Source organism: Neptuniibacter marinus (genome assembly GCF_965223595.1).
GTDB lineage: Bacteria > Pseudomonadota > Gammaproteobacteria > Pseudomonadales > Balneatricaceae > Neptuniibacter > Neptuniibacter marinus.
Window position 1 is genome coordinate 1324608 of the sequence record NZ_OZ245004.1, and the last position, 114300, is coordinate 1438907.

Below are 114300 nucleotides of genomic sequence, written 5' to 3' on the forward strand. Positions count from 1 at the left end.
TTTCGTTAACGCTGGCAGCTTCTTCTAAGTGCTTAATGGATAGGGATAGCTCTTTTAGAAGCTTTGGCGGTACGGGGTCTTCACCCTCTGACATATGCAGGGCAGTTTCAAAGGCCATGGTACGTGTAAACTCGTTTAAGAGTTTGCCTACCTGCCCCTGGGGTTGATTGCCTAGTTTGCCAATCCACATTTCAGCTACTTGACGCGATTGACGCATTTTAGCGCCGATGGCATCCATACGCTGGCTGTAACGATTAACCGCTGATTTGCTGACTTCTTGATCGACACCCTCAGCTTCTAACAGTTCGTTGATGCGTAAAGTTGCGTCGAGTTGAGAGACTTTAGGGTCTCGTAACAATTCATGCAGTGCGTCACGAATTTCATCGGGGAGTAGATCGATGGAGGATTTACGCGCCATGGCTACGCCCCCGGTCCTGGACGTTTAATACCTGGCACGGATGCGCTGCCTTCGGATACGTCTAAACCACGCTGGGTGATTTTTGCTACATAGACACTGGACACTACGTCATAGGTGACAAGGCCTTGCTCTTTAAGCCACGCGATATCTGCGTGCAGACGGTCGCGGCTGACTTTATGACCCCAGACCTCTAGTGCTTTTTGTAGAATCGAGCTATTGATTGTGTAGTCTTGATCTTCTGCCAAGTGGCGAAGGATAACCAACCGGCGGTCTTCTTCTTCGAATTTATCAAATGGCATGAGTTAATCCTTTTTATTTAATAAATACTGATGGATCAGATTGAGAGTGTTTTGCATTCCATCTAACTTACTGTCGAGTTCTGATGTTTGCTCCCTTAGTCGAGCGATATCCTCATGGGTTGGGGCTGCTTTGGCTAAGGTTTCGACTGCTTGAATACGTTTATCTAATCGATGGATATCGCCTTGAGCTTGGTCGATCGTTTCTTTGTTTTTGTTGCTGCCGGAGCGTACCCATGCGGCGATAGCAACAAACATGGCAATAACCCAAACTATAAAATCCAGCCAGAATTTAAATGCATCCCAGTTAACGTCCATGTTTGTGTTCCTCGATTTGCTGGCAATGAATACAGCGTGCCGCTTCAGGCTTAGCCGCTAATCGATCCAGTGATATGGGGGTGTCACAGCTAATACAAATTACTCGTCCATCAAGGGTTTGCTGTGTAGGCTCGGTGCGTTTTAAGGCGTTATCGAGCGCTGCCTGACGATGGCGTATTTCGAGCTTTTTAGCTTCATCGAGAATGTCGGTCACTTAATCTTTCCTCATAACGTCTGTTATTTTGGGAACGATTTTTTCTGCGCTTCTCCCCACCACATAACCACCTAAACCTATTTGTAACAGTGTCCATGCTTCATCGGCTAAGCGAAAAGCGGTTAGACCAAAGGCATCGGCTACCACTAGAATTAAGAAGGTGAGCATGGTGATAGGTCGCCAGTTACGTTGTAACCAGCTTGCACCTTGAGCTTCGGCAGTGATGACCTGAGCTTGTGCCTGCATTAACTTGGTTTCGTACTCCATGACCTTGTCGGCCAGCTGAGTCTGCATCTCAAAAATACTGGCTTTGACCTGTAGCCGCTCATCTTCTGATGTATGCAGCTCATCAATCAGATTGGTCAGAGGAGATACAAGCCCTGATAAAAACTTCCAACCACTCATACGGGGTATTCCTCCCAACATAGTTCGAAGTGGGGGCCGTCAGGGAATGGTTTTTGACCGGCTGCTTTTTTACGGTCTATATACATTTGAAAAGCTTGTTCGGCACTATCGTAGCTGTCTAAATAATCCCAGCAGCCACCCCATTTGATACGCACCTTTAGTTCTTCAGCTGCGGCTTTTATCGCGTTAGCAATTAGGAAGTAGAACTCCCATTCCCAACTGATGGTGTTATCAACCCACGCGCCAAGATCAGAAGCATGAGAAATCGGCCCTAGTTCTGGTGCATTTTTTGGCACTCGGGCTAAATGGCGAGAGTTCTTGGTTTGGGATTTTCCTTGGCGGACTAAATGACGTTGGCGCTTATCTGTACGGAGGGTTTCCAGCACAGTGAAATCTACTTTGGATAACTGGATCGCGCGCTCAACCACCGCTGCTAAATCGGGGTGGCAATCTGCAAGCCGCTGTTTAGAGCGACGGCCTAGAACAAAGGCCGCCGGGGTTGGGTTTTCAGACATAATAAAAATCCCCGATAGGGTTAGAGTCCTTAAGTTTCGTTAGGACTCCAGCTTATCGGGGATTAGGGTAGGGGCGGTTTAACCTTGGTTAGATGTTTTGTTGTTGCGGAAAGTTAGCTTGAATTCTTCTCCGTAGATTGATGAGTAATTGATCTTAATTGTGATATTTTTCAGCAACTTCCTGACATCATCTAGCTGAGCTTTATCCGTCCCAAAGTCTCCATACACTTCAAAAGCCTCTTTATAAGCACCTTGTTTATAAGATTCTCCAGCATGCCAGCCTCTAAGAGTAATAGAAGTGGCTGAGCTATGCCCATAGCCTTGGATTATTCTTGTAATTTCTTCAATCGTATCATCGGGAGTAAGTTCGGTGTCGTAAATAGAAAGGGTATACGATTGAAATATAGCTGGCCCTAATCCATCATTACTTATAGCAAAGGCAATTTGTGGACTTTGTAAACTCAAAGTTGAATGAACAACAAGGTGAGGCTTAACTGATAATCGATTGTGCTTTCTTGCAATATATCCCTGCCATAATGTAGCACCCATAGCGCTAGCAGCAATGATTGCCGCAACATTTTCACCAAGCCAAAACCATATGCATGTGAAAGGACCAATGCATTCCATTAATAATACCCTTGAATAGTTAATTAACTAATCAGTCCGTTAGTACACATGTGATTACTAATAATTGCTTCACTACCATCTGAATCAACATTGAATGGCGCTTCAGCGTCAGTAAGCGTAAGGGTAATCTTAGTATCATGTGGCACTGATTTATTGATCAGTTTACAGGCTTGGTTGGCAAGCTGTTGCTGTTTACTTAGGTCTTTGATTGCCATGTAGAATGTATTCTTTTTGGTACTTTCCCATCCAGCAAAAGCTATGTTTTTCCAACCATATATCTCTCGTTTAACTTGTTCTTTGGAAAGATTTATTCTTGGCTGGAATTCAGTTTTATCTACTAAAGTTATTTGGTAGTTATCGTTAATCCAGTTGTATTTACCAGATGAACTGGTTCTTTCTATTGCTGGTTGCAGATAGCCGTGTTTAGCATCCTGCAGGACCCAAGAGACAATATTACGCTCATGAAGTCTCTTTATTTCATGGCCTATAAACTCATGCCCATAATAATCAGCCCGCGCGTAGAATTCATATGGTGGCTTTATGATAATGATACTCATGTCTTGTTGAGATTTTCTCCATACGAACTGGTAAATATCATCTTTCTGGCCTAAATAGGAAATTAATAGAATGGAATCTTTATTAATTTCATAACCGTAATAGTTACCATTAATAACAGTGTATTTATGTTGTGGTTTTGCTGCGAAGAGAGTCGTAGAAAATAAGAATAGAAATAGGGTGGTAAACGTAGCCCTTAACATTGGAAATTCCTTTTTAGAACAGCTCAGGTTGAATCCTCTTTCTACAGTATGCCCTTTGCTCTTCAATAATTAAATAAACTTGCTTCACACTTATGTCGTACTTAGTTGCAAGTTCTGAAGGTTGAACACCTTTTTCAGCCCAATCTTTATGCAGGTCAATATTCCTAATGGCTCGTTGTAGTGCATCTTTTTTAGGCAGGTAGAAATAGCGGCCGCCGCAATACATGGATTGTTCATGCAGTAGGGTGAGGCTTATTTTTTGGGCCTCTTCTTCGTCATATCCCATGCGGTTTAGTGCAGCTGAGAATATGTCAATTAAGGCGGTGAGATCCCTAGGCCATTTTTTACGCACTTCTGCAGGGATCTCGCTCATGTGGCTGGCGAGATCGTCGGTGTAGGAGTTTTCGCCTAGTAGATCTTTTTGTTCTTCAATCATGTTTAAGCTCCTTCCTCGTTTTGCAGTATGTGGGGGCGTTTTCTACACCGTATTCGTAGAATTTACCGTGGTACATGATGCGGTGTTTATCTAATAGCTGTTTTATCGCTACGGCGGGGTTTAGGCTTTCTGACGTTACGAGTTGATTGACCGTGCGTATGTCTTCGCGCCACCATTTTGCCCACACGCGCTTATGCCACTGCTTTAGACTTTCGAGTACTGGGGATGCGAGCTTGGTGCGTTCGAGCCATTCTAGCTCTGCAATGCCAACGCCGCCGTTCAGCTTGCTGCTTTGGCGTTCGGCCCATTTGGTAAGGGCCATTTCTGAGCCATCATCGATAATGCCTTGGTGGTACATCTCGATCCAAACTGCGCGCATTACGTCAATAATTTGGCCGGAAGCTTTTGGGCTGTATTGTTTTTTAGCACGGCGGGTTGTTGGTGCTTTACGCTTGAATCCACATTTTTCAAAGTGGTTGAGCACTTTGTAGAGTTCGCTAATGTGCATGTCACTGCAGCTTCGCTTGCCAGATATTTGCTGAAGCGTGTCGCGATAGATATCGTCATCTAGCTTGAGCTGCTTTTTGGCAATATGGATCTGAGCCAGCGCTGATTTGCGGTTATCTTTTTGCGTTTTCATTTAGTTACCTGAGAGCGTCCAATCAATGTCAGCAATGTCCATAACTGCCGCACTGATAGCTGCTCGTTTTGTTTGTTTATTACTTGCTGTAACTTCTTGCGGAAGAGGCTCTATCATGATCGCGTCGGTTGTCTCTAGTACGCGCTTAAGGTAGTTATGGTTACTTAGAGGTTTAAAGCTGCCTTGTTGCTGCTTTGCTCGCATGGATTCAACAACGTTAGCCATTGCCGTTAGAAGCTGAGGCTCAGCCGCTAGGGCTAACGTGTCTTGCGCGAGTTTTAACGCTCTATTATTTGCTAAGTCTCTTGATTGCGATCGGAATAAGCCAATGTATGTCACCAGTACGGTCCCCGTGCTTTTATCAAGTCGTGTTAGGAGCGTTAATAGGTCTCTGCCTGCTTCGTCCTGAACCAGTTGTTCTAGGCTGATGCGGCTATGGCAAACAGGACAGCGAGTTAGTTGCATGATGTTCTCTCGTTTTGTTCACAATCAGAAGTAGCCCGCGAGCCACTTTTGATTATGGCGGTGATAACACCGCAATCACGGGGACGCTAAGCGCCCCGTATTTTTACTTTATTTGGCTAGTCATCTAAGTCCAATATTCGAGATGTAGCCCCGATCTCACTGGCGTTATCCCAGCGCCACGCGTCAGCTTTCTCGACGCTATCAAATACAAGGTTATTACCAGATTCATCACAAATAATTTCTGCATCTACGCCATCGTGAGAGTTGTTTAAAATTATTGCTGACATACCTATCACCGTTTAATAAGTTCGACAAATAACAAGTCGGTCAAAACCGATTCTACCTTTGGGTTACGCCGCATGCTGTTGCAGTGTATCGATAGCATCGAGCACGTTAGCTAGCTCGTCTAAACTCGGTTCGTAGCGTTGTTCGTTCCAGTTTACTGCGATACCTCTACTGTTGATTTGTAGCGTTATATCCACTGGGATCGTACGCATCAACTTGAATAGAACCTCTTCTGCGGGTGCTTTTGGTGCTGCCGAGGTTTTTACTTTCGGCTTAGGCTCAGCCTTAGGTTGTTTCTTTGGCTGAAGTGATGGTGTCTGTAATTCTTGACTGCTAGGGCTTGGTGGTAGCTTGCTTGCACCATTTAAAAAACCACCATCGGTTAGGCCTTTAAACTCTGTACGCGTAATGCTCCATTGCCCGTTCTGTTGCTGTTTAATAAGCTTCCGGCTTTGTAGTTCTTCAAGTACATTTTTTAACTGCGCTTTACTTGTTAACCCGTCGACCAACGGGATTAGCGTACTAACGCCCATCGCCCCGCGTTGCCCGAGTGCGTTAATGATGTTCTTTTCAATTTGAGTCAGTGACATGCTGCTGTGCTCCAAATTTAAGAAATTTTCTTATATCTCTTCTTTTTCGACTTCTGTACATTCTGTAACCAGAGTAAAAGAGAACGTTAGTTCTTTATCTAGGCCACGGATGGCCGCTCTGCATCCCGCCCCGTTAGGGGCGGATTTTCCTTCTAGTTCAGCGCGTCTTTTAATACTTTTGATGGTTTAAATTTGGCCACTTTTGCCGCTGGAATATCTAGCGCTGCGCCTGTTTGCGGGTTGCGACCTGTACGGGCGGTGCGTATACCTGCCGTTAATTTCCCAAGCCCTGGCAATGTCACTTCACCATCTTTTTTTAATTCGAAGGTTGTAATATCTCCTAGCGCATTGAGCATTCGGTCTGCTTGGGATCTCGTGCAATCGCTGACACGTGCAATCGCGCTAATTAGTTCTGCTTTGTTCATCATATTTTCCTTTAGTTGTTAGCTGCTCATCAGTACCCAGCCGCTACGCTAGATAGACGCCTTTGTGAGGCGTTTCGCTATTCATCAGGCCGAATGTCTGTTTCCCCTAGGAGCCAGCGCAGAGCATCCCTTACGCCTTCTTCATAGGTACCCTCATCGTGATCAGTTTTACCGTGCATGACGCGCTCTTCAGCCCAGCTTGCTAGTTCGTAAATATCATCATCAGATCGGTCCACTTGAATGCCCATAATGGCCTCCGCTGCTTATCTATTTGGTTATTACATGGCCTATTTGCAGTACTTCTAACGCCTCTAGTTTTTTATATTGACGTTTTAATGGGCCAAACTTTTCAAATAATGGCTCATACCAAACAATTTTCTTACTGAAGTCGTAATGTTTATTAGCTTTGCGCTTTCCAAATATCTTGATCAGTTCCTTTTGTTCTTTGGGAGGGTAAACAGAGCGGCTTCGTTGCTTCCACACCTGAGTCACAAGTGGATTATGCTTCTCAGAATCTACTTGCCCCCAGGCTAAGTTATAAACACCGTCGATATAAACGATGATTCCTAATTTGTTCTCTGCAATGATCTCTTTTGATAGATGAATCTCCTTTCCATCTAGCGATAGCTTGACTGAGCAAAATGAGCCTTTTAACTCTTGTTCTATTTTTTCCCACTGTTCTTGGCTAATCATTGAGTGTCTCCCTTACGCTTTTTCCTTGGCGGAATCGGACGCCTTTTGAGCCATCTTCTCGCTCGGCAATATCAAATAAGCCAAACCCTTCAATAGCGACGGGGTGGCCGTTTTTTAACTGGTGCAAAATTGCAGTGCCTATCGCATCTATAGCGTCTTCCGCTTGTGGGGCGGTAAGCCGCGCCTGCATGGCGACGCGGGGTGCTATGTGCTTTCCGGTTACAATCATGAGTTACCTCACACACTCGCTAGGTCTAAAGGAATTGGCTTGTATTGATCCGTTTGTCCTATACGCTCATACACACGGATATAGACAGCGGTGCCTACGTTTTGCAGGGCATCTTTTAATGCTTGCATGGCCAGCTGCCACTCTTCGTCCTCTATATTGAGGCGCATAAGTTCCAGTACTTTGCCGGTTTTGATCTCTTGCTTTGAGTTAGTTCTAAATGCCTGGCTAACGATGGCGCTAACGTTTTGATTGGCACCCTCGGTCCAGCGCTTTAAGCAGCTATCAATTAGCTCTTTAGCGGCTTCTATCTCTTCTGTGAAGGCAACAACCTCACGAAATGCGCGCTGGATTTTGTAGCGGCCGTCGTATGAAGTAAGGCTGACATTGCCTTTTTTTCCGCCAAGTTTGACGCCGTATCGATCACCTGCAATGGCGACTAAATCATCAATGTCTTGCAGTGCAGCGGTTTTGAATTCTGCTAGGGCGGTATGTAATGCGATCGCTTTTGGTGTGAGCTCATTAACTAGCGCATCACGCAATAAATCTTGCTCGCGTACTTGGTCGGCAGGGACTAAATGACCCGCTGCATTTTGCATGAAGCCTTCAGGAATATGAGGCTGTACGATCGGCTGTGCTGTTTGTGTACTCATGCTACGTTCTCCCGTAGTGGTAAATGCAATAAATATTCAAGTTGGCCGTTATGCTCATCGACTACGCTTTTAAGTACGGCTTGAGTGGTTGCGCCGTTATCAAAGCGGTCTAGGTTTCGTTCTAAATGGCCACTGTTTACAACCATTGCTGCGTTGGGGTTAGCCGTTGTTACGGTTGATCCGATACCCCAAAACATAACTGCGCCGATTTCACGTGTTTTTGGTAGATCAATAATTAAGTACTCAGTCATTTTTATGATCCTCGTTTTTCTCTTTCTGGATACGCTGGTAGATCTCTTCACGGTGGACAGCGACGTTTAGTGGTGCATGTATTCCAAGGCGGACTTGGTTGCCTTTGACCCCGAGAACGGTGACGGTTACTTCGTCACCTATCATTAAGGTTTCGCCGATTCGGCGAGTTAGAATGAGCATTCCTTTATTTGACATGGTTTTAATCCTTTTCCATCCAGCGAACTTCACAGCCATTTACACAGGCTGCCATTTCAACTTCTCGACCGTTTGCTGTTGGGCGGATCGCCTTCCAGCTAACGGGTAGTGCTCCCGTTTTACGTGGACCACGTAATAGATGCAGGCGAGGGTGTGCACCCTCAATTTCTATATGCGTTACGGTTAAGCCTTCTGCTATTAATGCGCTGGCTGCAGCCTGAGTGTCTGCAAGCTTTTGCATAATATGGTTGTTTTGAGTGTTCATATTTCACCTCTATCGGGGTTGTGCTTGCAGGTTCGGCAGGCGCGGTACAGCGCTACGCGCTGAGGGTTGCTGCTTATAAACGGCATTTCGCGGTTTTTTTGGCATGATTTGTTATCTATCTCGCCTAAAATTGGGCATGTGTTTTTGGCGGTGTACGCCATTATTTTTTGTTCCATTGCTACGGTGCTGGCTGGGTATTTGTTTGCCAGTAGCGTGCTGACGGATGCGCGGTCTACGCCTAGGCGATCCCCAGCTGCTTTTTTACTGCCTGATTCCGCCACTACGGACGCTAATACACGGATAAACTCTGGGGGCGTTTCTCCCCATGCTGAAATATCAATGTTCATGACAGCTCCTCGGGGTCTTCACAGTGCATAACCTTGTTTAGATTTGGGTCGTAGACTGTTTTTACGCGTTGAACTTGTGGGGCACGAGGCCCTGTATTCATCGCGGGTTTGAGGAAAAATCGTTCTAATCTATTCGGCCCACCAGGACGAGTAATTTGTAAGTAACCTGCTTTTTTTAATGCCGTGATATAAGCTTTTGCATAGCGGGTATTGATATCAATGCCGCTTGCAGAGATATGGGCCGTTAACTTAGCTACATCTAGTTCCCCTTTAAGTATCCGTAGTGTTCTCCACATGCATTCACTACTTAACCCCTGAGTAACCGGTTTTCCTTTGCGGTCTAAACGCGGGGCTTCTATTCCGTTGTGTTTAATCTGGTAATAACGGAATTTTCTTCTGCCTTCAGCTGGGGCGGGCGTTAGAAATTCACCCGCTACTAAGCTTTTGATGTAGGTTCGAGCTGTTTCTACTTCGACGTTAGCGTGAAAAGCTACATCGTTGAGCCAGAAAACCTGATTTTTTAACTTACAGATCTCCTCCCAAATTCGTTGGCGGGCTGATTTACCTCCTATCATTTCCATCTGCGCAGGTTTCCTATTTGCGGCGGTGGATTCTGATTCTTTTGCTGCTGTATTCATGCTGCCTCCCCCCTTAAATCCGGCGCTTAGGCGCTTCGCCTGTATATAGTTCTGTTTTGCCCCAGGTCTTAAGATCGACTACTTCCCAGCCGTTGGTCATCGCTTGTTCTTGCACAAGTTCTAAATTTACGGCGACGCGACGAACGCTTCCTCCGGATATCTCTACTAAATGTTGTAGTAAGTCGTTTTCTATATGCACTTGATTGGCATAGAGAGGGATTAGCTTTTTAGCATCGTCTAAGCTAACGGGTTGAGCAGGCACCCACGCAAGAACGCGACCGTGGAACCGTTCCCATTTTTTGAGCTTGTTGGGGAGCTGCTCTTCACCGATCAGTAATATAGGGGCTTGGCTTGATTCGTATAGGTCGCGAATTAGTTCGACTGAGTTTTTCTCTACGATATGATCCATTTCATCAATAATGAGGGGGCGGCCGCTCATGGCGAGTTCTTGTGCCGCTTGCTCTAACATTTCGGGAATTGTTGGCGCTGGCTTCATTCCCATCTCGTGAAGAATGGCTACGAGCGTGTGTTTTTTTGTCCACACGCTTTTTGCTTGAACGTAGTAAGCTCGGCGGCGATTCGCTACGTGTGTAGCTGCTACTGATTTACCGTAGCCCGATGGGCCATAGAGGCAAACCATGCCGGGTAGGCTGGCTGAGCGCTCTATCGCACGTTCTAGGGCTACGTCGCATAAACCAAGGTTGGTTATTTCTGCGATTCCGCCATTGATATGAGTATTAATTGTCGTCATACTTTTATTGCTCCATTTTGCAAGATTGATGGCACTGGGATCAGAGGGTTCGAGCCTCTGGTCCTATCTTTAATTCTTCACTTGTACGCCGTGCCCAGGCGCTAAATTCTTTACTTTTTCCGTAGGTTTTAAACCAGAAGGCATGCACGTCTAGTACGCTTTTTCCATTCAAGTACGCTTGATATAGGCTGATACGTTCGGCTGGCGTCATGTCTTGTAGTGAGCGTTCAGTGGATTCTGTTACTACGGTTTCTTCTATTGCTGCGGTTCTGCCTTTGATTAGTTCAGGGGTTATGGAACCGATACCTGGAATGTAAGCCGGTGTGTCTTGTTCTAGTGCTGGGCGACCATTCAGTTCTGCCTCGACTTCTTCTAGTTTTACTTCTAGGCGGCGTTTTCTTCCTTTTGCTCGGTTTTCGCGCGCTTGTTCAACAACGCTTCGAGGCATGTAATCTTGGCGGTTGCCATTCAACTCAGCCTTGCAGATAAGGGTTCCGCTTTCGGGTTCGTAAACCCATACGTATTGGGGATCATTGAGATCGTAGGCAATATGTACTTGTTCGCCGTGCCATTCTGTTAATTCATGGCTGAAGTAGATATTGCTCATAAATTTAATCTCGCCGCGGTTTGCTGTACGAGTGGTGCGTGGGCGGAAAACCTGAGCAGCGTCATCGCCGGTTAGGGTGATTGGAGACCAGCCTTCGTCTTTAAAGTGGTTCCAAACTTCATCTGGGGATTGGTGGCGACGCTTGCCGAGCGAATCAGTTATTTTAGGTAATGTGCTGTGTGGGCGGCTGTTGTACCAGTTGATACGTTCATTCACCATTTGCATAAAAGATTCCCAGCCCATTAGGTGCATAACACCGCCTTGCTTTACCGCTTTGCGGCTGAGTTTGAACTGATCATGACGGGCTTCTTGGTCCATATCTTTACCGATAAAGCCGGCTTGGCCTTTAGCTGCATCGACCCATAAAGTTTGATGTACACGTTCTATCACGCCACGCGCCTGTGAGCTGTAGGGCAGAGAATGCGTCATTGTGCTGCCTAGCCTGGCGAGTACGCCGGTTGCTTTGTCTTTAAGTAGTGCATTGGCATATCCGCCGCCGTTGTCGACATAAATCAGCGCGGGGACCGCTTGTGTGCATGAGCTGATAAGTGCATCGAGTACGGCGATGCTGCTTTCTGCTAAATCAACCGATACGCCAACAACGCGGCGTGTGGCAATGTCGATAAAAGTGGTGATCTCTGGGCGGAATGGGCGACCATGAAAGGGGTGCTGTACCTCGCCGTCATGGGTATGTCCATCTGCGCTGTAAATGTCCGCAGGTAACAGCTGACTAAAGTCGCGGCGCATAAATGGCAGTATGTTTTTAAGCTCCCGTGCACCCATACGGCCACGCTCTTTGGATACGTTGCCCATTTTCTTGATAAAGCGACGCACTGCGTAGATGCTTGGTGGTGTACCTTCGTACCCTTCAGTGAATTGGCGGTAAGCGTGTTCTACGCTGGGTTTTTCTGGACGCTGCCAGCACATTAAGAAGCTGTTAGCCCACTCGGGTATTTTGATCTCTCGTTTAGATGCAGGTGCTAGTTGTGTTGTATCTTTTGCAAACCAGCGTTTTATGCTGCGATCACTGGGGTAAATGCTGTCGGAATTACCGCGTGGGTCTTTGGCTAGCTGCAAAGCTTTATCTAAAACAGGGTTTATTTGTTCAAGCTGGCCTGTTTTTGCTTGTGCCAATAAAGCCGCGATTGCGGATTCTTTACTGATACCTTGATCGTACATTGCGTTAATGGCGGTTATAACGGTTGCACGTGCATCGGCTGTACTCCGCTGGCGCTCATTTAAATCCACGTGATGCACGGATACTGGCTTGTTTAATACCGCTCTTGATTCATGTAAACGCGGCATGAGTGCTTCTATCTGTTGCACCTCAAGTGCTTTGCGAGCAACGGCCGGTAGGTTGCTGATGTGGTATTCATAACCACCGCCCTTGCCCATGCGTTGCTGCGCTTCCCATTTTTCACGTTTAGCCAGCTTTATGAGCCCTGCAATAGAACCTGGTAATACAGATAAATTTATCTCTGTTAACTCTTTGGCTGTATACCACTGCTTCATAATCAATCCCTACAGCAACTCAGGCTGCTTAAATTTCTCAATATTGCCGCGCTGAAAGGCGAGCTCTTCCATTAACTGGGTGACAGCCTGCACTGCTTCGTCTAACCCTTCTTGGCTGTCATAAAATTCCAACAGCAACCCCAGCACTTCATGGGCAAATTTACTTAGCTCATTCAGCTCACGATGTTTCGCTTGGCGACCAGTCGGCACTTTCACTAATAGATAACCGGCGCTATGCGCCAGATATTGCGTCATGTAGTCAGCACCACAGGCATTCTCAAAGGCGCGAATTTTAAGGGCAGGCATTCGGCCTGATTCCAACCACTTATAAAGCGTAAAGTGGCTGGCCTCGGCCATAATCTCTGCAACCTGTTCAACGCTTCGATTCAACCGATCGCTCGCATGCCTAACGCACAATTCAGAGCCGTGTCTTAGGCTGTGTGGCTGAACTCGCTTCCAATTAATCTGTCTTCGCTGGGTCATTGGCTTGGCTCCTTTATCCAAACAAAAAGCGGTTTTGCCCCTATACCAAACAAAGCCCGCTGGCTAAGCTGGTTATAAATACGGCTAACGGAGATACTCATGACCTCAAGCAACCCGACTATTTGTGCCAATAAATTCGCCAATTTTTGTGCTACGATTTGCATAGCGCGAAGGCCAAATTTTTTCGGGCTCAGTTTCAAGGAAAGCAGCAACTATCCGCTCGACTTTTGGATAAGGGGCTTTAAATACGTTATAGAAAGTGGTGGGGTTGCTATAACCGCTTTGGCGGGCCAGCTCGGCGACAGAAATGCCGCGCTTACGGATGGCCGCTAGAATGTCCTGGCGATGCCAATCTTGATTTAAGTGAGTTTTTTTATTGCTCATTTTTTTTACGCCTCGTGTTAACCAGTTTACTTAATCTGTTTGTCTCTCAGATATGGGTTAACAGTATACGTATTTGGGAGTTTTGTAAAACATATTTGGGAGTTAAAAGTTCCAAATATGAGTGATTTGTTTATTTTTTGTTATAACTAATTGATATTTAAGGGTTAAATTTTAAACAAATATGGTAGATAAAACTTTGAACTCAGTTAAAAGTTACGAATCCGAGCTTGGTGAGAGGATTAAACTGTCCGCTTTAGAAGTGGGTGGTAAAAAAAACCTCTCACATTTGACTGGAATACCCGAATCTGGGATTTATCGCTACATCAAAGGTGAGAGCGCGATGCCCGTGAAAGCTCTTGTGAAAATAGCTAAGGCGGCAGGGCTTTCCGTTGAATGGCTTGCAACAGGCGAAGGGTCTATGAGGCCAGGCGAGGTAAGAGAGGGGCGGGCAAACTACAGCGTTGAGATGGGCGAGTTTGCCTTAATTCCTGGCTATAACGTCGAGGTGGCTGCGGGGGTCGGCACCTTCCCTGGTGGTGAAGAATCGACACGTAAGCTGGCATTCCGTCATAAATGGCTTAGATATAGAAATCTTAAGCCAGAGAACTTAGTGCTAGTCTTCGCTAAAGGCGATAGCATGGAGCCAACTATCAACGATAACAACACGCTAATGATCGACACCAGCAATCGTGAGCTGATTGACGGCCATATATATGTCATACGTACTGATGGTCACTTAATTGTTAAGCGTATTCAGAAGCTCTGGAACAAAGGCATATTGCTACTCAGCGACAATAAAGAGTATAGAGAGCAACAAATAGAGCCAAATGAAGCGGATGATTTAGAAGTTATAGGGAAAGTTGTTTGGATAGGGAAGGATGTATAATAGAGGCAAGGACTGCCACTGTATAGTTAGCGGCTTTTTTGTCCAGAATGACAAATAAAGCGCTAACTCCTTAAGTTGGTGAATAGCTAATCGCTAAATTGAAAAACATCTAACGCTGCGCAGTTTATTGTTATATTACTTTCTAGCCCCCGTAATATGGGAATCCCACCAAAAACCATTTAATCCCATATTATCCCGCTTATATATGCCAATAAGATCACTAGATCACAGCCTCGCGAATGCGGGGCTTTTTGCTCCTTGGACTATGCAGATGAGAACTGCGCAGTTCGAGCCGAGCGAAGCGAGACCACATCGGAGCTTGCGACGATAGCCCGAAGGGGAATAATCTGCTTAGTCCTACCAGATTTAAAAAAGCCTCGCGAATGCGAGGCTTTTTGTTATCGGGACTATGCAGATGAGAACTGCGCAGTTCGAGCCGAGCGCAGCGAGACCACATCGGAGCTTGCGACGATACTCCTTAAAGATCTTACGTGCCAAGCCATGCAGCTCCAACAAATGGCGGAATTTAAGAATCGTCGAATGATCTGGAATGAGGGCGTCCAATGATAGACCTGCAAAAATTCGCATAGATGCAATCTCGTAGAGTGCATCTTCCATAGCGGGATCGCTCATGCTGTACCACTGCTGCATGCAGTGAATACGTAACATCGTTGCTAGCGGATAAGGGCGGCGGCCGTTACCGGCCTTGGGATAATAGAGCTCGATCACAGACTCGAATCTCTGCCAAGGGATTAGCGATTCCATACGCCCCAGAAAAATCTCCTTACGAGTTTGGCGGCGCTTGCTACGGTATTCACTATTGGAAAAGGTGAGCTGGTGATCCATCGAACATTCCTCAGGTTGTCTGTCTGAGAATTATCTCTTGATGGGGACTTGATCACAGGTTCCCTAATGGCTGGTTTGAAGAAACTGCTCAATCAGTTAATTTAACACCTTCATATTCACAGTAGAATAGCTTTAGCTCCAACCCATGTTTGCAGGATTTATCTTGGGTTGGAGTAAACCCACTTCATTAATGCCGCAGTCATTATTTCTGTTTTTAGTATCAACTTATGGATTTATTTTGTTGAAAAATTAACTTATTGGTTTATATTTATGATTAATGAACTAATAAGTTGATTATGGATATGCGCTTCCAAGAGCAGGTCGGTCAAGAGATCGTTAAACACCGTAAAGCTAAGGTGGGTCATCAAAACGCTATGCAGGCTCTGACCGGGATGAAAACCCAGCAATATAACCGGTTAGAGAATGGCGCTGATGTTCGGCTGTCAACGCTATTTAGGGTCACTGATGCATTAGAACTGGAAATGGCATTGGTGCCTCGTGATCGTATGTTGTTAGTTGATATGATCCTCAACGCTTCTGAGTCGGAGTTGAAAGAATATAAGCAATTTATGCTTCAACAACTTCAGTATGAAAAGTCATCAGCTGATTCATCGCCGGAAACTGGAATAGATGCATTGATGAAGGATTTGTCAGATGAGTGAGAAACGTCAAGAGAAGGTGACTGCTTTAAGTCTTATGCTCCATGACATCCAGATTGGGGTATTGGTTAATTGCGCTAACTCAAAAAATATTTTGGTATTCTCTCCTGAGTATCAAAAACTGCATCAAGCTATAAAACCTACCTTCTCATTAGTTCAGATCGATGATGAGCAATATCTGTCAAATCCCCAAATGAGAACACTGCGTTTACCGCCGGTGCTGTCGAATTTGCTGCCTGAAGGGGCATTAAAAAAATGGATGGCTCAGGGAATAAAAGTCAGTGAAGACAATGAATTCCCACTATTGGCCTATGCAGGGGAAAATTTACCGGGAGCGGTCAAGGCTCAACCACTAACAGCAGACAATATTCCTTCTTGGGCACTAACCAGTCGTGAGCAAGTCGAGCCCGTATTAATAGATCTAGGAACTCAGTCTCGTAAGTTTTCGCTTGCGGGCGTACAGATAAAGTTTTCCTCCGCCTACAAGGATGGGCGTTATAACATCGATTCGAATTTTGAGGGGGATAATTGGATCATCAAAACCCCATCAACCGTTCACCCTAACGTTCCTGAAAATGAATACACTGTTATGCGTTTAGCTGAAGCAATCGGTGTTGAAATACCAGAGATTAAGCTGGTGGAGCTTGATGAGTTGAAAGGTCTTCCTGATATTGCTCTTCCAAATGAATCACATGCTTTTGCCATTAAGCGGTTCGACCGTACAGAAAAAGGTAGGGTACATACGGAAGACTTTGCTCAGATTTTTAGCCTCTATGCCAGTGAAAAATATGACAAGGCTAACTATGAAATGATAGGTAGAGTCTTATATAAATATTCAAGCATTAGAGATGTTCAACAGTTGGCTGTTCGTCTTCTGGCAAATATTTTGTTGGGTAACGGTGACGCACATACGAAGAACTTCTCTGTGATTTACCCTGATCATATTAACCCTGAGTTATCACCCGCATACGATATTGTTTTTACTGCAGCATACATTCAAGGTGAGAGTGATATTGGGTTGAATATGGCCAAAGAGAAAAACTGGTATCGACTTTCACTTACGCACTTTGAGGAATGGTCGAACAGAATCGGAGTGCCTTGGGTTGCTGTTAGAGAATCCTTGAATACTGCAATTAAAAGATCAAAGGCATGGCCCGAATTGCTTCAGGGGTTGCCTATGCATGAAAAGCACAAGGAGAGTCTAAAGGCTCACTGGGCTAAGCTCCATAGTGATTTCAGTCTGTAAAATCTATTAATCCCCAGATTTTACAGTCTCTAGTTGGGAGCATGCTTCAGCAATCGGACCGTAGATAATTGCGCGTAATTGTTGGAATTCACCCAGGGATAGTTTTAAAGAGTCGGGTTGGGCCGAGTTTTTCTCTTCGAGTGTGCGGTATATCTCCTGAGTCCCTTCATTTATTTGGTTTACCATCTTCAGGATATCTCGCTGGATATTTTTGGGCGAACCGATACGCATGGTCGAAGCGACATTCAATAAATTATCCATAGTAACATCACCAAATGTCTTAGCACCCGCTAACTCAGTTACCATATTCGCATTCATCCAGGATGTGTTGGTTTCTCCGTAACAGGTTGTATTTAACAAATCGTAATGAGGTGTCAGTACATAGCCTTCAGCACCAGTGTAGAAGCTAAGGTTTTTAAGGTGAGCATCAGCATTACCAGTGATGAAATTGAAAACCAGCCAGCTAAAAATCTCTCTCCGTGTTAATGCGGGTTGGTTACACATATTTGCTAATTTGATGAGATTCTCGATTGTGCACTGATCGTATTTGCTCTCGGGAGCCAATTGTAAAAGCTGGCATCCATCAAGGATGTGTGATCTGTCGTAAGCTGATTCAGAAATTTCCCGGTCGAAGCGTTTAATAATATAGATAGCCTCAGGCACATGGAGATAGTGTACATACGGCACGTCTAATCCAGCTTTATCAGCTAACGTCATGATGAACCACTCGTTTATGACACTGTGTGGATAATTAGCAGTGTCGTTGTGGTCTGGTTTTAATATATGTGTAGATGGGGTGCTACCCACTGGCTCGAAGATTTTACCCTCTGATGGTTGAAAACAAATGGGTAGTTTGTGCTGTGCACCTGCTAAGGACATCCTTTTTGGGGATTTTTTATTGAGCGAATGTTGAGGTAGGCTTCTGATTCTTTTAGATAAGGCTGAGTAGTCCAGTTCGCGGGTTTCAGCGGTGAAACCAGGTGTAACCCCTTCTGGCAACAATATGATGGCTCCAGCTGATTCAGCTCCATAGAAAGAAAGTAATGCGAATCTGTCTGAGACATTTACTCCAGCATCAGTCGCCATTAGTTTCCTAGCTGCTTCTTCGGGAAGTAAATTATCAAAAAAATTCTGAACGTGACGGAAGGTGCTTTTATCGATGATTGGGTCTGCTTCAAGGGGTAAAGAAGGAGATAGAGGATAGCCTTCTTCAAGCCATTCGCTGGAATACTGGAAGCTCCATGTACCATTGTTGTCCTGCAAAGACCCAACCTGGCTCATGTTAATATATGCATTCAAAGTCCGTGCTGTTTCCACTGTATTTCCTACTTATCTATTTGTTGCCGTCGGTTAGTTCAAGCCCTAACTCACTCATTACAGCAAAGACCGTTCCGATGGATACAGAATCTATTCCCCGTTCCAGCTTTCCTACAATAGAGTGTTGGCAGCCGATAATCGACGACAGATCTTCCTGACGTATACCTTGCTGCTTGCGTATACTTCTAATAAAGATTCCCAGCTCTTGGTTGCTATTTATTCGTTGGCGAAGTTCGCCTCCTTTCAAACTAATAAAGAGCTTTACCCCCAATTCCTCTATCAGATTAAATACAAAGCGTGACTTGGTACCGGGAGTTCCTTTTTCGATATTGCGAACAGTTCTATCTGAAATTTGGCAATATGCAGCGACATCTTCCTGAAGGAAGTCTTGTGACTTTCGTTGTTCCTTAAGGTGGAAGCCAAGATCAATGGGAGTTTTAAAAATCACAAGAAGCGCTCTAATCGGTAGAATAATGTAGATTATATATAAAAATCGTATTTTTCCAATAAATCGGAAGAATTTTGTATATTTTATTTATCGTTGGGAGTTTATCGGGTAAACGGAAACATAATGTATATTTATATCTCTATTAGAAGGCTCTTGTCACATGTCTAAGAGGGAAGATAACTATCAATTTTGATGTTTTATGTACCAAAATTGACAGAAGAAATTTCAATCTGATCTTTAAATTGACAATTTTGATGAGAAAAATGTCAAAATTGATGAAACGGTATGTCTACCATAAATAACGTGGAAAATCGTACCAAGTTACAGTAAAGGTCATTTAGCTTGTGCCCAAAGCCTGCCCAGCTTCTTTTAATGAAAACTACTCAAGGCGCTTAACATCAGTTAAGAGTCTGGGGGCTTCATTGCCTCTGCGCCGCAATATAGGTATAAATACCGCTTGTTAATTTAAGTATCATCAAAGTTAACAAACGATACATTATATAAGCACAAACAGTACAAAATTTAAGCACAGGGACTGAGCATTATCATCGCCTCATATTCCCAATATTAAGTCTAAGAGGGCGACGTTAGCATGGCCAACGAACACAAAAAGAATCTCGAAAAACAGCTTTGGAACATTGCCAATGCACTACGCGGTAACATGAGCGCCGACGATTTTCGAGATTACATCTTAGGCTTTATTTTCTATAAGTTCCTGTCCGAAAAAATTCACCTATACGCCGATAACCTACTGGCGGCAGATGGCATTAAATTTATCGACATCGACGAAACCACAGGAGATGGCCAAGAAACTCTTGAAGCCTTAAAAGAAGAAACTATAGACCACCTAGGTTACTTCCTTAAACCTAGCGAGATGTTTAGCGTTCTTGCACAAAAAGGCGAGCAAGGTGAATTTATTATTGAAGAGCTAGGGGCTGTTCTACGCCATATCGAACAGTCCACCATGGGCACTGAAGCAGAAGATGATTTTAACGGCTTGTTCGATGACCTAGACCTAAGCTCTAACAAACTGGGTAAAACCGAAAAAGCCAAAAACGAACTGATTGCTAAAGTGCTTAGCCATCTAAACGCCATTGATTTTGCCTTAGGCGATACCGAGATCGACGTATTAGGCGATGCCTACGAATACCTGATTGGCCAATTTGCCAGTGGTGCCGGTAAAAAAGCCGGTGAATTCTACACCCCTCAGATGGTGTCTAAACTACTAGCGCAAATCGTCACCCATGGCCGTGACGACATTAAAAGCGTTTACGACCCTACCTGTGGTTCTGGCTCCTTGTTATTGCGTGTGGCCCGCGAACTATCCACACACACAAATGGCGAGCAGCTCACCAAAACACTGCAGTACTTTGGCCAAGAGTCCAACCCCAGCACCTACAACTTAGCGCGCATGAATATGATCCTGCACGACGTGCATTACAGCCGCTTTGATATTCAACAAGACGATACCCTAGAAGCCCCACACCACATTGATAAACGCTTTGATGCCGTAGTCGCTAACCCGCCGTTTTCAGCAAAATGGTCAGCCGATGCAGGCCACTTAACCGACGAGCGTTTTCAAGACTACGGCAAACTGGCCCCAGCCAGTAAAGCCGATTTTGCCTTTGTGCAGCACATGTACCACCAGTTAGATGATAACGGCACGCTGGCGGTGGTATTGCCACACGGTGTGTTGTTTCGCGGCGCAGCCGAAGGGCATATTCGTAAATTCTTGATCGAACAACACAATGCCTTAGATGCGGTAATTGGTTTACCCGCCAACGTATTCTTTGGCACCTCCATTCCTACCTGTATTCTGGTGCTTAAAAAGAATCGCAACAGTCCTGAGCAAGGGTGCAACGCAAAAGACGTTTTGTTTATTGATGCCAGCGCCCACTTTGGTAAAGCTACTAATCAAAACTTCCTGCGTGATGAAGATTTAGCACGTATTATGGAGGCTTACAGCCAGCGCAAAAACATCGACAGGTTTGCCTTTGTGGCACCCATTAAATCTCAGTTGGATGAGAATGGTGAGCCATTAGAAGGCACAGCCCTGAGCGGGGATGAAAGTGCGATTGAAGATAACGACTATAACCTGAATATTCCCCGTTATGTGGATACCTTTGAAGAAGAGGAACGAGTGGATTTAGCGGCGGTGGCTCAAACCATTAAAGGGATTGAGGCTGAGCTTGAAGGTGTGGATAAAAAGCTGGTGGATTTTTGCAAACAGCTTGGCATTCAGGCACCTTAGGAGGCGGTTATGACGGATGCAGAAAAAGTACAGAGTAAAGTGCCTCAGTTACGGTTTCCTGAGTTTAGTGGTGGTTGGGAAAAATCAAGACTTGGCGATGTTGCCACATTCTTGAAAGGGAAGGGCATATCTAAGGCTGATACCGATCCAGAGGGTAAGCTTGAATGCATTCGGTATGGAGAACTTTATACTCATTACGATGAATTAATTGAAAGGATTCGTTCAAAAACTAATCTTGATAAAAAATCCCTAGTTTTGAGCAAAGAAGGCGATGTAATTATTCCAGCTTCTGGCGAATCTGCATTGGATATTGCAACAGCATCGTGTGTTAAAAAAGAAGGTGTTGCATATAGTGGTGACCTTAATGTTTTAAGGTCAAGTGTAAATGGACTCTTTTTAGCATACTACTTAAATAATAAGCGAAAGCATGATATTGCACGATATGCTCAAGGTGCATCTGTAATTCACTTGTATGCAACACAAATGAAATCCCTGCTACTTTGGAACCCAAAAGATTCAAAAGAAAACGATAAAATCGCCTCCTTCGTCGCCACCGTCGATAAAAAAATCAGCCTACTAAAACAAAAGCACGAACAATTGGTGCAATACAAAAAAGGCATCATGCAGCAGCTATTTAGCCAGCAACTGCGTTTTAAAGATGATAATGGGCAGGGCTTTCCGGATTGGAAAGTTAGGCCCATGTCAGAGGTTCTAGAACTAGTAATTCGTGAAGTGCCCAAACCCGAAGAAAAGTACTTGGCACTTGGTGTTAGAAGTCATATGAAAGGCACGTTCCAAAAGCCTGATTTCAACCCTAATGACATTGCCATGGAGAGATTATACTCAGTAAAAGAAAACGACTTGATTGTTAATATAACTTTCGCTTGGGAAGGAGCAATCGCAATTGTTAAGAAAGAAGATGAAGGCGGGTTGGTTTCACATAGATTCCCTACTTATGTATTTAAAGATGGTGAAGCAACACACCGCTACTTTAAGCACATTATTCAAGAGAAGCGCTTTAAGTATTTACTCGATTTGATCTCTCCTGGCGGTGCGGGGCGAAACAGGGTGCTCAGTAAGAAGGAGTTCCTAAAGCTCAAATGGAATCTTCCTGAAATAGACGAACAAAACAAAATCGCGGATTTCTTGGGAGCCATCGACCAAAAAATCAATCTAGCCCAACAACAAATAGAGCAAACCCAAACCTACAAACAAGGCCTGCTACAACAGATGTTTGTATAGGTATTTATGAAAGTGCATTAACAGCCAATAGAATGAGCGGTCATGGCCACTGCGCACTGTTTAGACGTTAAGAATAAAGATGAAAGAGCATAAAGAGTTAAGCGTTAAGGAGAACCATGGCCACTCAGCCCGAAGCCGTTTTAGAAAGTGAACTGCTTAAACAATTACAGCAGCAGTCCTTTGAGTTAGTCAGTGTGACTGACGAAGCTAGCCTGCTTGCTAATTTAAAATGCCAGCTTGAAAAGCTCAATGATGTACAGCTAAGCCAAACTGAATTTAAGCAAATTTTAAATCATCTGGCCAAAGGCAGTATCTTTGAAAAGGCTAAAACTCTGAGGGATCGTTTTCAATACGATAAAGACGACGGCACTGAAGGCTATGTGCGCTTCTTACACGAAGATCATAGGGCTAACCAGTGGCAGGCTACTCAGCAAGTTACCGTAGAAGGCCGCTTTAAAAACCGTTACGACGTGACTATTTTGGTAAATGGTTTGCCGCTGGTGCAGGTAGAGCTAAAACGCCGTGGCTTAGAGATGAAAGAGGCCTTTAACCAAATTCAGCGTTACCAACGCCACAGCTATTGGGCCAGCTACGGTTTGTTTCAGTATGTTCAAATGTTTGTCATATCGAATGGCGTCAATACCAAATACTACGCCAACAATAAAAAACAAAGCTTTAAACAAACCTTCTTTTGGGCTGATAAAGAAAATAACCGCCATACCAAGCTAGACGACTTTACCCGCGAGTTTTTTAATCAAAAACACCTAAACAAAATGTTTAACCGCTACATCGTACAAAACGAAGCGGACAAAATTTTAATGGTCATGCGCCCGTATCAAATATATGCCACAGAGGCTATTATTGATCGAGTTGAGAACCCGCCTAAAGCAAAAAAAACTGCCACAGGCCACGATCTTGAGACAAGGCGGCAAGCTCAGAGCGAGCTGAGTTTAGATGCACTAAATGATGCGAGCGATGAGCACAGCCAACGCAGTATCAAGGAAGTGGGCGAAGGCAGGAATGGATACGTCTGGCATACCACAGGCTCCGGTAAAACGCTTACCTCGTTTAAAACCGCCCAACTGCTAACGGCCACACCCGAAGTTGACAAGGTGGTGTTTGTAGTCGACCGCAAAGACCTGGATTATCAAACCAGTAAAGAATTCAATGCCTTTTCAAAAGGCTGTGTCGACAGCACCGGTAAAACCAATGTACTGGTACAGCAGTTTACCGATACTTATGTATCCAAACACAACACAAATACCCGCAATAGCAAGCTGATTGTTACCACCATTCAAAAGCTCAATAACGCCATCAGCAAAAAGCGCTATAGCCAAAAAATGGAAGGCTTAAAAGACAAGCGCATTGTATTTATCTTTGACGAATGCCACCGCAGCCAGTTTGGGGATACCCACCAAAGCATTGTGTCGTTTTTTAATAACAACCAAATGTTTGGCTTTACCGGCACGCCTATCTTTGTGGCTAACGCCCACACCAAAGCCAGCCGTAAATATACCACCAAAGATTTATTCGATAAGTGCCTGCACAAATACACCATTGTAGATGCCATAAAAGACGAAAACGTACTCAAGTTTTCAGTGGAGTATGTTGGGCGCTATAAAAAAGTCGACAGTAAAAACGAAATGGATATCGAAGTAGAAGGTATCGATACCAAAGAATTAATGGATGATGAGCGCCGCTTAGAAAAGATCACTGACTACATCATTGCCCACCATAAACACAAAACCCATTACCCTAATTTTACCGGTATGTTCTGTGTGAGCAGTGTGGATATGCTAATCAAGTACTACGATTTGTTTAAGCGTAAAAAAGAACAAGGCTTACACGACTTTAAAGTCGCCACCATCTTCTCTTATGGTGCCAACGAAGATGACCCAGAAGCTAATGGCTTTTTAGCTGGCATAGACGACGTAGAGCTAAATGAAATAGCTGAAGACAAGGCCGCCTATGGTAGTCGGGTTTTCACCCATAGCCGTGACAAGCTTGAATCGTATATCGGTGATTATAATGAGATGTTTGGCACGGCTTATACCACCAAAGACAGTCAATCCTATTACAACTACTACAACGACATCTCTAAAAAAGTACGTGAGCGTAAGGTCGATATCCTGCTGGTGGTGAACATGTTCTTAACTGGCTTTGATAGCAAGCCCCTGAATACCCTGTATGTAGACAAAAACCTAAAGCATCACGGCTTAATACAAGCCTATTCGCGCACCAACCGCATTCTGAATGAGCAAAAGTCTCAAGGTAATATCATCAGCTTTCGCAACCTGAAAAAAGCTACAGATGACGCCCTGACCTTGTTCAGCAATAAGGATGCAAAAGAAACGGTGATCATGCCGCCGTTTGAAGACTTCGTTAAACTTTTCAACAAAGCCTACTTTGAGATGAAGGCTATATGCCCTGATTTTGAAGACGTAGATGACCTAAAAGACGAAGACGCCGAGCTAGAGTTTGTGCAAGCCTTCCGCGAGCTTATCCGCCTGCGCAATATTCTAGAAAGCTTTGCCGACTTTGAATTCGACAAGCTAAAAATGGATGAGCAAGAGTTTGAAGATTACAAGAGCAAATACCTAGACCTGTACGATAAGGTTAAAACCGATACCCAAAGCCAGAAAGCATCGATACTGGAAGAAGTCGATTTCGAACTAGAGTTGATTGCCCGCGATGAAATCAATGTGAAATACATATTGAACTTAATTGCGCGACTTAATGGTGCCGATACCGAAAAAGATTATGAGTACCAGTATAAATCTATCATGGACTTGTTAGGCGGCACTCCAGAACTGCGTAATAAACAAGAGCTGATCGACAACTTCATACAGAAGAATATGGACGGCTTAGAAACCGAAGAACAAGTACTCGAAGCCTTTGATGATTACTGGGAAGACCAAAAAGAAGCTCAACTGCAATCGGTTTGTGAAGAAGAACATCTTGTAAGTGATTCATTTAAAGCATTAGTCGAACGTATGATCGCCAGTAACCAAGAGCCTTTGCGTGAAGAAATCGTAGACTTGATGGAAGTGAAACCAACGTTAATGCAGCGTAAGAAAGTCATTCCTCGCATTACCGAGAAAATGAAAGAGTTTGTGAACGTGTTTTATAGTGGCTTTTAGACAAAGTAGTAGGTCATTAATTCAGCGACAAAAAAGTCACTTTGTAGTGTCATTTGTGTATGAGAATATTAGATGTACGTATATTTACCATCTGAAACTTGATAACTTAGCCGAGACTTGGTTATCCGTTTAATTCTGCAAGGTATAAATAGAAGAGATAGTGCTGAGATTGTAGGTATCCAATATGGATTGCCGCCGGATTGAAGCATGGTGATATGGTGGTGAATCAGCCATATAATTGCGACGATAGCCCGAAGGGGAATAATCTGCTTAGTCCTACCAAATACAAAAAAGCCTCGCGAATGCGGGGCTTTTTGGCTATTTGGGTTAGGTGAAGTTCTATTTTTTATAAATAGCAGTGTACATATTGATCTTTGGTTGATTAATAACAAAACGGCCAATCGCAAAGAAGCATATAGATCTCCAAATCTGTTAGGGGCCTACCGTCAAACAGTAGTGATTAAGTTTTATCGAGGGTTACTTATCATTGTCTGAGTCTGTGCCGATCAGTTGGCCTAGTTCTTCAGCCGCGGAGCGTAATAAAGGTTCAAACTCTTTAAGTTCCTCCAAGTTCTTTCTTATGATTGGAGCGTGAATAAATAGGCACGCAAAGAGTTTTCCTGTTTTATCCCTTATAGGGACAGAGATCGCGACCATTCCGTCGACTAACTCTTCGTTATCGACACCGAGATCTTGTTCGGCACTTTCGATGGCTGCTGCTTCTAATGCCTCTGCTGAGGTAATAGTGTTTCTAGCTCGTTGATCGAGGGGCAAGTTTTTAATAATGCTCTGGCGGCGGTCGGGGGGGAGAGAACCAAGGTACAGTTTACCACTGGCAGAGCACGATACAGGGGTATGGCTACCTATCGGAAGGTGTACTTGCAGTGGCCAGTTAGTTTGTTCTCTATCGTAATAGATCATCTCAATGCCATCAGGAATGGAGATACCACAGGTTTCGCCGACTTGAGCTGCTAGTTTTTTTAGAATGGCTTTACGTAGTGCTTTGAAACGGCTGGTGTATAAAACGCCAAGAGCAATATTATGTAAGCGGTCGGCAGGTACGATTAAACCTCGCATATTGGTTTGCAGATAACCGTCGGCCTCTAATTGTTGCAGTAACCGGTGGATGCTAGGTTTTGGAATATCGAGAAGTAAGGATAAATCCGCAGGGCTTAAAGGACGTTCTGCTTTAGATACGGCTTCAATAATTTCCAGTACTCGGGCAATAGATGAACCTTTTTCTCTGCGTTTACTTGTCATGCGTTAATTTATCTCCTAATTGAAGCCACTATTATAGGTCGCTATTAACATTAATAAAGGGGAAAAAGCCCCCGCCCAATAGGGAGGGGGAATGTCCATCAAGCATAGACGAGGAGCTTACTTCATCGTTGGCATGGAGAAGGATGCGCCTTCTCGGACACCGGCTGAAGGCCAGCGTTGCGTGATCGTTTTACGTTTAGTGTAAAAACGCACACCGTCTGGACCGTAGGCATGCAGATCACCAAACAGGGAGCGTTTCCAGCCACCAAAGCTGTGATAAGCCACGGGTACAGGGAGGGGGATGTTAATACCAACCATACCTACTTGGATATGGTCGGAGAAGTAACGTGCTGCTTCTCCATCACGTGTAAATATACATGTGCCATTACCATATTCATGGTCGTCGATAAGCTGCATTGCTTCTTCCATTGTATTAACACGAACCACTTGTAAAACTGGTCCAAAGATCTCTTGCTGATAGCTTTGCATGGTCTGGGTTACACCGTCGATCAGTGTTGCGCCGACAAAGAAGCCATTTTCATAACCGGCTATTTCAGGGGCGCGGCCATCGACAACAATTGTTGCACCATCTTTTTCCGCGCTATCAATAAAGCCAAATACTTTTTGTTGATGCTGGCGAGTGATAACGGGGCCAAAGTCATTTGAGCTGTCCGAAAATGCGCCGACTTTTAGGTCTTTCATCGCTTCACTCATTTTAGCAACGAGTGCATCACCTGCTTCATTTCCTACTGCAACGGCTACAGATAGGGCCATGCAGCGTTCCCCAGATGAGCCAAATGCTGCTCCTAACAGCTGGTTTACTGCATTATCCATATCTGCATCGGGCATAATGATCGCGTGATTTTTAGCGCCGCCGAGTGCCTGGCAGCGTTTACCGTTGGCATTAGCTGTGCTGTAGATATATTCCGCGATAGGGGTTGATCCTACAAAGCTGACTGCTTTAATACGTTGGTCACTAAGGAGCACATCAACTGCTTCTTTGTCACCATTAACAACGTTCATTACACCATCAGGTAACCCAGCTTCTTGTAGAAGTTGAGCTATATATAGTGTTGAGCTTGGGTCGCGTTCTGAGGGTTTAAGAACAAAGGTGTTGCCGCAGGCAATGGCCAGTGGGAACATCCACATAGGTACCATGGCTGGGAAGTTAAAGGGTGTAATACCTGCGACGACGCCAAGTGGTTGTAGTTCGCTCCAAGAGTCGATACTGGGACCAACGTTTTTGCTGTATTCGCCTTTTAAAAGCTCAGGAATACCGCATGCATATTCAACATTTTCAATACCTCGTTGCAACTCACCGGCGGCATCATGACTAATTTTTCCGTGTTCTTCACCGATCAGTTTGCAGATATGATCGGCATTTGCCTCAAGCAGTTCTTTAAATTTGAACATAATACGAGCACGTTTGATGGCGGGAGTATTACGCCATTCAGGGTAGGCTGCTTGTGCTGCGGCGATAGCCTCCTCTACTGTTTCTTTTGATGCGAGTGCAACCTGTTTTGAAATAGTGCCCGTTGCTGGGTTAAATATATCTTGATAGCGTGTCGAATCGGTAACAATTTCGCCGTTAATTAAGTGTCCGATGTTACTCATTGTTGATACCTCATTTTTATTCTGCATAGCCGCTTAGCGGTGCTTATTTTAATGATAAAAAGTCTTTAAAGTCTGTCTTAAGTGGTTATTCACCACAGTTTTTTGTACAGGGCAACAATCTCTTCAGCACTTGGAATACGGGGATTGTTGTTAGGTGAGCCTGAACTCAGTGCTTGTTCTGCCATTGTTGGCATCAAGTTAAAAAATTGTTCACGATCGATTCCAAATTGTGCGGGTGTGGGGACGTGAAGTTGATCGTTTAGGGATGTTAGTTCGGCTAATAGTTTAGCGTTGGCTGTATCTGTACTATCCGTTTCGTTAGCGACTTTCATGGCGCGTGCACAGTCGGCATAACGCTCCGGTGCTGCAGGGATGGAAAACTCAGTTACGGTTGGAAGTAACATGGCGTTAGATAAACCATGGGGTACATGAAACGCCGCGCCGATAGGTCGGCTCATACCATGGACTAATGCAACAGAGGCATTTGAGAATGCTATCCCCGCTAACGTAGAGCCAAGCATCATTGCTTCTCGTGCTGCTTTATTATCACCATCACTATAGCTAGTGCGTAAATTAGGGGCTAAAAGTCCCATGGCTGCTAAAGCTTGAGAATCACTATAAGGGTTGGCTTTTTGGCTCACATAGGCTTCGATGGCGTGGGTTAGTGCGTCTATTCCTGTATCAGCTGTAATACGAGGTGGTAGGCTCAAAGTAAGGCTGTAATCTACTAAGGCAGCAACGGGCATAAAGCCAATACCTACGCAGAGCATTTTTTCGTCACTGACTTCATCGGTAATGATTGTAAAACGAGTGGCTTCTGAGCCTGTGCCTGCGGTAGTGGGTATAGCAATAACAGGCAAGCCTTCTTCATTAACAATACGGGGAAACTTGTAATCACGCATCTCTCCACCAAATCGGGCTAGGATTGAGATCGCTTTAGCGCTGTCGATTGGACTACCGCCCCCTAAGGCAACTATACAGTCGTAATCGCCGTCTCGGGCAGCATTCACACCTGCTTGGATAGATGCGACCGTAGGCTCAGGTACGGTATCGTCAAACACATCGGCAAACATCATATGATTAGCAAGGTTTTCTGTGATAGTGCCGGTATAACCTAGCTCTACCATCATTTTGTCAGTAATAATTAAAGGACGTTTGCAGTTAAGGCTAGTTAGAATATTAGGTAGCTCTTTACTTGCGCCTTCGCCAATTTGCATGATGCGTGGCAGAATAATTTGATTAGACATATCGACTCCTATCGATGGAATAAACAGGGAGAACCATGTATGGAAATTTAATGTGGCCATAAATCATTAGTGGTTACGGCGCGTAAGCGATAGCAGGCAGCCAAGTTACAATGCCTTGCCAATAAAAAACAATGCATAAGCCTGTTATCTGAATCAGAATAAAAGGGATAACTCCGCGGTAAATGTTGCCAATTTGAATGCCATTAGGTGCAACGCCTTTTAAGTAGAACAGGGCAAAGCCTACCGGTGGGGTTAGGAAAGATGTTTGCAGGCATACGGCAAATAGAATGGTGAACCAGACTAGATCAAAACCTAGGTTTGCTACAACAGGTGCAACCAGCGGAAGAATGATCAACGTGAGTTCTATCCAATCGAGGAAAAACCCCAGAATAAACGTTACGGCCAAAATACAGATCACTATGCCTGTTGGGCCAAAAGGTAATCCGGTTAGCGCTTCTTCAATGAGTTCATCGCCGCCTAAGCCACGCAGTACCAGTGAAAAGGCGGTAGCTCCGAGTAAAAGTGCAAAAATAAATGCGGTTGTTTTGGTCGTTTCACGGCCTACATCTCGAACTACTTTGAGTGATAAGCGTCCCTTACTTAGAGCTAATAAAGTGGCTCCAAAAGCACCGACCCCTGATGCTTCTGTCGGTGTTGCTATACCGAAGAAAATAGAGCCGAGTACAGCGAGAATAAGGCCGGCAGTAGGCAAAACAGTCCAAATAACATTTAGTAAAATGCGTATAGATACTTTTTCGGCGCTTTCAGATAGGGGAGCGGATAGTGGTTTAAAATAACTATGTAGCAATATGTAGGTGACATAGAGCCCCGCCAGTAGCAACCCAGGGAAAAGCGCTCCTAAAAATAGGTCCCCTACAGATAAGCCGATACGGTCGCCCATCATAACTAGCATAATACTGGGGGGAATAAGAATACCCAGTGTACCTGTTGAGCAAACAGTTCCACATGCCAGCTCCTTGCTATACCCTTCGCGCATCATCAACGGTATACCTAAGGTCGCCAGTAACACAACGGATGCGCCAATGATTCCGGTTGATGCTGCAAGCAATAAGCCGACAAAGGTCACCGTTACTGCCAGCCCGCCACGTACACGTCCAAAAAGGCGCGATAGATTGCTCATTAGGTCTTCAGCTACGCCAGAACGATCAAGCATGAAACCCATAAAGATAAACATAGGTAAAGCTACGAGTACCCAATTTGTCATTACCGACCAAATGCGGGGGACTATAATCGAGAGATAGTTCCAATCAATTCCAATGAATGCGTCAAATTGTGCATCAGCAAACATTGCTATCGCCGCAAAAACAATTGCAACCCCGCCCATTACCCATGCCACAGGGAAACCGGTGAAGAGTAAGAAAATAAACGTACCAAACATGGTAAGTGCAAGAATTTCATTAATTTCCATGTGAGTTCCTAAGCCTTTGTTGTGAGTGGGCGAGTCGTCTCTTTTGGGTAAAACAGTAAAGAGATAACTTTGGAAAGACGTGATAGGGTTGCCAGCGTCAGTAATGCAAAGCCTACGAAAAGCACACTTTTAATAATCCAGCGGTAGGGCAAGCCGCCTGGTGCTTCCGAGACCTCACTCAGCTCATAGGAATACGTGATAAAGGGAATCGCATACCAGAGGACAATCATAAGAAACGGGGTTAGTAAAAAGATGATACCTACTAACTCAACCCATGCTTGAGTTTTAAGAGATAGTCGATCATGTAATAGATCCACACGAACATGGTCATCAGCGACTAAGCAATAGGAGAGGCCTACGAGCCAACCGAGTGCATAGAGGTGCCACTGTAATTCTTCAAACTCAATTCGTCCTTCATTCAAAATGTAACGCATGAGCACGTTAAGAATGATGACGCCCATTAATACGACCCAAGTCCAAGAAAATAGATGACCTATCGCTCTAATAAAACGATCAACCGTTTTTGATAGCGCAGTCTCAGGCAGTGCTGTGTGATGAATCAAGGGATCAAGTTCAAGGTGTTTAATGGAAGCGCTAGATTCAGGTTGCATAATTTCTCCCAGAGTTTGCCTTTTTATTCTGTTTGTTAGGCAAGCCGCCCCCAGCTTATGTTGGTTAATCGCAAGTGGGGCGGTAGGATTTGTGTTGAAAAGTACTTATTAGAAATCGCGTGGTAAGTACGCCAGTTTCTTCCACTGTTTGTACTCGTTGATGAAAGCTTGCTGAGATTGATAAATCTTTTTGAAATCTGCATCTTTCTCAGAAATTTCAGCCATCACTTCATCGGTCAGCGCTTTTAGAGAGCCGAGCATGTCGTCATTGAGTTTATGGGCTGTAACGCCTTTCTCAGGGAAGCCAGCAAGGACTTTACCTTGTAGGGATTCACCACGGGTCAGGGCTCTAAATGTACCTGCTGTGCAGGCCATATCTATGGTTGCTTTATTGGCTTCACTTAAACCGTCCCAAGTTTCTTTATTGACTACAAGATGTGATGCAGTGAACGTTTGATGCCAGCCTGGGAAGTAATTGTTTTTAGCAACCTTATCGAACCCCATTAATTGATCTACAGCGGGCATTGAGAACTCAGATGCGTCTATTGCCCCCTTTTCTAAAGCGGGAAAGATTTCTCCACTGGATATTACAGTAACGGATGCCCCTGCTTTTTGAAGGACTTTACCCCCTAAACCTGCGAAGCGTATTTTGAGACCTTTTAAATCATCCATTGATTTGACCTCTTTGACGAACCAACCCGCTGTCTCTGGGCCGATAACACTACATAAAACAGGGTGTACACCGTGCTTTCCGTAGAGCTCTTCTGCGAGTTTTTTACCTTCGCCTTCATACCACCAAGTTGCGTATTCCCATGGTTCCATACCGAAAGGAACAGCGGAAAGTAATGCTGCGGCAGGGATTTTCCCTTGGTCATAGCCAAGCCAAGCATACCCTGCATTGAGCTGTTTATTTTTAACCGCCTCAGTGATGCCAAAAGGAGGAACTAATTTTCCGGGTTCGTAAACTTTAAATTGAATATTCCCAGCGCTTGCCTGTTTTACCTGTTTTGCAACCTGTTTTATTGGATCACCTAGCCCAGGTAAATGGGTGCCGAAAACAGCTTGAACTTTCCAGCGGATTTTCTCATCTGCTGCTAGGTTTGCAGAGATTGTGCTTGTAAGTAAAAAAGTGCTTGTAGCTAAGGCTGTTACAAAGGGCGTTAGTGACTTTGCATGATAATGCATGACTTATTCCTCATCGGTTTATATTTGAGCGTATGCTCAGGATTATTTTTATTTTTCAATATAACGATACGATATGTATCGTTATTCATATGAAGAGAAAGGTCAAGTTATTTTTTATAATGATACAAAATGAATCGTTATTCATCCTGTTCTAAGGGTTTAAGCTTGTTATTCTGGAGTGCCTGTGTGTAAGGTCGCTAGAGAGTCTTTAAGCTAGTCTGTTATGAGGGGACGCGTTTGAGGACTGAGCTACAGAGCTCAATTTGGGACTATTATCAGGTTCAGGAAAAAGTGCTGGCTGTAAAAAGTACTTAACTCAATAGATCGCTGGTTTAAATGAAGGGGGTTTATTGCGGGGTGACTGAGGGTGTACTACTGTTGAAAGGGGTAGTATGTATTGTGATTGGGTAAAGCATATCTAGGGAGATGATTAGTTATGGAAGTGAGCCGATCTCTGTCGTTAGGCATTTATTCCTAGTCCAGATATCGATTGCTAAGTTTATATGGCTCGCTGTAATAGGCAACTGTCAATTCTGTCGTTTTAATTTTTTATCAGTGTCTTTCAGCGTTATAAGTTAGTTTTATAGGATGCTAGGCTGACTCTCATATTAGTGGTAAGTTTGTGTCGCAAGGTTGTCGGGTGAAAAGGCGAAAAAGGGAGTGTTTTTTGTCTACAAGAGCAATGTGTAAGTAAAGCGTTCGCATGGAGTATTAATGTTTTCAGCTAACAGTCGGTTACCCCGTATATTATTGGTGGATGATGATGCCCCAATCAAATCACTATTTTAAACAAAACGTTAAACGCTATGGGGCAGGTGTTCTTTGAGCAGGATAGCTTATCTGCTTTAAATCAAGCGATTAAAATTTTACCCGATGTTATTTTGCTCGATATTGAGATGCCTCATCTTAATGGTTATCAGGTTCTGGCTGAGTTAAAAGCAAATGAAATAACCCGTAATATTCCCGTTATATTTATTACGGTGCATGAATCTATAGAGGAACAGTTACTTAGTTTAAAAAGAGGCGCGGTTGATTTTATAGTCAAGCCTTTAAGGCCTGAGGTGGTTGCTGCTCGCGTTCGAACCCACCTTCGATTACGTGATAGGGAGCGCGAATTAGTTCAGGTTCACCGACACGCAAAAGTCACCTTGGAATCTATTGGTGATGCCGTACTAACCACGGATAAGAATGGCTGTGTGACGTACATGAATAAAGCGGCCGAGTATATGATCGGTATAACAGAGACTGAGGCTAAAGGGCGAGTGATTGAAGAGATAATGCCGCTACGCGTTGGTGATAATGGCCCTTCACATATTAACCCTATTCGTATTTGTATTGAGGAGTGCCGTGTTGCCAATATGGCAACTAACTGCCAAATGATGAAACAAAATGGGCGTTGGATGCCAGTTGAAGATAGTGCTTCTCCATTAGTTTCAGAATCGGGTGAAGTAGTAGGTGCTGTCATTGTTTTTCGCGATATTAATGAGTCACGCGCAATGGCAATTAAAATGTCTAATACCTTTCAGTATGATCAATTAACGAATCTTCCTAATCGCTTTTTGTTGATGGAACGCCTTGATGCAGAGATGAAGCGAACTCAAAGTAATGGCTGTCAGTTGGGTTTGATTATGCTCGATGTTGACTGCTTTAAGTTAATTAACGAAGAGTTCGGTTTTGACTTTGGTGATAGGCTGCTCAAAACAATAGCATCACAAATTAATACCCAACTACAATGTAATGAAACACTTAGTCGGCACAGCGCCGATGAATTCATCGTGTTAGTTCCCGAACTTGAAAGGCTAAGTGATTTAGCTAATTTAGCGGTGAAGATTAGAGAGAATGTAATAGAAACTGTTTTACAGTGTACTGATATCAATACCTTTTCTCTTAGTATGGGTGTGAGTGTTTATCCGGACGATTCACTAGATGCTCAGTCATTAATGTTGCATGCAGATGCGGCTTTACATCGGGCGAAAAGTGATTCATTGCATGAGGGGTTGTGTTTTTACTCTAAGGATATGGAGTTACACTTTATAGCAAGACGTCAGCACTATATGCAGCTAAAAACAGCTATTTCAGATCATAAGGTAATCGCCTTATATCAACCGATCGTAAACTCACAGACGGGGGCTTTGGAGGCTGTTGAAGCCCTTGCCCGAATACAGGGCAACAATGGATATCTAATCCCACCTGATGAATTTATTCCGCTTGCTGAAGAAACACGTTTAATTATCCCTCTTGGCGAAAGAATGATTCAGCTTGTTTTTGCTCAGCTGCAGATATGGTGTAAGGACGGTTTAAGTATTCGCGTGTGCCTTAATATTTCACCAATACAGTTTCTTGATTCCCATTTTTTGTCTTTCTTATTAAAGGCGATGGAAGAATATAGTATCGATCCAAAAATGATCGAGCTTGAAGTAACTGAAAGCATAATGTTAGAGACTAGCCATAAGATCACCCGAGACCTTACACGTCTTCGAGAATTGGGAATATCGATCTCTATTGACGACTTTGGCACAGGGTTCTCTTGTTTAAGTTATCTCAAAGAATTACCCATCGATGTATTGAAAATAGATAAAGCATTTATCGCTGAATTGGGCATTGATAGGCCTCAAGATGTATTAGTTAAAACAATTGCAAATTTGGCACAAAGTCTAGGCCTTAAATCTGTTGCTGAAGGTGTTGAAACAGAAGATCAAGTGCAGTTCTTACAAATGCTAGGCGTGTCTTTTCTCCAAGTTTATTACTTTTCTCCACCTATTCCCGCAGGGGAAATTAAGAGTCATTACTCCCTATGAAATTTATAAAACTGAACCAATACGGTTTTACGGCATTGTGGTTTCTCCTGTCTATGGGGTTTTTGATGACTTTTTTAAGCGCATGGGTGCTTGATTATCATAATAAACACACAATTAAAATCTACACGGATGGCCTTGCAGATAAGACGGAAACGCTTATTAAAGAGCGTTTTCAACAGTTCGAGTATGGTTTACGTAGTACACGAGGTGCTATCGCTTCTGTCGGGGTAGATAAGCTTAGCAGGGAACAATTTGAACGTTACACAAATAGCCTAGATATAAATAATGAGTTTCCTGGGGCTTTAGGGTTTGGTTTTATTCGACGAGTTCCGGCGTCAGAAGAGGCTCGTTTTTTAGCCGATGCTCGTCAGGATGGAGCGCCTGGTTTTACCATTAGAACGCTAGACCCTCACGATGAAGATCGTTTTGTTATCCAATATATTTATCCTATATATAAGAACAGGCAGGCTGAGGGATTAGATATTGGCTCTGAAGCCAATAGGCGTTCGGCGGCACTTGCTGCTGCTAGAGACGATAGGGTTTATATAACAAACCCTATCACTTTGGTTCAGGCGAATAAAAAAGCGCGCAGGGGTGTGCTTATACTTTTGCCTATTTATTCAAATAATACGCTGTTAAATACACCGCAAGCACGTAAGGATGCGGTGGTGGGGTGGTCTTATGCACCATTAATTATTGATGATGTCTTGACTAATCTTGATGCCCTCACAGATAACTCCGCCGTTATTTTGAGTAATAAGGAAGATGCTTTTTTTACTTCAAATAATACAGCCGCTCAGTTTCTCGATGACAGTAAGGTCGTAAGAGAGGTATTTGTAATGGGGCAGCATTGGAAAATGTAATTAACCCCTACCGCTAAAGCGACTAACCGGATAAAACCTTGGAATATAGACTGGGTAATTGCCGTTGGCTTAGGATTAACATTTTGTAGTTTATTGGTTATTAGTTTATTGCGTAATGCTCAGGTGGGAGAGGATCAGCGCGATGAAATATTAAAAGCGGATATCCATAGCTTATCTGTAGTAGCTCAGACTTGATCTGACAGTTACCCGTTTTTTATCTGGTGTCTGTCAGTTTAGATCTGGGCTAAATTCTTCTCGGCCCAGACCCGTTTACCATCAAGCAACGTTTCCATTGGCGTTCTACCGCAACATACCTTGCCCTGATGAGTTCGTTCATTGTTGTAGTATTCCATCCAGCCGTCCAGATCTTTTTGTAGTTCCTCAAGTGATTCGTAGAGCTTTTTACGGAAAGTTACTTGATAGAACTCATTCAAGATCGTTTTATGAAAGCGTTCACATATACCATTTGTTTGTGGGGACATCGCTTTAGTTTTGGTGTGATCAATATCGTTTATAGCAAGATAAAGCTGGTAATCATGCTGATCGACCCGACCACAGTATTCAGTTCCTCGGTCTGTAAGAATACGCAGCATAGGAAGCTCCTGTTCTTCAAAGAACGGTAATACCTTATCGTTGAGTGTATCTGCAGCAGTAATCGGTGTTTTAGTGGTATAGAGCTTACAGAAAGCGATTTTGCTGTAAGTATCCACAAAGGTCTGTTGGTATATACGGCCAACGCCTTTCAGGTTACCTACGTAAAAGGTGTCCTGAGACCCCAGATAACCTGGGTGTATCGTCTCAATTTCACCGCATGCTTCATCATCAGATTTCTTTTTCTCAAGCGCTGCAACCTGAGCATCGCTCAGGATGATGCCGTCGTTAGCAACTTTATCTTCTAAAGCTTTCAGTCTCTTTTTAAAGTTCTCAAGATTATGTCGAACCCAAATTGAACGGACGCCACTACCTGATACAAAGACACCCGACTTACGTAGTTCATTACTGGTACGGTGCTGACCATGAGCGGGTTGTTCAATGGCATAAGCAACGACAGCTTGTTCTGTTGCTTCATCCACTCTGTTCTTGGGATTCGGTGCTCTACGGCTTTTGTTGATCAGGCTATCGATACCACCTTCTTCAACAAGTTCCTGATAACGATAAAACGTATCTCGTGATACGCCCATGACTTTGCATGCTTTGGACACATTCCCAAGCTCTTCTGCCAAATTCAGCAAGCCAGCTTTGTGTTTAATGATTGGATTGTTAGTATGGATCATGAGAGTTACCTTTTGTTTTGATTTAAGATTCGACACCTTTATCAAAACGGGTAACTCTCTCTTTTTCAAGATGATGTGTCAGATCTAGTCTGAGCTAATTCAGCTTATCCATTTTTTTTAAGAGTGCTAGATTTAATCGTTCTGGGCCATATATTTTTCTTTTTCTCTTTTTCTCTTTTTCTCTTTTTCTCTTTTTCTCTTTTTCTCTTTTTCTCTTTTTCTCTTTTTCTCTTTTTCTCTTTTTCTCTTTTTCTCTTTTTCTCTTTTTCTCTTTTTTGTATTTTCGGTATCGAGCTGGTTTATCGTAAAAAACCACCTGTCTAGTGTTAGTAATGAGCTGCTAAAAGTAAAAGAATCTGTTCTTCTTGAGCTTGATAATGAAACAACTCAATTCAAGCGTGATGTGATATTTCTTGCTAATACCCCCTCTATTTCTGACCTTTTAAATGATCAAGTCGAGGGTGTAGATTCACAAAAACGCTTATTATCGCATCGCTGGTACGGTACTCTGGCGGACATTTTTAAAGCGTATATGCTGGCCATTCCTGATGTGCATCAAGTGCGTTTAATTGAGACCAGAAATGGTTGGAAAGGAAGCGTTAAGGTTCAACGTGATGGAGATGAGCTTGGGGTATATGCTCAAGAAGAACTTCAGTTTAAGGGTGATGAGCCGTATATCGCAAAAACACTTCAAGTGGGGGCAGGCAAGGTTTACGTCTCAAATATTAATTTAAACCGAGAATACGGAAAAATCGAGCAGCCTGCCCGACCGATGTGGCGTTTTTCAACGCCTATTTTTAATGAGGATGGCACGCCGTTAGCTATTGTTATTGTGAATGTCAGTGCAGACAGGATCTTAAACTCTTTTGCCTCCAATTTACCTGTAGAGTCCGAGCTTTACATCACAAATCAAGCTGGCGATTTTTTGCTCCACCCTAATGTAGAGAAAACGTTTACTTTTGAATATGGGAATCCATATCGTTGGGATAATGAATTTAAGGAAGCTACTTTTTACATAAATTAAGTGCTTTTAATATGCTGCGTTTTGAAGGGCAAAAAGGATATGTGTTAGCCGATCAAGGTCGTTTTTCGCTTGATGAGCAGACTCAAGGAGGTCGTTTAGAAATTTATACTGTTATCTCTCAGTTTTTCGTTGTAAAAAAAATCGTCTTTAATATTGCCGGCGTACTTTGTGTGTTTTTGATTTTAGGTTTCTTAATTTTCGCTGTTCAATATTGGATGTGGCTAAACGAAAAAATACGTCAAAGAAATGCTCTTGCTGTAGAAATAGAAGCCCAACGGAACAAAGCGATGCTGCGTTTCAAAGCGCTGCTAGGGTCTGCGCCTGATGCAACCTTTGTAATCGATCAGATAGGTATTATTAAAATAGTCAATGCTCAAGCAGAGAGTATGTTTGGCTACGACCGCGTTGAATTAGAAGGACTTTCTATATACACAATATTACCCGCTACGGCAGACGATGGAGATGCGGTGCATCTCATGGAGTATGTGGAGCAGCCTGAAAAACTGCCTTTTGGTGGTAATGAAGAGTTTCTTGCACTTAGAAAGGATGGGAAAGAGTTTCCAGTTGAGATTAGCTTAAACACCGTCAACATTGATGAGAAGTTACTGGTACTCGCTTCAGTACGTGATATTAGCGATCGGCTTGCTATTGAGGCAAAGCTTAGAAAGGCGTTACGTGATGCAGAGCAAGCAACGGAAGCGAAAAGTGCATTTTTAGCAAATACCAGCCATGAAATTCGCACACCTATCAATGCAGTCATTGGTTTAACCTATCTATTGAATGAGGAGCAATTAACTGACTCGCAACATCGACTAGTTTCTAAAATTCAGATTTCAGGTAAATCCCTATTGGGTATTGTTAACGATGTATTAGATTTGTCGAAAATAGAAGCGAATGAAATGGCATTGGAACAGTGCCCGCTAGATTTACCAGAGTTCTTTGAGGAAGTATCTAGTGTCTTTGCTGTACAGGCAGAAGCTAAAAATATAGATTTCACTTGTAAGCTTGATCCGAATTTACCCTCGTGGGTACTGGCAGACGAAGTCAGGCTTCGTCAAATTTTGGTTAATTTACTAAGTAATGCGTTTAAATTTACTACCATAGGTAAAGTTTCTGTTCGTGCTGAAGTTCAGTCCGAAGTAGAAGGCCTGCCAGATAACCATGTGAGCGTACGTCTTAGTGTATTGGATACAGGGATTGGCATTTCTGATGAGTCTAAAACGCGCTTATTTAATCCTTTTATGCAAGCGGATTCTAGTACGACACGCAGTTTTGGTGGTACTGGATTGGGATTATCCATCGTCAGTAAATTAGTTAGCCTTATGGGCGGAACGCTAGGTGTTGAAAGTACAGAAGGGGTAGGAAGTGTTTTTTGGGTTAGTTTGCCATTGAAAGTCCAAACATCTGACGAAATTATACTGCAAGAGAATCAAAGCCGAGCTCTGTTTGTATTGATTGCTGAGGATAATCCAAATGATGCTAAGCAGCTGCAAGAAATAACACGCGCCTTAGGTTGGCGTTCTGAAATAGTCAGTAATGGTAAGCAGTTAATTCAATCTTTTGTTACACGACAAGAAGAAAACCTACGGCCACCTGATGCTATGATCGTGGATTGGCAGATGCCAGAGATGGACGGGTTAGATGCGATTAATATTCTTGCGAACAAAGAGGATAGCGAGAAATTACCAGCGATTTTAATGATTTCAGTCCATGATAGTGAAACCATTAAAAAGCATGATACGGAGCATTTGGTAAATCGATTTTTACATAAACCCGTCAATGCTTCGGCACTATTTAATGCAATTAATGATGCGGTGACGTTACACACGGGTAATGCTAAACGTGTATTACAATCCACCCATACTGAAGCTGTCAGCGCAAGGTGGTTGCCGGGGATTCGTTTGTTGGTAGTGGATGACAGCCCGATTAATTTAGAGGTGGTTAGTCATATTCTTGAGCATAACGGGGCGTTGGTTGAGACAGCGAATAGTGGTGAGGAGGCCCTTGAAAGATTACAAGATAGATCTAATGACTATGATGCAGTACTGATGGATGTACAAATGCCAAGTATTGATGGTCTTGAGGCAACGCAGCGCATTCGTCATCAACTAGGTCTTAGTTCTTAACCTATTATTGCATTGACCGCAGGTGCTTTGCTGGAAGAGAAAAAACGTGCGTTGGATGCTGGAATGAATAACTTCCTTACTAAACCTATAGATCCATCAAAACTTATCAACGTGTTAAGAATATCTGTAGAAGCTTATCGAAGTAAGGATATACCTATTGAAGCGATTAATGCGGCGGCGCCTGATCGGGATATTTGGCCAGACATAAGCGGTTTAAATCAAGCTCAAGCCAAAAAAATGCTACTAGGGGATGAACAATTACTCTTAGATATGCTGGATAACTTGTTACAAGAGCATGCCAACCTTATGATTCCGCCAGCCGTGGATTTTGATAAGAACAGGGAGACTGGTCAGCGCTTGCAGATAGCATCTCAAGTTCATAAATTGAGAAGTGTTTCTGGAATGGTTGGCGCAGAGAAAATACAGTTGCTGGCTGCTGAGATTGAGACGGCTTTAAGAGCTGAAAATGAGCCGGTAATGAACTTGTTATCAGAACTGGCGCTTGCATTACAAACACTACAGCAAGCGAGCTCCAGTTTCATAGAGGCTAGGCGTAAAGAGAAAGATTCCGCTGTAAATCAGGAGTCACACTTAAGTTCGAACTTGTCAGAGCCTGTCTTTAAACAGGATGTAGCAGAAGATATTCTGACCTTGTTAACCGAGCAGGATTTAAGCGCTTTGGCTAAAGTGGAAGAGCATAGTGCCATGCTGCGTGAGGCTTTGGGCCATAAGGGGTTTAACGAACTGAATGATTGCTTGGTGAAACTTAACTTTGAACAGGCGGTCTCTTTAATGGCTGCCCTTATAAAAACGTCTGGAGCTGAAGGGTAATATGATCAAGCCTAAGAGTGGTGAACTACCAGACATTCTTATTATTGATGATGACAAGACAGTCATCATGGCTTTGAATAAAGCGTTAGAGGAGATCGGACGAATTCGTTTTGCGTTAGATGCAAGGCAAGCGTTATCGATGATAAAAGCACAGCCACCTAAGCTTCTTCTGCTCGATATGGATTTACCTGACATTAATGGATTAAAGGTGTGCCGCACACTAAAAGGCAATCCCGATACTGCTGATATCCCTGTCTTATTTATTACAAGTAATAGTGAGCTTGGTTTTGAAGAGGCTGTATTTGATGCGGGAGCCGCTGATTATATTATTAAGCCACTTAACCCACGTGTGGTAGCGGCACGTGTACAGACACATTTGAATTATCATCAAGCCATTCAGTTGCTTGAGCAGTTGGCGAAAATTGACTCTATGACGGGGCTTGCCAATCGCCGAGCATTTGATGAGCGGTTAAGTGTTGAGCAAAGACGAATGTATCGTGAAAGAGAGCCGCTGACAGTTGCTATGATCGATATTGATCAATTTAAAAAGTACAATGATCACTTTGGTCATATAAAGGGTGATGAATGTCTCAAAGGCATTGCGCAAGCACTGGCTAATAATGTTCGGCGTCCGGCGGATGTTGTTACGCGGTATGGTGGTGAAGAGTTTGCGTTAATTCTACCCGCTCTTTATACCTCTAAAGATAAGGGGCGAAACCGACTGAGTTATCAGTCGGTGGAATGAGTTTAGCGTATCAGATCCATTTCTTACGTTTAAATAGCACAATGAGCGCAAAGGAGATGATAAACATCGTACTTAGCAGCACATAATAGGCATTAGGGTGGTGCAGCTCTGGGATATTATCAAAGTTCATTCCGTATAAACCGGCTAAGAAACTTAGCGGTACAAAAATAGCGGTAATGACTGTAAGCACGCGCATTGAGACATTTTGTTGGTGTGAGCTTATTGATATATAGCCTTCAACCATATCCGAGCACATCTCGTAGTAGAGGCTAGATAAACTGTAAATACGTTCAAAGCGTTCATAAACATCAGTGAGATAGTGTTCATGCTTTGATAGTTGAATAAATGAGGCTTTATCATCATTTGCGTGGGAGCAGAATTCTGCAAACATCTGTTGATGATAATTAAATATGCGCTTTAGGCGTAGAAGCTTTATCCGATAGCCTGCTAAAGCGGCCATATGCCTTTCTCCTTCACCAGCTAGAAGGGCATCTTCTTGTAACCCCAATTCATCTTCAAAATTCAGCATATTAGATAGATAGGTATCGGATGACTTATGCATTATTTTTAGAGCCAGTAGCATTGGCTCCTCTATATAATCTGTAAGTGAATCTGATTGGATAATTTGGCTTATCCCCATGGAGTGTTCAGGGTGTACGGTGACTAAATATCGATCATTGATAAAAAAGCCGATCTGTTGGTGATTGTATTCCAACTCATTAATAACGTCCGATATACCGCGGTACAAGATAAAAGTTTGATCTTGAAAAAGCTCTATTTTGGGTGGATGGCGTGTCCTAAGTACATCTTTCACTGCAAGGGCATTGCAGTTTAATGATGAGAGAAGCTCGCCAACCCATTGTTGATCCATCCCAGTGTACTGGATGTCTATCCAAATAAAACTTGATGCATCGTTTTGCCAAGCCGCTATCTGGTCTTCATTGCCGATCAACATAGGTTGACCGCTCTTTTTCCAATATGTTGTGACCATTTACTATGGCGTCCTATAGATTAACGATTAAGTTCGTCAGAGAGATCTTCTTGAAACTCATCAACTTTGGCTTCAATCTCTTCAATGTCGCCAAAGCGGGCAATGTGATAAAGCGCATCTCCTTCATTAACTAAGGGGAGATTGGTTTTTCCAATCACAATGCCGCTATAGGGAGAGGTGATTTGCGCTTCTTTCTCACCAAAAGGGTCAGACACAACACCCAGTAAGGTGCCTTTGCTGACACGACCGCCAAGGGGGATAAGTGCGCGCAAAATACCACTTTCAGAGGCGCGTACCCATGAGCTAGAGCGGGCGACTACCGGTTCTTTATAGGATTTACGTGTGCCTCGTGAAGGGGGAAGCATACCTAATGAGCGCATGACGTTTACAATCCCTTTTACGCCGGCCCTGATCGCCATCTCATCGAACCTTAGCGCTTCACCTGCCTCATATAACAGCATTGGAATCCCATGTTCCGCTGCGGCTTCTCTAAGCGAACCATCTCTAAGGTTGGACGATATGATTACCGGAACATTAAAGGCGCGTGCGAGTTTGTCGGTTTCTTCATCATCCAGGTTGGCACGAATTTGGGGAAGGTTCGTACGGTGTACCGCGCCAGTATGTAGATCTATACCGTGAGTACTTTGACAAACTATCTCCTCCATAAAGAGGTGGGCGATACGCGCTGCAAGGGAGCCTTTTTCACTGCCAGGAAAGGAGCGATTAAGGTCGCGCCGATCTGGTAGGTAGCGAGAGTGGCTCAGTAATCCATGCACATTAACGATAGGCACGGCGATTAATGTGCCTTTAATACGTTTAAGTGCTGGTAGGGTTAACACGCGCCGGATAATCTCAACCCCATTGATCTCATCGCCATGTATTGCGGCGCTGAGAAATAGTCGAGGACCATCTCGTTTACCATTGATAACGTGAACAGGGATGGTCATAGGCGTATGGGTGTAGAGGCGGCCTGCCGGAAGCTCAATGGTCGTCCGTGTACCTGGGGCGACCTTTGCTCCGTTAATGGTAAACGTTGTATCTGCCATAGATATTAACCTTTACCCCGTGTTTTTGTTCGATGAGGTTTTGCATTTTTCTCAATGAAATCAATAATCATACCCGCTATATCTTTGCCAGTTGCGGATTCGATTCCCTCTAACCCAGGTGATGAATTCACTTCCATCACCAACGGGCCTCGCTCTGAACGTAAGAGATCAACCCCAGCCACATTGAGCCCCATGATTTTGGCTGCATTGACTGCGGTGGCTCGTTCAGCAGGGGATATTCTAATCAGTGATGCACTGCCGCCACGATGAAGGTTGGAACGGAATTCCCCCGCCATTGCTTGGCGTTTCATCGCAGCAACGACTTTATCACCAATAACTAAGCAGCGAATATCGGCACCGCCAGCTTCTTTAATATATTCCTGCACCATAATATTCACTTTTAGACCCATAAAGGCTTCAAGTACGCTTTCGGCTGCTTTTTGTGTTTCAGCAAGGACAACGCCTATACCTTGAGTACCCTCAAGTAACTTGATGACGAGAGGTGCACCGCCAACCATTTTGATTAGATCGCCTATATCATCAGGGTTGTTCGCAAATCCAGTAAAGGGCATACCTACGCCTTTACGGGAAAGTAACTGCATAGTACGTAGTTTGTCTCTAGAGCGAGAAATAGCGACTGACTCATTTAAAGGGTAGGAACCCATCATTTCAAACTGACGTAGAACCGCAGTGCCGTAAAAGGTAATAGAGGCGCCAATACGAGGAATGACGGCATCAAAGTGGGGTAGTGGTTCGCCTTTAAAGTGAGCCTGTGGTTTATTTGATGCAATATCCATATAGGTTCTTAAGGCATCTACCACCATAGCTTCGTGGCCACGCTGCTCGCATGCTTCGACGAGACGGCGAGTTGAATAGAGCTTTCTGTTACGTGAAAGGATGGCGATATTCATTTGTCTGCCTTTTGGCTTGAATTGTGTGTCACATCATCGGAGGAACCTAATAAAAATGTGGCTGCAGGATCTACGATGAGCCGTCCGTCAATTGCTGAGTGGCCTAACACTAAACGGAATGTCATTTCATCCATGTTGGTAATTACTAACTCAACAGGCCACTGCTCGTTCCCCATTTGAATCGTCGTTTTTATAAGATAATCGTCTTCTTTTTTGCCGTACTTATTTGTACCTTCGAACTTGCCGAGGATGGGGGCTTCGCAGAGTACAGCTTCTGTCCGATCATTCTGTTTTGGATGAATACAAAAGCGGACGTGAGGCTGCCCATCTTTTTCAAACTCCTCAGTCATAAAGGCATGCAGGGTCGATGTTTGCCTTCCTGAGTTAATTTTGGTTTGTAGTGGCGTTAAACCAAGCTCTGGAAGTAAGGCCCATTCTTGCCAGCCTGTTGATATACGTTCTTTACCCATGGTGCATACCTATAATGTATAAGCCTAGCGGTTATTTTGGCGTGGATAAGTCAGAAGTGCTGTAGGTAGAATTTACGTTTCTCCTTTTACCAAGGAAAGTCTGTTATTGCACTCTATTTCAGTTAATCAAGGCTATTTAAAAATAATCTATTGATTGGCGGTATTCCAAAGAGGAGCTTATTGATAGTTAACCCTAAATTAACTTTAGGTAGAGATATCTATTTTGTCGACTAATGGGGTCTCTTCTTATTGAAGAAGGGAGGTGGTAATGGGATTGGGCTATGTATCGTTCTATTCGGTATACTCTAATAACATAGGATACTAATTCTAGTGCACTTATATTCTAATTGTTGATATTTATGCGTCATATATTGATTTTAATTTGTTTGTTCTTTGTTGTTATGCCTCGGGCTTATGCTGAACACATATTAATTGCGGCAGACCGCTGGTGTCCGTTTAATTGTGAAGTAGGTGCCGAACTGCCTGGTTTTATGGTGGAGGTTGCCCAGCGGGTATTTTCAGACCATGGACATGATGTTGAATATATAGAGATGAATTGGTCGCGTGCTATTCAAGAAACGCGAAAAGGTAATATTAATGCCATTATGGGAGGCTTTAAGAGTGATGCTCCACAGTTCATCTATCCTCAAGAAGAGTTGGCGGTTTTGGGAAACTCTTTTTTTGTGCGTAAAGATAGTGACTGGACTTATGAGGGAGTTTAATCCCTTAAAAGTGTGCAGTTAGGGGCTATTTTAGGCTATGACTACGGTGATGAGTTAAGGAGTTATATCCAAGAGAGTGGTGCTGAGAGAGTCACTATGCTCAATGGGAATTACCACTTGTTATCTCAGGGTATTAAATTACTTGATAGACATCGTATTGATGCGATGATCGAAACTGATCCTGTGTTTTGGTATACAGCAAATCAGTTGGGGCTAGCAGATCAATTTAAATTTGCTGGCACAGTGCAGCGGGAAAAAGCGTATATCGCTTTTTCTCCAGCACTGAAAAGTTCAACAGTGTATGCAAACCTTCTATCTGATGGCATAAAGAAGCTTAGGGCGTCAGGAGAGCTCTCCACCATTTTAGCTAAATATGGCCTGAAGGATTGGAAATAATAGAGAGATCTAATAGAGAGTACCTATCTGATACGGGCATGCTAGGTAACAAGGTTATAGCATACAGTTTATTATCACTTTTCACCTAAAAAGCCACCGCTTTGATGGGCCCATAACTGGGCATAAATTCCCTGTTTTTGAATTAATTCGTTATGGGTTCCCTGTTCGAGTACTTCCCCTTCATTCAAGACAACTAAGCGGTCTAAAGCTGCGATAGTCGATAGGCGATGGGCAATCGCTATAACGGTTTTGTTTTCCATTAAGGTATATAAGCTAGATTGGATTGCGGCTTCGACTTCAGAATCTAATGCAGATGTTGCTTCATCTAAGATAATTATAGGTGCATCTTTAAGTAATACGCGGGCGATAGCGATCCGTTGGCGTTGGCCACCGGATAGTTTTACACCCCGTTCGCCCACGTGGGCATCATAGCCTGTACGTCCGGCACTATCGCGTAGGCCTAGAATGAAGTCGTGTGCTTCCGCTTTTTTAGCGGCATAGATCATCTCTTCTTCGCTTGCTTCAGGTCGACCATAAAGTAGATTATCGCGCACTGAACGATGAAGGAGTGCGGTATCTTGAGTGACCATTCCTATATGCGCGCGCAGGGAGTCCTGCGTTGTGTCTCTAATATCTTGGCCATCAATTTGTATAGAGCCACTTTCAACATCGTAAAAACGCATAAGCAAATTAACAATGGTTGATTTTCCTGCACCAGAACGACCTACTAAGCCTATTTTTTCACCCGGTTTTATCGCTAAATTTAGCTGATCTATGATCTTTTTCTCTTCACCATAACCAAAGCTGACAGTATTAAAATCTATAGCACCCTTTTTTATTTGAAGTGCTTTTGCATGGGCTTTATCTTGGATCTGGAGTGGTTTTGATAGTGTGCTCATGCCATCGGCAACTGTGCCAATATTCTCAAAAAGTGCACTGATCTCCCACATAATCCAGTGTGCCATACCATTTAACCGCAGAGCTAAGGCGATAGAGATAGCGATGGCACCAACAGATACAGCATTTTCGAGCCAAAGCCAGATGGAAAGTGAGGCTACAGAAAATGAGAGCAAGTGGTTTATGCATTGCACACTAAGGTTAAGTCCTGTGGCAAGACGCATCTGTTTATGGACAGTCTTTAAAAATAGATCCATGCCTTCTTTAGCGTATTCAGCTTCTCGCTGAGTATGGGAAAACAGTTTGATGGTTGTAATGTTGGAATAGGAATCGACAATTCGTCCCGTCATCATTGAGCGAGCATCTGCTTGCTCGGTGGATATTTTTTTCAAGCGAGGAACAAAATAGGTTTGGATCCCTACATAGAATAATAACCAAATGGCCATAGGTAAGGTGAGGCGCCAGTCTGATTGAGCGACTAATACTAGCATGGCAAAAAAGTAGACGACGATAAACACCATGACATCTAGTAGTTTCATTACTGATTCACGTATAGAAAGCGCCGTTTGCATCACTTTTGTTGAGATTCGTCCGGCAAAGTCATCGGCATAAAAGGAGACGCTTTGTTTTAAAAGATAGCGATGGGCGAGCCAACGGATGGACATAGGGTAGTTACCCAAAAGAGTTTGGTGGGTAATTAATGAATGTAGTAGACCGGCAATGGGCAGTGCAATCAAAGGCACTAAGCTCATTAACAGAAGTTGATCTGCTTCTTGCTCAATAAAGGTGGCTTTATCTTTAGTTGATAGCCAATCAACTAGTTGTCCCATAAAACCAAATAGAGTGACTTCTAAAATGGCAACCGTAGCGGTGAGTAAAGACATCGCTATTAATGGCCATTCTGCCCCTTTTGTATAGTGACGACAGAACGCATAAAGGCCTTTGGGTGGTTGGCTAGGCTCTGCAGGAGGAAAAGCGGGAATCAGCTTTTCAAAAAATGAAAACATAAGTCTCTCTAACAGTGAATAAAGTAGTTATGAGTGGTGGGGTCAGTCACAACAGTTAAAAAAGGTCTTGTTGGGTATTGAGCACATGTAAATGATCGCCAACTTTGATCTCACCTGAGCGGATGATTTTACAGCATAATCCGCCGTGGCCAAGCATTGCACTAATACCATTATGACCTAAGGCGGCTTCCATTCTTGAGCAGGGGTGGCATAAAGCGCTGGCTTCAAATACAGCACTGCCGATTCGAAACTGTTGGTATCTTAACGCATTGAGATTAATGCCGGATACAACAAGGTTTCTCCGTAAAAGATCGGGGGCTATCGTGTTTTTGTTAGCGTAGTAAGCGATTTGTTGAATAAACTCTTCAGAGATAAGCGTTACTTGGCGTGCAGAGCCGGGCGTTTTTATGCAGCGATGATCACCTTCTAAGCCTTTGTGTTTAATTGCCATGACATGATCAAGTGAGATAAGGGGCTGTTTACGCTCTGGTCTAATGCCTATCCAGTTAAGCGTACCGGGAGGTAGATCTTTTGCGTAACGTAAAAATAAACTATGTAAGCTCATAAAACGATGGCTACTCCCATTCCTGCTTTGCTTCCACGTAGATCTTTTGATCGCTTTCGGTGATGAAAAGTTCAATCGGTTGGCAGCAGATCTCGCAATCTTGAATCATCTGCTGATCAATATCGTTGTCCGGATCTACTTCAGCGGTATTTGGGGTCATACAGTAAGGACATTCGAAAGATATGAACATAGCACCTCTTTTAAGATCAATTTGAACAAGAGTGTGGTTTTCGTTTATCGCTTGTGGAAAGGGTTTGCTAGTAGCCTGTTTAAATTTAAATGATACAGGCTAGGTTTAGAATAGCTGAAAGGCGGTTAGTATTCCGGATTAATTATGGCATTGATTAATTCAAATGGGCGCGCATGATTTTCTTGAGCAATATCTTTCAGGCTTAGTTGTTCTGAACTAACGCTAAAATTGGCGATTTCTAAATCAATCAGTAATTGCTCTATATTGCGCTCTTCAAAGGAGGCGATCTGTTCTAGTGACTTCTCTGAGTAGAGTTCAATAAGTTGCTTGTCTGGATGTGGTTTATGCTCTATTGGCGTTAAGGCTAGAGCGCTAGCTCCTAGTAATATAAAACTTATAACTGCAAGGCCCGTTTTCTTTGAGAAGTATTGTTTAAAGGAGCGCCAGTGAAACTGAATATGTAGCAGAGTCGCTGCGGCCATGATAATGCCAATCCACTCATGCATTAATTTGACTACATCTTTCCCTATATGGAAAAACATCATAACGCCACTAATCGCAATAATTAGACCGCTAGCGATGATGAGGGGCGTTGAAAAATGACGGTGGTTGTATTTCATAATGATGATCCAAATAAGCTATCTCTCTTTATAGAAATTATGCCGTTAGGAAGAGTTAACTAGGGTTTATAAACTGTAAAGAAAAGTAAAGGAGGGTCTTAAAGTTAAGGCGAAGGTGATTGAGAGGGTGAGCTCTTGTTATTGAGCATAAAAAAAGGGGGCGTTAAATGCCCCCTAGAAGTTTCTATGAATATGATCGATTGAGCATTTAATATGCGGCAGTGACACTCAATTCAACAAGTATCTCAGGACGCGCCATACGTGCTTCTACACAGGCACGAGCAGGCTTTTCACAGTCTGCTACCCATGCGTCCCAGACTTTATTCATCGCAGCAAAATCTTTCATATCACGGATATATATAGTGACAGAAAGTAATTGATTACGGTGGCTACCCGCTTTAGCGAGTAAGTCATCAATTTTATCTAGGCAGCGTTGCGTTTGTTCTGCTATATCCCACTGGGCTTCGCCAGCGGTTTGGCCGCAAAGGTAAACGGTATTGTTATGCTTAACGATACGGCTCATGCGTTCGGTAGATTCCATGCGCTCAATGCTCATAGATGTTTCCTCAAATATATTTTTTGTGTACACGGCGAGTAATACCGGTAAACAAGGTGTAGGGGATAGTGTCGCAACAAGCGGCGACGTCTGAAGCTAGTAAGTTCTCGCCCCAAAGCTCCACATAGCTACCAACTTTAGCGTCTGGAATATCACTGAGATCAACGGCCAACATATCCATAGAGACGCGACCAATAATGCGGCTTTTATGTCCATCGACAAGTACGGGGGTGCCATTTCTCGCATGACGTGGGTAACCATCGGCATATCCCATAGCGACCGTACCTACACGGGTGGGTTTGTCACAGGTCCATGTGGCGCTGTAGCCTACACTTTCACCCGGCTCGATTTCGCGAACGGCAATGACTTCTGAGCTTAATGTCATAGCTGGTTTTAGCTGATCGGCTAACTTATGTGCTTCAGCAAAAGGGCTTGCACCGTAAAGGATAATACCTGGACGCTGCCAGTCCCTACGTGCATTATCATGTTCAAGGGTTCCGGCTGAATTGGCCATACTGATCGGCGCTTTGAGCTCATCAGCGAGAGTGTCCAAAATTTGGATTTGTTCAGCTGTTGTATTAAGTTCAGGCTCATCGGCAGCAGAGAAGTGACTCATTAATACAACATGTTCAACTTGAGGTAGAGCCGATAGCTTATGAAATGCCTCTTTGTATTCACCTGGAGTGATACCTAAACGATGCATGCCATTATCTAATTTCAACCATGCGGTGATAGGTTTGTTTAGTGGAGCATTAGCAATAATATCGATCTGATCTGCGTTGTGAACTGCGCACCACAAGTTTTGGTCGCTGATAATAGGTAGCTCATCCGCGGTGAAAAAACCTTCTAGTAATAATATAGGTAAGCTAATACCTGCATTGCGAAGCTCAATGGCTTCCTCAATACAGGCCACGCCAAACCCATCTGCATCTTTACTTAAGGCTTTGGCAACTTCTACGGCACCATGTCCATAGGCATTGGCTTTTATAATAGCTAAAGCACCTTGTTTAGGCGCCACAGATTTAGCCAAAAGATAATTCTGACGTATAGCATCTAAGTTAATTGTAGCGGTGGCTGGGCGTGCCATGGGAACTCCTAATCGGTGGTGCTTCTAGTAATAATAAATAGCGCTAAAAATAAAGATGATAATCTCGTAAAAGCTATTTTAAACTGTCTTATAAAACCATAATCGCTTCGATTTCTACATCAGCATCTTTTGGTAATGCTTTGACCGCATAAGCTGCACGCGCAGGATAAGGTGCTTGAAAGTACTTTGCCATGATTTCGTTAACCTGGGCAAAGTAAGATAGGTCAGATAAAAGCACTGTTATTTTAACAAAATCGTTTAGGTTACCACCAGCGGCTTCTGCTACCGCTTGTAGGTTTTCGAATACTTGTACGGCTTGTGCTTCAAAAGATTCTGTAACCATCTCCATTGTTTCTGGATTTAATGGGATCTGGCCAGACAGATAAACGGTGTTGCCAGCTTTTACTGCCTGGGAGTATGTGCCGATCGCTGCTGGTGCTTTATTGGTAGAGATAATTGATTTATTGCTCATGATCATTCCTTCAGGATAAAGAGAGGTTGGTCAGTGAGCTGAGCAACCTCGACATGTTAAGTGTTATGACGTGGTGATTAGCCGTAGCGGGCTACAGATAAGCCTTCGTTATTGATATCCGGTGCTTTTTGGCTGATGACATCAGTAACGTATTTGGCGGAACCTAATGACATAGTCCAACCTAAAGTACCGTGGCCTGTATTTAAGAACAGGTTAGAGATATTCGTTTCACCTAAAATGGGTGTACCGTCCGGTGTCATGGGACGTAAGCCTGTCCAAAATTCGGCTTGTTCTATATCGCCACTGCCGGGAAAGAGGTCGTTAACGACAAATTCAACATTGGCACGGCGTTTTTCTTCGAGTTCTTTATTGTAGGATGCGATCTCTGCAGTGCCGCCCACACGAATACGATCATCAAAGCGGGTAACCGCTACTTTGTAAGTCTCATCCATAACCGTAGAGGTTGGTGCTTTGGATGGATCTATAATCGGTATTGTTAATGAGTAACCTTTGATAGGGTAAACAGGTACTTTTAAACCAATTTTTGAGAGCATTAAGGTTGAGTAGCTGCCTAATGCAACGAGGTAAGCATCAGATGTCATCTTACCTCTTGAGGTGCTGACACTCACGACTTCATCGCCATCAGTGTTGATGTTAATAATATCGGTCTTCATCTTGAAGACGACACCTAACTTTTTACACTCTTTCGCAAGAGCGTTAGTGAATTTGAAGCAATCACCCGTTTCATCACCGGGTAGTCTAAGGCCGCCAACGATTTTTTCTTTTACCATTGCTAGGGCTGGTTCATATTCAATACAACCGTCGGTGTCGAGGGCTTGGAAATTAACCCCACACTCTTCTAAAACAGAGATATCTTTTTTAGAGTCGCTGACCTGTTTATCTGTACGGAACAGTTGCAGCGTACCTTTGCTGCGCTGTTCATAATCTATATCAATCTCTTGACGTAGGTTAATAAAGCAATCACGGCTATATTCAGCTAAACGCATCATGCGTGCTTTATTCGTGTGGTAAGCATCTTCTGTACAATTAGCCAGCATTTTTGTCATCCAGCCAAGCGTCTGAACATCAACTTCTTTACCACTAATCATAAACGGGGCAAGATCTTGCATTAACCATTTAATCGCTTTAAGGGGGATGCCAGGACCAGCCCAAGGCGCTGAGTATCCAGGGGATATTTGCCCTGCATTGCCATAACTTGTTTCTAAGGCGACATCTACTTGACGATCGATTATAGTGACTTCATGGCCTGCTTTGGCTAAATACCAAGCACTCGTAACGCCAACCACGCCTGCACCTAAAACCAATACTTTCATTGTGTGACCTCATTTATTAAAATTATTTTGCTAATGAGAAAACACTAGTTTATTGGCTTTTTTGTATTAAATGGCTTTGAATTTTTTTATAATTGAGTGATATCAACCAATTAATTGAGTATATGTAGTGGATTTATCTGTATGGAAAGCAATAAAAAGCGTGTATTAGATCGGTTGGATGTCAGCATACTGCGTACGTTGCAGTCTGATGGTCGGATTAGTTATGTCGACTTGGCTGAAAAGGTAGGGCTAAGTTCTACACCTTGTATTGAGCGTGTAAAACGCTTGGAAAAGGAGGGTTATATAGAGGGCTATTATGCTCGCTTGAATCCACAGCTGCTTGATTACAATATGTTGGTATTTGTAGAGATCTCGTTGTCTTATCAGACACCAGACGCCTTTCGTATGTTTAACAGAGCTGTTTCTGATTTGCCTTATATACTTGAGTGTCATTTAGTATCGGGTGATGCAGATTATCTACTTAAAGCTCGTATTAATGATATGTCGCAATATCGTGCGTTATTGGGTGATATGTTATTGACCTTGCCTGGGGTTAAAAACTCTAAAAGTTACATAGTAATGGAAGAGGTGCGAGAGACACATGCCCTGCCTATTGAGTATAAAGCGAATCCCTAGTTAGGGCTTAATATAGATTGGATAGGACGTTGACACTAAAGTGTCTGTTTTATTTGGAGCTTTATCTTTGCACAAATCACATTTTTAAGTACGACGGGGGTTAATTCTTGAATTCCTAGTATTTATTATTCAAAAGGAATCATTTGCTTATTAGCTTTGCTGTGTCGCTATTAGCTTTAAAAATTGTCTATAGCAGTGGAAACATCTGTTTATTTAAAATTTCTATTATAGATCGCTGCAATATCTTAATTTTTCTTATAAAAAGTATATTTCCCTATCTATAGGGATATATGAAGTTATTTATTTGGAATATCTATTAATTTTGAAGCCATTATCTAGTTAAAGTGACTTATCTTATTAGGAACCACTATTTGTCATAATAGGGTTGTAACTGTTAAAAGGGTAATGCTTTTAGCTGTTGAAGTAGTTTTGATTAAAATTATTGGTGCTGTGACCGTGGGGAACTAGATTTTAAACAAAATAATCGATTCAGCAGTAGGCTTGCGGCTCTATTACAGGTAGTGGTTAGCTGTTCTTTTGTGTTAATGAAAACATAAAAAGTGCAGTGCAGCATGTACTAATAATAAAAAGCACAAGAGTAAACAAACCTCAATTAAGACAAAAATATCGAGGAAAAATGATGGAAGCATTAACCGGTTTTATCACTATGGTTAACGGCATCGTATGGGGTCCCATGATGCTTGTATTGATTCTAGGTGTAGGCTTGTTCTTACAGTTAGGATTAAAACTGATGCCAATCTTTAAGCTTGGTACTGGTTTTAAACTTATGTGGAATGGTCGTAAAGCGACTGATTCAGAAAGAAAAGAGGGTGACATTTCTCCATTTCAAGCGTTGATGACTGCTATGTCTGCAACGGTGGGTACTGGTAATATTGCAGGTGTTGCTACTGCGGTATTCTTAGGTGGTCCTGGCGCTCTTTTTTGGATGTGGTGTACTGCGCTAGTAGGTATGGCGACTAAATTTGCCGAAGCGGTACTAGCGGTTAAATACCGTGAAGTAGATGAAGAGGGTAACCATGTTGGTGGCCCGATGTATTACATCAAAAATGGTCTTGGTAAAAAATGGGCTTGGATGGGTACACTTTTTGCCATTTTCGGTACGATTGCCGGTTTTGGTATTGGTAACACCGTTCAGTCAAACTCAGTTGCATCTGTTCTTGAATCGAATTTCGGTACGCCATTATGGGTGACGGGTGTTGTTTTGATGGTGCTAACAGCAGCTGTTCTATTGGGCGGTATTAAACGTATTGGTGCTGTTGCGGGTTCGCTTGTGCCTTTGATGGCGATCAGTTATTTGGTTGCTGGTCTTGTTGTATTAGCGATTAATGCTGATGCTATTCCTCATGCACTTGATCTTATTTTTACGTATGCATTTACAGAATCTGCTGCCGAAGGCGGTTTTGCCGGTGCTGCTGTTTGGGCGGCGATTCGTTTCGGTGTGGCGCGTGGTGTGTTTTCCAACGAAGCGGGTTTAGGTTCTGCGCCTATTGCCCATGCGGCGTCCCAAACTAAAGATCCTGTTCGTCAGGGTTTGATCGCGATGTTAGGTACATTCCTAGATACTATTATTATCTGTTCTATCACTGGTTTAGTAATTATTACATCAGGTGCATGGACCTCCGGTGAGTCCGGTGCAGCATTGACCTCAGCAGCCTTTGCTCAGGCGCTTCCTGGTGTGGGTAACTATATTGTTGCTATCGCGTTAGCTATTTTTGCTTTCACAACTATTTTGGGGTGGAGTGTTTATGGTGAACGTTGTGCTGAGTACCTGTTTGGCGTGAAGATTATTGTACCTTTCCGCATCCTTTGGATTCTAGCTGTACCTGTGGGCACAGTGGTTGGTTTAGAGTTCGTATGGTTGCTGGCTGATACGCTTAATGCGTTGATGGCGATCCCTAACTTAGTAGCCCTTGCGCTATTGAGTCCGGTTGTATTCAGCCTAACGCGAGAGTACTTTGAGAAGCAAGCTGCTGAATCATTAGCAGGTAAGTAAACGGAAAATTAAAGCTCAAGCATAAGATTCTGGGTTTTAATAGTCGAATTAACCGGGCTTAGGCTCGGTTTTTTTTGGTCTGTTTTATGGTGTTTTTTACATAACTTTACAGATTAATTTTTAATATTAGATTATTCTTACTTAGTGGGAATGATATGATTAGTTCTAATAAATAAACACGTGAGGAGAGTCTGATAATGGAAAAATTTTTTAAGGCCGCATTATGCGCAACACTACTAACGACAGCCGTTTCACCTGCCATGGCGGAAGATTTTCCCTTTGAAGATCAAATTGAAGGCCGTCAAGGTTTCTTCCAAATGATGAAGTTTAATATGGGTGTACTTGCTGCGATGGCTAAAGGGAAGCGTGATTATGATGCTGAATTGGCTCAAGCGATTGCCAATAACTTGAAAAACGCGGCGGCAATGGATAATGGGCTGATGTGGCCTAAAGGTTCTGATATGGATGCTGAAGGTTTGTCTGACGTGACAAAAGCTAAAGCAGACATTTGGGCGGCAGATTCAGATATTGGTGAAAAGCATAAAAACTGGGTAGCGGCGACAAATACTATGGCTGAAAGTGCAGGTCAGGGTCTTGACGCATTACGTGGTGCGATTGGTCCTTTAGGTAAGTCATGTAAATCTTGTCACGACAATTACAAAGCTAAGTAAAAAGATCTAAAGGTAGCCTTATTGTTTAATAGGGCTACCTTCTATTGAAACCTTTAATGGTATAAGGAGTATTAAATTGATGGTTAAAATTTGGGATCTACCGACCCGGATTTTCCACTGGGTGCTAGTTTCACTGTTTCTGTTTCTGATTTATAGCGGTAATTGGGATGACAGCCTGATGCAATGGCACTTTTATAGTGGCTACTTATTATCTGGTTTGATTCTTTTTCGTGTTTTATGGGGTGTCGTGGGTACTTATTATGCGCGTTTCTGTTCTTTTATTGTTTCACCAATCAAGGGGCTGAGTTATCTAAAATCGACTGTTAAAGGTGATACATCAGAGCATTTTTATGGCCATAACCCTGCTGGCGCCATGATGGTTGTGATGCTTATTTTACTGCTTATGCTGCAAATCGCTTCAGGCTTAATAACCTCAGACGAGGTTTTATGGGAAGGCCCTTTTTATGCGAGCGTAAGTGATGAGCTGGCAAGTTTAGGCGCAGAAGTTCATCATACTGTACAGCTTATCCTACAGTGTTTAGTTGGGTTGCATATTTTGGGTGTTATTACACATAGCATCTTATTTAAAGAGAAGCTGGTGGCTTCTATGGTGACGGGAACGAAGAAAGACTTAGGTAACGCAAAGCCTAGAGAGTCTGTTAACCCTGTTGCTTTGTTAATGTGTATCGCATTGAGCGTTGCTTGGGTGTATTACCTGTTTGGTTTACCTATCTAATATATGCCTCTTTTAGTTTAAGGGAGAGTTCTGACCTCCCTTATCCATTTCTTATACTGACTTAAATTTAACCTCTAGCGCTTAGACTATTTTAGATAAGGGTTTAGGTTAAGTTCTTTGGATCCAATAATCGACTTAACTCATCAGCGTCCATACCTGTTACCTCGATTGCTACCTCAAGTACGGTTCTTTTTTCGGCGTAAGCTCGCTTAGCGATGATTGCGCCTTGTTCATAGCCGATAACTCGATTGAGAGCGGTAATTAAGATAGGGTTTAGAGCTAAGGTTGATTCCATACGGTCAATATTGATCGTCATTTTTGAGATCGCTTTATCTGCGAGTAAGCTAACGCTGTTGCTTAATAGCTCAATGCTTTGAATTAGGTTGTGAGCAACAAGGGGTAGCATTACATTAAGTTGAAAATTACCGGATTGACCTGCAAGGGTGATACAACAATCATTGCCTATTGCTTGCGTAGCAGCCATTGCCACGGCTTCTGGAACGACAGGATTCACTTTACCCGGCATGATGCTGCTGCCCGGTTGTAACACCGGCAAGCTAATCTCACCTAATCCAGCTAATGGTCCACTGTTTGCCCAACGTAGATCATTAGAAATCTTTACTAAGGCTACCGCTAAGGTTTTGAGTTGGCCGCTTAACTCTACGGCGGTATCTTGGCTGCTGATAGCAGCAAAGTGATTTGGCGTGACTTCAAATGGTAAGTTAGTGAGTTGGCTTAACTCAGCGCATACTTTTTCTGCAAAACCTTCAGGGGCATTGATGCCTGTGCCTACCGCTGTTCCACCAATCGCTAGTTGAAATAGCCGTGGTTGTACATCGAGTAATCTATCTTTTGATTGTTCTATTTGTGCTTTCCAACCACTTAATTCTTGAGCGTAAGTGACAGGCATGGCATCCATTAAGTGAGTGCGTCCGGTTTTAACGACCTGTGTTAAGGCTTCTGATCGGTCATTAATAACTTGCATCAGCTGTTCTAGGGCAGGGATGAGACGTTCATTCAGTAGTAGGGCTGCACTTAAATGGATGCAGGTCGGTATGACATCATTGGAGCTTTGGCTCATGTTAACCTGATCATTAGGGTTAACGGGTGAATTTAGTTGTTTAGCGGCCAAGTGGGCGATGACTTCATTTGCGTTCATATTGGTGCTGGTGCCAGAACCTGTTTGGAACACATCCAAAGGAAAATCATGGTCATAATGCCCACAACTAACATCTTTAGCCGCACACTGGATCGCAGCTGATACCTCTGCATCCAGTATCTTTAATTCTGTATTGGCAGCTGCACAAGCAGCCTTTACCAAGCCAATAGAGCGAATAAATACTCTAGGCATGGTGATGCCGCTGATGGCGAAATTATCTACAGCACGTTGGGTTTGAGCGCCGTAAAGGGCGTCGTTTGGAACTTGTACGTCACCTAGGGAGTCGTTCTCTATTCGGTAGTTATTTTTGTCCATGAGTTCACCTGTGATAGGGCTTATGTCGCTTTTTAAGTTTAGTCTAGGTGTGGATAAATATGGATTCCCTTCTGCCTAAGACAAAAAAATAACCTTGGCTATCCTTTGATACTAACCACCCTGCGATAGAGTTGTTCGCTATTATTTAGGCTGTTTTTACACGGCGGTTAATTCAAGGCGTTGATCCTTCGCTGTGATGAAATCATGCTCATGGCTGCTGCATAACACGATCTTGTCGGCCCAGTGTGCTCTTAATTGCGAGTAAATTTGGGCTGCAAGGGTGCTATCCATACCGGCAGTAGGCTCATCGAGTAGGATAAATTGAGGGTTTTGGAGTATCAGGCGAGCTAAACCAATTCGCTTACGTTCGCCGCCGGAAGGTTGCCATTCACCCTCGCCTAACCACGTGTCTAGACCGTTAGGAAGCCTTTTTGCCCACTCTCCCAATTCAACAATATTGAGTGCATGCCTAATGGCTTGCTCTGAGGATGTGATATTAAGTGTTAGGTTATCCCTAAGTGTGGCGCGGAGTATATCGATACGTTGTGGCATAAAGCGGATCTCATCTGCGTTTAAACCGGTAAACTCTATGCTGCCAGCACTAGGAGCGAGTTGTCCATAAATCAGACTGAGCAAGGTGCTTTTACCTACGCCGCTACTTCCATTTAGCCAGATCCAATTCGGTCCATCATACCTAAGGTTAAACTGCTTAAATATGTCAGTTTTTTGCTGTGGGTAGCGGTAATTAAGCTGGTTGATGTGCAGGCCGATAGTGCTGGAATCCGTTTGCGTGAAAGTCCGTTTGTCGAGTGTTTCTGTGTTGTTCGTGAGGTTGTCTTGGAGACGACCTAACGCGGCTAAACCAAGACCTAGGTTTGCTAGAGCTGGGCAGTTATTAAGTAATACTTCAGCACTGCCTAAGGTTAATAATAGGAGCATAAAGGCATAAGCGCCTTCAAGCTGACCTTGCTGGAAAGCTAATAAACCCTGCCAAAATATGAGTACGGTCATAATAATCAGAATGGCTTGGGTGAGTAGTAATATGTGTTGTTGGCGTTGTACTGCCATGGATTCGTAGTTATCGGACTCTTGGGCCTGTTTTTGTAGGTATTCTCCACTGTGTTTTAGGCGCTCAAATAGAGTCAGTGTTCTCATATTGCTTAATAATGCACTGGCAGATAACCATTGTTCGCTGTGACGTTTATGTAAAGTGGACTCAGATTGTAAGACGCGATGGCTATACAGCCAAGGCATAATAAACGTTGCAAATATTAAAGGGATGATAACCCATAGTATTAACGCTGGTAGTACTAGATATAAAGTTACTAAATAGGCGACCATAACCAAAAAGCTGACTGCAGCAGGAAGTATTGCGGAGAGATAGATCGCTTCGATATTTTGAATATCTTGTAAGAGACGGCTGGAGGTTTCGTGGCGATTAAGTTGTTGTTCGTTCCAGTTCAAGCGACTAATGAGACGGAATAGATCTGCCCGCAAATTTGAGATGATTCTAAAGGTTGCTTCGTGACTACTTAAACGCTCGCCGTAGCGCCCTGCGGTTCGTGACATAGATAAGCCGCGGACTATAGCGCCTGGGGCAAAGAAATTAAAAGAGTGTGCGGCCACAGCGCTTAGCCCAGCTAAGGCCGCAGCACTGATAAACCAGCCCGAAACCGCGAGTAGAGCGATACCTGAATAGGCAGTAATAACGGCAAGAAGAACCCCAAGCAACGCCATTTTATACTCTTGCCGGAGTAGTTTTAAATAGTGCCGTTTGACATTATTCATGTGATTCTCCTAAGGCTTGCATAGTAATGACTTTATTGAAAAAGTGTTGATCTGTGGGCCGGTGGCTGGTCATAATGAGTATGCCCCCTTGCTCCACATAGACGGCTAATTGCAACATAAAAGCTTGAGCGGTTGCTTCATCAAGGTTGGCGGTGGGCTCATCTAAAAGTAATAAACGAGGTTTGTGCAGAAAAACGCGAGCTAAAGCGATACGTTGTGCTTGCCCACCTGATAGATAGCCACCCTGATCACTAATTATATAATCCAGCCCGCCGGGGAGTGAGCTAATAAGCTCCTCTATTTGTGCGTCTTTGAGGGCTTGAAATAGTGTTTCATCTGAGAAATCACGACCAAGGCAAAGATTCTCTCGAATACTGGCGAACAGTAGTTCAGGGGTTTGGGTCATATAGCCAATTTGTTGCTGCCAGTCTGGATGTTGGTAGATGTTATGTTCAACCTCATTAAGTTTTATCTTGCCTTGATGAAGAGGATATAACCCCGCCAAGGTATCTAGCAGTGTTGTTTTACCTGAACCCGAGGGGCCGTTGAGTAACACTCGATCTTTCATCTCTAGAGTAATAGAGATAGGCGTATGAAGAGGTCGCTCTTTAGCTCCCGCTTGAACGGTATCAAGTTGTAAGCTGTCTATTTTAGGGAGAGGCTGTTGTTCTAAATTTAATTCGTTGCTCGATACCTGAGAGGCTAACTTATTAAGCGTGAGCAGATGTTCGGCAACGCTCGTTGCGTCCGCTTTGGCGTGATATAAGGTGCTGAGACGACGTAAAGGTAAGTAAAATTCAGGCGCAAGCATCAGGAGGAACACACCTTGGCTCAAGCTTAGGTCATCGCTCCAACTCCCCAGTTGATATTTATCGAGAAAAAATAAGCCTAGATAAACAGCGACTAATGCCACACTAATGGCGCTAAAAAACTCAAGTATAGTGTTTGATAAAAATGCGAGACGTAAAACTTTCATGGTGGTTTCGCGGAATGATTCTGACTTTTGGAATAATTTATCCGCTTCTTGCTCTGTAGTGCCGGCAAGTTGGAGTGCTTGTAGATTTTTTAGCCGGTCAGACATTAAGTTGCCAAGACGGTTAAGCTGTTGGAGATTATCATGACTTGCTTGCCCTGCTTTTTTCCCTACTAGAATCATGAATAAAGGCACTAATGGGGCAGTTAATGCCAATATAATAGGCACTAGCCAGTTAACGGTAGCCGCTGCAATGATTACCGCAATTGGCATCAAAACCGCTAAATATTTTTGCGCACTATAATCCGCAAAGTAGAGCCGGAGGCTATTAATTTCAGTACTGAGCAGGTTGCTAAGCTCCGCGGTCTTAAATCGAGGGAAAAGTCGAATATTAAGGGTAAAGCAATGGTTGAGTGCAAATTGCCGTAATTGACTGCGTATCTTAATGCTAGCCTGATTAGCGATGTTGTTTTGCATGTAGGTCGCTACGGCTTTTGTCAATAAACTCAGCGTTAAGACAAGCCAAACTTGCGCAGTGGGTAGTGTTTTTTCCGGTTGAAATAGGGCGTTATCTAAAATATCAGCCACGACAAACGCAAATAGAATTGTCATAGCGATTTGCAGAAGACCAAGCAGTATGGATAACCGGTTTTCCCGTTTGCCATGCAGACTAAATTGGCGAAGCAGATCTGCTGCGTCCTTAAACTGTGTTTTTTTAGACTCTTTACCCATGGTTTATATGTTAACTCTAATGTTTGGCTATTTATGCTAGCTCTAAAAGTAGGTTTTTGTCATTATTGACAGATCTTTGACAAATTTTGGGGTGGAAACGATGACCTATAATAACTGGCTTGCATCCATCACTAATGTTTTGGAGAGCTACCATGAGCCTGCGGTGCTTTTGGATGAACACTATAATGTAGTGGCCTCTAACCAACACTATACTCATCGTTTTAAGCCCTTGCCTAGGGATGGTTATGCTAAGTGTTATGAATTGTCTCACGGTTATCAACAGCCTTGTGATATGGAGGGTGAGAGCTGTCCAATGAAGGCAGCGCTTGAGAGTGGCTCTACCTCGAGTGTTTTGCATATTCATAATACGGCGCAAGGCAAAGAGCATATGCGCATAGAGACCACTCCTATTACTGATGAACAGGAACGTCGTTACTTTATTGAAGTAATGAAACCCGTTAGTGAAGTGAGTGCTGAACCTATCGCCAATAAAATGATTGGGCGAAGCCCTGCATTCAATAAACTGGTCGACCTGATTCAGCGAGTAGGTAAAACGGAAACGAGTGTATTGCTGACCGGGCCATCGGGTAGTGGTAAAGAGTTGGCTGCACTGGCTCTGCATGATGTGAGCCAGCGTACTCGAAAGCCTTTTGTTACGGTTGAGTGTTCTGGTTTGACCGACACACTTTTTGAAAGTGAAATGTTTGGCCATATTAAAGGGGCTTTTACGGGGGCAACGAGTAACCGTAAAGGTTTGGTGGAGTCTGCACGAGGAGGTACTCTGTTTCTTGATGAGGTGGGCGATATCCCTTTGCATCTGCAGGTTAAATTGCTGCGTTTGATTGAAACGAGAACATTTCGTCCAGTAGGGGAGAGTCAATCTTATGAGGCTGACTTTAGGCTGATCTGTGCGACTCACAAAAATCTTCCAGAGATGGTTGCAGCGAATGAATTTCGTGAGGATCTTTACCATCGTATTAGTACCTTCCCCATTCGATTGCCCTCGCTTGCGGAGCGTAAAGAAGATCTGCCTTTGCTGGTCAAAAGTATTTTGTTGAGGATTGATAGCGGTTCGCCTCTTAGACTTGATAACGAGGCTATTGCGTTGCTGGAGAAGCAGCCATTTACAGGTAATATCCGCGAATTGAAAAATATTCTTGAACGAGCTGTTGTGCTCAGTGATAGACCAGAGATCAATGTTGCGACTCTGCAGCAGGCTTTGGCATTGAGCCTTTATGTGCCAGAGAATGGTAAAAATACACCACAAGGATTGTTGGCGTTGGCACAAGCTCGTTGCAGTCTGGTAGAGGTTGAGCAGGCTTATATTAGACAGCTTCTGGCTCATTATACTGATAAGTCCGAAGTCGCAGAGATTGCTGGATGTAGTCTGCGTACTTTGTATAGAAAGTTAAAAGAGGGGGAGTGACCGTGCTTAATTCAAAGGTACTGAATCTTGTTTAGTCTTCCCCTATAAATAGGATGATTTATAGGGGGCTAACATGAGGTTAGCCCCTTAAATGTTTTTCTATTCTTCGTCGAAGTGATTTTCTAGCCACATAGCGTTGATAATACCAAAGCTACATGCCAGCAAGACGCCTAAAATCCAAGCAAAGTACCACATATATCTCTCCTAATAATTAGAAACGCTGTTCTGTTCAATAAATTCAGGTTCGATTCTGCGCCACATTTTGTAGTACCCCCACAAGGTGTAAATCAAAATAATAGGCACAAAGAACATGGCTACCCAGAACATTATCTCTAGTGTAAGTATGCTTGATGTTGCATCCCAAAGGGTTAAGCTGCTTGCCAAATCAGTTGAAGAGGGCATTACGAACGGGAATAACGTGGAACCCGCTAGTAAAATGATCGCAGTAATATTGACTGCACTGAAGGTAAATCCCCATCCCGCTTTTCCATATTTTGCCAAGAGACTAACCAATAGTGGCAAGACCACAGTTCCTGCGGCTAATAGCCATAAAGCAGGTAGCGTCGTAAAGTTACCTAACCAGTTTTCGGTTAGAGCGACCTCTTTACTTAGCGGGTTTGAATTTGCGTCAGAGATCACCTCAGAGGTAATTTCATAACCTGGGATCATCCACATAATAGCAGCGCCCGCAATTAGCATAAGCACGGCCAATACAGGCCCAAGTAATGATGCGTATTTTTGCGCACGAACTTGAACATCACCCCCTGCGCGCATCTGTAACCAGACAGCGCCATGGAGTAATAGCATTGCGACACTTGCAAGACCGCAGACCAATGCGAATGGGTTAAGCAGTGCCCAGAATGAGCCTGTATAAGTTGAACGGGTTAGTTCATCAAAGTGGAAGGGCACCCCTAAAAATAGGTTGCCAAATGCCACACCAAATACAAGGGCGGGAACAAAGGAGCCTAGGCATAAACCAAGATCCCAGTTATTACGCCAGCGCTTACTGTCCATTTTACTACGATATTCAAAACCTATAGGGCGAAAGAATAAAGCAAAAAGGACGAGCAGCATTGCCCAGTAGAAGCCAGAAAATGCGGTGGCATAGACTAAAGGCCATGCAGCAAAAATAGCGCCGCCGGCAGTGATAAACCAAACTTGGTTTCCATCCCAGTGAGGCCCAATAGTGTTGATGATGACACGTCGTTCTGTATCGGTTTTACCGAGCAGGGGTATCAACATGGCAGCACCTATATCGAAGCCGTCAGTGACTGCAAATCCGATAAGTAGTACGCCGATCAGTAACCACCAAATGAGTCGCAGAGTTTCATAATCAAACATGTTGAGCTGCTCCTTTATTTTCATCTAGCGAAGGTTCGTTATCATAACGCCCGGTACCTAAAGCACTTGGGCCTTTGCGGATGTACTTAACCATGAGGAACACTTCAATCACAAGGAATACGGAGTAAAGCGCCGCAAATCCGAAAATACTCATCCATAGGTCAGTTTCGCTGAGCGTTGAGGTCGCAACATAGGTGGGTAAAATCTCACCTATCGCCCAAGGTTGACGCCCAAATTCTGCAACAAACCAGCCCATTTCATTTGCGATCCAAGGTAGAGGGAGTGCAAACATTGCGAACTTAAGCAGCCAACGTTTTTTGTACTCTTGGCGACGGGCTGTGTAGTAAAACGATAGGGTGAACAGAAGCAGCATTGTAAAGCCGCAAGCTACCATTACGCGGAAGGTCCAAAACATTGGTGCAACCTTCGGAATTGTATCTTTTGCTGCTGCTTTTATTTGCTCTTCAGTCGCGTCCACAACATCGGGCGTGTAGCGTTTGAGGAGCAAGCCATAACCAAGGTCATGATTAACAGCAGAGAACGCCGCTCTGTTTTCTGGCGTATCTTCACCATTACGCAACTTCATCAATAGAGCATAAGCGTTGATGCCGTTACGAATACGGCCTTCAGCATGCTCAATCAACTCTTTTATCCCCATGATTTCTTCATCGACTGATCGAGTTGCGATCAGACCGAGTACGTAGGGAATACGTACAGCCATGTCGGTTTCTTGGGTTTCTTCATTGGGTAAACCAAAGAGAGTGAAGGGTGCTGGTGCTTCGCTGGTTTCCCACTCGGCTTCCATTGCTGCCAGTTTAACTTTTTGTACTTCGCCTATTTCATAGCCGCTCTCATCACCTAAGAGAATAACCGACATGATAGAGGCGAGACCAAACGCTGATGCAATTGCAAAAGAGCGACGTGCAAAGCCCATATCTTTATTTCTTAGCATGTAATAAGCGCTAATAGAAAGTACAAAGATAGCACCAGTGACATAACCGCCGGATACAGTGTGAACAAATTTAACTTGAGCGACAGGGTTAAAAATTACTTCTGCAAAGCTGCTCATCTCCATACGCATAGTTTCGAAGTTGAAATACGCACCGACTGGGTTTTGCATCCAGCCATTTGCAATCAAAATCCATAATGCTGAGAAGTTGGAGCCTATAGCAACAAGCCAAGTCACCCCTAAATGTTGTACTTTTGTTAGTCGATCCCAACCAAAAAAGAATAAACCAACAAAGGTCGACTCAAGGAAAAAGGCCATTAAACCTTCTATGGCTAAGGGCGCTCCAAAAATATCACCTACATAATGAGAGTAGTAAGCCCAATTGGTACCAAACTGGAATTCCATCGTTAGACCAGTCGTAACACCAAGAGCGAAGTTGATACCAAAGAGCTTACCCCAGAAACGGGTCATATCTTTGTATACTTGCTTGTTTGTCATCACGTAAACAGATTCCATGATGGCTAGCAAGAAAGAGAGTCCCAATGTTAGTGGGACAAAAAGAAAGTGGTATAACGCGGTTAAGGCAAATTGCCACCGTGATAATTCCACAACAGTTTCAGATACCATAATTAATACCTTTACTTATTGCCGGTTCATTCGGCTATGTAGATGTGATAAATCTTAATTAAGCAGAAGCCGTGCCAGTTATTTCCTTGTAACTTAATAAGTTAAAAGAAAATAAAGTATACGCCTCGCCATTTTGGGTCGAATAGTCTTTTTTTTAGACATATTCAGCGCTAAGGTTCTTTTAATCTGTTCTTTTCTCGAACTTTGATGCTCGATTTTTACTTTAAACTGGGGTGTAACCGTGCAACATCACATCATATACGGGACGTATAAGTGACTTTTCCATAACCCAAGCGATTTCACTTTTATCAAGAGGGTCTACAACCGGGAAGGGTAATGTGGTCATGGGCTCTAGGCTATAATCAAACTCCCAAAGCATGGCGTGGCCAACATCTAAGATCATGGGGCAAGATGTATAACCATTCCATTGAGCGGTTAATGGCTGATCTGTGATTAATGCTTGTAGGTTTTTGGCAATAATCGGTAATTGAGATTTAACTGATGCTGCTGTTTTTCCTATAGGTGTACCTACAGTGTCGCCTAGGCCGAACACATTGGGGTATCGTTTATGCTGTAGTGTGTATTTATCGACCTCTAAATATCCTTTAAAAACTGTTTCATCCACTAACTCTGACTCCCGTAAGCTTTTTACCGTTGTCATAGGCGGTACTATATGTATGAAGTCCCAATCCATAGTACGTTGTGAATCATCAGCTAAAGTAAAGGTTGCGGTATGGGCTGCGCTGTCCAATGAGGTTAGTGTCTGCTCATAATTTGGAGTGATTTGTCGCTCAGCCCAAATCTCTTGTAAGCGTTTATCAAATGCTTTAACTGCAAATAAATAGTTTTCAGCGGTGAAGTATTCGAAATTAAACGCGTCTCTTTGTCCTGCTTGGCGCACAAAGTACTCTATTAGGTTTGTTGCTTTCATTGGAGCGCCTGCACATTTCATGGCTCCTTGGGGGCGAGTAAACAGAGCTTGGCCACCTTTGCTTTGTGCAAATGCTAGCGCTTGCTTGTGACTGGCTATACCTGCTTCAGGGCTTAGGTAAATACTCGCGATATTGCCTTGTCCAATTTCGTTGATATCTAAGCCTTCAATCATGTCGTAGCGTAGTTCTAAGCCTGTAGCAACAATGAGGTAGTCATAGTCGAGTGCCTGCCCTGATGAAGTAATCACTTGATTATTATCAGGTTTATACTCTCTTACGGCTTCTGAAATCCATTTTACTTGGCTGTCTAAATAGGTTTCATTATCTTCGATAACTTTATCTTCGCTTTTATAAGCACCGGCCAAGAGTAATGTTTGCCCAGGTTGGTACCAGTGATAGCCGCGTGGATCTACGATAGTGATCTCTGCGCCATTAAAATAATGTAGCAGCTTATTTGACAGGGCAAGACCACCCGCACCACCACCGGTAATAAGGATTTTTGCTTTTGTGTCAGTTTTGCTTAACTCCCAAGCACCAAAGCCAAACGCCCCGGCAACACCTAGGGCTGCTCCGGTTTTAAGTAAATTTCGACGATTAATGGACATAGTTATCACCTTTTTATAAATACTTTATAGGCTCTTGAAAGGGCTGAGAGTCTATGATTAATAGGCGTATCTGCTTTGATCAGAGCTGGCTGTTATGTTTTATCTTTAAATATTTAAAGCAGATTGCATGCCAGTTATATTCTTTCTGGTTATTTGCATATAACCAAAGGAGAGTAGTGGTAGAGCTAGCAATTTGAGCCACTTGTTTAGATTTCATTTGATCTAGTATTTGTCATATATGTCACTTTTTTTGACATATATTGTTTGTGAGGTGTTCTCAATCCACGTTATTTTTAAAGTAAGTCGCCTGAATGAAGGGTAAACCATCAGACTAAGTACTATATTAAATATATCTTATATATTGAATGTCTTATATTCAATGATAATGATAATGGTATTGGGTTTTGGTTTTTGGAGGGTTATTTCATAGAGGCAGTAAAAGGGGGATGCCTAAATCTATCCAGTAAACAAAATCGTTTCGGTGTGCTTCATTAAGGTTGGATGCTCCAAGACATGGAATAGTTTAGCAATGACTGTCCTCGTAAGTTGATGTGGTTTTCTTTGATGAGTTTAAAGCCTGATTTTTTGAAGAAAGGCATAGCAACTTTACTGGCTTCTACATGAAGTCTAGTTATTCCCTTTTTTTGAGCGACGATGAGAATATGTTGTAATAGTTGGCGTGCTACCCCTGAGCCTTGGTAATCTGGATGTACATAGAGGCAATCGATATGACCATCGCTCTCTAGTTCGATAAAGCCAATAATACGGTTTTTTTTCAGCGCTACAAATGGCTTTTTTATCAATAATCGTGCCTTCCAGCCAGTATAGTCAGGTGGTGTGGGAGCCCAAGCCTCTCGCTCTTCTTTTGAGTAAAACGACTGTTTTATGGGATGAACGGATGTATGAAATAAATTGGTTATTTCAACAGAATCGGATGGTCGATAAGCTCGGATGCGCATGGCTATGGCAGATATAAAATTGCAAGTATATAGTGTTGTCTGGCGGATTGGTTGCTGCAACTCAATTAAAGCGGCATACCGTATATAAAGAGACCCTGTAATGTTTGAGGCTAGACTAAAACTTGTCGAGTGGTGGCAATATAGCGGTGTACCTCTTGCTCAATCTCTGGCTCAACCATCTCTTGCGGTCGACAACCGTTAGGGCAGGCCATATTGGGTGTAGTGCCAAATAATCGACAGATGAGAGGGCGTTCCCCATAGACGGTGCAGCCATTGGGACCTAAGTGGACACAATTAAACTCTTTTAAGGCTGCATCATGTTCGGCATCCGATTTAACCGGTAGGCGAGAGATCTCTTCCGATGAGGTGGTCACCGGCCCGCAACAATCATGGCAGCCCGGTGTACACTCGAATGTAGGAATACGTTGACGCAGACGTGCAATAGTCTCGCGATCATTGTTCATGGGTGTGCCCTTTTCATCTCATTGATTTCTAGGGTTTTATACCCAAGGTATGAGAACCCGCTATTCTATTCGTTTGCGCTGTATTCTAACTGATTACTGACACTACTGTCGCTCACATGGAATACCATTGTGATTATTTTTAGCTTGTCTTTTATTATTTATCCGATGTCATTTTCAGCAGGGTCCTGTCGTGTTTTACAAAGTGATGGTACAAGGCTGCTAAAACATGTCCCAATATTAGAATCCATACTAACCAAGCGCCGAGTATATTTTTGTGGATAAAGTCGACCGGTTTTTCGAACTCTTTAAATGTGAGTCCTAGACTCTCCTGCACTAAAGATACGAAGATAGGGGTATCTTCAAATTTAGGTATATCGAATAAAAAGAAGTATTCTGTAGCGCCTCCAGTGCCTAAATAGCCCGTGAGAGGCATGATGATCATAATCGCATATAGTGCATAGTGACCGACTCGAGCAGCTTGATGTTCTAAGTGTGTACCCGGTTCTGGATTAGGTTTGCGGTTAGTTATACGCCAGATAATACGCAGTGCGACTATGACAGCAATGGTCACACCAATAGAAAAGTGAAGCTGAATCGCTGCCCAGTTTTCAGGTGTTTTTTCCTCTGTAAACCAGTGCCGAAAGTAAACAGTGATATAAGCGCCTAAAAAAAGAATAGCCGTCATCCAGTGTAACCATTTTGCAATTGAGCCGTAATTCTCGGCAGTGTTTCTGATACTCATTTAATATTCCAAGTATTGATTTTGTATATAGCTAAACGTTAACTCAAAAGCGAACGTCATACCGAACCAGCCAGCGTTAATATACCTAGCCATATAGCGACTGCTTTTAAAATGAAACCTAGTTTGGGATGTCTTTCTATTTCACCATTCTATGCAGCTGTTTAGCCACCTAAAGGATGCGATTTATCTATTTCCTCGTCATCCTCACCTTCATCATTAATCCAGCGTAAAGCCTCTAGTAGCTGGGTTAGTTTGTAGTGGCGCACTTCGCCTTGCATAAGATGTTTGGATATTTGTGTTGCCCAATCCATCCATTGTGCATCGCCGACTATGGCCATGCGGTGCAGGTCATTTGCATGAGCTACGCCGAACTTCAGGTCTTCCCATAGCGCGCCAGCCTCAAAGCCTGAAAAGTCAGGAGCGAATGTGATCAGTAATCGCACCTCTGGGTGCGTATTTTTGACATGTTCAAATAGAGGGATAAATGTTTCGGTATAGTCTTCTTGGGTTAGTTTGTCGTTGGCCTGTAATACGATGATATCGCCAGTTGTTTCAGGAAGAACGTAAAGCATAGAGGTGTCTTTTGTTAATGGGTGTAATTTCATTATAAAAGTAAAATGAATAGGGCGCTAATTGATAATTTTTAGCTGTATAAAATTCATAGCAAAACGAAAACTGCTCAATTGCAAAGTGTTGATTGCATGGGTATTGTTAACGGCTTATCTTGCCGCACATAAGTGCAGATTAGATGGTTTTAATCATTTGATCCGGGAAGTTGGTGCATCTAGGTTTTAATTAGCCAAAGGTAATCCCAACACTGCCCCCGCAACGGTAAATTGGTTAAGGTGTTTTGTATGCCACTGCATTAAGCTTATTTACGTTTAAATACGTGCTGTTTAGGTTATATGTGGGAAGGTGAAATACTCGAGACAGTGTTTTTATAAGCTCTGTTTCGCCAATGAGTCCGGATACCAGCGAGATAAAAATATTTACCATGGTGTTGCGGAGGGCTTCACCGAGTAATCGTTCAGTTGGTCTGAACATACTTATCCTCCCAACTCCGACACATAACTTGTTGGAGATTTTTCTGTGCTTAAAAATGTACTTTCTTTGGTAGCTATTAGTCTAGCTGCATCTCTTTTTACTTCTACAGCCCAAGCCCACTTTCAGATGGTGTATACCCCTGATCTATTACGGGAACGTGGTGGATTAATTAACCTAAAACTCCCCTTTACGCATCCTGCTGATAGCGGCTATGTAATGAGCGTGGAGCCACCTGAGCAGTTTTATGTAGTTAAAAAAGGTAAAAAAACGGATCTTCTGTCGGGTGTGAAAGCCTCGAAATGGACCAGTGCTGAAAATACAGGTGACGCTTACGAAGTAGATGTGGCGCTTCGTGGCTTAGGCGATCACCTTTTTGTGATGCAGATGGCTCCCTATTTTGAAGCGTCTGAAGAGGCCTATATTCAACAAATTGTTAAAACCATTGTTAATGTTGGTACGCTACCAACCGATTGGAATAAAGATCTAGGTTTAAGTGCTGAAATTGTTCCATTGACTAAGCCTTATGGCATTTTTGCGGGTGGTACATTTACCGGTGTAGTAAAAAGCAGAGGTAAGCCTGTACCTTTTGCAGAGATTGAGGTTGAGCATGTTAATTATGATCCAGATATGAAGAATAATCGTTTTTCTGCACAAGCGAATATGGATCTTCCCTCCGACCTTTTTATCACGATGACTATTTTCGCTGATGCTAACGGCACGTTTACTTTTGGTATCCCTAAAGCGGGGCAGTGGGGTTTTGCAGCATTAGGTGTAGGTGAAAAAACAGAGTTTAAAGGTAAAGAGTTATCTCAAGATGCGGTGATTTGGGTGCAAGCGCATGAGATTCGCGCTTCCGATAAGTCCGCGCAAAGTGATTTGTCTAACTAGGTAACAAGCTCTATGCATATTGTTGATGGCGCGTTAGCTGTTCCTGTTTTAGCGGTAGGGGCGGCTTTAACTGTAGCGGGTGTTGCTATAGGTCTAAAGAAAATGGATTATGATCACTTACCTCAGGTAGGTGTCTTATCCGCTGTGTTCTTTATCGCCTCTTATATTCATCTGCCAATAGGTTTTTCCAGTGTTCACCTTATTTTGAATGGCTTAATTGGTCTCGCATTAGGGTGGGCAGCTTTTCCGGCTCTTTTAGTCGCACTGTTTTTACAGGCTGTTTTCTTTGGTTTTGGCGGCTTTTTAGTCTTGGGCGTCAACGTAGTTAATATCGCGTTGCCGGCTGTTCTGGTGTATTACCTATGTGGGAAGGGTATTCGCTCAAGCTCGCCTAAAGTGGCGGCTGTATGGGGTGCTGCTGGCGGCGCTGGAGCGATTGTGCTTACTACGGTGATGGTCGCGTTCTCCTTAATGCTCTCGGGTGAGGCTTTTCTTTTAGCAGCAAAAGTGACCTTTTTGGCGCATATTCCGGTCATGATTGTTGAAGGCTTTGTTACGGCTGCGGCTGTGTTGCTTATTCGTAAAGTAAAACCTGAGTTCCTTAATATTAAGGAGTCTTCAGAGTATGCATAGATTAATTACGATATTGTTTTTGGGGTTATGTTCGCTCTCCGTTTCAGCCCATAACGTGGTTGGAGGTGTTTATGCTATTGGTAATCAGATCGAGGGTGAAGTTGGTTTCTCTAACGGTGACATGGCTGCTGCAGGCACGCTTATTAAAGTGACGGATGCTGAAGGTAATGAGCTTGCGAATATAAAAACCAATGATGAGGGACTGTTTTCCTATACAGCTACGCGACGTATAGATCATCTTTTCTTCGCTAATTTAAGTTCAGGTCACCTTTTAGAATTAACGCTACCGGCTGCTGAGTTGCCGGATAGTTTGCCTAGCGAATCAGTGACAGGAGTAAACCTAAGCCCTCAAACGATGGAAGTCGTCGCCCCCTCTGTGACCTCTAGTGACCAGAAAACCTTAGAACAGATGGTCGAAAGGGCCGTAGCAAAGCAAGTTATTCCGCTTAGAAAAGAGCTTGCTGAATATAAAGAAAAGGCGTCGCTGCAAGACGTAATAGGTGGGATAGGTTATATCTTTGGCTTGTGCGGTTTAGGTATCTGGTGGCGTCTGCGTCAACTGGATAAGCAGAGCAAAGGCTGATCTGATGCCTCAGTTTTTAGAGCATAGCGGCACCTCATGGAAAGGGCAAAAGGTTAAACATGATCTCTCTGTGATCGATAAGCTCGATCCGCGTCTGCGTGTGATAATGGTGACGTTGTTTGCTTTTGTAACTGTGCTGTCGGAAAGCTTTTGGGTATTAAGTTTAGGTGTTTTGGTTGGGCTTTTATTGGCTCTGCTTGCTCAATTAAATGTAAAGCGGACGCTGCGGCGAGTGATTGCAATGGATATGTTTATGATCTTTCTGGTCATTATGCTGCCCTTTACGACACCTGGTGAAGCGCTATTTACCGTTGCGGGATTATCCGCAAGTATTGAGGGCTTTCTGCACGCGCTGATGATATTGCTAAAAGCCCATGCGGTAGTATTGTCGTTATTGGCGCTGGTAGGCACGCTTAGTGCGACCACTTTAGGCCATGCCTTAGCTCATTTGCGAGTACCTGATAAACTTGTGCACTTGCTGCTTTTTACTGTGCGTTATTTGGATGTGATTGGGCAGGAATATAAACGTATGCGCCGAGCGATGCAGGCTCGTGCTTTTGTTTTACGAACTGATATGCATACATGGCGTTCCATTGGTTATCTTATTGGTATGCTCTTAGTACACTCTTTGGAGCGCTCGGAACGCATTATGGATGCAATGAAATGTCGGGGTTATAAAGGCCAGTTTTATCTGTTTGATGATATGGCATTAGGTACCCATGATTATCGTTTTATGGCGCTGTTCCTTCCTTTTTTATGCGGATTGATTGGGCTTAACTTTTTATGAAAATTTTTTTATGAGTGAGCGATCAATGGTTGAGTCTGAGTTGTCTGGTAAGTCTACAGCCCCTTTGATTCAGGTGAGAGGCTTGAGCTATCGCTATCCTCGCCGAGGGCTCGTGCTGGACGATGTGGATTTTCAGCTTAATCTGAGTGAACGCGTTGCTTTAACGGGGGCTAATGGAGCGGGGAAAACGACTTTATTACATCTACTAGTGGGCCTTAAAAAAGCAAAGTCAGGTGATATTTTTGCATTTGGTGAAAGTCGAAAAGAGGAAAGGTCCTTTGTTGATGTGCGTGCCCGTGCCGGTTTTTTGTTTCAAGACCCGGACGACCAGCTGTTTTGCCCGACTGTTTTAGAAGATGTGGCCTTTGGCCCCTTAAACCTAGGCAAGAGCCGCGAAGAGGCTTTAAAGATTGCTACTAATACATTGGCTTCGTTGGGGATGGCTGGCTTTGAGGAGCGTATTACCCATCAGTTATCAGGTGGTGAGAAACGTATGATTACTTTAGCTTCTGTATTAGCGATGGAACCTGAAGTATTGCTGTTAGATGAGCCGAGTAATGCATTAGATAGTAAAGCGCGTCAGCATTTGATTGATACATTAAAAACCTTACCTCAGGCGATGATCATTATCTCCCATGATAGTGATTTCTTAGCGCAATTAGCTACGCGAGAAGTCCGGCTAGAAGGGGCTAAGTTAAATCTTGTAGAGAAGCGTAAACTTGATACTGTCGGGTTGGTGGAGAAAAGTAACCAATGATTGCTGTTGCGACGCCGTTACTTAATTCAAACTTTCGCTGGCTTTTTTTAGGTCAGTTAGTTTCGTTATTAGGTACAGGGTTAACAACAGTTGCTTTAGCGCTGTTTGCCTTCGATCTTAAACCAAGTGATGCTGGTTTAGCCTTAGGTGTTGCTTTAGCCATTAAAATGGTCGCTTATTTGAGCGTAGCGCCTATAGTTGGTGGTTATGCTAATCGTTTACCGCGTAAAAAGTGGTTGTCGGGTTTGAATGCTGGTCGAGCCTTATTAGTTGCTTTATTGCCATTTTGTGACGCTATTTGGCAGTTGTTTGTGGTGATCTTCTGGTTAAATGTTATGGCGGCAGCTTATACACCGGTTTATCAAGCCTTGTTGCCTGACATTCTTCCTGATGAGAAAGAGTATACCCAAGCGTTGTCTCTCTCGCGTTTGGCCATGGAGGTGGAAAGCCTGCTAAGTCCTGCACTTGCTGCCGTAATTATATTTTTCACCTCTTATGAGTGGCTGTTTGAGCTTAATAGCGCAGGCTTCGCGCTATCGGTTGTTTTTATCTATATGACTCAACTGCCGAAGAGTAAGAGTAATGACCGAAGTGGTGGTCTTTGGCAGCATGTTAGTTTTGGTATAAAAAGCTATCTGAGGACACCCCGTTTATGCGCTGTATTATTGCTTAATTTAGCTTTATCCGCTGCGGGTGCAATGGTTATTGTTAATAGTGTTGTGTATGTCCGAGGCGTTCTTGGTTTATCGGAAGAGCAGGTGCCCTTACTTATGGTATCTGCTGGTTTGGGGTCTATGTTAGCCGCGCTTTACCTTCCCTCTTTATTGGAACGTTTTCATGATCGTTCGGTTATGTTGTGTGGTGGTGTTATTATCGTTGTGGCGCTGTTAGCAGGCATTGTCGGTCCTAGTTACTTAGGTTTGTTTCCTATTTGGTGTTTGATTGGTGTGGGGAGCAGTATGATTTTGATTCCGACAGGGCGCGTCGTCCGTCAGTCATGCAAAGAGAGTGATCGCAATGATTACTTTTCTGCTAACTTCGCCTTAACTCATGGGATGTGGTTGATTGGTTACCTTCTAGCGGGTGGTTTGGGCAGTGTGCTCGGTATGGAGCAGACGTTTATTTGGTTAGCTGTATTGGCTGGCATATCGACGTTGTTAGCGAGTGTTATCTGGAAAAGCCATGATCGCTATGAGCTTTGGCATGAACATTCCGAGCTGGAGCATCTCCATCCCCATACCCATGATGAGCACCATCAACATGAGCATGAGGGCTGGGAGGGAGCTGAACCACATACCCACCCCCATTATCATAAGCATCAGAAACATCGACATAAATATGTGATTGATGAGCATCACTCTTATTGGCCGAAACAATAAGGTTGGATACCCAAAGGATGTGGTCCTTTTTGTATCTTAGGTTTTTAAATCTGGCATCACCTCTCGGATAACGGGATGTTAAAGGTAGATAGATGAGTAAAACAGGTTTTCCATTTAGCGCGGTTTTAGGCCAAGACGATTTTAAATTAGCACTTATATTGTCTGCAATTAATCCTGCTATTGGCGGTGTTGTTATCAGTGGGCCGCGCGGCTGTGCAAAATCTACATTGGCGCGAGGATTGGCTGATCTATTACCTGTTTCAGATGATGAGGGGGAAAAATCAGCTGATTTTGTGACCTTACCTTTAGGCGCTAGTGAAGATATGTTGCTCGGGACTTTAGATCTTGAGCATGTACTCAATGAAAAAACGGTGCGTTTTAGTCCAGGCTTACTGAGTAAAGCAGATGGTGGTGTGCTTTACGTTGATGAGGTTAATCTTCTACCAGATAATCTGGTTGACCTATTACTTGATGTGGCGTCTTCAGGGGTAAATCGTATCGAACGTGATGGTATTAGCCATAGCCATCGCTCCGAGTTTTTATTAGTCGGTACTATGAATCCTGATGAAGGGGAGTTGCGCCCCCAGCTCCATGATCGTTTTGGACTGTCAGTTGATCTGGATAATCAGTATCTACCCACAGAAAGAGTCGAAATTGTTAAGCGCCGAGAGCTGTTTGAACGCGAGAGGGAGCAGTTCTGTGAGGCCTACAAGGCAGAGCAAGAGCAGCTCCTTAAACATATAGAATCTGCACGGGTACGGCTAAACAGTATCAGCTGTGATGATCTACTACGGCTCGAAATTGCGGAGCGTTGTAGTGCGGCGCAGGTGGATGGTTTAAGGGCTGATATTGTTTGGTATAGGGCTGCAATTGCTAATGCTGCATTTCATCAACGTACTGCTGTTACTTTGCAAGATATAGATGATGTTGAAGCCTTAGTGTTAGCCCATCGACGTAAGGTAGAGCCGACGTCCTCGGATAAACAGCCGCCTAGTTCCTCCGAACAAAATAAGCCGCCATCATCACCTCAAACACAACATAGCTTTAAACGACCGGATGATAGTCATCGTGAGCGGGCTGAAGATGGACAGAAAAATTCAATAGAGAGTTCCGGTGGGGAGGGGGATTGGGGCCCAATGTCAGCTCAAATGGAACAGCAGAAAACGGCTGATATTACGCTAAATGTAGAGTCCGTTAAAGCAAGTGGGACGATGGCCCGATCACCTTCTAAACCAAATGCGTTGACTATGTCTGAATCGAGCAAACGGCCGGATTGGTACGCTACTTTAATATCCAGCCTGTCTAGCTGGCCGCCAGAGAAACTGCGTTTTAAACCGAAAAAACAGTCAGACGATATACTGCATCTCGTATTATTAGATACCTCTGCATCCACATTGCAAGCAGAGAGCTTTGCTCATGCTAAGGCTGCACTGCTGCAGATCTCCCAGCAAGCGTATATAGCAAGGGAGAAAATTACGCTCTTTGGTTTTGGTAATAGCCGTGTTGACCGCCTACTGTCCAAGGTTCGTGCACCTAAAGAGCTCAGAGAGTGGTTGGATCAACTGAGTGCTGGCGGTGGGACGCCGATGCGTGCTGCATTTTTAGAGGCGCAAGTTTATTTGCAAAAATTACTCCGTCAAAACCCCCAACTACAGATCCGCAGTTATGTTCTGACTGATGGCCGTAGCAGTAGTTCTCTGGACGGTGTTCAGCTCCCAGGTGAACTGGTATGGATCGATACTGAACTTAGTCAGATTAAACGGGGCAAAGGTCCTCGCTTTGCCCAAACATTAAACGCAACCTATTTATCTTTGGCTGGAGCATATTAATGAAGACCCATCAGGAACGCATGGCGAAAAAGAAAGAAGTGATCGATAAACGCATCGCCAGTGCCACTGAAGAGCGTGGCGTTTTAATTCTCCTTAAAGGCAACGGTAAAGGTAAAAGCAGCTCCGCTTTTGGTACGATGGCGCGCTGCGTAGGCCATGGTAAAAAGGCAGCCGTGATTCAGTTTGTGAAAGGGCGTACAGAGACCGGCGAATATAAACTGTTCCGTGATCATGCATTGATTGATTGGCACGTGATGGGACACGGCTTTACGTGGGAAACCCAAGATAAAGAACAAGATATAGCTGCGGCGGAAAAAGCTTGGCAGATAGCGGAAGCGCTCTTGCAAGATGATCGTTATGAGATGCTGGTTTTTGATGAGATGAGCTACATGTTCAAATATAAATACCTTGAACTAGCTCCAGTGATTGAAGCCCTAAAAAATAGGCCTAAAAATCAAAACGTAATGATTACAGGTCGGGTAATGCCCGAAGGGTTAGAAGAGATAGCGGATACCATCAGTAGTATTAGAGATGAGCGTCATGCATTTCGTCTAGGGGTAAAAGCACAAGCGGGAATTGAATACTGATGACCGATCTATCCACTTCTGTTTTGTGTCCTGCGTTATTTCTTTCTGCGCCAAGTTCCGGTGAAGGAAAGACGACTATTACAGCGGCGTTAGCGCGTTACTTTACAACTCAAGGTAAAGTGGTACGGGTTTTTAAAACGGGCCCTGACTATTTAGATCCGCAAATTTTAGCGCAGGCTTCAGGGCAAGATGTTGAGCAGCTAGACCTATGGATGGCTGGGGATAAGTATTGCCAGCAAAAACTATTTGAAGCGGCTCAAACGGCTGATCTTATTCTAGTTGAAGGGGCGATGGGGATGTTTGATGGTGATCCATCAAGTGCAGATCTAGCTGCCCGTTTTAATATCCCTATAGCTATAGTGATGAACGTTAAAGGGATGGCTCAAACGGCTGCTGCCTTAGCGATGGGCATGGCGAACTATCGTGATGATGTGAAGGTTGCAGGTCTTATTGCCAATAATTGTGGTACAGAACGTCATGCTGAGCTGATTCGTGATGCCTTACCTAAAAACCTACCATTATTAGCCACATTAGCAAGGGATCCTGAGGTCGCTTTACCTGAACGCCATTTAGGTTTAGTGCAAGCAGATGAGGTGCGCGATGAGCTTGAGCAGCGCTTTACTTTAGGTGCTCAGTGGATCAAAGGCCCGTTGGCCGAGCCGAATGCAATTATTGATCTGCCCGAAGCGGTTGAATTTTTTAGTGCAGAGGTCGCTCCAGTGGCACCTTTGTTGGTGGGTAAAAGGATTGCGATCGCTAAAGATGCAGCCTTTAGCTTTATTTATGATGCTAATTTGCGTTCATTGCAGGAGATGGGTGCAGAGTTAGTGTTTTTCTCCCCTTTATTTGATCAGCAGTTACCAGAGGCTGATGCGCTCTGGTTACCGGGAGGTTATCCAGAACTGCACGCTAAAGCACTGTCTGAAAATAAGGCCATTAAAGAGCAGATCAAAAGATTCCATCAGTTAGGTAAACCTATTTTGGCTGAGTGTGGTGGGTTTCTTTACTGCCTTGAAGATTTAACCGATTTGGATGATCAGGTATACCCCATGAGTGCAGTTATTGCAGGTCATGGGGCGATGCGCGGAAAACGGGGGTGCCAAGGAATGCAGACGGCTATGTTGCCAGAAGGGACTGTACAAGCGCATGCGCATCACCGTTCTCGTAGTCATGCAACACCGGAGCCTATCGCCTATGGTAAACGCCAGCGACATCCTGCGCCGGGAGAAGCGATCTATAGAGAGCAGGGGCTAACCGCTAGTTATTTACATCTATTTTTTGCCTCAAACCCTGAAGCGATTGCCGCTATCTTTAGTGGTCAGTATGAATCAAAAACGGATTAAAGGTTAATGCGATATGTGGCCTGAGAGTAGTGAACAGAAACAGGAATTGCGCAGCGGTTTAACCACTGGCTGCTGCGCAACTGCTTGTTGTGTGGCTGCTGCTCAGGCATTACTGGCGACTAAACAGCCAGCTAAGGTTGAGGTTTTATTGCCCAGAGGGCAGTTGGTCGAATTAGTAATAGAAAGTTATCAACAACTGGGCGATACCGAGCAAGGTATTCGCACTGCAACCATCAAGGATGCAGGGGATGATCCAGATGTAACTCATGGTGCCACAGTGTTTGTGGAGTTGCGGTTAATTGCAGAGAAAGGTGTGTTTTTTAAACCGGCTAAGGGTGTAGGTACAGTCACTCGTGCGGGTTTAGTGCTTGAAGTAGGCGAACCTGCGATCAATCCCATACCCAGGAAGATGATGCAGGAACATCTTATTAAGAGCGCGGAGACCTATAACTACAGTGGTGGGTTTGAAGTCTCTGTTGGGGTTGAGAATGGCGAACAGATCGCCTTAAAGACGATGAATCCTCGGTTAGGTATTTTGGGTGGTTTATCTATCTTAGGTACAACCGGTATTGTGCGGCCTTATTCCTGCGCTGCTTACATTGCGTCTATTCGACAGGGAATCGATGTTGCGCGCTCAAATGGAATCTCCCATGTTGCAGCAACAACGGGCAGTACTAGTGAAGCTGCGATTAAAAAACAGTACCAGTTACCGGATATGGCGTTAATTGAGATGGGTGATTTTATCGGCGCGTTACTGAAACATTTAAAGAAAGCGCCAGTAGAAAAGGTCACTATTTGCGGTGGCTTTGGCAAAATTAGTAAGTTGGCACAGGGGCATATGGATCTTAATAGCCGAGCATCCAGTATTGATTTTAAACATTTAGCTGAGATGGCCGTTGCTGTTGGTGCAGGCACAAGATTGGTGGAAAAAATATTACAAGCAAATACCAGTATGGAAGTGTTGAAACTGTGCCAAGAGCAACATTTAGATCTGGCCTCGGAGGTGTGTAGTAGAGCGCTTATAGCCGCCCAAGGGATGTTAAAAGATAGATTGCCTGAAATGGAGCTAGAGGTGTGGGCGACTGATCGTAAAGGGCAGTTTGTCGGACATGTTAAGGCTGAGGATCTACAGTGAAAATACTAATCCTTGGCGGGACTTCTGATGCACGTAAAGTCGTTGCGGAGCTGGAAAATAGAGATCTGCTGAAATCGTTACAGGTCACTTATAGTGTGGCGGGTTTAGTCCGCGTGCCCGAATTTTCGTGTGAGGTGATTAGTGGTGGTTTCACTCAACGGGGCGGGTTAACACATTATTTAAGGGAATTAGGTTTTGATTTAGTTATTGATATTACTCATCCCTTTGCTTTGCAAATGAGTACGGCTGCTGTTGCTGCCTGTGCTGAGTTAGCTATTCCTTGTTGGCGCTTTCATCGTTCAGCCTGGCAGGCTCAAGAAGGGGATCAATGGCAGTTGTTTGATAACTGGGATGGATTGATCAAAGCAACAGAGCCTTATCGCAGTATATTTTTAACGGCGGGACAGATAGAGAAGCCTTTAATTGATCAGTTTAAGTTGCAAGCAGAGCTGACTGGGCAAAGGCAGATTATCCGAACGGCAGCGCCTCCCAAAGCTGAGTTGCCCGAGACGATGCAGTGGTTAAAAGCAATAGGGCCGTTTAATCATGCAGATGAAAAACAGTTATTGATTCAGTATGACGTGGATCTTTTAGTGAGTAAAAATAGCGGCGGTAGCGCGACTGAAGCTAAGTTAGCGGCGGCCCGTGAATTAGGTGTTCCTGTGTTTATGTTAGAGCGACCGCAGTTACCTGCGGCGGATTGTTTATTAGATTCGGTTAATGACGTAGTTAATAAGATTGAGAATAAAAGGGTTGGAGTGTGACTGTGATATATGAGATCAACCCTCAAGCGATTGAGCAAGAAAGTTTTCGCCAGATCCGCGCGTTAACGGATCTTGCAAATTTAACACGTGAGCAGCAACAGGTGGTGATGCGAATAGTGCACAGTGTTGGTATGCCAGAGGTTGCCAGTAGTGTTTGTTTTAGTGCGCAGGCGTGTGAATCAGGGATTAGTGCTTTAGCGCGTGGAGCCAATATCCTCTGTGATGTGGAGATGGTAAAACAGGGAATAACTAAGCGTATGATCAATCAGCCGCCACTTTGTTATCTAAATGATTCGCGAGCGGCTGAATTGGCACAAGCGAGCGGTGAAACACGCTCTATGGCGGCAGTTGAACTGTGGCGTGATCAGTTAGCGGGTAGTGTTGTAGTGATAGGTAATGCGCCGACTGCATTGTTTAGATTACTAGAGCTGATTGAGCAGGGAGCGGATAAACCCGCGTTGATTATAGGTATGCCTGTAGGGTTTGTGGGCGCGGCGGAATCAAAGCAGCTTTTATGGGATCAGCATCAAAATTTAGGTATTGAGTGCATTACGTTACTGGGTCGGCAAGGAGGTAGTGCCGTAAGTGCGGCCAGTTGTAACGCATTACTCCGTTGTATCCGTGGGGAGTATTACTAATGACAGGCCAGATTCAAGTGGTGGGTTTAGGTGTTAATGCAAAGGCCGATCTATCGGCAGAGGCACTACAAGCGTTGCATCAGTCAGACCTTGTTATTGGCTCAGAAAGGCAGTTAGATACCTTAGAGCAGATAATGCCGGTTGGTAAAGAAAGCATAGTTCTGCCTAAATTATCTGCGCTTAAAGCGCTAATTGATGAGCAACTTGTAAAGGGCCGGATCGTTTTAGTCTTAGCGTCAGGTGATCCGCTTTTTTACGGGATTGGTCGTTGGTTTAGCCGTTATTTCTCGGCTGAATTACTTACCTTTTATCCTGCGGTGTCTAGTCTGCAAGTAGCCTGTCACCGATTAGGAATTGCTTTTCAGGATGTTGAAGTGCTCAGTTTACATGGGCGCCCTTTATCCAAATTAAGAACACGCTTGCGTCAAGATCAACCTTTATTGCTCTTAACCGATAAACACAGTACTCCTGAAGTTTTAGCCAATGAGTGTATTGCTTGCGGGTTTTCTGAGGCCAAAATTACGGTTTGTGAAATGCTTGGTTATCCACAGGAGATGATCAGATCGTTTACAGCTCAAACCCTTTCTAATACAGGGCGTTCCACTAAGTTCGCTTCTTTGCATGTAACACTACTTGAACCCGGTTGTAACCAAGGATTTCTACCTGCCTTCCCCGGTATTCCTGACCAGCATTTTGTGACCGATAAAGAGGGTGCGGGCCGTGGAATGATCACTAAACGGGAGGTGCGCTTATCGATTCTCTCCTTGTTGCAAGTGGCTAAAGGTGAGTGTGTTTGGGATATAGGCGCCGGTTGTGGTGGTGTTGCAGTAGAGCTGGCTTATTGGAATCCGAATAGTGATATATATGCCGTAGAACATCACTCTGATCGTTTTGATTGCTTAGAACAAAATCGCCAGCGTTTTGGGGTAGTGAGTAACCTTTCTATTATTGAAGGTCGAGCACCTCAAGCATTAGCTGATCTGCCGGCCCCTGATAAGGTTTTTATTGGTGGCAGTGGTGGTGAGTTAGCGGCGTTGTTAGATCAAATATGGACCTTACTTCCTCCCGGGGGGATTTTGCTCGGTTCAGCGGTGACGGAACAGAGCAAGTGCGATTATTATCAGTTTAATCAAACGCGCACCCAGAGGGCAGATAGTGAGAATGAAACCCTCCAATTAAGTGTTAGTCGTGGTGATCGTTTAGCGGGCCAGATTATGTACCGTCCAAGCTTACCGGTTACTTTGTACCTGTTTAAAAAGGAACCCTTGTCGTGAATGTTGTTAAAGGGCGGTTTATCGGCGTAGGGGTGGGTCCTGGTGATCCAGAGCTTCTTACTGTGAAAGCGTGGCGGCTTATTCAGCATGCGGATGTCCTCAGTTTTCTAACTAATGATCAGGGTGAATCACAGGCCCGTCGTATAGCCCTTGAGGCGATCGAATCGGCTGTAGGGGGGCAAACTGAAGTTCCCATTTATATGCCTATGCTTAAAGCACGCAATTTGGCGAATCAAGCCTACGATCAAGGTGCAAAAGCGATCGCTGAACAGTTAGATAAGGGACTAGATGTAGTGTTTCTATGTGAAGGTGATCCACTTTTTTATGGTTCTTTTAGTTATTTATTAGAGCGTTTACAAGGGGAGTACAGTTGTGAAGTTGTACCGGGAATTAGTTCTATTAATGCTGCCGCCGCCTGTTTAACGCAACCTTTAACGATGTTGAAAGAATCCTTTGCTGTATTGAATGGTCGTCATAGTGATGAGCAGATTCTTGCTGGGCTTAACCAGTATGATTCTCTGGTTATTATGAAAGCAGGCCAAGCACGACCACGAATTCTAGCTTTATTAGAGCAATCAGGTCGTCAAGGTGAGGCTAAGTATCTTGAATATATAGGGCGTGATAATCAAAAAATTGTCAGTGATCTTAGCAGGTTGGATCGAGTTGCAGGTCCTTATTTTTCCCTTTTTGTCGTGGCGCGTGGTCAGGGAAGAGAGAACCAATGATACGTGTGATCAGTCTGACGGATAAAGGCCAAGCATTAGGTAAACGCTTGGTGGCACAATTAAATGATGCGCTGTTATCCCATAAACCTCAGCCCTTTAGCCAACAAGTGCAAACCTATTTTACGGCAGGTGAACGCTTAATCTTTATCTGTGCGACCGGTATTGTGATGCGTAGTCTTGCGCCTGTTTTAGCCGATAAATATACAGATCCCGCGGTACTGGTATTAGATGAAAATGGACGGTTTGTTATCCCTTTATTATCAGGGCATGAAGGGGGGGCTAATGATTGGGCATTACAGGTTTCTAAGCTGATTAATGCAGAGCCGGTCATTACTACAGCTAATGCTTATCTACACCCTATTTATAGTGTAGGTATGGGGTGTGAGCGCAACTGTCCAGAAGCAGAGCTGGAAGGTTTGTTTATGCAATCTTTACAGCAGCAAGGGCTGTCTATTAAACAGATCAGTTGTTTAAGCAGTATTGATATAAAAGCAGATGAGCAAGGTTTGATCTCACTCGCTGCCAAGCTTGGTATTCCCTTCCTAACGTGGAATAAACAGCAGTTAAGCACAGTTGAAGAGCAATTAAGTACGCGCTCAACTTATGTTCATAGCATTGTTGGTGTTTACGGGGTTGCGGAATCAGCCGCGCTTTATAGTGCGTTGCAATGTGCGGCAGCGTATTCAAAACAGACCGATATCACCTTGGAAACTAGCCTAGTTGAACAAGCGGAACTGGTTATGAATAAACAGAAAACCGCTAAAGCGACTTGTGCAATAGCCAGAGCTTACGCTAGTTAATGCGTTGATTACCCAATAACTAAATAGATTAGAGAGATAGATGAGTCAGTTATATGTAGTAGGTACCGGCCCCGGTGATTCACAGCTCGTTGCGCCTAAAGCGTTAACAGCCATTAACGCCAGTAGTGATCTAGTGGCATATGGGTTGTATTTAGATCTATTGGGCGGTGTTTGTGATGGAAAAACACACCATGATCTGCCTTTAGGTGAAGAGATTGGCCGAGCGCGTCTAGCTTTAGATCTTGCTGCGAGTGGTAAAACCACTGCGCTGATCTCTAGTGGTGATATAGGCATCTACGCCATGGCAACTTTAGTGTTTGAGTTACTAGATCTGCAGTTACAAGGTAAAGAATCTCATCCCGAATGGCTGGATGTTGAGATTGAAGTGATCCCCGGAATCTCTGCTATGCAGGCGGGAGCAAGTCGTGTGGGGGCGATGCTCGGGCATGATTTCTGTACTGTTTCTTTGTCGGATCTTTTAACGCCTTGGGAAACTATAGAGAAGCGTATTCACAGTGCAGGTAGTGGTGATTTTGTTATCTCATTTTATAACCCTGTATCGAAAAAACGGGATTGGCAGCTGAACAGCGCCCGCGACATTCTATTGCAATACCGCCCAGCCGAAACACCTGTATTGCTGGGCCGCCAGCTAACCCGTGAAGATGAGTCAATCCGTATTATTCGGTTAGACCAGCTAGACGCTAAAGATGTGGATATGTTCACCATGGTGAGTGTAGGTAACAGCGAATCTAAGCATATTGTTAACGGCAGTAAAGAGTGGGTTTATACCCCGCGGGGATACAGTAAAAAACTATGACGGTTTATTTTATAGGTGCTGGCCCAGGTGACCCTGAGCTAATGACATTAAAAGGTCAACGGATTTTACAGCAGTGCCCTGTAGTGTTGTATGCGGGGTCATTGATTCCTCGTGAAGTACTGGCCTCGGTTGAAGGCAAAGCCGAGAAAATTATTGATACCGCCAGCATAGATCTAGATGAGATTACCCAGCACATTCATCAAGCGCACGCTGCGGGCCAAGATGTTGCCCGTTTACAATGTGGTGACCCATCACTTTATGGCGCTATAGGTGAACAAATTAGGCGCTTAGAAGCTGAAGATATTGATTATGAAGTGGTTCCCGGTGTTAGCGCTGTGGCGGCTTCAGCGGCTTATCTTAAAAAAGAGTTAACCCTATCCGGTGTGTCACAAACCATTATTATGACCCGTTATGAGGGGAAAACACCTTTTCCTGAGCGGGAGCGGTTACCGCAATTGGCTCAAAGCGGCGCGACTTTAGCGATTCACTTAGGGGTGACCCGCATTCATAAAATTGTTGAAGAGCTGATCCCCCACTATGGAGAAGATTGTCCTGTGGCTGTGTGTTATCGCACCTCATGGCCAGACCAAGACAAAGTGGTTGGAACCTTAAGTAATATTATTGAGAAAGTACGTGAAAAGGGGTTTACCCGCACTGCGTTAATTTTGGTAGGGCATGTTTTAGATTGTGATGATTTTGAAGAGTCCTATCTCTATGCAAAAGACCAAGCACATATCTATCGGCCCAAGGTGAAACCTGAAAAACCACGCACAGTTAACCGCGACAAACGCTAAGTTTAAGCGTTTCTATATAACAGAATTTAAGCCTAAACCGACTTTTAAGAGTAGATAGAATGCAACTAAATAAGATCCCAACCACTGTTGTTACCGGCTTTTTAGGTAGCGGTAAAACGACTTTGTTATCTAATGTACTTAAGCAAGCCGCGGGTAAACGTATTGCTGTAATTGTTAATGAGTTTGGCGAACTCGATATTGATGCTGATCTATTACGTAGCTGCCCGCTGGATTGTGATGATGAGCAAGCCACTGCCTCGGGTGGCGAAAATGGTATCTATGAACTCGCTAATGGCTGTATCTGCTGTACCGTTGAAGAAGAGTTCCTTCCAGTGATGAAACAGTTAGTTGAACGTCGTGATGATATTGACCATATCCTTATTGAAACCAGCGGTTTAGCCTTACCTAAACCCTTAGTTCAAGCGTTTAACTGGCCGGGTATTAAAGAGTATTGTACTGTTGATGCGGTGATTACGGTGATTGATGGGCCAGCGGTTGCTGCGGGGCGTTTTGCTCATGATGCGCAACAGGTTCAGGCGCAACGTTTAGCCGATGAAAGCCTAGACCATGATCCAAGCTTACAAGAATTATTGGATGATCAACTTAGCGCAGCAGACCTTGTGGTTGTCAGTAAAAATGATCTATTGGGGGCTGCTGAACGGGAGCGGGTTCAAGCGGTGATTAGCGCTAAAGTGCCGAGTGCCGTTAAGACCACCTATATCAGTAATGGTGAAGCTGAATTGGATACGCTGATGGGTCTCGATGCCGCAGCAGAAGAGCGTATTCACGATGTTCATAACCACCATGATCATCATCACGCGCATGGTGAACATCATGATCATGCCCATGATCACTTTGACTCCTTTGTTATTACACTAGGTGAGGTGGATAGCGATAAGTTGCAAGTGGCGCTTAAAGGCCTGTTAAGTGAATTTAATATCTACCGTGCTAAAGGGTTTGCCGCTTTGCCGGGAAAACCTATGCGTCAAGTCTTACAAGCCGTTGGTAAACGCTTAGATGTATATTTTGACCGTCCATGGGGAGCGGATCAGCCTAAAACGCAATTGGTTTTTATTGGCAAAGGGATTGAGGAATCTGTTATTAAAGCCGCACTTGAAGACGCTTTAGTTTAGGCGACAGTAACTATGCACTTACTTGCTGCCCAACCCGGTGGTTTTGTTGATGATGAAGGTATTATCGATTTAAACCAAACACCGGCTGACCTGGTTATTCTTTCTGCCGCAGACAGTAGTCTGGGGGCCTTAGCTGCCGCTGTCTCTCTTTATCAGGAGCAGGGGCCATTAGATGGTTTAGCTAAAGGGCAGTTAGCAGATATACGCCTTGCCAATTGGATGCAGTTATTAAAACCTGCGGCCTATGATCTGTATGAAGATAAAGTATTAGATAAAGCGAAAGTTGTGGTGTTATCGCTTTTAGGCGGCGCAAGCTACTGGGCATATGGGTTTGAGCGGTTACAAGATTGGGCGGCGGCTGATACGGATCGAACCTTGATTATAGTGCCTGGTGATGATGCCTTAGATCCGCAGTTAATTAAGGCCAGTTCAGTTTCTGAAGCAGAATGTATCCGTGTTTGGCGCTATTTACGCGAAGGGGGTGTGGATAACTCGTTGCATTTACTGAATGCCTTAAGCAGTGAATATTTAGCTTTGCCTCTGCGCTGGCATGAACCTACCTCTTTACCTAAGTGCCTGCTTTATATGCCGGTGACAGATGAGAAAACAGTACGAAAAGAATCGATAAAAGCCTTAGGGCAAGCCACTTTCAATGAGTGGCAACAGCGTTGGGCAGAGAATGTAGCCAAACAAAATAGTGAGGCGACGGCGTTATTACTGTTTTACCGGAGTCACCTGCAAAGCGGTAATACAGAGATGTTTGATCAGTTGATCGCTGAGTTAGAAGATCAAGGGATCAAGCCTTTGCCCGTGGCGATTACCTCCTTGAAAGATGCTGAATCACTGGCGTTAGTGAATGCACTGTTGGAGCAGAGCCGAGCGAGTTTGATTATCAATAGCACGGGTTTTGCCTCAAATACGGTGGCAAGTCCTGATCTTTGTTCGCAACCCAGTGAGTTTTATTCACCCTTTATGCGTAAAGTGCCAGTATTACAACTGGTGTTATCGAGTAGTACAGAAGAGGATTGGCAAACCCATAAGCAAGGTTTACGTAGCCGTGATATCGCTATGCAAGTGGTTTTGCCTGAGATGGATGGGCGTATTCATACCCGCGCTTTAAGTTTTAAAAGCGAGGCCTATTACGATGATCATAGCCAAGTATCTGTTGTGCGCTATCAGCTCCATAAAGAGCGGGCGCAGTTTGTTGCCCAATTAGTTAAGCGTTATGCCTCGCTGTCTACTAAAGCAAATAGTGATAAGCGTATAGGGGTTATTTTAGCTAACTACCCGACTAAAGATGGCCGTATTGGCAATGGAGTTGGCTTAGATACGCCAGCTTCTGCTTTGAATATTTTACAGGCATTGCAGGGTGCGGGTTATCCACTTGATAGCTTGCCTGAGAGCGGCGATCAATTAATCCAAGCTTTATTGGGCGCAGTGACCAATAACCCTAATACACTTCATCAATTGCCCTGTTGGCAGAGTATAGCTTTAGCGGATTATCAACGTTGTTTTAGGCAATTACCTGAAGCCTCTCAGCACGCGGTGCTTGAACAATGGGGCGGTCCTGAACAGGATATTAAATACCGGAATGGACGTTTAATGCTGTCAGGTATTCGTTTAGGTGAAACTTTTGTCGGTATTCAGCCCGCACGGGGGTTTAATATTGATTTAGTGGCTAACTATCATGACCCAGATCTGATTCCCCCTCATAATTATTTAGCCTTCTATTTTTGGCTGCGTGAGTGTTACCAAGTCGATGCGATTATCCATGTGGGAAAGCATGGCAATTTAGAGTGGCTACCGGGCAAGGGCAGTGCATTATCAGAAAACTGTTGGCCTGATATAGCCCTAGGGCCTATGCCTCACTTCTATCCTTTTATTGTCAATGATCCAGGAGAGGGGGCACAAGCAAAACGCCGTACTCAAGCGGTGATTATTGATCATCTTATGCCGCCGATGAGTCGTGCTGAAACTTATGGCGAAATGGCCGTTCTGGAAGGGCTGGTGGATGAGTATTATCAAGCGATGGGGATGGATGATAAACGTCAGCAGTGGTTAAGAGATGAGATTCTTAAACAGGTACAAGATACGCACCTGTTAGAGGAATTAGGTGCGTCAGATCTAGTGGATAAAGATGAGGTATTGACTGAGTTAGATGCTTACCTTTGTGATATTAAAGAGGCGCAGATTCGTCATGGCTTACATATCTTGGGTGAACTGCCTAACCCTGACAAATTAGCAGAAACCTTAGTGGCTCTGTTACGTCTCCCGCGAGGCGACGATCCGAGTGCTCAAGGTATTTTGCATAACCTCGCTGTTGATCTCAATCTTGCAGAGGGTCTAGATCATCCGTTTGATCCATTAGAGGCCACACAGAAAAGCTGGCAAGGTAAAAAGCCGAAACTTTTAGCTGCTATATCTGATCAACCTTGGCGGAGTGAAGCGGATACCCGCGAACGTTTAGAGCTACTCGCCCTAAAGCTGATTCAGGATTATATATTAAGGCCCCAGTCTCTTGATGACTTGGCGGAGCTACCGCGGATTAAAGAGCAGCTCGCCTATGTGCAAGCCACCCTTTATCGTGCACTCCTGCAAAGTGCTGAGTTAGAGATCCAATCATTACTGGATGGTTTACAAGGCATATTTGTTAATCCGGGCCCCAGTGGTGCGCCGACTCGGGGGCGTTTAGATACCTTACCTACAGGACGCAACTTCTATTCTGTTGATAATCGCTCTATACCTTCTCCTGCTGCGTGGGCTATAGGTGAGCGTTCAGCACAAGCTTTGGTTGAACGCCATCTGCAAGATCAAGGTGATTATCCACGTAGTTTAGGTCTCTCAGTGTGGGGTACTGCAACTATGCGTACCGGCGGGGATGATATTGCGCAAGCTTTTGCTTTGATGGGGGTGCGTCCTATTTGGGCACCGGGTTCCAATCGGGTGGTGGACTTTGAAATAATTAGTAGCCAACTCTTAGGTCGGCCACGAGTCGATGTAACCTTACGAGTATCGGGTTTTTTCCGTGATGCGTTTCCTAATGTTATGCGCTTATATGATGCCGCAGTGCAAGCGATTGCAGCCTTAGAAGAGCCGGGTAGTAGTAATACTATTCAGCAAAATATACAGAGACGCCAGCAGCAGTTGGTAGAGCAAGGCGTATCAAGCGAAGAGGCTCTACGCCAAGCCAGTTATCGTGTGTTTGGTAGTAAACCAGGAGCCTACGGGGCGGGGTTGCAAGGGTTGATTGATGAACGCTGCTGGGAGCAAAAGAGTGATCTTGCAGAGGCTTATCTCAATTGGGGCGGTTACGCTTATACCGGTACTTTTTCTGTTAAGAGTACAGAAGGTGTAGTGCAGGATGATGGTGTAGCGGTACCTGAGACCTTTCAGTATCAGCTATCCACTTTAGAGGCGGTCGTACAAAATCAGGATAATCGTGAACACGATATTTTAGATTCCGATGACTATTATCAGTTTCAAGGTGGTATGAGCAATGCGGTCGAAGTGTATAAAGGTGAAGCGCCGCAGGTCTACCATAATGACCATTCTAATCCGCAAAAGCCTAAAGTACGTACCTTAAAAGAGGAATTAAATCGTGTGATTCGCTCCCGTCTGTTAAATCCTAAGTGGATTGGGGCAATGCAGGAGCATGGTTACAAAGGTGCGTTTGAGATGACGGCGAGTGTGGATTACCTTTTCGCTTATGATGCGACGACTAATCTGATTGCTGATTATCAATATGAAAAAGTATCTGATGCCTTGGTTTTTGACACACAGAATCGCGAGTTTTTAGAACAACATAATCCCCATGCATTAGAAGAGATTGCCGAGCGGTTATTAGAGGCAACTCAGCGGGGATTATGGCAGGAACCGGGTGACTATAGTGAGCGTTTACAAGATCTTTTATTAGAAATTGATGAACAACAAGAGTCGATATAAACAGAATGTATCTACAGATAAATGCCCGTATTTGGAATTTAGATAGATGAGCGGATTTAGATCACCCCATACATTGATGGTACAAGGTACGACCTCTGACGCGGGTAAAAGTATCTTAGTGACTGCGATTTGCCGTATTTTGGCACGCCATAAGATATCAGTGGTCCCTTTTAAACCGCAAAATATGGCATTAAATAGCGCGGTGACAGCGGATGGTGGTGAAATAGGCCGTGCTCAGGCGGTTCAAGCCGAAGCTTGTTATCTAGCGCCCTCGATTGATATGAATCCTATATTGCTTAAACCTAATAGCGATATAGGCGCACAGGTGATTGTGAACGGAGCAGCGATCGGCAATATGAAAGCCACGGAATACCATGCTTTTAAACCGCAGCTTTTAACTGAAGTTGTGCAAAGTCATCAACGGTTACAGCAGCAATTTTCAGCGGTTATTGTTGAAGGTGCAGGGAGCCCAGCGGAGATCAATCTGCGCGAGCATGATATTGCTAATATGGGCTTTGCTGAGCGTATAGATTGCCCCGTTATTATTGTGGCCGATATTGATCGTGGCGGCGTGTTTGCCCATCTACTGGGTACTTATGAGTTACTTAGTGTGTCAGAAAAGGCGCGGGTAAAAGGATTTGTGATCAATCGTTTTCGGGGTGATGTCTCACTACTTGAACCGGGACTTGATTGGTTGACCGCTCGTACCGGAGTGCCTGTATTAGGTGTTATACCTTATCTGGCTAATCTGCATATAGAGGCGGAAGATGCGGTCAACCAGCAACAGAAAAATGCTGGAAACTATCAACAGTTAAAAGTGGTCGTTCCACTCTATCCTAGGGCCAGCAACCATACAGATTTTGATGTTTTACGTATGCACCCTCAGGTTGATTGTGAGTTTATGAAAGAGGCTTCGCTATTTGCTGGTGCAGATCTGATTGTTTTACCTGGTAGTAAAAATGTACGCGGTGATCTGCAATGGCTAATGGAACATGGATGGGATGTGATTATAAAACGACATCTGCGCTTAGGCGGTAAAGTGATTGGTATCTGTGGCGGTTATCAGATGTTAGGTCATTGGGTTCATGATCCCGATAATATTGAATCAACGGCCGGTTCTAGTGCTGCATTAGGGTTATTAGATATGGAAACGACCTTAATGGATGATAAGTGTCTTCGTAATGTTAGTGGCTATTTGTGTGGCAGTGAGATAGAGGTTAAAGGTTACGAAATTCATGCAGGTGAGAGTAGAGGCCCCGCTTTAGAAACACCTCTATTTCAGTTGATTGATGAAGGGGGTAAGCAGCGCTATGAGGGGGTACGTAATAGCGATAATACGCTTTTAGGAACCTATCTACATGGGGTGTTCGATCACCCTCAGCTACTGGCTGAGTTATTAGGTTGGGCTGGTCTTACACAAACAGAGTGTTTTGATTATCCCGCTTTCCGCGATCAGCAAATTGATCGTTTAGCCGATGCGGTCGAGGCGGTGATGCCACTTAGCTTATTAAGTGCATTGCTGGATCTTGAGGAGCGATCAGCCGTATGAGTATTGCTTTGAGTTTATTGGCTGCTCTGTTGTTAGATTATTGGTTTAAAGAACCTAAGCGTTTTCATCCTTTAGTGGGTTTTGGCAATATGGCGAGCTTGCTCGAAAAACGCTTTAATCTGAATGACAAAAAGGGTGGCGTTCTTGCTTGGTGTCTAGCTGTTTTGCCTTGGGTGTTTTTGGGTTTTCTTTTGCAATATAGCTTGCTGGATATGCCTGTATTAATGGCTCTTGTAGCGGGTGTTGTGCTTTATTTTGGCCTAGGCTGGCAGAGCTTGTTAAGTCATGGGATGGCAATTGCTGAACCTTTAAAAAGGGGAGATCTGCAGGCTGCGCGTCAAGCGGTATCGATGATTGTTAGTCGAGATACGTCAGAGCTTGAGGAGGAAGCGATCGCTTCTGCTGCTACAGAGTCAGTTTTAGAAAATGGTGCAGATGCTATTTTCTCAGCGTTGTTTTGGTTCTGTTTACTCGGTATTCCGGGTGTAATTCTTTATCGTTTGAGTAATACCCTTGATGCGATGTGGGGCTATAAAAACACACGCTATGTGCAGTTTGGTTGGTGCGCTGCGCGTATAGATGACCTATTAAACTTTGTTCCCGCTCGGTTGACGGCTGCTAGTTATGCGTTGCTTGGAGATACTGCTATTGCGATAAAAGCATGGCGTGAGCAAGGGCGTATTTGGAAAAGCCCAAATGCAGGCCCTGTAATGGCCTCAGGTGCAGGGGCCATTAATGTTTCTTTAGGAGGAGCGGCAATCTACCATGGCGAGTTACAGCAACGGCCAGCTCTGGGACCTGAAACGGGCGATAAGCCGTCAGCTGAAAGTATTAAACTTGCCTGTGAATTAGTTAATCGAGTTCTGATTTTTTGGGTGGTTCTTATCTATGTAGTGACTGCTGTTTTAGTCTCTGTGCAGAGTGCAAGCCTGTGAAAGCAGAAACAGTTAAGTTAATCCATGGTGGTGATCTGCAATCGGCGGCCATGCGATATGGTATTGAGCTAGAGGAGTGGATCGATCTATCTACGGGGATTAATCCTTGCGCTTATCCTATCCCTAAGTTGAATGAGATCTGCTTTCAGCAGTTACCTTATCTTTCTACTGAGTTTAAGAAGGCGGTTACTTTCTATTACGGTAGTGATCGTTTTGCCGCTTGTAGTGGGAGTCAGCAGGTGATTGAACTCTTACCTAAATTACTACCTAAGCTGCCGGTACTCTTACCAAGCTTAGGTTATCAAGAACATTCAGAGAGTTGGATCAACGCTTGCGAGGATGAGAGAGATATTCATTTTTATCCCGCGACTGATCAGGATGTGGCGATAGAGCGTATAGAGTTTCAATTGGAACAAGGTGAGCCATTCCATCTAGTGGTTATCAACCCTAATAACCCTACTGGATTATCCTTTTCAGTGGCGCAGTTATTTGATTGGTCGTCTAGGTTAGCGGAAGGTGGTTTTTTGATTGTCGATGAAGCCTTTATTGATCTGCACCCTGAACAGAGTGTTTTATCCCATTATGATGAGTTTCATACTGTTGATAATCTAGTGGTGATGCGCTCTTTTGGTAAGTTCTTTGGTTTGGCTGGATTGCGATTAGGGTTTCTTTTTGGACCTGAAGTGGTGTTACAGGCGGTACATAATCGGATTGGGATTTGGTCGATCAATGGACCTGCTCAAGCTGTAGCTACAGCTGCTTTCAATAACCGTACTTGGCAGATGAATAACCGCGTAAATATTAGGCTAAATAGTGAAAGAACACTGACGCTGTTTTCGCCTTTATTAAAACGTATCGAGGCTAAAATGCAGGGGACTTCTCTGTTGTTTAGTAGTTGGTGGGTAGAGAGTGAGCGGCTGGAGCAGATGTATGACTTTTTTGCGCAACGGGGTGTGTTGTTACGAGTGATTGAAGAGGGTGTAGCGTTGAATAAACCTTCTGATTTGAGCCTTTTGCGGCTTGGTATTATTGATGCTGAGAATGAATCTATAGTGTTGAAACTTCAGCAAGTGATAGATGAATTTATTTTAACATTTGATTGAATTAGGTCACCCAAGTGTTTTTCACTTAGGTATGAATGTTGGTTCTGTAGATGCTCGATTGATTTGGGACTGATTGATAGATTCTTTTCTTAAGAAGCTGCAATTAGTTTTGACTCGGGTAAAATTCAGAACTTGTTTTTTAAGTTTTATTGGAGATAGCCCAGTGCCTAAAAAAGGTATTATGGTGTGTGGTCACGGTAGCCGTGATAAAGATGCAGAGCGTGAATTTAGTCGTGTGGCTGAGGGGTTGAAAAAGCGCTTTCCTGATATGCCTATCGAGTATGGTTTTTTAGAATTTTCTGCACCTAATATCCATATGGGGCTTAACTCCTTACTAGAGCAAGGTGTTGATGATATTTACGCGGTACCTGGGATGTTGTTTGCGGCGACACATGCCAAAAATGATATTCCATCGGTGTTGACTACCTATGCGGAGAAAAACGATGGGGTTTCTGTACATTATGGTCAAGAATTAGGCTTACACCCCGCGATGATCGAAGCGTTTCAAGCACGTATTTACGAATCCTTAGGTCTTGATCCGGCCAATCCGCCAGATAATCTTTATGACACTATGTTGGTTGTTGTCGGTCGTGGTACTTCTGATACTGAGGCGAACGCTGAAGCCGCTAAACTAACCCGCATAGTCAATGAAAATATGGGTTTTGGTTGGGCAGATACCGTTTATTCTGGAGTGACTTATCCCTCGGTAGGCGTTGGCTTAGAACGCTTAATTAAACTCGACTTTAAACGTATAGTTGTCGCGCCCTATTTTTTATTCACAGGTCGTTTAATTAAACGCATTTTCGGTTATGTGGATAAAGTTGCTACGGAAAATCCTGAATTTGAATTTATTAAAACTCCTTATCTAAATGATCATGAAAAAGTCATTGATGCATTTGAGATAAGGGTGCGAGAAATTTTAGAGGATGAGGGGCAATCGCCCAGTGAATCCTTGATGGAATCTTTCCAGCGACGTTTAGCCGCCGGTGAGGTGGATATTCATCATCATCATGCTGAATTTAATCCGGAGCATGAACACCATACTCATGGCCATGAGCATAGCCATCACCACTCGCATAGCCATGCAGATGATCATCAACATTCCCATGGAGTCTATGAACATATAGGGCATCCCCTAGGTCCTCGTACAATGATAGGCGAAGGGGTGTGTTGTTGCTTTATGAGCCAGTTTCCACAGGAAATCCTTGATGAAGAGAAGGATAAAATAGGCTTATCAAAACCTGAGGATGCTATAGCTCATAAGTAGTGGGCAAATGTGATTGATATTTGGATTCAGCATCAGGGGGCGATTAAGCCCCCTGATTAGTGTTGGGCGTGTTTATTTTCTATTTTGTTCAGCAATAATGTGCTGATAAGAGAACAGGTGATGAGAACCTGTATGGGGAGCGTGGCATGCCGCGCATTGGGTTAAGTCTTTATTGGCTCTTTCGCCGCTCGGTTTAAATGCTGCAAAATCCCAATCATCATTACCCATGCCTTCTGGGTACTCAGCGGCTGCACCTTCACGTCTTTCCATCACGGCAAGCACAGCCAGCTTATTGATGACTCTCTCTCCTAAGGTGGAGTTGATAACTTTACCATCGGCATCTTTTTCTACTTTGTAAACTTCCCCAACGATCACTGTACCGTAAGGTAATTGACCATTTTCTTCAGTACCGCTGAGCCCTTTATCGTTAATATATAATCTAATATATTGGTCAGGGTTTTGTGTACGATTAAGAGAGAGGTAAGGTGTAAAGTTGGTCAAGTAGTCTGCTGGGAAATTAATTTCATCTCCTGGACCCGCCCAACAAAGAGAGCTACCTATGATGCCTGCGGTTAGTGCTATAACTTTTTTCATTTCTTCATCCTCACATATTATTATTTTTGCGTTTTTGAAGTGATACTTAACATGTAATTAATATACATTAAATTTACTAAGAGTCTATTATTTGGATTATTTTTAGAACGATTTATTCGATGACAGGTTTGAGATGTAGCCTTTAGCGATAAAGTTGTTCGGGAGAGTAGGTTAGTTCGAGCTGGGTTCGTTCGGCTTTCGTTAACCTTTTAACTACTAGGCCATAGGAACGATCAATCAATCGTTCAATCTCTTTTTCTGGCATAGTTGGTTTTAGGACAACACTGATCCAATGTTTCTTGGACATATGATAGGCCGGTAGAATCTCAGGAAATATATCACGTAGCATAAATGCTTCATCAGGATCGCATTTGAGGTTTAAAAAAGCACAGCCGGCAAACTCAGCACCGAGTTCCTTTCCTGCTTTTCCGCATATGCCTAATAGAGCAAACATTTTATTTTTTACTTTAAATACCACTGTTTGTGGACCAAAGGGATATTCTTTATAAGCATCAGGACGAGAGAGAGCGTGTTTTTCTGCTTGTTTATAATCCATAAAGTCACTGCCCTTGGGTTTATTGAGTAATATTTTGGTTGGCGCGATACTGTTTGCTGTAAGTTTAAAATATAAATAATACAAGGATAAGCATGAAAAATGTTCTATTGATTAGCATTTTCTCTCTGTTATTAGGTTGTAGTGATGACGAAGTGGGTGATGTATCTCTTGGTTTTTTAACCACAAAAGATATAAAGGTTAGTGTGTTTGTCGATCCCATAGTGACAGGTGTTACTTGTCATATTGCAAATATAGAGGCCGATTTAGATTTTGCGGATCCTAGTGATGGCGCTATTGCTTGCCGCCAGACAGGAGTAATGAGTCCTGAGATGATTGATCAGATAGATAAGTCAAAATCAGGAGAGGTTGTGTTTAAAAAGTCGAAAAGTATTCTGTTTAAATCATTAAAAATACGACGTATTTTTGATGCAAGCTCTCAAACCTTGATGTATGTTTCCTATTCTACAAAGGAAACCTCAGGCAGTTATAAACATAGTTTGTCTACTGTGCCCTTGTGGGGAACTCAAGCCTATCAGGCTAAGGAGGCTGAATAGGCAACGTATATAAATGTGACCAAATAATATGACGCGATAGTTCAGTGATAAATCATCAGCGTTTACAATTTATTGTTCGCGGTTGAATGTTAAAATATCACCGTTAAAGGGCTGTTCTAAGTAGTCAGTATTTATCGGGTTTAGGTGGGAAGGTGTGTAACCATATTTATCCATCAATAGGCTTAACTTATTTTTAGACGCTTCATCAGAGATACTCTGATCAATTCAGAAGGTTACTCTCTATAGGGTGCTGCTTTAGTCTTGCATTGGTGGTGCTTAAGTAGCAAATCTTGCTAAGCAGCTTGTTCAAATTAGCTGTCAGCCGCTTTAATTAAGGTTATAAAAAATAATAAGGCGTAAAAATGATAATTATTAGAGCTATAATTCTAATAATGTCATAAAAACGTTTTTTTAGGATATATGGGTGGTCGCTAATGTCTTGGTTTGGACGCAGTAAATCGTTAAAAACTCCTTTTGCTGATGCTGAAGTTATTAAAGTTAAATCTCTCAGTAGTCGAGAAATCTCTGCCGACAATCTTGCTATGCTCGCTTTCGACGGGGCATCGGTCTCTTTGGTGATTGCGTTTATTTCGCCGCATATCGACTTTGAAAGCACAATTAGACAGCTAAAATTAGCCATGCCTGATGTACCTAAAATCGTAGGCGTAATGACGGCTGGAGAGTTAAGTTCCTGTGGACAAAAGTTGTACCACGATGCCGATAATCATTGGGATCATATAGTTGTTCAAAGTTACAGTAGCGATGTTTTTGCTGATGTGGCGATTAGGTCAGTACCGCTTCATTGTGAAGATATTCGTGCTGGTAATCCGACAATGACAAGAAAGGAACGCGTGGCTAAATTCGCTGAAGAATTTAAACGTATCCAAGTACCTTTTGATATTAATTATCAAGACACCTTAGCCTTAACCTTTTTTGATGGTTTGTCAGCCAGCGAAAACTTTTTCATGCAAGGTTTGTATGAAAGTGGTCAATTTCCTTGTTATTTTGTTGGCGGTTCAGCTGGTGGTAAATTAGACTTTCAACAAGCCCTTGTTTTTGATGGGGAGCGTGTAGCGCACAACCATGCTGTTGTTATCTTTGTTAAGTTAGCGCCTCGTATGCGTTATGGTGTATTCAAAGCGCATAATTTTGACAAAACGTCGACCTCCTTTATCGTTGCAGAATCTAATGTCTATACGCGTGTTGTTCAATCAGTCATTCGTGATGGTAATAACCAGTTAACTTCTATCGTAGATCTGCTCTGTGAGCATTTTAAATGTTCTGCCTCTCAGTTAGGTGATGCACTTGTCGGTTATTCCTTTGCGGTTGAAATTGGTGGAGAGCTATTTATCCGTTCTATCGCTGCCATTAATGAGGCTGAAGGGAGTATCGCATTTTTCTGTGATTTAGAGTTCGGCGATCGATTATATTTGGTTAAAGCTAAGCCTTTTGCTCAAACAACGAGTCAGGATTACCGTGATTTTTTACACGGGAAATCAAGTAAACCTGTCGCGATGTTGGCAAATGATTGCGTGTTGCGTCGTTTGAATAATACTAATGAACTTGCGCAAGTTCATGATTTTGACAATATGAGCGTTGCTGGCTTTTCCACATTTGGGGAATTGCTCGGTGTTCATATGAATCAGACCCTTACTGCTTTGTTCTTTTTTAAAGTTCAACCAGGTGAGCGATTTCAAGATGAATACGCTGATAAGTTTCCTTATCACTATAGTAATTTCCGTCAATACTTTTTGAATGCTCGAATCAATAGTTTAGAACAGATCAATTATTTACAAAATAACTTAATTGAATGTATGGGTGCGTATCGTCCCTTGTTACGAAAAATGGTTGGTAGTTTTGATCATGTTTCCGGCTATGCGCAAACAACAGGTAATGTACTGAATGATATTCAGCAGAAGTTTTTGGGTTTTTCTAAAGGTATTGAAGATCAAGGTGAATCGCGTAAAGACTTGCACTTAAAAGTAGAAGACTTGAAACAGAACTCTGAAGAGGTCTTAACGATTTTGAACGTTATCTCTAGCATCGCTGATCAAACTAATCTTTTGGCGCTTAATGCTGCGATTGAGGCTGCGCGTGCAGGTGAGGCAGGTAGAGGCTTTGCTGTTGTCGCTGATGAGGTTAGGCAGCTTTCCCATAACACTCAGCATAGCTTGAATGAAACGGGGAAAACGATTCATGCGGTAACGGGGTCAATTACTGCTATCCGAGATACGATTTCAGAAATGGAAAGCTTTATGAGTCAAGTTTCTGAAAGCTCTAAGGCATTAAGTGATGAGATGAGTGGTCTTGTTGGATCATCCGCAGAGACCAGTGAGCAGGTAAGGGATAGTATTGAGTACATATCGGATGTTGAGACCGAAATGGATAGTATTGATAGAGAAGTCGAAGCGATTGAGCGTTTACGGAAAATAGATACTTCTCGTTAGTTTGTGGTTGCGGTTTGGAGTAAGTTCTTCTTGCTCCGAATAGCACTTGTCCCCTTTGTAGATGCAGGCCAGTATCCTCTTAGGAGGTAGGTGCAGCGTCGCTAGCTGGCTTTTCGATATCGACACGATCGGCTTTTGATATGTATCGAGGCTTAGTGCCCAGAGGTGCCTTTTTAGCATTTGCTTTCTTTAACCTTTTTTTGAAAATTTGAGAGATCTTTTTCTTCCTATTCATAAGGTAAGCCTTGGTGTAGTCAAACTTGGGTAGGTGTAGGGCGGATTATAGATGTTTATATAATTTAATCATCATTTGTCTTTTTATATAAATAAATATTTATATCCTTTGACACAGACCTTCCGGCAGTATATTCTGTTTCCAGCTTGAGATTGATCCGCTATTTATGCACAACCTTTCGAAGTATTTCCGTAATTCCTCGTCCTGTTTTTCATAAGTAAAAGTAAAAGATCGCGCATTAACAGCCTGAATTAAGGCTAATTATTTATTTAAGATAGGATGACAAACATGTCTACTACTACTGGCACTGTTAAATGGTTTAACGAAGAAAAAGGTTTTGGTTTCATTGAGCAGCAGTCTGGTCCAGACGTTTTCGCTCATTTCTCTGCGATCCAGGGTGATGGCTTCAAAACTCTTGCTGAAGGTCAGCAAGTTGAGTTTTCTGTAACTCAGGGCCAGAAAGGTCCACAGGCTGAAAATATTCGTCCTGTATAATACAGTTTATTTCTTTTAACTCTTTGAGTTGAAGGCTAGAAGAGCGTGATTTTATCATGCTCTTTTTATTTTACACCCGCATTTAAATAGTTTGATCTATCTACAAATTCCTTTCTGTTTTATAGCAATATTTATTTCTGCTCTTTACCTTTAGTTGTTTATTGTAGTTGTTAGTTGGTTTACTGCTAATTGGCTGATAATTAGGTCCTATTTGAAAATAAATAGGAGTTTATATTTTGCTGGAAAATCTCAGTGAAAATCTATGTGTATCTAAATTCCAAGGTATACATTATGATCAATGGACTTGTTACGAATTGATTGTGACAGCGTCCGAATCTAAACGAAAAACTTGGAAGCCAATAACAGGTTTGATGCCTGCTGAGGCCATGAGTCACTTTTTGCAGCGAAACTATCCTGCCGAACATGTGTCCAGTCAGTTTCGTGCTATTGTTAACTAAGTCTATTTGTAATACGAGAGAAACTAGATTTGATGGATAAATCTTTTGTTCTAGAACGCATAAATGTTTTTGCAGGGCAGCCTATAGATCCTGCATCCGATATTGAGGTTAAGCGGTTATTGCGCAATAAATTTAATATTGCTTTACCGCAACGCCGGACATTAAATGAGTCGTTAGAAGCTGTGGCCAGTGATCACGATGTAATAGATTTAATTATTCAGTATCGCCAACAGTCTTAATCACTTTTAGTGTTTTAATTCCTTTCAGTTATCTATTTCAGTCCAGCACTTGTATTTTATCTAGTCTGCCTTTATATACCTGTTTCTTGTGGTCGTCTTCTTGTGCGATTTGCAGCAAGTTTATAGTTGTCGTTGGAGCTATTTATGAATAAAAGTTTGTTAACCAATTTATTAGCTGCACTTGCTTTTTTAGCGGGTTTTATCGTGGATGATAATTTGCTTTTAACAATTGGCCTGTTTTCGCTTTCTGGCGCGCTAACGAATTGGTTAGCTATTCACATGCTGTTTGAGAAAGTGCCTGGCTTATATGGTTCTGGCGTTATTCCTGCGCGTTTTGAGGACTTTAAGCTGGGAATAAAAGCTCTTTTGATGGAGCAGTTTTTTACTGAAGAAAATATTGAGCGGTTTCTGGGTGCTGAAAATGGAAAGCAGCCGGACCTTCATCTTGCCCCTGTCATTGAAAAAGTTGATTTTTCGCCTACCTTTGATTCATTAATTGAAGTGATTCAAGCCTCTTCCTTTGGAGGTATGTTAGCTATGGTTGGCGGAACAGATGTTCTTCAGCCGTTGCGTCAACCGTTTATAGATAAGATAAAATCCTCAATTGAGGATATGACTCGAGATGAACAGTTTGTTGCGATGTTGCGTGAAGAGTTGGAAAGCCCAAATGTTATGGCCGAGATGCGAGTCAAAGTTGAATTGATCGTTCAGCAGCGTTTAGATGAGCTAACACCGCAGCTGGTTAAAGAGATCATTCAGCGAATGATTAAGGAGCACCTAGGCTGGTTAGTTGTATGGGGCGGCGTTTTTGGTGGATTAATTGGTTTGCTGGCTGCGCTTGTAGGTATGTAGTTATTAAGTTTTAGTTTATCTCTTTTGAAGCCGCTGTTATAGCGGCTTTGTTGTTTCTTGACTGTGTTCTCTCATATGTAAATATCTTTTGATGGTATAGGCAATTGAGCAATAAAATAGTTGAAAAGAGGTCGCTGTGTTTTATAACTATATTGGCCTGTTTTTTAGTGATTTTGTCTAATTTCCTGTCGTTAAGTTTTGAGGCTTATTTTGAAGTTATCTGCTCGTTTAGATGGGTTGGTTGATATGGTTAACGGTCCATATGCCCATATATGGGATTGTTGTTGTGATCATGGATATTTAGGCCGTCGGTTGTTGGATAGGTCTCCTGATTCTGTTATTCATTTTGTTGATATTGTTCCATCGCTTATCGAGCGTATAGAAACCTCTCTATCGGAGGTGGATAGGAGGCGATGGCAGGCCCATTGCATAGACCTTAAAATATTAACTTTGCCAGATTCGGAAGCCCGTCAATTAGTGATTATTGCAGGGGTAGGTGGGGATTTAATGACTGAAATGGTCTCTGAGCTACTTACGAACCATCAGGGCCGTTCATTAGATCTATTGTTATGTCCTGTGCGCCAACTTTATAAAGTGCGTATGGCAATGGATTCCCTTGGTTTGGGCTTAGTTGATGAGTGTATAGTTAAAGATGGTGGGCTTTTTTATGAGTTGATCTATTTATCAACAGAAAGTGTTCGCAAAGTTAGTTGTGTGGGTGAAATGTGGGATCTTACTGACTCTGAGCATAGGGAGTACTTAACCCGCAATATTGAGCATTTTCAACGTATGACCCAAGCTACTTCCCAAGAGTCTCCTGCTTTGCAGGCTTATCGCAAGCTACTTCTTGTATAAAGAGGCTGCAGAACAGCCTCTTAATAGTTTGATTTTATTTTACTCGCCAATGTATCTGTTCGCCTGCACGGATGGGAACGACTTGATCACTCCCTAATGGATAGCTTGCAGGAACATCCCAGCTTTCTTTGATTAGAGTTATAGTGTCGCTATTGCGAGGCAGCGCATAAAAGTCAGGTCCGTTGAGGCTAGCAAAAGCTTCCAGTTTATCGAGTGCATTGGCTTCTTCAAATACCTCTGCATATAGCTCAATGGAAGCGTGAGCAGTATAAGACCCTGCACAGCCGCAAGCTGCCTCTTTAGCGTGCTTCATATGGGGGGCAGAATCGGTTCCTAAAAAGAATTTTTTACTCCCAGATGTGGCTGCTTTTATTAGGGCTTCTTGGTGAATATTTCGCTTTAATATCGGCAGGCAGTAATAGTGGGGGCGTATGCCGCCAGCTAGCATGTGATTTCGATTAAATAGTAGGTGATGAGCTGTAATTGTCGCAGCAACATTATCACCTGCTGATGCTACGAACTCGGCAGCATCTTTTGTTGTGATATGTTCAAGTACAATTTTCAGGTTAGGAAAATCATTAACAACATCTTTAAGTACTGAATCAATAAAGGCTTTTTCGCGATCAAAAATATCTATAGAGGCATCGGTGACTTCCCCGTGCAATAGTAAAAGCATACCTGCTTCCTGCATAGCTTCGAGAGCAGGGTAGATATTTTTTATAGATGTGACACCTGAATCTGAATTAGTTGTCGCTCCGGCAGGATATAGCTTTGCCGCAACAATCTGACCGGTTGCTTTTGCTTTTATAATTTCTTCTGGCGCAGTGTTGTCTGTTAAATAAAGTACCATGAGTGGTTCAAATGCGCCTTGTGGTTTTTGATCCATAATACGTTGGCGATATTCTAGAGCTTCTTCGGTAGTTGTTGCTGGGGGGACAAGGTTGGGCATAATGATAGCTCGCCCCATATAGCGGCTCACATCGCGAACGGTATCTTTAAGTTGTAAACCATCTCGAAGGTGGATATGCCAGTCGTCTGGGCGCGTAATTGTAATAGAAGTCATTTAGAAGCTCACAGATTTTATTCAGATATTAGCGTGCGTATTAGGCTATATTATTTCATGGATATAGTTTTAATGCGCACTCAATTTTGAAAAGCGTATCCGGATTTGTTCAGTAAGGGCTGTATTTCTGCGATTAATCAATATTCTATTGAGCTACCAAAACTCTCTAAGGGGAGAGGATTTATTGATGCTGCACAGTATGTATTAGCATTTGTGAGTATTTGAGTGGCTACTATTCCTCGACCCAGACGGTTCGGATAGGGTCGCCGAAGTCATCGTAGATGACTTTTTGTTTTGGGACCTTTTTAGGTGGAGTAGCTCTCGATTGAATAGTAGCCGACGCTGTTTTGTTTTTACGTCGTGAATCTATAGTTGATAAAAGGGCATGAACGGGCGTGCGTTCAGTAGGTCCAGGATTATCAAAGCTGGTTTTGTGATGATTGTAGCGTCCATCAACAAGACCTGACTCTCCCATTTCTACTTGTTCGATCTCTCCACCTTTTTGCAGATACTGATTGACCTCAGCGTTAAGCTGATCTCTGAGCTCTGCTTTAGATGGACGTTTTTTAAACATAAATGAAGCCTAGTTTTATTACTCTTTAATTTTAAACGTTATTTATAGTGCTGGCGAGGGTAAGTTTGTTTTGATGTTTAACTTATCAGTTACTTGCTCATTTTCTATTGCTGAAAGACTAACGTATTTATAGGCGGCTGAGTAGCGATATACAGAGTATGTGGCATTGTTGGCTAGAAAGAGAGTTAAGTGGGTGGATATTTAGCAGCAGAATAAAAGGTAGTGCTTATAGATTCTATATATCTTTAGGCTGAATACATTATTCTTGCTAGATGTGGGGGAGGGCTTTTGCGCGTTTAAAAGTAAGGTTTAGCTGGCGAAAAAAACATGCAAAAGGTAGCATAGGGCTCTGTTTTTTTCTAACAATAAGCTGCATATATTAGATGAGTTATCAGGTTCTGGCGCGAAAGTGGCGCCCTGCGAGATTTCAAGAAATGGTGGGGCAAGAGCATGTGCTAAAAGCACTTGTGAATGCTCTCGATGATGATCGGTTGCACCATGCCTATCTTTTTACTGGTACTCGAGGTGTAGGTAAAACTTCTATAGCACGCTTATTTGCTAAATCCCTTAACTGCGAAACCGGCGTATCCTCTACTCCTTGTGGAGAATGTTCTGCTTGTAAAGAGATTGCTGAAGGGCGTTTTGTTGACCTTATTGAGGTGGATGCGGCCTCACGTACGAAAGTAGAAGACACTCGCGAACTAATGGAAAATGTGCAATATGCGCCAACCCATGGTCGTTATAAAGTCTATCTAATCGACGAAGTTCATATGCTTTCCACACACTCTTTTAATGCGTTATTAAAAACCTTAGAAGAGCCGCCTCCGCATGTTAAGTTCCTACTTGCAACGACAGATCCTCAGAAGTTACCGATTACGATTTTATCTCGTTGCTTACAGTTTAATCTTAAAAACTTAATTCCTGAGCGTATTGTCAGTCATCTTACCCACGTGTTGGGAGAGGAGAATATCAGTTTTGAAGAGCCTGCACTTTGGCTTTTAGCCCGCTCTGCTGATGGCTCAATGCGTGATGCGATGAGTTTGACTGACCAAGCGATAGCGTTTGGCGCAGGCACTATTAATGAAGCTGATGTTCGTGCCATGCTGGGAACAATCGATCAGCGTTTGGTCTATCAAATGCTTTCTTGTCTCGCTGCAGGCGATGCTAAAGGTTTGATGGCTTCAGTGACGGATCTTGCTCAGTTTTCTCCTGATTACAATGCAGTGCTTGGTGACTTGATCAGTGTATTGCATCGTATAGCGCTTGCTCAAACGATTCCTGATGCTGTAGATAACAGTATGGGGGATATGCTTCAGGTTCAAAAACTAGCAAAGGCCTTAACGGCTGAAGATATACAGCTGTATTATCAAGTTGCTTTGATGGGGCGTAAGGATCTGCCATTTGTTCCTGACCCTCGCGAAGGGCTAGAGATGGTATTGCTCAGAATGCTAGCGTTTAGGCCTGCAGGGGCTAGGCCACGTGCTGTAGAATTGCAGAATTCATCAGCATTAGGTCGCGACAAGGTCGAGCCGAGTCAGGACACGTCATCAGATATTAAGACTAATGAGCCAGCTGTAAATGTAGCGGAAGCCGTTTCTATTGATAGGCCCAATCCGCTTCCTGAGGATGAATCTCCGATTGAGGCAGTTACCGAGCAACCTGTAGCGCCTCAAGCCTTGAACCCGGAAAATGATCTTAGGCAGGATGAACCGCCAGTTTATTATGATGAGGCTGAGTATGCGGCCCCTCAAAGTGGGGTAGACCCAAGAAAAAAGTTTGAAGGTGAAGGCACAGAGCAAGAGAGTACTCCTCCTTGGAATATGGATGAGAGTGAGCAGTCCTTTGTGAACGATCAAACCATGCAACCATTAGGGAATGAGCATGCGTATGCGCCTTCAGAAAGTAAAGCAGATGTTAAATCAATAGAAATAGCTAAAAGTAGCGTAGCTGTTAAAGAGTGTTCGCGTGATTTAGGTGCTATTCAGCTCTCAGATTGGGTACATATAGGTCGAAACCTCGGTCTGAGTGGTATGACTGAGAGTTTAGCAACACATATATCTTTGGAAGAGATTAGATCTGACGCTGTTGTTCTGCATTACACAAAAGATCAAAAGACGATGTTAAATGAAGTTCAGCAACAGCGGATAAGTGATGCGTTGAATACATATTTCTCTGCGTCAGTGAGTGTTGAGTTTGTTCAAGCGATTCAAACGCAAGAAACACCTGCGCAGTACTTAAATAGAAAACGGGAAGAGCGGCATTCAGAAGCAATAACGTCAATTCGTAATGATGAGACAGTAAAGCAGTTACAGCAACATTTTGATGCACAGATAGAGCTATCTTCTGTGCAACCCATCGATTAATTTTGAGGTAAAGAGCAATGATGAAAGGTGGTATGGGTAATTTAATGAAACAAGCCCAGCAAATGCAAGAGAACCTACAGAAAGCGCAAGAACAAGTTGCCCTTGCTGAGCAAACAGGTGAATCAGGTGCGGGTCTGGTAAAAGTCGTTATGAATGGCCGTCACGATGTTAAAAGCATCAATATTGATGACAGCCTAATGGAAGAAGATAAAGAGATTTTAGAAGATCTTGTCGCTGCTGCTGTGAACGATGCAGTGCGTAAAATCGAAGCACATACTCAAGAGAAAATGGCTGAAGTTACAGGTGGTATGGGCATGCCCCCTGGATTCAATATGCCGTTTTAACCTATGTCGTTTAGTCCACTTATTCAACAGTTGATTACCGCGCTTCGTTGCTTGCCGAGTGTCGGCCCTAAATCTGCTCAGCGTATGGCTTTTCACCTTTTAGAAAGAGATTCTGAAGGTGCTTTGGCTTTAGCTGAAATTTTACAGAAAGCGGTTGCCGAGGTAGGGCATTGTCGCCAATGCCGTACTTTATCTGAACACGATTTATGTGAAATATGTCAGTCTGAAAGTAGAGATCGGTCAACGCTTTGTGTGTTGGAATCACCGGTTGATGTGCTCGCTATAGAACAAACAGGTGGTTACAACGGTTTGTATTTTGTACTTTCAGGACATTTATCACCGATTGATGGTATTGGGCCGGAAGATTTAGGTATAGATAAACTTTTAGAATTTATCCATTCCACAGAAATAAATGAAATAATTTTAGCGACCAACCCTACTGTTGAGGGTGAGGCAACTGCACATTTTATTGCTGCTCAGGTAAAGGAGCTGGGCATTAAAGTGACTCGCATTGCGCATGGGGTACCTGTAGGTGGGGAGCTGGAATTTGTTGATGGCGGTACGTTAGCGCACGCGATGGCGGGCCGGCGCTCACTGCTTTGAGGATTTAAAAGTTGTCAGATTACAATTGGAAAACGTTAGAAGCTTCAGCCGAGGAGCCTATATGGATTAGATCTGAAGCAGATCTAAGTCGGTATTGTAATCACTGGCGAACTTTACCTTTAGTCGCGCTAGATACTGAGTTTATCCGTGTTGAAACCTTTTATCCCATTGCTGGGTTAATACAGGTGGCGGATGATCGCCAGTGTTATTTGATTGATCCTTTAGATATATCAGACTTCAGTGCTCTATCTGAACTGTTTCAAGATCGCTCTGTCATTAAGTTAATGCATGCAGCAACGGAGGATCTTGAGCTGTTTCTTAAAGTGTTAGGAGTGCTTCCCCAACCTGTTTTTGATACTCAGATAGGGGCTGCTTTGCTTAATTGGGGCTTTTCTATGGGATTACAGAGGATGCTTGAGCAGAAACTCGATGTGCAAATGGAAAAGCATGAAACTACATCGGATTGGCTAAAGCGTCCATTGACCTCAAGTCAGATACATTATGCTGCGCTGGATGTCGCTTATTTACCTGAAATCTATGCAATGCAAAAGCAGGAATTTTTGCAGCGAGATACCTATTCTTGGGCTGAGCAAGAAAACCAGAAAATGCTCGATAATGCATTGGTTGATGATGTTGAGGGTTATGACTACTACCTGCGTTTTACACAGATGTGGCGTTGTCCTGTGCATAAGTTAGCAGCATTAAGGGATTTGACTGCGTGGCGTGAACAGATTGCACGGGATCGAGATGTGCCGCGTAATCGAATATTAAAAAATCAGGCTTTATTGCAAATTATAGAGGCGTGGCCGCGTAATATGAGCGACCTTTCTCGATTAGATGAAATTAGAAAGCATATTTTGCGCAGTGATGGTGAAACGATTTTAGGTTTCATAAAGTCGGGGTCTGATAGTGCTGAAGCTAATCCACCAAGGCCTATTCCTAGGCCTCTACATTACTTTTGGAACAAACACCTGAAGAAGCTAAAGGCGATTGCCCGTAAAGCTGCTGAGGCTAATGACGTTGCGCCGGAGATCCTATTGCGTCGTAAAGAGTTAGAGCTACTTATTCGATCGGGTGTTGATGAAGGGGAGTATAGACTACCTTCCCAAATGTCAGAGTGGCGTCAAAAGTTAATAGGCCCGGCATTGTTAGATGAGCTTGAAGTTATAGAGCGTTTAAGATGTTCGATTTAAATATAAAGGTATTTTCTGCATGAAGGTTTGTTCTGTTTATTTAAGTTCTCGTAAAGATGAAATGTATCTCTATGTCGATAAGCGAGATAAGTTGAGTAAGGTGCCTGAGGCTCTGTTAGAGATGTTTGGCACAGCTAAGCTAGTCATGGATATTCCTTTGACGGCGAACCGTAAACTGGCGAGGGTGGATGTAGATAAAGTGCTAGAGGGCTTAGAGGAAAAAGGGTATTACCTGCAGATGCCGCCTCCAAAAGATGACTATATGCTAGATCTTCATAAAGATCGTCCTGAAAGTGGCGTGCGTTAAGTGGCCGCTCAAGAGGTTTTTTGGCGTAGTAAAAGTTTAGGTCAGATGAGTTCTACTGAGTGGGAATCCCTCTGTGATGGCTGTGCATTATGTTGTTTGCACAAGTTGGAAGATGAAGATACTCAAGAAGTTTTTTATACATCTGTCGTGTGTCATCTGCTCGATTTTGAAACCTGTCGTTGTACTAAATATGAAGAGCGTTGTTCGCTAGTGCCTAATTGCGTAAAACTTAGGCCTGAAGATGTGGATTCATTTCATTGGCTTCCACCAAGTTGCGCATACCGATTGGTTCATGAAGGGAAAGACCTTCCTGAATGGCACCCTCTGGTCAGTGGGGATCAAAAAACAGTGATTGAATCAGGTGCGTCTGTTTTAAGTTGGTATGAAGTTAAAGATGATGAAATAGATGAAGAGGATTTTGTTGATTATATCATTGAGTGATTAAGCAACTTTTAATTATCAGTGTTTATTGTAGGTGAAAGCAGCTTGGATATTGCCTCTTTTTCAAGAGGCTTGTAGAAATAGTAGCCTTGGAAAACCTCACAACCGAGCTTAAGTAAGGTATCTAGCTGCCCTTCCGTTTCTACTCCCTCCGCTATAGTGCTTAGATTCAGGTTCCTAGCTAAATTAATAATGGTTGCACATATTTCAGTGTCCTCGTCTTTACGATGACACTCTTCTACAAAGGATTGATCTATTTTTAGAATATCGAGAGGTAGTCGTTTTAAATAGTTTAATGAAGAGTAGCCTGTACCAAAATCATCAATAGATATGCTTATATTTAAGGCTTTAAGTTCTTCAAGCACGCTGATACAGATTTCTATATCATCTATTAAGACTCCCTCGGTTATTTCTATTTCGAGTAATGAGCCTGGAATGGAGAAGAGAACTAACTGTTGTTTTATAAAAGGCACTAGCTCTTCTGATATCAGGTGTTTGCCTGAGATATTAACGGCAATAGGCACCGGAGACAGTCCCTGATCGATCCATTCTCGAATCTGCATGAGAGCTGTGTTGATGACCATTTCGCCGAGTTGGATAATGAGGTTGCTTTCTTCCGCTATCGGTATGAAATCTGTAGGTGGGATCAGCCCCTGTTTAGGATTATTCCATCGAATAAGAGCTTCCAGAGCGATAATATTGTCTTTACTGCGGAAAACTTTAGGCTGATAAACAAGGTGGAATTGCTTCTCTGCGAGTCCGGTTTGAATTAGGCGCTCGTAAGTTGCTGATTTTGTAACATTTTCAGCCATGTGGGCTTGAAATATTTGATAGTTGTCTCGGCCACTTTCTTTTGCTGCATACATGGCTATATCAGCTTCTTGAATTAAGTTATCTGCGTGGGTTTGCCCGCATACAGAAAGTGATATACCTATACTGGTAGGGATATTGAACTGCTTTTTGCTTATCTCTACCGGTTTGCGCATTATTTCTAGGATGTCTTTTGCTTTTTTGCTTATTACATCGAGGTTAATTTTTCCCCTGAGTACGACAATAAACTCGTCGCCTCCCCAGCGAGCGATAAGGTCATCTTCACGTGCGACTTCTGTCAGGCGTTTAGCCACTTCACATAAAAGTTCATCACCCGCTTTGTGTCCGAGAGTATCATTAATTTTTTTAAATTTATCTAAGTCGAGGAAGAATAGTGCAACGGTCTCGTTATGCAGTTTTGCCATCTCTATAGCCGCAGAAAGCGATTTCATCATATATGTGCGGTTGGATAAGCTAGTTAGTGGATCTCGGTAGGCAAGAAATTTAAGTCGAGATTGCAGTTTTTGCTCTCGTGTTACATCGCGTATATGGAGTGTAAATTCAGTACGGGAATCATCTTCCATACGTGTACTGGTTATCGTAACTTCAGCTGGGAAGGGGTGGGCAGATATACGTTGTAGTTGTAGTGCATTTCGTCTATTTAAAACAAGACCATTAGCTGCGCTGAAAAAATGACGCAGGCTGTATTCAACCGCTTCTCTATCTTCTTCGAGAACAAAATACTTGGTAAAGCTTTTGCCTACTACCTGCTTTTTTAGACAGCCCAATGTACGTTCTGCCGACGGATTGAATTCAATGATTTTCCCTTCCCAATCAATGGATATAATGCAATCCATTGATGAGTCTAGAATGGCACTTTTGCGTTTTTCGCTTGCTTGGAACTGATCAATGGCAAAATCTTTTTGCGACATCTCTTGATTGATGCGTGTAATGACCTGGTTATACTTTTTTGCGATTTGGCCAACTTCCGTAAAGGGCTCTTCTTTGACTGGTGAAGTGAAATTGCCTAGATTTTGTTGTTGTTCCATATCGCTTAAAAGATCAATCAGCTCTGTAGATGCTTGATGCTCAGCAATATTGAGGCCTTGTTTCTCATCTTGTACAGTTACGCGTAATGGAGCAAAGCGGTTAATAATACTAAGTAAGCAGTAACTTACTCCAAAACTATAGAGCCCAATTGCTGCAATACCACAAAGCTGGATTGTGAGCTGTTGGGAAAAAGTAAGTCCTGTATCAAGCTTGCTGTAGTCAGCAAATATAGCAACGGCTATAGTGCCCCAAATACCGGCTAAAAGGTGAGCAGGGATAACAGCAAGTGCATCATCAATCTGCATTTTTTCTAGCCATAGTGTGCCGTAATATACAATGCCGCCAGAGATCATTCCTATAAAGGCAGCCGATATGGGCTCGACAGCGAAACAGGATGCCGTGATGCCAACAAGGCCTGCAATAATGCCATTTAGAATATAACTAACATCAATAAATCGCTTATCAAAGTAATGGAGGGAGGTTGCGATAAGGCCCCCCCAGATGGCGGCAAGGCAGGTGTTGAGTAGGATTTTGGGAACTTGATCGTTGATGGCTAGGACACTACCGCCATTGAAACCAAACCAGCCAAACCAAATGAGCAGTGTCCCCATTGTTGCCATAGGAAGATTGCTACCGGATGGGAACTTAGTATTGACATCGTAGCGACCAAGCCGAGGGCCGATAATTATTACGCAGGCTAATGCAACCCATCCACCTACAGAGTGGACGACGGTTGAACCTGCAAAATCGATAAAACCTAGAGCGGCTAACCAGCCTTGTTGAGTGTC

General features: G+C 43.5%; 121 protein-coding genes, 1 other RNA gene, 1 pseudogene and 1 riboswitch (2 of these 124 running past the window's edge). Of the genes and pseudogenes, 55 read left to right on the forward strand and 68 right to left on the reverse strand.

Features of this window, described 5'->3' with window-relative positions; genetic code table 11:
- The 28 genes from ACOQOE_RS06110 to ACOQOE_RS06245 form a co-directional block, all read right to left on the reverse strand.
- A protein-coding gene (locus ACOQOE_RS06110) for a DUF3486 family protein (RefSeq protein WP_420555193.1) crosses the window boundary here: on the reverse strand, positions 1-418 show its 5' portion. It extends 131 nt beyond the left edge of the window; the window shows 418 of its 549 coding nt (coding positions 1-418); it begins with the start codon at positions 416-418; the stop codon falls past the left edge of the window.
- A gap of 2 nt (positions 419-420) precedes the next feature.
- Positions 421-717, reverse strand: a complete 297-nt coding sequence (locus ACOQOE_RS06115) for an ArsR family transcriptional regulator (protein ID WP_420555194.1) — start codon at positions 715-717, stop codon at positions 421-423.
- 3 nt (positions 718-720) lie between these two features.
- Complete coding sequence (locus tag ACOQOE_RS06120; RefSeq protein ID WP_420555195.1) at positions 721-1032, reverse strand: hypothetical protein; 312 nt, start codon at positions 1030-1032, stop codon at positions 721-723.
- Complete coding sequence (locus tag ACOQOE_RS06125) at positions 1022-1246, reverse strand: TraR/DksA family transcriptional regulator (RefSeq protein ID WP_420555196.1); 225 nt, start codon at positions 1244-1246, stop codon at positions 1022-1024. The genes ACOQOE_RS06120 and ACOQOE_RS06125 overlap by 11 nt, the downstream gene beginning before the upstream one ends.
- A complete protein-coding gene (locus ACOQOE_RS06130) occupies positions 1247-1651 on the reverse strand; it encodes a 3TM-type holin (protein WP_420555197.1) in 405 nt (134 codons plus the stop codon).
- A complete protein-coding gene (locus ACOQOE_RS06135; protein WP_420555198.1) occupies positions 1648-2166 on the reverse strand; it encodes a M15 family peptidase in 519 nt (172 codons plus the stop codon). Before ACOQOE_RS06135 ends, ACOQOE_RS06130 begins: the two co-directional genes overlap by 4 nt.
- Before the next feature lie 78 nt (positions 2167-2244).
- A complete protein-coding gene (locus tag ACOQOE_RS06140; protein ID WP_420555199.1) occupies positions 2245-2793 on the reverse strand; it encodes a hypothetical protein in 549 nt (182 codons plus the stop codon).
- Positions 2794-2816: 23 nt separating this feature from the next.
- On the reverse strand, positions 2817-3551 hold the full coding sequence (locus tag ACOQOE_RS06145; RefSeq protein ID WP_420555200.1) for a hypothetical protein: 735 nt from the start codon (positions 3549-3551) through the stop codon (positions 2817-2819).
- 13 nt (positions 3552-3564) lie between these two features.
- Positions 3565-3987 carry a Mor transcription activator family protein gene (locus tag ACOQOE_RS06150; protein WP_420555201.1) on the reverse strand — a complete coding sequence of 141 codons (423 nt, stop codon included), beginning with the start codon at positions 3985-3987 and terminating at the stop codon, positions 3565-3567.
- On the reverse strand, positions 3980-4627 hold the full coding sequence (locus ACOQOE_RS06155; RefSeq protein ID WP_420555202.1) for a gp16 family protein: 648 nt from the start codon (positions 4625-4627) through the stop codon (positions 3980-3982). Before ACOQOE_RS06155 ends, ACOQOE_RS06150 begins: the two co-directional genes overlap by 8 nt.
- Positions 4628-5092 carry a hypothetical protein gene (locus tag ACOQOE_RS06160; RefSeq protein ID WP_420555203.1) on the reverse strand — a complete coding sequence of 155 codons (465 nt, stop codon included), beginning with the start codon at positions 5090-5092 and terminating at the stop codon, positions 4628-4630.
- A gap of 116 nt (positions 5093-5208) precedes the next feature.
- The gene (locus ACOQOE_RS06165) at positions 5209-5379 is read right to left on the reverse strand and encodes a hypothetical protein (RefSeq protein ID WP_420555204.1); all 171 of its coding nucleotides are present in this window, start codon (positions 5377-5379) and stop codon (positions 5209-5211) included.
- A gap of 63 nt (positions 5380-5442) precedes the next feature.
- A complete protein-coding gene (locus ACOQOE_RS06170; RefSeq protein WP_420555205.1) occupies positions 5443-5967 on the reverse strand; it encodes a hypothetical protein in 525 nt (174 codons plus the stop codon).
- Positions 5968-6119: 152 nt separating this feature from the next.
- The gene (locus tag ACOQOE_RS06175) at positions 6120-6392 is read right to left on the reverse strand and encodes an HU family DNA-binding protein (RefSeq protein ID WP_420555206.1); all 273 of its coding nucleotides are present in this window, start codon (positions 6390-6392) and stop codon (positions 6120-6122) included.
- Positions 6393-6408: 16 nt separating this feature from the next.
- An RNA gene (locus ACOQOE_RS06180) (hammerhead ribozyme type II) lies at positions 6409-6472 on the reverse strand.
- A complete protein-coding gene (locus ACOQOE_RS06185) occupies positions 6470-6640 on the reverse strand; it encodes a hypothetical protein (RefSeq protein WP_420555207.1) in 171 nt (56 codons plus the stop codon). The genes ACOQOE_RS06180 and ACOQOE_RS06185 overlap by 3 nt, the downstream gene beginning before the upstream one ends.
- A 19-nt stretch (positions 6641-6659) precedes the next feature.
- Entirely contained in the window at positions 6660-7085 is a 426-nt protein-coding gene (locus ACOQOE_RS06190) for a hypothetical protein (protein WP_420555208.1), read from the reverse strand.
- Positions 7078-7314 carry an HU family DNA-binding protein gene (locus ACOQOE_RS06195; RefSeq protein WP_420555209.1) on the reverse strand — a complete coding sequence of 79 codons (237 nt, stop codon included), beginning with the start codon at positions 7312-7314 and terminating at the stop codon, positions 7078-7080. The genes ACOQOE_RS06190 and ACOQOE_RS06195 overlap by 8 nt, the downstream gene beginning before the upstream one ends.
- 8 nt (positions 7315-7322) lie before the next feature.
- Positions 7323-7964, reverse strand: coding sequence for a DUF3164 family protein (locus tag ACOQOE_RS06200; RefSeq protein ID WP_420555210.1), 642 nt, complete (start codon positions 7962-7964; stop codon positions 7323-7325).
- Entirely contained in the window at positions 7961-8215 is a 255-nt protein-coding gene (locus ACOQOE_RS06205; protein ID WP_420555211.1) for a hypothetical protein, read from the reverse strand. Before ACOQOE_RS06205 ends, ACOQOE_RS06200 begins: the two co-directional genes overlap by 4 nt.
- Positions 8208-8396: a carbon storage regulator CsrA gene (gene csrA, locus ACOQOE_RS06210; RefSeq protein ID WP_420555464.1), complete on the reverse strand. Its 189-nt coding sequence runs from the start codon at positions 8394-8396 to the stop codon at positions 8208-8210. Before csrA ends, ACOQOE_RS06205 begins: the two co-directional genes overlap by 8 nt.
- A 19-nt stretch (positions 8397-8415) precedes the next feature.
- The gene (locus tag ACOQOE_RS06215; RefSeq protein ID WP_420555212.1) at positions 8416-8676 is read right to left on the reverse strand and encodes a hypothetical protein; all 261 of its coding nucleotides are present in this window, start codon (positions 8674-8676) and stop codon (positions 8416-8418) included.
- Complete coding sequence (locus ACOQOE_RS06220) at positions 8673-9023, reverse strand: hypothetical protein (protein WP_420555213.1); 351 nt, start codon at positions 9021-9023, stop codon at positions 8673-8675. The genes ACOQOE_RS06215 and ACOQOE_RS06220 overlap by 4 nt, the downstream gene beginning before the upstream one ends.
- The gene (locus ACOQOE_RS06225; RefSeq protein WP_420555214.1) at positions 9020-9661 is read right to left on the reverse strand and encodes a hypothetical protein; all 642 of its coding nucleotides are present in this window, start codon (positions 9659-9661) and stop codon (positions 9020-9022) included. Before ACOQOE_RS06225 ends, ACOQOE_RS06220 begins: the two co-directional genes overlap by 4 nt.
- Positions 9662-9674: 13 nt before the next feature.
- Positions 9675-10412 (reverse strand): AAA family ATPase, encoded by a 738-nt coding sequence (locus ACOQOE_RS06230; RefSeq protein WP_420555215.1) that lies wholly within the window; start codon positions 10410-10412, stop codon positions 9675-9677.
- Positions 10413-10452: 40 nt separating this feature from the next.
- Positions 10453-12531: a Mu transposase C-terminal domain-containing protein gene (locus ACOQOE_RS06235; protein ID WP_420555216.1), complete on the reverse strand. Its 2079-nt coding sequence runs from the start codon at positions 12529-12531 to the stop codon at positions 10453-10455.
- A gap of 9 nt (positions 12532-12540) precedes the next feature.
- Positions 12541-13014, reverse strand: a complete 474-nt coding sequence (locus tag ACOQOE_RS06240) for a hypothetical protein (protein ID WP_420555217.1) — start codon at positions 13012-13014, stop codon at positions 12541-12543.
- Positions 13015-13119: 105 nt separating this feature from the next.
- Positions 13120-13398 (reverse strand): helix-turn-helix domain-containing protein, encoded by a 279-nt coding sequence (locus tag ACOQOE_RS06245; protein ID WP_420555218.1) that lies wholly within the window; start codon positions 13396-13398, stop codon positions 13120-13122.
- Positions 13399-13594: 196 nt separating this feature from the next.
- Here ACOQOE_RS06245 and ACOQOE_RS06250 point away from each other — a divergent pair, with 196 nt between their 5' ends.
- The gene (locus tag ACOQOE_RS06250; RefSeq protein ID WP_420555219.1) at positions 13595-14284 is read left to right on the forward strand and encodes a LexA family transcriptional regulator; all 690 of its coding nucleotides are present in this window, start codon (positions 13595-13597) and stop codon (positions 14282-14284) included.
- Positions 14285-14743: 459 nt separating this feature from the next.
- Here the strand turns inward: ACOQOE_RS06250 and ACOQOE_RS06255 are convergent.
- A pseudogene (locus tag ACOQOE_RS06255) lies at positions 14744-15130 on the reverse strand (transposase); the annotation flags it as partial.
- A gap of 296 nt (positions 15131-15426) precedes the next feature.
- On the opposite strand from ACOQOE_RS06255, the gene ACOQOE_RS06260 reads away from it, so the two are divergent.
- Both ACOQOE_RS06260 and ACOQOE_RS06265 read left to right on the forward strand, forming a co-directional pair.
- Positions 15427-15792, forward strand: coding sequence for a helix-turn-helix domain-containing protein (locus ACOQOE_RS06260; RefSeq protein WP_420555220.1), 366 nt, complete (start codon positions 15427-15429; stop codon positions 15790-15792).
- Positions 15785-17035 (forward strand): type II toxin-antitoxin system HipA family toxin, encoded by a 1251-nt coding sequence (locus ACOQOE_RS06265; RefSeq protein ID WP_420555221.1) that lies wholly within the window; start codon positions 15785-15787, stop codon positions 17033-17035. The genes ACOQOE_RS06260 and ACOQOE_RS06265 overlap by 8 nt, the downstream gene beginning before the upstream one ends.
- 6 nt (positions 17036-17041) lie before the next feature.
- Here ACOQOE_RS06265 and ACOQOE_RS06270 read toward each other — a convergent pair whose 3' ends face one another.
- Positions 17042-18352, reverse strand: a complete 1311-nt coding sequence (locus ACOQOE_RS06270; protein ID WP_420555222.1) for a HipA domain-containing protein — start codon at positions 18350-18352, stop codon at positions 17042-17044.
- Between the two features lie 16 nt (positions 18353-18368).
- A complete protein-coding gene (locus ACOQOE_RS06275) occupies positions 18369-18800 on the reverse strand; it encodes a helix-turn-helix domain-containing protein (RefSeq protein WP_420555223.1) in 432 nt (143 codons plus the stop codon).
- A gap of 592 nt (positions 18801-19392) precedes the next feature.
- Here ACOQOE_RS06275 and ACOQOE_RS06280 point away from each other — a divergent pair.
- The 3 genes from ACOQOE_RS06280 (at position 19393) to ACOQOE_RS06290 (ending at position 25433) form a co-directional block, all read left to right on the forward strand.
- Positions 19393-21051, forward strand: coding sequence for a type I restriction-modification system subunit M (locus ACOQOE_RS06280; RefSeq protein ID WP_420555224.1), 1659 nt, complete (start codon positions 19393-19395; stop codon positions 21049-21051).
- A 9-nt stretch (positions 21052-21060) separates the two neighbouring features.
- Positions 21061-22293 (forward strand): restriction endonuclease subunit S, encoded by a 1233-nt coding sequence (locus ACOQOE_RS06285; protein WP_420555225.1) that lies wholly within the window; start codon positions 21061-21063, stop codon positions 22291-22293.
- Positions 22294-22409: 116 nt separating this feature from the next.
- On the forward strand, positions 22410-25433 hold the full coding sequence (locus tag ACOQOE_RS06290; RefSeq protein ID WP_420555226.1) for a type I restriction endonuclease subunit R: 3024 nt from the start codon (positions 22410-22412) through the stop codon (positions 25431-25433).
- A 477-nt stretch (positions 25434-25910) separates the two neighbouring features.
- On the opposite strand, the gene ACOQOE_RS06295 is transcribed toward ACOQOE_RS06290, so the two are convergent.
- The 6 genes from ACOQOE_RS06295 to ACOQOE_RS06320 all read right to left on the reverse strand — a co-directional run bounded on the left by ACOQOE_RS06295 (position 25911) and on the right by ACOQOE_RS06320 (position 32779).
- Complete coding sequence (locus ACOQOE_RS06295; protein ID WP_420555227.1) at positions 25911-26693, reverse strand: IclR family transcriptional regulator; 783 nt, start codon at positions 26691-26693, stop codon at positions 25911-25913.
- Positions 26694-26810: 117 nt separating this feature from the next.
- A complete protein-coding gene (locus tag ACOQOE_RS06300) occupies positions 26811-28307 on the reverse strand; it encodes a CoA-acylating methylmalonate-semialdehyde dehydrogenase (RefSeq protein WP_420555228.1) in 1497 nt (498 codons plus the stop codon).
- A gap of 89 nt (positions 28308-28396) precedes the next feature.
- Positions 28397-29554: an iron-containing alcohol dehydrogenase gene (locus ACOQOE_RS06305; RefSeq protein ID WP_420555229.1), complete on the reverse strand. Its 1158-nt coding sequence runs from the start codon at positions 29552-29554 to the stop codon at positions 28397-28399.
- Between the two features lie 73 nt (positions 29555-29627).
- Entirely contained in the window at positions 29628-30983 is a 1356-nt protein-coding gene (locus ACOQOE_RS06310; RefSeq protein ID WP_420555230.1) for a TRAP transporter large permease, read from the reverse strand.
- Between the two features lie 8 nt (positions 30984-30991).
- On the reverse strand, positions 30992-31594 hold the full coding sequence (locus tag ACOQOE_RS06315) for a TRAP transporter small permease subunit (protein ID WP_067861846.1): 603 nt from the start codon (positions 31592-31594) through the stop codon (positions 30992-30994).
- Positions 31595-31702: 108 nt separating this feature from the next.
- Complete coding sequence (locus ACOQOE_RS06320) at positions 31703-32779, reverse strand: TRAP transporter substrate-binding protein (RefSeq protein WP_067861843.1); 1077 nt, start codon at positions 32777-32779, stop codon at positions 31703-31705.
- 806 nt (positions 32780-33585) lie between these two features.
- Here ACOQOE_RS06320 and ACOQOE_RS06325 point away from each other — a divergent pair.
- Both ACOQOE_RS06325 and ACOQOE_RS06330 read left to right on the forward strand, forming a co-directional pair.
- Entirely contained in the window at positions 33586-35577 is a 1992-nt protein-coding gene (locus ACOQOE_RS06325; RefSeq protein WP_420555231.1) for a putative bifunctional diguanylate cyclase/phosphodiesterase, read from the forward strand.
- A 65-nt stretch (positions 35578-35642) separates the two neighbouring features.
- Entirely contained in the window at positions 35643-36440 is a 798-nt protein-coding gene (locus tag ACOQOE_RS06330; protein WP_420555232.1) for a CHASE domain-containing protein, read from the forward strand.
- 233 nt (positions 36441-36673) lie between these two features.
- On the opposite strand, the gene ACOQOE_RS06335 is transcribed toward ACOQOE_RS06330, so the two are convergent.
- Together ACOQOE_RS06335 and ACOQOE_RS06340 are read right to left on the reverse strand one after the other, a co-directional pair.
- Positions 36674-37714, reverse strand: a complete 1041-nt coding sequence (locus ACOQOE_RS06335) for an IS481 family transposase (RefSeq protein ID WP_420553798.1) — start codon at positions 37712-37714, stop codon at positions 36674-36676.
- Positions 37715-37808: 94 nt separating this feature from the next.
- Positions 37809-38030: a hypothetical protein gene (locus ACOQOE_RS06340; protein ID WP_420555233.1), complete on the reverse strand. Its 222-nt coding sequence runs from the start codon at positions 38028-38030 to the stop codon at positions 37809-37811.
- Between the two features lie 87 nt (positions 38031-38117).
- Between ACOQOE_RS06340 and ACOQOE_RS06345 the strand changes: the two genes are divergently transcribed.
- The 4 genes from ACOQOE_RS06345 to ACOQOE_RS06360 are packed head-to-tail and all read left to right on the forward strand — an operon-like array spanning position 38118 to position 42440.
- On the forward strand, positions 38118-38738 hold the full coding sequence (locus ACOQOE_RS06345; RefSeq protein WP_420555234.1) for a hypothetical protein: 621 nt from the start codon (positions 38118-38120) through the stop codon (positions 38736-38738).
- A gap of 11 nt (positions 38739-38749) precedes the next feature.
- Positions 38750-40864, forward strand: coding sequence for a response regulator (locus ACOQOE_RS06350; RefSeq protein WP_420555235.1), 2115 nt, complete (start codon positions 38750-38752; stop codon positions 40862-40864).
- A gap of 27 nt (positions 40865-40891) precedes the next feature.
- Positions 40892-41695 (forward strand): Hpt domain-containing protein, encoded by an 804-nt coding sequence (locus tag ACOQOE_RS06355; protein ID WP_420555236.1) that lies wholly within the window; start codon positions 40892-40894, stop codon positions 41693-41695.
- A 1-nt stretch (position 41696) separates the two neighbouring features.
- Positions 41697-42440, forward strand: a complete 744-nt coding sequence (locus tag ACOQOE_RS06360; protein ID WP_420555237.1) for a diguanylate cyclase — start codon at positions 41697-41699, stop codon at positions 42438-42440.
- A 10-nt stretch (positions 42441-42450) separates the two neighbouring features.
- Here the strand turns inward: ACOQOE_RS06360 and ACOQOE_RS06365 are convergent, their stop codons facing one another.
- The 4 genes from ACOQOE_RS06365 to ACOQOE_RS06380 are packed head-to-tail and all read right to left on the reverse strand — an operon-like array spanning position 42451 to position 45858.
- Entirely contained in the window at positions 42451-43431 is a 981-nt protein-coding gene (locus tag ACOQOE_RS06365) for a magnesium transporter CorA family protein (protein WP_420555238.1), read from the reverse strand.
- 20 nt (positions 43432-43451) lie between these two features.
- Positions 43452-44477 (reverse strand): succinylglutamate desuccinylase/aspartoacylase family protein, encoded by a 1026-nt coding sequence (locus ACOQOE_RS06370; RefSeq protein WP_420555239.1) that lies wholly within the window; start codon positions 44475-44477, stop codon positions 43452-43454.
- A 5-nt stretch (positions 44478-44482) separates the two neighbouring features.
- Entirely contained in the window at positions 44483-45388 is a 906-nt protein-coding gene (gene rimK / locus ACOQOE_RS06375; RefSeq protein WP_067861822.1) for a 30S ribosomal protein S6--L-glutamate ligase, read from the reverse strand.
- On the reverse strand, positions 45385-45858 hold the full coding sequence (locus ACOQOE_RS06380; protein ID WP_420555240.1) for an ATP-dependent zinc protease: 474 nt from the start codon (positions 45856-45858) through the stop codon (positions 45385-45387). Before ACOQOE_RS06380 ends, rimK begins: the two co-directional genes overlap by 4 nt.
- 359 nt (positions 45859-46217) lie before the next feature.
- On the opposite strand from ACOQOE_RS06380, the gene ACOQOE_RS06385 reads away from it, so the two are divergent.
- Both ACOQOE_RS06385 and ACOQOE_RS06390 read left to right on the forward strand, forming a co-directional pair.
- On the forward strand, positions 46218-46580 hold the full coding sequence (locus ACOQOE_RS06385) for a transporter substrate-binding domain-containing protein (protein ID WP_420555241.1): 363 nt from the start codon (positions 46218-46220) through the stop codon (positions 46578-46580).
- Positions 46581-46676: 96 nt separating this feature from the next.
- Positions 46677-46976: a hypothetical protein gene (locus ACOQOE_RS06390; protein WP_420555242.1), complete on the forward strand. Its 300-nt coding sequence runs from the start codon at positions 46677-46679 to the stop codon at positions 46974-46976.
- Positions 46977-47050: 74 nt separating this feature from the next.
- On the opposite strand, the gene ACOQOE_RS06395 is transcribed toward ACOQOE_RS06390, so the two are convergent.
- From ACOQOE_RS06395 to ACOQOE_RS06430, 8 genes are all read right to left on the reverse strand, one after another.
- Entirely contained in the window at positions 47051-48880 is a 1830-nt protein-coding gene (locus tag ACOQOE_RS06395) for an ABC transporter ATP-binding protein (protein WP_420555243.1), read from the reverse strand.
- A 55-nt stretch (positions 48881-48935) separates the two neighbouring features.
- On the reverse strand, positions 48936-49445 hold the full coding sequence (locus tag ACOQOE_RS06400; RefSeq protein WP_420555244.1) for an MOSC domain-containing protein: 510 nt from the start codon (positions 49443-49445) through the stop codon (positions 48936-48938).
- 10 nt (positions 49446-49455) lie between these two features.
- Positions 49456-49635, reverse strand: coding sequence for a CPXCG motif-containing cysteine-rich protein (locus ACOQOE_RS06405; protein ID WP_067861807.1), 180 nt, complete (start codon positions 49633-49635; stop codon positions 49456-49458).
- A gap of 125 nt (positions 49636-49760) precedes the next feature.
- Positions 49761-50255, reverse strand: coding sequence for a DUF4405 domain-containing protein (locus tag ACOQOE_RS06410; protein WP_420555245.1), 495 nt, complete (start codon positions 50253-50255; stop codon positions 49761-49763).
- 208 nt (positions 50256-50463) lie between these two features.
- Complete coding sequence (locus tag ACOQOE_RS06415; RefSeq protein ID WP_303416522.1) at positions 50464-50811, reverse strand: RidA family protein; 348 nt, start codon at positions 50809-50811, stop codon at positions 50464-50466.
- Positions 50812-50821: 10 nt separating this feature from the next.
- Positions 50822-51898, reverse strand: a complete 1077-nt coding sequence (gene alr, locus ACOQOE_RS06420; RefSeq protein ID WP_420555246.1) for an alanine racemase — start codon at positions 51896-51898, stop codon at positions 50822-50824.
- Between the two features lie 88 nt (positions 51899-51986).
- Positions 51987-52370, reverse strand: coding sequence for a Rid family detoxifying hydrolase (locus ACOQOE_RS06425; protein WP_067861796.1), 384 nt, complete (start codon positions 52368-52370; stop codon positions 51987-51989).
- Positions 52371-52447: 77 nt separating this feature from the next.
- Positions 52448-53704 (reverse strand): D-amino acid dehydrogenase, encoded by a 1257-nt coding sequence (locus ACOQOE_RS06430; RefSeq protein ID WP_420555247.1) that lies wholly within the window; start codon positions 53702-53704, stop codon positions 52448-52450.
- Between the two features lie 141 nt (positions 53705-53845).
- On the opposite strand from ACOQOE_RS06430, the gene ACOQOE_RS06435 reads away from it, so the two are divergent.
- From ACOQOE_RS06435 to ACOQOE_RS06450, 4 genes are all read left to right on the forward strand, one after another.
- On the forward strand, positions 53846-54340 hold the full coding sequence (locus tag ACOQOE_RS06435; protein WP_420555248.1) for an Lrp/AsnC ligand binding domain-containing protein: 495 nt from the start codon (positions 53846-53848) through the stop codon (positions 54338-54340).
- A gap of 640 nt (positions 54341-54980) precedes the next feature.
- Positions 54981-56354 (forward strand): alanine/glycine:cation symporter family protein, encoded by a 1374-nt coding sequence (locus ACOQOE_RS06440; protein ID WP_420555465.1) that lies wholly within the window; start codon positions 54981-54983, stop codon positions 56352-56354.
- Between the two features lie 197 nt (positions 56355-56551).
- On the forward strand, positions 56552-57025 hold the full coding sequence (locus ACOQOE_RS06445; RefSeq protein WP_067861784.1) for a c-type cytochrome: 474 nt from the start codon (positions 56552-56554) through the stop codon (positions 57023-57025).
- A gap of 79 nt (positions 57026-57104) precedes the next feature.
- A complete protein-coding gene (locus ACOQOE_RS06450) occupies positions 57105-57761 on the forward strand; it encodes a cytochrome b/b6 domain-containing protein (protein ID WP_067861781.1) in 657 nt (218 codons plus the stop codon).
- Positions 57762-57864: 103 nt separating this feature from the next.
- On the opposite strand, the gene ACOQOE_RS06455 is transcribed toward ACOQOE_RS06450, so the two are convergent.
- The 3 genes from ACOQOE_RS06455 to cydD all read right to left on the reverse strand — a co-directional run bounded on the left by ACOQOE_RS06455 (position 57865) and on the right by cydD (position 62728).
- The gene (locus tag ACOQOE_RS06455; RefSeq protein WP_067861778.1) at positions 57865-59235 is read right to left on the reverse strand and encodes a class II fumarate hydratase; all 1371 of its coding nucleotides are present in this window, start codon (positions 59233-59235) and stop codon (positions 57865-57867) included.
- A gap of 156 nt (positions 59236-59391) precedes the next feature.
- Positions 59392-61023, reverse strand: a complete 1632-nt coding sequence (locus tag ACOQOE_RS06460) for an amino acid ABC transporter ATP-binding/permease protein (protein WP_420555249.1) — start codon at positions 61021-61023, stop codon at positions 59392-59394.
- Positions 61016-62728 (reverse strand): thiol reductant ABC exporter subunit CydD, encoded by a 1713-nt coding sequence (gene cydD, locus ACOQOE_RS06465; RefSeq protein ID WP_420555250.1) that lies wholly within the window; start codon positions 62726-62728, stop codon positions 61016-61018. Before cydD ends, ACOQOE_RS06460 begins: the two co-directional genes overlap by 8 nt.
- A gap of 100 nt (positions 62729-62828) precedes the next feature.
- Here cydD and ACOQOE_RS06470 point away from each other — a divergent pair, with 100 nt between their 5' ends.
- Positions 62829-64154, forward strand: coding sequence for a sigma-54 interaction domain-containing protein (locus ACOQOE_RS06470; protein WP_420555251.1), 1326 nt, complete (start codon positions 62829-62831; stop codon positions 64152-64154).
- 99 nt (positions 64155-64253) lie between these two features.
- On the opposite strand, the gene cydX is transcribed toward ACOQOE_RS06470, so the two are convergent.
- From cydX to ACOQOE_RS06510, 8 genes are all read right to left on the reverse strand, one after another.
- The gene (gene cydX, locus ACOQOE_RS06475) at positions 64254-64349 is read right to left on the reverse strand and encodes a cytochrome bd-I oxidase subunit CydX (protein ID WP_067861767.1); all 96 of its coding nucleotides are present in this window, start codon (positions 64347-64349) and stop codon (positions 64254-64256) included.
- 9 nt (positions 64350-64358) lie between these two features.
- Positions 64359-65495, reverse strand: a complete 1137-nt coding sequence (gene cydB / locus ACOQOE_RS06480) for a cytochrome d ubiquinol oxidase subunit II (protein ID WP_067861764.1) — start codon at positions 65493-65495, stop codon at positions 64359-64361.
- Positions 65488-67071, reverse strand: coding sequence for a cytochrome ubiquinol oxidase subunit I (locus tag ACOQOE_RS06485; protein ID WP_067861761.1), 1584 nt, complete (start codon positions 67069-67071; stop codon positions 65488-65490). Before ACOQOE_RS06485 ends, cydB begins: the two co-directional genes overlap by 8 nt.
- A gap of 223 nt (positions 67072-67294) precedes the next feature.
- The gene (locus tag ACOQOE_RS06490) at positions 67295-68608 is read right to left on the reverse strand and encodes an FAD-dependent oxidoreductase (protein ID WP_420555252.1); all 1314 of its coding nucleotides are present in this window, start codon (positions 68606-68608) and stop codon (positions 67295-67297) included.
- A 491-nt stretch (positions 68609-69099) separates the two neighbouring features.
- Positions 69100-69567: a GNAT family N-acetyltransferase gene (locus tag ACOQOE_RS06495; protein WP_420555253.1), complete on the reverse strand. Its 468-nt coding sequence runs from the start codon at positions 69565-69567 to the stop codon at positions 69100-69102.
- 110 nt (positions 69568-69677) lie between these two features.
- Positions 69678-70031 carry a YkgJ family cysteine cluster protein gene (locus ACOQOE_RS06500; protein WP_420555254.1) on the reverse strand — a complete coding sequence of 118 codons (354 nt, stop codon included), beginning with the start codon at positions 70029-70031 and terminating at the stop codon, positions 69678-69680.
- Positions 70032-70185: 154 nt separating this feature from the next.
- Complete coding sequence (locus ACOQOE_RS06505) at positions 70186-70773, reverse strand: cytochrome b (RefSeq protein ID WP_067861749.1); 588 nt, start codon at positions 70771-70773, stop codon at positions 70186-70188.
- A gap of 161 nt (positions 70774-70934) precedes the next feature.
- Complete coding sequence (locus ACOQOE_RS06510; RefSeq protein WP_420555255.1) at positions 70935-71345, reverse strand: STAS/SEC14 domain-containing protein; 411 nt, start codon at positions 71343-71345, stop codon at positions 70935-70937.
- Between the two features lie 157 nt (positions 71346-71502).
- Positions 71503-71767: riboswitch (cobalamin riboswitch) on the forward strand.
- Positions 71768-71862: 95 nt separating this feature from the next.
- Here ACOQOE_RS06510 and ACOQOE_RS06515 point away from each other — a divergent pair.
- The 23 genes from ACOQOE_RS06515 to ACOQOE_RS06625 all read left to right on the forward strand — a co-directional run bounded on the left by ACOQOE_RS06515 (position 71863) and on the right by ACOQOE_RS06625 (position 97479).
- Positions 71863-72705 (forward strand): DUF4198 domain-containing protein, encoded by an 843-nt coding sequence (locus ACOQOE_RS06515; RefSeq protein WP_420555256.1) that lies wholly within the window; start codon positions 71863-71865, stop codon positions 72703-72705.
- A gap of 12 nt (positions 72706-72717) precedes the next feature.
- Positions 72718-73338 carry a cobalt transporter CbiM gene (gene cbiM / locus ACOQOE_RS06520; RefSeq protein ID WP_420555257.1) on the forward strand — a complete coding sequence of 207 codons (621 nt, stop codon included), beginning with the start codon at positions 72718-72720 and terminating at the stop codon, positions 73336-73338.
- A complete protein-coding gene (locus ACOQOE_RS06525; protein WP_420555258.1) occupies positions 73331-73921 on the forward strand; it encodes a hypothetical protein in 591 nt (196 codons plus the stop codon). Before cbiM ends, ACOQOE_RS06525 begins: the two co-directional genes overlap by 8 nt.
- A 4-nt stretch (positions 73922-73925) precedes the next feature.
- Entirely contained in the window at positions 73926-74708 is a 783-nt protein-coding gene (cbiQ, locus tag ACOQOE_RS06530) for a cobalt ECF transporter T component CbiQ (RefSeq protein WP_067861737.1), read from the forward strand.
- A gap of 10 nt (positions 74709-74718) precedes the next feature.
- Entirely contained in the window at positions 74719-75465 is a 747-nt protein-coding gene (locus ACOQOE_RS06535) for an energy-coupling factor ABC transporter ATP-binding protein (RefSeq protein ID WP_231867901.1), read from the forward strand.
- A complete protein-coding gene (locus tag ACOQOE_RS06540; protein ID WP_420555259.1) occupies positions 75462-76844 on the forward strand; it encodes an MFS transporter in 1383 nt (460 codons plus the stop codon). The genes ACOQOE_RS06535 and ACOQOE_RS06540 overlap by 4 nt, the downstream gene beginning before the upstream one ends.
- A gap of 92 nt (positions 76845-76936) precedes the next feature.
- Complete coding sequence (locus ACOQOE_RS06545; RefSeq protein ID WP_420555260.1) at positions 76937-78673, forward strand: AAA family ATPase; 1737 nt, start codon at positions 76937-76939, stop codon at positions 78671-78673.
- Positions 78673-79260 carry a cob(I)yrinic acid a,c-diamide adenosyltransferase gene (gene cobO / locus ACOQOE_RS06550; RefSeq protein WP_067861728.1) on the forward strand — a complete coding sequence of 196 codons (588 nt, stop codon included), beginning with the start codon at positions 78673-78675 and terminating at the stop codon, positions 79258-79260. The genes ACOQOE_RS06545 and cobO overlap by 1 nt, the downstream gene beginning before the upstream one ends.
- Complete coding sequence (locus ACOQOE_RS06555; RefSeq protein ID WP_067861725.1) at positions 79260-80603, forward strand: cobyrinate a,c-diamide synthase; 1344 nt, start codon at positions 79260-79262, stop codon at positions 80601-80603. Before cobO ends, ACOQOE_RS06555 begins: the two co-directional genes overlap by 1 nt.
- Before the next feature lie 13 nt (positions 80604-80616).
- Entirely contained in the window at positions 80617-81738 is a 1122-nt protein-coding gene (locus tag ACOQOE_RS06560; RefSeq protein WP_420555261.1) for a cobalt-precorrin-5B (C(1))-methyltransferase, read from the forward strand.
- Complete coding sequence (locus ACOQOE_RS06565; protein ID WP_420555262.1) at positions 81735-82502, forward strand: precorrin-6A/cobalt-precorrin-6A reductase; 768 nt, start codon at positions 81735-81737, stop codon at positions 82500-82502. Before ACOQOE_RS06560 ends, ACOQOE_RS06565 begins: the two co-directional genes overlap by 4 nt.
- Complete coding sequence (locus tag ACOQOE_RS06570; protein WP_067861716.1) at positions 82499-83140, forward strand: precorrin-8X methylmutase; 642 nt, start codon at positions 82499-82501, stop codon at positions 83138-83140. Before ACOQOE_RS06565 ends, ACOQOE_RS06570 begins: the two co-directional genes overlap by 4 nt.
- Positions 83140-84414 (forward strand): precorrin-6y C5,15-methyltransferase (decarboxylating) subunit CbiE, encoded by a 1275-nt coding sequence (gene cbiE / locus ACOQOE_RS06575; protein ID WP_420555263.1) that lies wholly within the window; start codon positions 83140-83142, stop codon positions 84412-84414. Before ACOQOE_RS06570 ends, cbiE begins: the two co-directional genes overlap by 1 nt.
- Positions 84411-85139, forward strand: a complete 729-nt coding sequence (gene cobI / locus ACOQOE_RS06580) for a precorrin-2 C(20)-methyltransferase (protein WP_420555264.1) — start codon at positions 84411-84413, stop codon at positions 85137-85139. The genes cbiE and cobI overlap by 4 nt, the downstream gene beginning before the upstream one ends.
- Positions 85136-85939 (forward strand): cobalt-precorrin 5A hydrolase, encoded by an 804-nt coding sequence (locus tag ACOQOE_RS06585; RefSeq protein ID WP_420555265.1) that lies wholly within the window; start codon positions 85136-85138, stop codon positions 85937-85939. Before cobI ends, ACOQOE_RS06585 begins: the two co-directional genes overlap by 4 nt.
- A 40-nt stretch (positions 85940-85979) precedes the next feature.
- Positions 85980-86756, forward strand: a complete 777-nt coding sequence (gene cobJ / locus ACOQOE_RS06590) for a precorrin-3B C(17)-methyltransferase (protein ID WP_067861704.1) — start codon at positions 85980-85982, stop codon at positions 86754-86756.
- A complete protein-coding gene (gene cobM / locus ACOQOE_RS06595; protein ID WP_420555266.1) occupies positions 86753-87550 on the forward strand; it encodes a precorrin-4 C(11)-methyltransferase in 798 nt (265 codons plus the stop codon). Before cobJ ends, cobM begins: the two co-directional genes overlap by 4 nt.
- Positions 87551-87609: 59 nt before the next feature.
- Complete coding sequence (gene cobW, locus ACOQOE_RS06600) at positions 87610-88683, forward strand: cobalamin biosynthesis protein CobW (RefSeq protein WP_303416560.1); 1074 nt, start codon at positions 87610-87612, stop codon at positions 88681-88683.
- A 12-nt stretch (positions 88684-88695) separates the two neighbouring features.
- Positions 88696-92625 carry a cobaltochelatase subunit CobN gene (cobN, locus tag ACOQOE_RS06605; RefSeq protein ID WP_420555267.1) on the forward strand — a complete coding sequence of 1310 codons (3930 nt, stop codon included), beginning with the start codon at positions 88696-88698 and terminating at the stop codon, positions 92623-92625.
- Between the two features lie 46 nt (positions 92626-92671).
- The gene (locus ACOQOE_RS06610; protein WP_420555268.1) at positions 92672-94174 is read left to right on the forward strand and encodes a cobyric acid synthase; all 1503 of its coding nucleotides are present in this window, start codon (positions 92672-92674) and stop codon (positions 94172-94174) included.
- Entirely contained in the window at positions 94171-95109 is a 939-nt protein-coding gene (gene cbiB, locus ACOQOE_RS06615) for an adenosylcobinamide-phosphate synthase CbiB (RefSeq protein WP_067861690.1), read from the forward strand. Before ACOQOE_RS06610 ends, cbiB begins: the two co-directional genes overlap by 4 nt.
- Entirely contained in the window at positions 95106-96212 is a 1107-nt protein-coding gene (locus ACOQOE_RS06620) for an aminotransferase class I/II-fold pyridoxal phosphate-dependent enzyme (protein ID WP_420555269.1), read from the forward strand. Before cbiB ends, ACOQOE_RS06620 begins: the two co-directional genes overlap by 4 nt.
- 181 nt (positions 96213-96393) lie before the next feature.
- A complete protein-coding gene (locus ACOQOE_RS06625; RefSeq protein WP_067862422.1) occupies positions 96394-97479 on the forward strand; it encodes a sirohydrochlorin chelatase in 1086 nt (361 codons plus the stop codon).
- Between the two features lie 72 nt (positions 97480-97551).
- Here the strand turns inward: ACOQOE_RS06625 and ACOQOE_RS06630 are convergent, their stop codons facing one another.
- Entirely contained in the window at positions 97552-98073 is a 522-nt protein-coding gene (locus ACOQOE_RS06630) for a cytochrome P460 family protein (RefSeq protein ID WP_067861684.1), read from the reverse strand.
- A gap of 142 nt (positions 98074-98215) precedes the next feature.
- Positions 98216-98629 (reverse strand): MmcQ/YjbR family DNA-binding protein, encoded by a 414-nt coding sequence (locus ACOQOE_RS06635; protein WP_067861681.1) that lies wholly within the window; start codon positions 98627-98629, stop codon positions 98216-98218.
- Between the two features lie 92 nt (positions 98630-98721).
- Between ACOQOE_RS06635 and ACOQOE_RS06640 the strand changes: the two genes are divergently transcribed.
- Positions 98722-99183 carry a CreA family protein gene (locus ACOQOE_RS06640; protein ID WP_067861678.1) on the forward strand — a complete coding sequence of 154 codons (462 nt, stop codon included), beginning with the start codon at positions 98722-98724 and terminating at the stop codon, positions 99181-99183.
- 434 nt (positions 99184-99617) lie between these two features.
- On the forward strand, positions 99618-101630 hold the full coding sequence (locus ACOQOE_RS06645; protein WP_420555270.1) for a methyl-accepting chemotaxis protein: 2013 nt from the start codon (positions 99618-99620) through the stop codon (positions 101628-101630).
- Between the two features lie 79 nt (positions 101631-101709).
- Here the strand turns inward: ACOQOE_RS06645 and ACOQOE_RS06650 are convergent, their stop codons facing one another.
- Positions 101710-101865, reverse strand: coding sequence for a DUF2986 domain-containing protein (locus tag ACOQOE_RS06650; RefSeq protein ID WP_420555271.1), 156 nt, complete (start codon positions 101863-101865; stop codon positions 101710-101712).
- Between the two features lie 288 nt (positions 101866-102153).
- On the opposite strand from ACOQOE_RS06650, the gene ACOQOE_RS06655 reads away from it, so the two are divergent.
- The 5 genes from ACOQOE_RS06655 (at position 102154) to ACOQOE_RS06675 (ending at position 104764) form a co-directional block, all read left to right on the forward strand.
- Positions 102154-102360 carry a cold-shock protein gene (locus ACOQOE_RS06655; RefSeq protein ID WP_067861674.1) on the forward strand — a complete coding sequence of 69 codons (207 nt, stop codon included), beginning with the start codon at positions 102154-102156 and terminating at the stop codon, positions 102358-102360.
- Positions 102361-102596: 236 nt separating this feature from the next.
- The gene (locus tag ACOQOE_RS06660) at positions 102597-102818 is read left to right on the forward strand and encodes a hypothetical protein (RefSeq protein ID WP_420555272.1); all 222 of its coding nucleotides are present in this window, start codon (positions 102597-102599) and stop codon (positions 102816-102818) included.
- Between the two features lie 32 nt (positions 102819-102850).
- Positions 102851-103057, forward strand: coding sequence for a hypothetical protein (locus ACOQOE_RS06665; RefSeq protein ID WP_231867900.1), 207 nt, complete (start codon positions 102851-102853; stop codon positions 103055-103057).
- A 144-nt stretch (positions 103058-103201) separates the two neighbouring features.
- Complete coding sequence (locus tag ACOQOE_RS06670) at positions 103202-103909, forward strand: DUF445 domain-containing protein (protein WP_420555273.1); 708 nt, start codon at positions 103202-103204, stop codon at positions 103907-103909.
- 210 nt (positions 103910-104119) lie between these two features.
- Positions 104120-104764 (forward strand): tRNA (adenine(22)-N(1))-methyltransferase TrmK, encoded by a 645-nt coding sequence (locus ACOQOE_RS06675; protein ID WP_420555274.1) that lies wholly within the window; start codon positions 104120-104122, stop codon positions 104762-104764.
- A 34-nt stretch (positions 104765-104798) separates the two neighbouring features.
- Here the strand turns inward: ACOQOE_RS06675 and pyrC are convergent, their stop codons facing one another.
- Positions 104799-105827: a dihydroorotase gene (pyrC, locus tag ACOQOE_RS06680; protein WP_067861659.1), complete on the reverse strand. Its 1029-nt coding sequence runs from the start codon at positions 105825-105827 to the stop codon at positions 104799-104801.
- Between the two features lie 232 nt (positions 105828-106059).
- Positions 106060-106401, reverse strand: coding sequence for a hypothetical protein (locus ACOQOE_RS06685; RefSeq protein ID WP_420555275.1), 342 nt, complete (start codon positions 106399-106401; stop codon positions 106060-106062).
- A gap of 383 nt (positions 106402-106784) precedes the next feature.
- Between ACOQOE_RS06685 and dnaX the strand changes: the two genes are divergently transcribed.
- The 6 genes from dnaX to ACOQOE_RS06715 are packed head-to-tail and all read left to right on the forward strand — an operon-like array spanning position 106785 to position 111652.
- Positions 106785-108764, forward strand: coding sequence for a DNA polymerase III subunit gamma/tau (gene dnaX, locus ACOQOE_RS06690; RefSeq protein WP_420555276.1), 1980 nt, complete (start codon positions 106785-106787; stop codon positions 108762-108764).
- Positions 108765-108781: 17 nt separating this feature from the next.
- Positions 108782-109108 (forward strand): YbaB/EbfC family nucleoid-associated protein, encoded by a 327-nt coding sequence (locus ACOQOE_RS06695; protein ID WP_420555277.1) that lies wholly within the window; start codon positions 108782-108784, stop codon positions 109106-109108.
- 3 nt (positions 109109-109111) lie between these two features.
- Positions 109112-109711, forward strand: a complete 600-nt coding sequence (gene recR, locus ACOQOE_RS06700) for a recombination mediator RecR (protein WP_420555278.1) — start codon at positions 109112-109114, stop codon at positions 109709-109711.
- Positions 109712-109722: 11 nt separating this feature from the next.
- Positions 109723-110904: a ribonuclease D gene (gene rnd / locus ACOQOE_RS06705; protein ID WP_420555279.1), complete on the forward strand. Its 1182-nt coding sequence runs from the start codon at positions 109723-109725 to the stop codon at positions 110902-110904.
- Between the two features lie 19 nt (positions 110905-110923).
- Entirely contained in the window at positions 110924-111211 is a 288-nt protein-coding gene (locus ACOQOE_RS06710) for a YcgL domain-containing protein (RefSeq protein WP_303416581.1), read from the forward strand.
- Positions 111212-111652, forward strand: a complete 441-nt coding sequence (locus ACOQOE_RS06715) for a YcgN family cysteine cluster protein (protein WP_075107870.1) — start codon at positions 111212-111214, stop codon at positions 111650-111652.
- A gap of 11 nt (positions 111653-111663) precedes the next feature.
- Here the strand turns inward: ACOQOE_RS06715 and amt are convergent, their stop codons facing one another.
- On the reverse strand, positions 111664-114300 hold the 3' portion of the coding sequence (gene amt, locus ACOQOE_RS06720) for an ammonium transporter (RefSeq protein ID WP_420555280.1). Its footprint extends 420 nt past the window's final position; only the last 2637 of its 3057 coding nucleotides appear in the window; the start codon falls outside the window, past its right edge — the gene reads right to left on this strand; its stop codon occupies positions 111664-111666.

Coding starts and splice junctions, on each gene's coding strand:
- ACOQOE_RS06505 (WP_067861749.1), bottom strand. CDS start 70,773: ATGAGTATCAGAAACACTGCCGAGAATTACGGCTCAATTGCAAAATGG.
- ACOQOE_RS06525 (WP_420555258.1), top strand. CDS start 73,331: ATGCATAGATTAATTACGATATTGTTTTTGGGGTTATGTTCGCTCTCC.
- ACOQOE_RS06200 (WP_420555210.1), bottom strand. CDS start 7,964: ATGAGTACACAAACAGCACAGCCGATCGTACAGCCTCATATTCCTGAA.
- ACOQOE_RS06185 (WP_420555207.1), bottom strand. CDS start 6,640: ATGGGCATTCAAGTGGACCGATCTGATGATGATATTTACGAACTAGCA.
- ACOQOE_RS06405 (WP_067861807.1), bottom strand. CDS start 49,635: ATGTTCATATCTTTCGAATGTCCTTACTGTATGACCCCAAATACCGCT.
- cobW (WP_303416560.1), top strand. CDS start 87,610: ATGCAACTAAATAAGATCCCAACCACTGTTGTTACCGGCTTTTTAGGT.
- ACOQOE_RS06300 (WP_420555228.1), bottom strand. CDS start 28,307: ATGAGTAACATCGGACACTTAATTAACGGCGAAATTGTTACCGATTCG.
- ACOQOE_RS06490 (WP_420555252.1), bottom strand. CDS start 68,608: ATGTCCATTAATCGTCGAAATTTACTTAAAACCGGAGCAGCCCTAGGT.
- ACOQOE_RS06455 (WP_067861778.1), bottom strand. CDS start 59,235: ATGGACAAAAATAACTACCGAATAGAGAACGACTCCCTAGGTGACGTA.
- ACOQOE_RS06120 (WP_420555195.1), bottom strand. CDS start 1,032: ATGGACGTTAACTGGGATGCATTTAAATTCTGGCTGGATTTTATAGTT.
- ACOQOE_RS06295 (WP_420555227.1), bottom strand. CDS start 26,693: ATGACAAGTAAACGCAGAGAAAAAGGTTCATCTATTGCCCGAGTACTG.
- cbiB (WP_067861690.1), top strand. CDS start 94,171: ATGAGTATTGCTTTGAGTTTATTGGCTGCTCTGTTGTTAGATTATTGG.
- ACOQOE_RS06325 (WP_420555231.1), top strand. CDS start 33,586: ATGGGGCAGGTGTTCTTTGAGCAGGATAGCTTATCTGCTTTAAATCAA.
- ACOQOE_RS06285 (WP_420555225.1), top strand. CDS start 21,061: ATGACGGATGCAGAAAAAGTACAGAGTAAAGTGCCTCAGTTACGGTTT.
- cbiM (WP_420555257.1), top strand. CDS start 72,718: ATGCATATTGTTGATGGCGCGTTAGCTGTTCCTGTTTTAGCGGTAGGG.
- ACOQOE_RS06710 (WP_303416581.1), top strand. CDS start 110,924: ATGAAGGTTTGTTCTGTTTATTTAAGTTCTCGTAAAGATGAAATGTAT.
- ACOQOE_RS06175 (WP_420555206.1), bottom strand. CDS start 6,392: ATGAACAAAGCAGAACTAATTAGCGCGATTGCACGTGTCAGCGATTGC.
- ACOQOE_RS06560 (WP_420555261.1), top strand. CDS start 80,617: ATGTGGCCTGAGAGTAGTGAACAGAAACAGGAATTGCGCAGCGGTTTA.
- ACOQOE_RS06535 (WP_231867901.1), top strand. CDS start 74,719: ATGAGTGAGCGATCAATGGTTGAGTCTGAGTTGTCTGGTAAGTCTACA.
- cbiE (WP_420555263.1), top strand. CDS start 83,140: ATGACAGGCCAGATTCAAGTGGTGGGTTTAGGTGTTAATGCAAAGGCC.
- ACOQOE_RS06280 (WP_420555224.1), top strand. CDS start 19,393: ATGGCCAACGAACACAAAAAGAATCTCGAAAAACAGCTTTGGAACATT.
- ACOQOE_RS06385 (WP_420555241.1), top strand. CDS start 46,218: ATGCGTCATATATTGATTTTAATTTGTTTGTTCTTTGTTGTTATGCCT.
- ACOQOE_RS06130 (WP_420555197.1), bottom strand. CDS start 1,651: ATGAGTGGTTGGAAGTTTTTATCAGGGCTTGTATCTCCTCTGACCAAT.
- ACOQOE_RS06330 (WP_420555232.1), top strand. CDS start 35,643: ATGACTTTTTTAAGCGCATGGGTGCTTGATTATCATAATAAACACACA.
- ACOQOE_RS06370 (WP_420555239.1), bottom strand. CDS start 44,477: ATGGCAGATACAACGTTTACCATTAACGGAGCAAAGGTCGCCCCAGGT.
- ACOQOE_RS06215 (WP_420555212.1), bottom strand. CDS start 8,676: ATGAACACTCAAAACAACCATATTATGCAAAAGCTTGCAGACACTCAG.
- ACOQOE_RS06670 (WP_420555273.1), top strand. CDS start 103,202: ATGAATAAAAGTTTGTTAACCAATTTATTAGCTGCACTTGCTTTTTTA.
- cydX (WP_067861767.1), bottom strand. CDS start 64,349: ATGTGGTACTTTGCTTGGATTTTAGGCGTCTTGCTGGCATGTAGCTTT.
- ACOQOE_RS06320 (WP_067861843.1), bottom strand. CDS start 32,779: ATGCATTATCATGCAAAGTCACTAACGCCCTTTGTAACAGCCTTAGCT.
- ACOQOE_RS06410 (WP_420555245.1), bottom strand. CDS start 50,255: ATGAAATACAACCACCGTCATTTTTCAACGCCCCTCATCATCGCTAGC.
- ACOQOE_RS06495 (WP_420555253.1), bottom strand. CDS start 69,567: ATGCGCATCCGAGCTTATCGACCATCCGATTCTGTTGAAATAACCAAT.
- rimK (WP_067861822.1), bottom strand. CDS start 45,388: ATGAATATCGCCATCCTTTCACGTAACAGAAAGCTCTATTCAACTCGC.
- ACOQOE_RS06645 (WP_420555270.1), top strand. CDS start 99,618: ATGTCTTGGTTTGGACGCAGTAAATCGTTAAAAACTCCTTTTGCTGAT.
- ACOQOE_RS06450 (WP_067861781.1), top strand. CDS start 57,105: ATGGTTAAAATTTGGGATCTACCGACCCGGATTTTCCACTGGGTGCTA.
- ACOQOE_RS06390 (WP_420555242.1), top strand. CDS start 46,677: ATGCTCAATGGGAATTACCACTTGTTATCTCAGGGTATTAAATTACTT.
- cobJ (WP_067861704.1), top strand. CDS start 85,980: ATGAGTCAGTTATATGTAGTAGGTACCGGCCCCGGTGATTCACAGCTC.
- ACOQOE_RS06625 (WP_067862422.1), top strand. CDS start 96,394: ATGGTGTGTGGTCACGGTAGCCGTGATAAAGATGCAGAGCGTGAATTT.
- ACOQOE_RS06360 (WP_420555237.1), top strand. CDS start 41,697: ATGATCAAGCCTAAGAGTGGTGAACTACCAGACATTCTTATTATTGAT.
- ACOQOE_RS06115 (WP_420555194.1), bottom strand. CDS start 717: ATGCCATTTGATAAATTCGAAGAAGAAGACCGCCGGTTGGTTATCCTT.
- ACOQOE_RS06555 (WP_067861725.1), top strand. CDS start 79,260: ATGACCGATCTATCCACTTCTGTTTTGTGTCCTGCGTTATTTCTTTCT.
- ACOQOE_RS06695 (WP_420555277.1), top strand. CDS start 108,782: ATGATGAAAGGTGGTATGGGTAATTTAATGAAACAAGCCCAGCAAATG.
- dnaX (WP_420555276.1), top strand. CDS start 106,785: ATGAGTTATCAGGTTCTGGCGCGAAAGTGGCGCCCTGCGAGATTTCAA.
- ACOQOE_RS06650 (WP_420555271.1), bottom strand. CDS start 101,865: ATGAATAGGAAGAAAAAGATCTCTCAAATTTTCAAAAAAAGGTTAAAG.
- ACOQOE_RS06440 (WP_420555465.1), top strand. CDS start 54,981: ATGGAAGCATTAACCGGTTTTATCACTATGGTTAACGGCATCGTATGG.
- ACOQOE_RS06430 (WP_420555247.1), bottom strand. CDS start 53,704: ATGAAAGTATTGGTTTTAGGTGCAGGCGTGGTTGGCGTTACGAGTGCT.
- ACOQOE_RS06245 (WP_420555218.1), bottom strand. CDS start 13,398: ATGAGCAATAAAAAAACTCACTTAAATCAAGATTGGCATCGCCAGGAC.
- ACOQOE_RS06425 (WP_067861796.1), bottom strand. CDS start 52,370: ATGAGCAATAAATCAATTATCTCTACCAATAAAGCACCAGCAGCGATC.
- ACOQOE_RS06510 (WP_420555255.1), bottom strand. CDS start 71,345: ATGCTTTACGTTCTTCCTGAAACAACTGGCGATATCATCGTATTACAG.
- ACOQOE_RS06140 (WP_420555199.1), bottom strand. CDS start 2,793: ATGGAATGCATTGGTCCTTTCACATGCATATGGTTTTGGCTTGGTGAA.
- ACOQOE_RS06225 (WP_420555214.1), bottom strand. CDS start 9,661: ATGAATACAGCAGCAAAAGAATCAGAATCCACCGCCGCAAATAGGAAA.
- ACOQOE_RS06335 (WP_420553798.1), bottom strand. CDS start 37,714: ATGATCCATACTAACAATCCAATCATTAAACACAAAGCTGGCTTGCTG.
- ACOQOE_RS06145 (WP_420555200.1), bottom strand. CDS start 3,551: ATGTTAAGGGCTACGTTTACCACCCTATTTCTATTCTTATTTTCTACG.
- pyrC (WP_067861659.1), bottom strand. CDS start 105,827: ATGACTTCTATTACAATTACGCGCCCAGACGACTGGCATATCCACCTT.
- ACOQOE_RS06190 (WP_420555208.1), bottom strand. CDS start 7,085: ATGATTAGCCAAGAACAGTGGGAAAAAATAGAACAAGAGTTAAAAGGC.
- ACOQOE_RS06310 (WP_420555230.1), bottom strand. CDS start 30,983: ATGGAAATTAATGAAATTCTTGCACTTACCATGTTTGGTACGTTTATT.
- cbiQ (WP_067861737.1), top strand. CDS start 73,926: ATGCCTCAGTTTTTAGAGCATAGCGGCACCTCATGGAAAGGGCAAAAG.
- alr (WP_420555246.1), bottom strand. CDS start 51,898: ATGGCACGCCCAGCCACCGCTACAATTAACTTAGATGCTATACGTCAG.
- ACOQOE_RS06485 (WP_067861761.1), bottom strand. CDS start 67,071: ATGGTATCTGAAACTGTTGTGGAATTATCACGGTGGCAATTTGCCTTA.
- ACOQOE_RS06170 (WP_420555205.1), bottom strand. CDS start 5,967: ATGTCACTGACTCAAATTGAAAAGAACATCATTAACGCACTCGGGCAA.
- cydB (WP_067861764.1), bottom strand. CDS start 65,495: ATGTTTGATTATGAAACTCTGCGACTCATTTGGTGGTTACTGATCGGC.
- ACOQOE_RS06195 (WP_420555209.1), bottom strand. CDS start 7,314: ATGATTGTAACCGGAAAGCACATAGCACCCCGCGTCGCCATGCAGGCG.
- ACOQOE_RS06685 (WP_420555275.1), bottom strand. CDS start 106,401: ATGTTTAAAAAACGTCCATCTAAAGCAGAGCTCAGAGATCAGCTTAAC.
- ACOQOE_RS06460 (WP_420555249.1), bottom strand. CDS start 61,023: ATGAATAATGTCAAACGGCACTATTTAAAACTACTCCGGCAAGAGTAT.
- ACOQOE_RS06380 (WP_420555240.1), bottom strand. CDS start 45,858: ATGGGTAAAGAACGTATATCAACAGGCTGGCAAGAATGGGCCTTACTT.
- ACOQOE_RS06350 (WP_420555235.1), top strand. CDS start 38,750: ATGCTGCGTTTTGAAGGGCAAAAAGGATATGTGTTAGCCGATCAAGGT.
- ACOQOE_RS06290 (WP_420555226.1), top strand. CDS start 22,410: ATGGCCACTCAGCCCGAAGCCGTTTTAGAAAGTGAACTGCTTAAACAA.
- cobN (WP_420555267.1), top strand. CDS start 88,696: ATGCACTTACTTGCTGCCCAACCCGGTGGTTTTGTTGATGATGAAGGT.
- ACOQOE_RS06435 (WP_420555248.1), top strand. CDS start 53,846: ATGGAAAGCAATAAAAAGCGTGTATTAGATCGGTTGGATGTCAGCATA.
- ACOQOE_RS06205 (WP_420555211.1), bottom strand. CDS start 8,215: ATGACTGAGTACTTAATTATTGATCTACCAAAAACACGTGAAATCGGC.
- ACOQOE_RS06240 (WP_420555217.1), bottom strand. CDS start 13,014: ATGACCCAGCGAAGACAGATTAATTGGAAGCGAGTTCAGCCACACAGC.
- cydD (WP_420555250.1), bottom strand. CDS start 62,728: ATGGGTAAAGAGTCTAAAAAAACACAGTTTAAGGACGCAGCAGATCTG.
- ACOQOE_RS06165 (WP_420555204.1), bottom strand. CDS start 5,379: ATGTCAGCAATAATTTTAAACAACTCTCACGATGGCGTAGATGCAGAA.
- ACOQOE_RS06630 (WP_067861684.1), bottom strand. CDS start 98,073: ATGAAAAAAGTTATAGCACTAACCGCAGGCATCATAGGTAGCTCTCTT.
- csrA (WP_420555464.1), bottom strand. CDS start 8,396: ATGCTCATTCTAACTCGCCGAATCGGCGAAACCTTAATGATAGGTGAC.
- ACOQOE_RS06540 (WP_420555259.1), top strand. CDS start 75,462: ATGATTGCTGTTGCGACGCCGTTACTTAATTCAAACTTTCGCTGGCTT.
- ACOQOE_RS06400 (WP_420555244.1), bottom strand. CDS start 49,445: ATGAGCTTACATAGTTTATTTTTACGTTACGCAAAAGATCTACCTCCC.
- ACOQOE_RS06500 (WP_420555254.1), bottom strand. CDS start 70,031: ATGAACAATGATCGCGAGACTATTGCACGTCTGCGTCAACGTATTCCT.
- ACOQOE_RS06585 (WP_420555265.1), top strand. CDS start 85,136: ATGATACGTGTGATCAGTCTGACGGATAAAGGCCAAGCATTAGGTAAA.
- ACOQOE_RS06640 (WP_067861678.1), top strand. CDS start 98,722: ATGAAAAATGTTCTATTGATTAGCATTTTCTCTCTGTTATTAGGTTGT.
- ACOQOE_RS06655 (WP_067861674.1), top strand. CDS start 102,154: ATGTCTACTACTACTGGCACTGTTAAATGGTTTAACGAAGAAAAAGGT.
- ACOQOE_RS06260 (WP_420555220.1), top strand. CDS start 15,427: ATGGATATGCGCTTCCAAGAGCAGGTCGGTCAAGAGATCGTTAAACAC.
- ACOQOE_RS06155 (WP_420555202.1), bottom strand. CDS start 4,627: ATGAAAACGCAAAAAGATAACCGCAAATCAGCGCTGGCTCAGATCCAT.
- ACOQOE_RS06395 (WP_420555243.1), bottom strand. CDS start 48,880: ATGTTTTCATTTTTTGAAAAGCTGATTCCCGCTTTTCCTCCTGCAGAG.
- ACOQOE_RS06315 (WP_067861846.1), bottom strand. CDS start 31,594: ATGCAACCTGAATCTAGCGCTTCCATTAAACACCTTGAACTTGATCCC.
- ACOQOE_RS06610 (WP_420555268.1), top strand. CDS start 92,672: ATGAGCGGATTTAGATCACCCCATACATTGATGGTACAAGGTACGACC.
- ACOQOE_RS06265 (WP_420555221.1), top strand. CDS start 15,785: ATGAGTGAGAAACGTCAAGAGAAGGTGACTGCTTTAAGTCTTATGCTC.
- ACOQOE_RS06150 (WP_420555201.1), bottom strand. CDS start 3,987: ATGATTGAAGAACAAAAAGATCTACTAGGCGAAAACTCCTACACCGAC.
- ACOQOE_RS06635 (WP_067861681.1), bottom strand. CDS start 98,629: ATGGATTATAAACAAGCAGAAAAACACGCTCTCTCTCGTCCTGATGCT.
- ACOQOE_RS06415 (WP_303416522.1), bottom strand. CDS start 50,811: ATGAGCATTGAGCGCATGGAATCTACCGAACGCATGAGCCGTATCGTT.
- ACOQOE_RS06445 (WP_067861784.1), top strand. CDS start 56,552: ATGGAAAAATTTTTTAAGGCCGCATTATGCGCAACACTACTAACGACA.
- ACOQOE_RS06220 (WP_420555213.1), bottom strand. CDS start 9,023: ATGAACATTGATATTTCAGCATGGGGAGAAACGCCCCCAGAGTTTATC.
- recR (WP_420555278.1), top strand. CDS start 109,112: ATGTCGTTTAGTCCACTTATTCAACAGTTGATTACCGCGCTTCGTTGC.
- ACOQOE_RS06160 (WP_420555203.1), bottom strand. CDS start 5,092: ATGCAACTAACTCGCTGTCCTGTTTGCCATAGCCGCATCAGCCTAGAA.
- cobM (WP_420555266.1), top strand. CDS start 86,753: ATGACGGTTTATTTTATAGGTGCTGGCCCAGGTGACCCTGAGCTAATG.
- ACOQOE_RS06235 (WP_420555216.1), bottom strand. CDS start 12,531: ATGAAGCAGTGGTATACAGCCAAAGAGTTAACAGAGATAAATTTATCT.
- cobO (WP_067861728.1), top strand. CDS start 78,673: ATGAAGACCCATCAGGAACGCATGGCGAAAAAGAAAGAAGTGATCGAT.
- ACOQOE_RS06365 (WP_420555238.1), bottom strand. CDS start 43,431: ATGGTCACAACATATTGGAAAAAGAGCGGTCAACCTATGTTGATCGGC.
- ACOQOE_RS06470 (WP_420555251.1), top strand. CDS start 62,829: ATGACCTATAATAACTGGCTTGCATCCATCACTAATGTTTTGGAGAGC.
- ACOQOE_RS06230 (WP_420555215.1), bottom strand. CDS start 10,412: ATGACGACAATTAATACTCATATCAATGGCGGAATCGCAGAAATAACC.
- ACOQOE_RS06545 (WP_420555260.1), top strand. CDS start 76,937: ATGAGTAAAACAGGTTTTCCATTTAGCGCGGTTTTAGGCCAAGACGAT.
- ACOQOE_RS06135 (WP_420555198.1), bottom strand. CDS start 2,166: ATGTCTGAAAACCCAACCCCGGCGGCCTTTGTTCTAGGCCGTCGCTCT.
- ACOQOE_RS06305 (WP_420555229.1), bottom strand. CDS start 29,554: ATGTCTAATCAAATTATTCTGCCACGCATCATGCAAATTGGCGAAGGC.
- ACOQOE_RS06665 (WP_231867900.1), top strand. CDS start 102,851: ATGGATAAATCTTTTGTTCTAGAACGCATAAATGTTTTTGCAGGGCAG.